Source organism: Mycobacterium sp. NGS34, from assembly GCF_059812845.1.
In genome coordinates this window covers 109,492-220,836 of the sequence record NZ_JCALDM010000003.1, presented here as the reverse complement: position 1 = coordinate 220,836, position 111,345 = coordinate 109,492, and the positions used below count along the sequence as shown (strand labels likewise).

General features: G+C 70.3%; 114 protein-coding genes and 1 pseudogene (2 of these 115 cut by a window edge). 71 read left to right on the top strand and 44 right to left on the bottom strand.

The window, feature by feature from the left end; translation table 11 throughout:
- Positions 1–2,264 carry the 3' portion of a PE family protein gene (locus AC5Y7V_RS09980; protein WP_499879883.1) on the top strand. Its footprint begins 382 nt before the window's first position, so only the last 2,264 of its 2,646 coding nucleotides appear in the window; its start codon lies off the left edge, out of view; its stop codon occupies positions 2,262–2,264.
- 4 nt (positions 2,265–2,268) lie between these two features.
- On the opposite strand, the gene AC5Y7V_RS09975 is transcribed toward AC5Y7V_RS09980, so the two are convergent.
- The gene (locus tag AC5Y7V_RS09975; protein WP_499879882.1) at positions 2,269–2,691 is read right to left on the bottom strand and encodes a MarR family winged helix-turn-helix transcriptional regulator; all 423 of its coding nucleotides are present in this window, start codon (positions 2,689–2,691) and stop codon (positions 2,269–2,271) included.
- A gap of 97 nt (positions 2,692–2,788) precedes the next feature.
- Between AC5Y7V_RS09975 and AC5Y7V_RS09970 the strand changes: the two genes are divergently transcribed.
- On the top strand, positions 2,789–3,325 hold the full coding sequence (locus AC5Y7V_RS09970) for a DUF1360 domain-containing protein (protein ID WP_499879881.1): 537 nt from the start codon (positions 2,789–2,791) through the stop codon (positions 3,323–3,325).
- Positions 3,326–3,339: 14 nt separating this feature from the next.
- Positions 3,340–3,753 carry a ChaB family protein gene (locus AC5Y7V_RS09965; protein ID WP_499879880.1) on the top strand — a complete coding sequence of 138 codons (414 nt, stop codon included), beginning with the start codon at positions 3,340–3,342 and terminating at the stop codon, positions 3,751–3,753.
- A 167-nt stretch (positions 3,754–3,920) separates the two neighbouring features.
- On the opposite strand, the gene AC5Y7V_RS09960 is transcribed toward AC5Y7V_RS09965, so the two are convergent.
- Positions 3,921–4,760 carry an SDR family oxidoreductase gene (locus AC5Y7V_RS09960; protein ID WP_499879879.1) on the bottom strand — a complete coding sequence of 280 codons (840 nt, stop codon included), beginning with the start codon at positions 4,758–4,760 and terminating at the stop codon, positions 3,921–3,923.
- Between the two features lie 210 nt (positions 4,761–4,970).
- On the opposite strand from AC5Y7V_RS09960, the gene AC5Y7V_RS09955 reads away from it, so the two are divergent.
- Positions 4,971–5,528 carry an MPT63 family protein gene (locus AC5Y7V_RS09955; RefSeq protein WP_499879878.1) on the top strand — a complete coding sequence of 186 codons (558 nt, stop codon included), beginning with the start codon at positions 4,971–4,973 and terminating at the stop codon, positions 5,526–5,528.
- Positions 5,529–5,622: 94 nt separating this feature from the next.
- Positions 5,623–6,558 (top strand): lysophospholipid acyltransferase family protein, encoded by a 936-nt coding sequence (locus AC5Y7V_RS09950; RefSeq protein ID WP_499879877.1) that lies wholly within the window; start codon positions 5,623–5,625, stop codon positions 6,556–6,558.
- Between the two features lie 30 nt (positions 6,559–6,588).
- Here the strand turns inward: AC5Y7V_RS09950 and AC5Y7V_RS09945 are convergent, their stop codons facing one another.
- On the bottom strand, positions 6,589–7,335 hold the full coding sequence (locus AC5Y7V_RS09945; RefSeq protein WP_499879876.1) for a winged helix-turn-helix domain-containing protein: 747 nt from the start codon (positions 7,333–7,335) through the stop codon (positions 6,589–6,591).
- A gap of 198 nt (positions 7,336–7,533) precedes the next feature.
- Positions 7,534–7,770 (bottom strand): microaggregate-binding protein 1, encoded by a 237-nt coding sequence (gene mbp1, locus AC5Y7V_RS09940; RefSeq protein ID WP_499879875.1) that lies wholly within the window; start codon positions 7,768–7,770, stop codon positions 7,534–7,536.
- A 316-nt stretch (positions 7,771–8,086) separates the two neighbouring features.
- Between mbp1 and pyrH the strand changes: the two genes are divergently transcribed.
- From pyrH to AC5Y7V_RS09900, 8 genes are all read left to right on the top strand, one after another.
- Entirely contained in the window at positions 8,087–8,836 is a 750-nt protein-coding gene (pyrH, locus tag AC5Y7V_RS09935) for a UMP kinase (protein ID WP_066930239.1), read from the top strand.
- Between the two features lie 22 nt (positions 8,837–8,858).
- The gene (frr, locus tag AC5Y7V_RS09930; protein ID WP_499879874.1) at positions 8,859–9,416 is read left to right on the top strand and encodes a ribosome recycling factor; all 558 of its coding nucleotides are present in this window, start codon (positions 8,859–8,861) and stop codon (positions 9,414–9,416) included.
- 22 nt (positions 9,417–9,438) lie between these two features.
- The gene (locus tag AC5Y7V_RS09925; RefSeq protein WP_499879873.1) at positions 9,439–10,362 is read left to right on the top strand and encodes a phosphatidate cytidylyltransferase; all 924 of its coding nucleotides are present in this window, start codon (positions 9,439–9,441) and stop codon (positions 10,360–10,362) included.
- A gap of 77 nt (positions 10,363–10,439) precedes the next feature.
- Entirely contained in the window at positions 10,440–11,534 is a 1,095-nt protein-coding gene (gene rlmN / locus AC5Y7V_RS09920) for a dual-specificity RNA methyltransferase RlmN (RefSeq protein WP_499880165.1), read from the top strand.
- Between the two features lie 69 nt (positions 11,535–11,603).
- On the top strand, positions 11,604–12,110 hold the full coding sequence (gene dsbE / locus AC5Y7V_RS09915) for a disulfide bond-forming protein DsbE (protein ID WP_499879872.1): 507 nt from the start codon (positions 11,604–11,606) through the stop codon (positions 12,108–12,110).
- Between the two features lie 4 nt (positions 12,111–12,114).
- Positions 12,115–12,996, top strand: a complete 882-nt coding sequence (locus AC5Y7V_RS09910; protein ID WP_499879871.1) for a cytochrome c biogenesis CcdA family protein — start codon at positions 12,115–12,117, stop codon at positions 12,994–12,996.
- A gap of 4 nt (positions 12,997–13,000) precedes the next feature.
- Positions 13,001–13,492: a YlcI/YnfO family protein gene (locus AC5Y7V_RS09905; RefSeq protein ID WP_499879870.1), complete on the top strand. Its 492-nt coding sequence runs from the start codon at positions 13,001–13,003 to the stop codon at positions 13,490–13,492.
- 36 nt (positions 13,493–13,528) lie between these two features.
- Positions 13,529–14,347 (top strand): DUF4097 family beta strand repeat-containing protein, encoded by an 819-nt coding sequence (locus AC5Y7V_RS09900; protein ID WP_499879869.1) that lies wholly within the window; start codon positions 13,529–13,531, stop codon positions 14,345–14,347.
- Here the strand turns inward: AC5Y7V_RS09900 and AC5Y7V_RS09895 are convergent.
- Positions 14,340–14,594, bottom strand: a complete 255-nt coding sequence (locus AC5Y7V_RS09895; protein ID WP_499879868.1) for a DUF2631 domain-containing protein — start codon at positions 14,592–14,594, stop codon at positions 14,340–14,342. The genes AC5Y7V_RS09900 and AC5Y7V_RS09895 overlap by 8 nt on opposite strands.
- An 81-nt stretch (positions 14,595–14,675) precedes the next feature.
- Between AC5Y7V_RS09895 and dxr the strand changes: the two genes are divergently transcribed.
- The 13 genes from dxr to AC5Y7V_RS09830 all read left to right on the top strand — a co-directional run bounded on the left by dxr (position 14,676) and on the right by AC5Y7V_RS09830 (position 29,038).
- A complete protein-coding gene (gene dxr / locus AC5Y7V_RS09890) occupies positions 14,676–15,848 on the top strand; it encodes a 1-deoxy-D-xylulose-5-phosphate reductoisomerase (protein WP_499879867.1) in 1,173 nt (390 codons plus the stop codon).
- Positions 15,845–17,059 (top strand): M50 family metallopeptidase, encoded by a 1,215-nt coding sequence (locus tag AC5Y7V_RS09885; RefSeq protein ID WP_499879866.1) that lies wholly within the window; start codon positions 15,845–15,847, stop codon positions 17,057–17,059. Before dxr ends, AC5Y7V_RS09885 begins: the two co-directional genes overlap by 4 nt.
- A gap of 11 nt (positions 17,060–17,070) precedes the next feature.
- Positions 17,071–18,219, top strand: a complete 1,149-nt coding sequence (gene ispG, locus AC5Y7V_RS09880; RefSeq protein WP_499880164.1) for a flavodoxin-dependent (E)-4-hydroxy-3-methylbut-2-enyl-diphosphate synthase — start codon at positions 17,071–17,073, stop codon at positions 18,217–18,219.
- A 64-nt stretch (positions 18,220–18,283) separates the two neighbouring features.
- On the top strand, positions 18,284–19,138 hold the full coding sequence (locus AC5Y7V_RS09875) for a GNAT family N-acetyltransferase (protein ID WP_499879865.1): 855 nt from the start codon (positions 18,284–18,286) through the stop codon (positions 19,136–19,138).
- A 149-nt stretch (positions 19,139–19,287) separates the two neighbouring features.
- The gene (locus AC5Y7V_RS09870; RefSeq protein ID WP_499879864.1) at positions 19,288–21,108 is read left to right on the top strand and encodes a penicillin-binding transpeptidase domain-containing protein; all 1,821 of its coding nucleotides are present in this window, start codon (positions 19,288–19,290) and stop codon (positions 21,106–21,108) included.
- 42 nt (positions 21,109–21,150) lie between these two features.
- Positions 21,151–21,735 (top strand): DUF1707 SHOCT-like domain-containing protein, encoded by a 585-nt coding sequence (locus tag AC5Y7V_RS09865; RefSeq protein WP_085185630.1) that lies wholly within the window; start codon positions 21,151–21,153, stop codon positions 21,733–21,735.
- Positions 21,736–21,774: 39 nt separating this feature from the next.
- Complete coding sequence (gene map / locus AC5Y7V_RS09860; protein WP_499879863.1) at positions 21,775–22,632, top strand: type I methionyl aminopeptidase; 858 nt, start codon at positions 21,775–21,777, stop codon at positions 22,630–22,632.
- Positions 22,633–22,702: 70 nt separating this feature from the next.
- Positions 22,703–24,199 carry a cobyric acid synthase gene (locus tag AC5Y7V_RS09855; RefSeq protein WP_499879862.1) on the top strand — a complete coding sequence of 499 codons (1,497 nt, stop codon included), beginning with the start codon at positions 22,703–22,705 and terminating at the stop codon, positions 24,197–24,199.
- 59 nt (positions 24,200–24,258) lie between these two features.
- Positions 24,259–24,810 (top strand): alpha/beta hydrolase, encoded by a 552-nt coding sequence (locus tag AC5Y7V_RS09850; protein WP_499880163.1) that lies wholly within the window; start codon positions 24,259–24,261, stop codon positions 24,808–24,810.
- An 11-nt stretch (positions 24,811–24,821) separates the two neighbouring features.
- The gene (locus AC5Y7V_RS09845; RefSeq protein ID WP_499879861.1) at positions 24,822–26,186 is read left to right on the top strand and encodes a glutamine synthetase family protein; all 1,365 of its coding nucleotides are present in this window, start codon (positions 24,822–24,824) and stop codon (positions 26,184–26,186) included.
- The gene (locus tag AC5Y7V_RS09840; protein ID WP_499879860.1) at positions 26,173–26,901 is read left to right on the top strand and encodes a gamma-glutamyl-gamma-aminobutyrate hydrolase family protein; all 729 of its coding nucleotides are present in this window, start codon (positions 26,173–26,175) and stop codon (positions 26,899–26,901) included. Before AC5Y7V_RS09845 ends, AC5Y7V_RS09840 begins: the two co-directional genes overlap by 14 nt.
- Positions 26,898–28,265, top strand: coding sequence for an aldehyde dehydrogenase family protein (locus AC5Y7V_RS09835; RefSeq protein ID WP_499879859.1), 1,368 nt, complete (start codon positions 26,898–26,900; stop codon positions 28,263–28,265). The genes AC5Y7V_RS09840 and AC5Y7V_RS09835 overlap by 4 nt, the downstream gene beginning before the upstream one ends.
- Positions 28,262–29,038, top strand: coding sequence for a 3-oxoacyl-ACP reductase (locus AC5Y7V_RS09830; RefSeq protein WP_499879858.1), 777 nt, complete (start codon positions 28,262–28,264; stop codon positions 29,036–29,038). The genes AC5Y7V_RS09835 and AC5Y7V_RS09830 overlap by 4 nt, the downstream gene beginning before the upstream one ends.
- 490 nt (positions 29,039–29,528) lie before the next feature.
- Here AC5Y7V_RS09830 and AC5Y7V_RS09825 read toward each other — a convergent pair whose 3' ends face one another.
- The gene (locus AC5Y7V_RS09825) at positions 29,529–30,392 is read right to left on the bottom strand and encodes a PPE family protein, SVP subgroup (RefSeq protein WP_499879857.1); all 864 of its coding nucleotides are present in this window, start codon (positions 30,390–30,392) and stop codon (positions 29,529–29,531) included.
- Between the two features lie 377 nt (positions 30,393–30,769).
- On the opposite strand from AC5Y7V_RS09825, the gene AC5Y7V_RS09820 reads away from it, so the two are divergent.
- Positions 30,770–30,982: a hypothetical protein gene (locus tag AC5Y7V_RS09820; protein ID WP_499879856.1), complete on the top strand. Its 213-nt coding sequence runs from the start codon at positions 30,770–30,772 to the stop codon at positions 30,980–30,982.
- Positions 30,983–31,000: 18 nt separating this feature from the next.
- On the opposite strand, the gene AC5Y7V_RS09815 is transcribed toward AC5Y7V_RS09820, so the two are convergent.
- From AC5Y7V_RS09815 to nicT, 21 genes are all read right to left on the bottom strand, one after another.
- Positions 31,001–32,113 (bottom strand): alkaline phosphatase family protein, encoded by a 1,113-nt coding sequence (locus AC5Y7V_RS09815; protein ID WP_499879855.1) that lies wholly within the window; start codon positions 32,111–32,113, stop codon positions 31,001–31,003.
- 29 nt (positions 32,114–32,142) lie between these two features.
- Positions 32,143–32,787, bottom strand: coding sequence for a hypothetical protein (locus AC5Y7V_RS09810; protein ID WP_499879854.1), 645 nt, complete (start codon positions 32,785–32,787; stop codon positions 32,143–32,145).
- A gap of 49 nt (positions 32,788–32,836) precedes the next feature.
- Entirely contained in the window at positions 32,837–33,571 is a 735-nt protein-coding gene (locus AC5Y7V_RS09805) for a DUF6390 family protein (protein ID WP_499879853.1), read from the bottom strand.
- Positions 33,568–34,695 carry a hydrogenase formation protein HypD gene (gene hypD, locus AC5Y7V_RS09800; protein ID WP_499879852.1) on the bottom strand — a complete coding sequence of 376 codons (1,128 nt, stop codon included), beginning with the start codon at positions 34,693–34,695 and terminating at the stop codon, positions 33,568–33,570. The genes AC5Y7V_RS09805 and hypD overlap by 4 nt, the downstream gene beginning before the upstream one ends.
- An 11-nt stretch (positions 34,696–34,706) precedes the next feature.
- Entirely contained in the window at positions 34,707–34,979 is a 273-nt protein-coding gene (locus tag AC5Y7V_RS09795) for a HypC/HybG/HupF family hydrogenase formation chaperone (RefSeq protein ID WP_499879851.1), read from the bottom strand.
- 24 nt (positions 34,980–35,003) lie between these two features.
- Positions 35,004–36,116, bottom strand: a complete 1,113-nt coding sequence (gene hypE, locus AC5Y7V_RS09790; protein ID WP_499879850.1) for a hydrogenase expression/formation protein HypE — start codon at positions 36,114–36,116, stop codon at positions 35,004–35,006.
- On the bottom strand, positions 36,113–36,781 hold the full coding sequence (locus AC5Y7V_RS09785; protein ID WP_499879849.1) for a D-sedoheptulose-7-phosphate isomerase: 669 nt from the start codon (positions 36,779–36,781) through the stop codon (positions 36,113–36,115). The genes hypE and AC5Y7V_RS09785 overlap by 4 nt, the downstream gene beginning before the upstream one ends.
- A 19-nt stretch (positions 36,782–36,800) precedes the next feature.
- Positions 36,801–37,562: a HypC/HybG/HupF family hydrogenase formation chaperone gene (locus AC5Y7V_RS09780; RefSeq protein WP_499879848.1), complete on the bottom strand. Its 762-nt coding sequence runs from the start codon at positions 37,560–37,562 to the stop codon at positions 36,801–36,803.
- 1 nt (position 37,563) lies between these two features.
- Positions 37,564–39,933, bottom strand: a complete 2,370-nt coding sequence (gene hypF, locus AC5Y7V_RS09775) for a carbamoyltransferase HypF (protein WP_499879847.1) — start codon at positions 39,931–39,933, stop codon at positions 37,564–37,566.
- A gap of 1 nt (position 39,934) precedes the next feature.
- Entirely contained in the window at positions 39,935–40,201 is a 267-nt protein-coding gene (locus tag AC5Y7V_RS09770) for a HypC/HybG/HupF family hydrogenase formation chaperone (protein ID WP_499879846.1), read from the bottom strand.
- A complete protein-coding gene (locus AC5Y7V_RS09765; protein ID WP_499879845.1) occupies positions 40,201–40,692 on the bottom strand; it encodes a hydrogenase maturation protease in 492 nt (163 codons plus the stop codon). The genes AC5Y7V_RS09770 and AC5Y7V_RS09765 overlap by 1 nt, the downstream gene beginning before the upstream one ends.
- Before the next feature lie 17 nt (positions 40,693–40,709).
- A complete protein-coding gene (locus AC5Y7V_RS09760; RefSeq protein ID WP_499879844.1) occupies positions 40,710–40,829 on the bottom strand; it encodes a DUF6893 family small protein in 120 nt (39 codons plus the stop codon).
- Positions 40,830–40,841: 12 nt separating this feature from the next.
- Positions 40,842–42,164 carry a hypothetical protein gene (locus tag AC5Y7V_RS09755; protein WP_499879843.1) on the bottom strand — a complete coding sequence of 441 codons (1,323 nt, stop codon included), beginning with the start codon at positions 42,162–42,164 and terminating at the stop codon, positions 40,842–40,844.
- The gene (locus tag AC5Y7V_RS09750) at positions 42,161–42,814 is read right to left on the bottom strand and encodes a DUF6084 family protein (protein WP_499879842.1); all 654 of its coding nucleotides are present in this window, start codon (positions 42,812–42,814) and stop codon (positions 42,161–42,163) included. The genes AC5Y7V_RS09755 and AC5Y7V_RS09750 overlap by 4 nt, the downstream gene beginning before the upstream one ends.
- Positions 42,811–43,443, bottom strand: a complete 633-nt coding sequence (locus AC5Y7V_RS09745) for a DUF5947 family protein (protein WP_499879841.1) — start codon at positions 43,441–43,443, stop codon at positions 42,811–42,813. The genes AC5Y7V_RS09750 and AC5Y7V_RS09745 overlap by 4 nt, the downstream gene beginning before the upstream one ends.
- On the bottom strand, positions 43,440–44,330 hold the full coding sequence (locus AC5Y7V_RS09740) for a NifU family protein (RefSeq protein ID WP_499879840.1): 891 nt from the start codon (positions 44,328–44,330) through the stop codon (positions 43,440–43,442). Before AC5Y7V_RS09740 ends, AC5Y7V_RS09745 begins: the two co-directional genes overlap by 4 nt.
- A gap of 3 nt (positions 44,331–44,333) precedes the next feature.
- On the bottom strand, positions 44,334–46,133 hold the full coding sequence (locus AC5Y7V_RS09735) for a nickel-dependent hydrogenase large subunit (RefSeq protein WP_499879839.1): 1,800 nt from the start codon (positions 46,131–46,133) through the stop codon (positions 44,334–44,336).
- A gap of 42 nt (positions 46,134–46,175) precedes the next feature.
- Positions 46,176–47,231, bottom strand: a complete 1,056-nt coding sequence (locus tag AC5Y7V_RS09730) for an NADH-quinone oxidoreductase subunit B family protein (protein WP_499879838.1) — start codon at positions 47,229–47,231, stop codon at positions 46,176–46,178.
- 280 nt (positions 47,232–47,511) lie between these two features.
- Complete coding sequence (hypB, locus tag AC5Y7V_RS09725) at positions 47,512–48,282, bottom strand: hydrogenase nickel incorporation protein HypB (RefSeq protein WP_499879837.1); 771 nt, start codon at positions 48,280–48,282, stop codon at positions 47,512–47,514.
- Positions 48,283–48,403: 121 nt separating this feature from the next.
- Positions 48,404–48,739, bottom strand: coding sequence for a hydrogenase maturation nickel metallochaperone HypA (locus AC5Y7V_RS09720; RefSeq protein ID WP_499879836.1), 336 nt, complete (start codon positions 48,737–48,739; stop codon positions 48,404–48,406).
- Between the two features lie 22 nt (positions 48,740–48,761).
- The gene (gene nicT / locus AC5Y7V_RS09715) at positions 48,762–49,850 is read right to left on the bottom strand and encodes a Nickel transporter NicT (RefSeq protein ID WP_499879835.1); all 1,089 of its coding nucleotides are present in this window, start codon (positions 49,848–49,850) and stop codon (positions 48,762–48,764) included.
- A 100-nt stretch (positions 49,851–49,950) separates the two neighbouring features.
- Here nicT and AC5Y7V_RS09710 point away from each other — a divergent pair, with 100 nt between their 5' ends.
- Positions 49,951–50,439: a Fur family transcriptional regulator gene (locus AC5Y7V_RS09710; protein ID WP_499879834.1), complete on the top strand. Its 489-nt coding sequence runs from the start codon at positions 49,951–49,953 to the stop codon at positions 50,437–50,439.
- On the opposite strand, the gene mtr is transcribed toward AC5Y7V_RS09710, so the two are convergent.
- Positions 50,422–51,801, bottom strand: coding sequence for a mycothione reductase (gene mtr, locus AC5Y7V_RS09705; protein ID WP_499879833.1), 1,380 nt, complete (start codon positions 51,799–51,801; stop codon positions 50,422–50,424). The two genes, AC5Y7V_RS09710 and mtr, sit on opposite strands and share 18 nt — an antisense overlap.
- A gap of 10 nt (positions 51,802–51,811) precedes the next feature.
- Positions 51,812–52,834: an alpha/beta hydrolase gene (locus AC5Y7V_RS09700; RefSeq protein ID WP_499879832.1), complete on the bottom strand. Its 1,023-nt coding sequence runs from the start codon at positions 52,832–52,834 to the stop codon at positions 51,812–51,814.
- 80 nt (positions 52,835–52,914) lie between these two features.
- Between AC5Y7V_RS09700 and mqo the strand changes: the two genes are divergently transcribed.
- The 8 genes from mqo (at position 52,915) to AC5Y7V_RS09660 (ending at position 63,364) form a co-directional block, all read left to right on the top strand.
- On the top strand, positions 52,915–54,402 hold the full coding sequence (gene mqo, locus AC5Y7V_RS09695; RefSeq protein ID WP_499879831.1) for a malate dehydrogenase (quinone): 1,488 nt from the start codon (positions 52,915–52,917) through the stop codon (positions 54,400–54,402).
- Entirely contained in the window at positions 54,399–54,872 is a 474-nt protein-coding gene (locus AC5Y7V_RS09690; protein ID WP_499879830.1) for a GNAT family N-acetyltransferase, read from the top strand. Before mqo ends, AC5Y7V_RS09690 begins: the two co-directional genes overlap by 4 nt.
- Entirely contained in the window at positions 54,869–56,695 is a 1,827-nt protein-coding gene (locus tag AC5Y7V_RS09685; protein ID WP_499879829.1) for a magnesium chelatase subunit D family protein, read from the top strand. Before AC5Y7V_RS09690 ends, AC5Y7V_RS09685 begins: the two co-directional genes overlap by 4 nt.
- Before the next feature lie 16 nt (positions 56,696–56,711).
- Positions 56,712–57,326 carry a cob(I)yrinic acid a,c-diamide adenosyltransferase gene (cobO, locus tag AC5Y7V_RS09680; protein ID WP_499879828.1) on the top strand — a complete coding sequence of 205 codons (615 nt, stop codon included), beginning with the start codon at positions 56,712–56,714 and terminating at the stop codon, positions 57,324–57,326.
- Complete coding sequence (locus AC5Y7V_RS09675) at positions 57,323–58,690, top strand: cobyrinic acid a,c-diamide synthase CobB (RefSeq protein WP_499879827.1); 1,368 nt, start codon at positions 57,323–57,325, stop codon at positions 58,688–58,690. Before cobO ends, AC5Y7V_RS09675 begins: the two co-directional genes overlap by 4 nt.
- A 9-nt stretch (positions 58,691–58,699) precedes the next feature.
- Positions 58,700–59,926, top strand: a complete 1,227-nt coding sequence (cobA, locus tag AC5Y7V_RS09670; RefSeq protein WP_499879826.1) for a uroporphyrinogen-III C-methyltransferase — start codon at positions 58,700–58,702, stop codon at positions 59,924–59,926.
- A 22-nt stretch (positions 59,927–59,948) separates the two neighbouring features.
- Positions 59,949–61,541, top strand: coding sequence for an MFS transporter (locus tag AC5Y7V_RS09665; RefSeq protein WP_499879825.1), 1,593 nt, complete (start codon positions 59,949–59,951; stop codon positions 61,539–61,541).
- 74 nt (positions 61,542–61,615) lie between these two features.
- Positions 61,616–63,364, top strand: coding sequence for a proline--tRNA ligase (locus tag AC5Y7V_RS09660; protein WP_499879824.1), 1,749 nt, complete (start codon positions 61,616–61,618; stop codon positions 63,362–63,364).
- A gap of 2 nt (positions 63,365–63,366) precedes the next feature.
- Here the strand turns inward: AC5Y7V_RS09660 and AC5Y7V_RS09655 are convergent, their stop codons facing one another.
- Complete coding sequence (locus tag AC5Y7V_RS09655; protein WP_499879823.1) at positions 63,367–63,813, bottom strand: ferritin-like domain-containing protein; 447 nt, start codon at positions 63,811–63,813, stop codon at positions 63,367–63,369.
- Positions 63,810–64,349 (bottom strand): twin-arginine translocation signal domain-containing protein, encoded by a 540-nt coding sequence (locus tag AC5Y7V_RS09650; protein ID WP_499879822.1) that lies wholly within the window; start codon positions 64,347–64,349, stop codon positions 63,810–63,812. Before AC5Y7V_RS09650 ends, AC5Y7V_RS09655 begins: the two co-directional genes overlap by 4 nt.
- Positions 64,350–64,531: 182 nt before the next feature.
- Between AC5Y7V_RS09650 and rimP the strand changes: the two genes are divergently transcribed.
- From rimP to AC5Y7V_RS09620, 6 genes are all read left to right on the top strand, one after another.
- Positions 64,532–65,083 (top strand): ribosome maturation factor RimP, encoded by a 552-nt coding sequence (gene rimP / locus AC5Y7V_RS09645; protein WP_499879821.1) that lies wholly within the window; start codon positions 64,532–64,534, stop codon positions 65,081–65,083.
- The gene (gene nusA, locus AC5Y7V_RS09640) at positions 65,080–66,123 is read left to right on the top strand and encodes a transcription termination factor NusA (RefSeq protein WP_499879820.1); all 1,044 of its coding nucleotides are present in this window, start codon (positions 65,080–65,082) and stop codon (positions 66,121–66,123) included. Before rimP ends, nusA begins: the two co-directional genes overlap by 4 nt.
- 63 nt (positions 66,124–66,186) lie before the next feature.
- Positions 66,187–66,525 (top strand): YlxR family protein, encoded by a 339-nt coding sequence (locus tag AC5Y7V_RS09635; protein ID WP_499879819.1) that lies wholly within the window; start codon positions 66,187–66,189, stop codon positions 66,523–66,525.
- A 75-nt stretch (positions 66,526–66,600) separates the two neighbouring features.
- A complete protein-coding gene (gene infB / locus AC5Y7V_RS09630) occupies positions 66,601–69,348 on the top strand; it encodes a translation initiation factor IF-2 (protein ID WP_499879818.1) in 2,748 nt (915 codons plus the stop codon).
- The gene (gene rbfA, locus AC5Y7V_RS09625) at positions 69,348–69,830 is read left to right on the top strand and encodes a 30S ribosome-binding factor RbfA (RefSeq protein ID WP_499879817.1); all 483 of its coding nucleotides are present in this window, start codon (positions 69,348–69,350) and stop codon (positions 69,828–69,830) included. The genes infB and rbfA overlap by 1 nt, the downstream gene beginning before the upstream one ends.
- The gene (locus AC5Y7V_RS09620) at positions 69,805–70,821 is read left to right on the top strand and encodes a DHH family phosphoesterase (RefSeq protein ID WP_499879816.1); all 1,017 of its coding nucleotides are present in this window, start codon (positions 69,805–69,807) and stop codon (positions 70,819–70,821) included. Before rbfA ends, AC5Y7V_RS09620 begins: the two co-directional genes overlap by 26 nt.
- Before the next feature lie 55 nt (positions 70,822–70,876).
- On the opposite strand, the gene AC5Y7V_RS09615 is transcribed toward AC5Y7V_RS09620, so the two are convergent.
- Entirely contained in the window at positions 70,877–71,449 is a 573-nt protein-coding gene (locus AC5Y7V_RS09615) for a hypothetical protein (RefSeq protein WP_499879815.1), read from the bottom strand.
- 8 nt (positions 71,450–71,457) lie between these two features.
- Complete coding sequence (locus AC5Y7V_RS09610) at positions 71,458–72,207, bottom strand: enoyl-CoA hydratase (RefSeq protein ID WP_499879814.1); 750 nt, start codon at positions 72,205–72,207, stop codon at positions 71,458–71,460.
- A 45-nt stretch (positions 72,208–72,252) separates the two neighbouring features.
- Here AC5Y7V_RS09610 and AC5Y7V_RS09605 point away from each other — a divergent pair, with 45 nt between their 5' ends.
- Together AC5Y7V_RS09605 and AC5Y7V_RS09600 are read left to right on the top strand one after the other, a co-directional pair.
- Positions 72,253–72,522 (top strand): DUF2277 domain-containing protein, encoded by a 270-nt coding sequence (locus AC5Y7V_RS09605; RefSeq protein ID WP_499879813.1) that lies wholly within the window; start codon positions 72,253–72,255, stop codon positions 72,520–72,522.
- Positions 72,519–73,067, top strand: a complete 549-nt coding sequence (locus tag AC5Y7V_RS09600; protein WP_499879812.1) for a DUF1802 family protein — start codon at positions 72,519–72,521, stop codon at positions 73,065–73,067. The genes AC5Y7V_RS09605 and AC5Y7V_RS09600 overlap by 4 nt, the downstream gene beginning before the upstream one ends.
- Here the strand turns inward: AC5Y7V_RS09600 and AC5Y7V_RS09595 are convergent.
- Positions 73,026–74,753, bottom strand: coding sequence for a CocE/NonD family hydrolase (locus AC5Y7V_RS09595; protein ID WP_499879811.1), 1,728 nt, complete (start codon positions 74,751–74,753; stop codon positions 73,026–73,028). The genes AC5Y7V_RS09600 and AC5Y7V_RS09595 overlap by 42 nt on opposite strands.
- A 41-nt stretch (positions 74,754–74,794) precedes the next feature.
- Positions 74,795–75,376 (bottom strand): DUF3558 domain-containing protein, encoded by a 582-nt coding sequence (locus tag AC5Y7V_RS09590; RefSeq protein WP_499879810.1) that lies wholly within the window; start codon positions 75,374–75,376, stop codon positions 74,795–74,797.
- A 123-nt stretch (positions 75,377–75,499) separates the two neighbouring features.
- Between AC5Y7V_RS09590 and pptH the strand changes: the two genes are divergently transcribed.
- From pptH to AC5Y7V_RS09560, 6 genes are all read left to right on the top strand, one after another.
- Positions 75,500–76,465, top strand: coding sequence for an ACP phosphodiesterase PptH (gene pptH, locus AC5Y7V_RS09585; RefSeq protein ID WP_499879809.1), 966 nt, complete (start codon positions 75,500–75,502; stop codon positions 76,463–76,465).
- Entirely contained in the window at positions 76,462–77,139 is a 678-nt protein-coding gene (pptT, locus tag AC5Y7V_RS09580) for a 4'-phosphopantetheinyl transferase PptT (RefSeq protein ID WP_499879808.1), read from the top strand. Before pptH ends, pptT begins: the two co-directional genes overlap by 4 nt.
- The gene (gene truB, locus AC5Y7V_RS09575) at positions 77,136–78,041 is read left to right on the top strand and encodes a tRNA pseudouridine(55) synthase TruB (RefSeq protein WP_499879807.1); all 906 of its coding nucleotides are present in this window, start codon (positions 77,136–77,138) and stop codon (positions 78,039–78,041) included. Before pptT ends, truB begins: the two co-directional genes overlap by 4 nt.
- Positions 78,042–78,051: 10 nt before the next feature.
- Complete coding sequence (locus AC5Y7V_RS09570; protein WP_499879806.1) at positions 78,052–78,855, top strand: crotonase/enoyl-CoA hydratase family protein; 804 nt, start codon at positions 78,052–78,054, stop codon at positions 78,853–78,855.
- A 107-nt stretch (positions 78,856–78,962) separates the two neighbouring features.
- Positions 78,963–80,153 (top strand): lipid-transfer protein, encoded by a 1,191-nt coding sequence (locus tag AC5Y7V_RS09565; RefSeq protein WP_499879805.1) that lies wholly within the window; start codon positions 78,963–78,965, stop codon positions 80,151–80,153.
- Positions 80,154–80,156: 3 nt separating this feature from the next.
- Positions 80,157–81,404, top strand: a complete 1,248-nt coding sequence (locus AC5Y7V_RS09560; protein WP_499879804.1) for an acyl-CoA dehydrogenase family protein — start codon at positions 80,157–80,159, stop codon at positions 81,402–81,404.
- On the opposite strand, the gene mntR is transcribed toward AC5Y7V_RS09560, so the two are convergent.
- Positions 81,401–82,093, bottom strand: coding sequence for a manganese-binding transcriptional regulator MntR (gene mntR, locus AC5Y7V_RS09555; protein ID WP_499879803.1), 693 nt, complete (start codon positions 82,091–82,093; stop codon positions 81,401–81,403). The two genes, AC5Y7V_RS09560 and mntR, sit on opposite strands and share 4 nt — an antisense overlap.
- A gap of 135 nt (positions 82,094–82,228) precedes the next feature.
- Between mntR and AC5Y7V_RS09550 the strand changes: the two genes are divergently transcribed.
- The 5 genes from AC5Y7V_RS09550 to AC5Y7V_RS09530 all read left to right on the top strand — a co-directional run bounded on the left by AC5Y7V_RS09550 (position 82,229) and on the right by AC5Y7V_RS09530 (position 88,563).
- Positions 82,229–83,203: a bifunctional riboflavin kinase/FAD synthetase gene (locus AC5Y7V_RS09550; protein WP_499879802.1), complete on the top strand. Its 975-nt coding sequence runs from the start codon at positions 82,229–82,231 to the stop codon at positions 83,201–83,203.
- A gap of 133 nt (positions 83,204–83,336) precedes the next feature.
- Positions 83,337–83,606 (top strand): 30S ribosomal protein S15, encoded by a 270-nt coding sequence (rpsO, locus tag AC5Y7V_RS09545; RefSeq protein ID WP_066909705.1) that lies wholly within the window; start codon positions 83,337–83,339, stop codon positions 83,604–83,606.
- A gap of 323 nt (positions 83,607–83,929) precedes the next feature.
- Positions 83,930–86,200 (top strand): polyribonucleotide nucleotidyltransferase, encoded by a 2,271-nt coding sequence (locus AC5Y7V_RS09540; RefSeq protein ID WP_499879801.1) that lies wholly within the window; start codon positions 83,930–83,932, stop codon positions 86,198–86,200.
- Entirely contained in the window at positions 86,178–87,536 is a 1,359-nt protein-coding gene (locus AC5Y7V_RS09535; protein ID WP_499879800.1) for a M16 family metallopeptidase, read from the top strand. Before AC5Y7V_RS09540 ends, AC5Y7V_RS09535 begins: the two co-directional genes overlap by 23 nt.
- Positions 87,537–87,540: 4 nt before the next feature.
- Entirely contained in the window at positions 87,541–88,563 is a 1,023-nt protein-coding gene (locus tag AC5Y7V_RS09530; RefSeq protein ID WP_499879799.1) for a nitronate monooxygenase, read from the top strand.
- Here AC5Y7V_RS09530 and ald read toward each other — a convergent pair.
- Complete coding sequence (ald, locus tag AC5Y7V_RS09525) at positions 88,553–89,677, bottom strand: alanine dehydrogenase (protein ID WP_499879798.1); 1,125 nt, start codon at positions 89,675–89,677, stop codon at positions 88,553–88,555. The two genes, AC5Y7V_RS09530 and ald, sit on opposite strands and share 11 nt — an antisense overlap.
- Positions 89,678–89,745: 68 nt before the next feature.
- Here ald and aldR point away from each other — a divergent pair, with 68 nt between their 5' ends.
- From aldR to AC5Y7V_RS09500, 5 genes are read left to right on the top strand one after another with little or no spacing between them, the layout of a single operon-like run.
- Entirely contained in the window at positions 89,746–90,261 is a 516-nt protein-coding gene (gene aldR / locus AC5Y7V_RS09520; RefSeq protein ID WP_499879797.1) for an HTH-type transcriptional regulator AldR, read from the top strand.
- A 15-nt stretch (positions 90,262–90,276) separates the two neighbouring features.
- Positions 90,277–91,737 (top strand): flavin-containing monooxygenase, encoded by a 1,461-nt coding sequence (locus AC5Y7V_RS09515; protein WP_499879796.1) that lies wholly within the window; start codon positions 90,277–90,279, stop codon positions 91,735–91,737.
- A 15-nt stretch (positions 91,738–91,752) separates the two neighbouring features.
- Positions 91,753–92,661, top strand: a complete 909-nt coding sequence (locus AC5Y7V_RS09510) for a metal-dependent hydrolase (RefSeq protein WP_499879795.1) — start codon at positions 91,753–91,755, stop codon at positions 92,659–92,661.
- Positions 92,662–92,664: 3 nt separating this feature from the next.
- Positions 92,665–94,419 carry an SDR family oxidoreductase gene (locus AC5Y7V_RS09505; protein ID WP_499879794.1) on the top strand — a complete coding sequence of 585 codons (1,755 nt, stop codon included), beginning with the start codon at positions 92,665–92,667 and terminating at the stop codon, positions 94,417–94,419.
- A 10-nt stretch (positions 94,420–94,429) separates the two neighbouring features.
- Positions 94,430–95,506, top strand: coding sequence for a PDR/VanB family oxidoreductase (locus AC5Y7V_RS09500; RefSeq protein WP_499879793.1), 1,077 nt, complete (start codon positions 94,430–94,432; stop codon positions 95,504–95,506).
- Here AC5Y7V_RS09500 and AC5Y7V_RS09495 read toward each other — a convergent pair.
- Entirely contained in the window at positions 95,493–96,005 is a 513-nt protein-coding gene (locus tag AC5Y7V_RS09495; RefSeq protein ID WP_499879792.1) for a GNAT family N-acetyltransferase, read from the bottom strand. The two genes, AC5Y7V_RS09500 and AC5Y7V_RS09495, sit on opposite strands and share 14 nt — an antisense overlap.
- A gap of 9 nt (positions 96,006–96,014) precedes the next feature.
- Positions 96,015–96,590 carry a TetR/AcrR family transcriptional regulator gene (locus AC5Y7V_RS09490; RefSeq protein WP_499880162.1) on the bottom strand — a complete coding sequence of 192 codons (576 nt, stop codon included), beginning with the start codon at positions 96,588–96,590 and terminating at the stop codon, positions 96,015–96,017.
- A gap of 103 nt (positions 96,591–96,693) precedes the next feature.
- Between AC5Y7V_RS09490 and AC5Y7V_RS09485 the strand changes: the two genes are divergently transcribed.
- Positions 96,694–97,683 (top strand): aromatic ring-hydroxylating dioxygenase subunit alpha, encoded by a 990-nt coding sequence (locus AC5Y7V_RS09485; protein WP_499879791.1) that lies wholly within the window; start codon positions 96,694–96,696, stop codon positions 97,681–97,683.
- Positions 97,680–98,759: an NAD(P)H-dependent amine dehydrogenase family protein gene (locus tag AC5Y7V_RS09480; protein WP_499879790.1), complete on the top strand. Its 1,080-nt coding sequence runs from the start codon at positions 97,680–97,682 to the stop codon at positions 98,757–98,759. Before AC5Y7V_RS09485 ends, AC5Y7V_RS09480 begins: the two co-directional genes overlap by 4 nt.
- A gap of 5 nt (positions 98,760–98,764) precedes the next feature.
- Here the strand turns inward: AC5Y7V_RS09480 and AC5Y7V_RS09475 are convergent.
- Positions 98,765–98,910 (bottom strand): annotated as a pseudogene (locus AC5Y7V_RS09475) (HNH endonuclease signature motif containing protein); the annotation flags it as partial.
- 71 nt (positions 98,911–98,981) lie between these two features.
- Here AC5Y7V_RS09475 and AC5Y7V_RS09470 point away from each other — a divergent pair.
- Positions 98,982–99,785, top strand: coding sequence for a hypothetical protein (locus AC5Y7V_RS09470; protein ID WP_499879789.1), 804 nt, complete (start codon positions 98,982–98,984; stop codon positions 99,783–99,785).
- 182 nt (positions 99,786–99,967) lie between these two features.
- On the opposite strand, the gene AC5Y7V_RS09465 is transcribed toward AC5Y7V_RS09470, so the two are convergent.
- The gene (locus AC5Y7V_RS09465) at positions 99,968–100,312 is read right to left on the bottom strand and encodes a DUF732 domain-containing protein (protein ID WP_499879788.1); all 345 of its coding nucleotides are present in this window, start codon (positions 100,310–100,312) and stop codon (positions 99,968–99,970) included.
- A 168-nt stretch (positions 100,313–100,480) separates the two neighbouring features.
- Here AC5Y7V_RS09465 and dapB point away from each other — a divergent pair, with 168 nt between their 5' ends.
- From dapB to AC5Y7V_RS09450, 3 genes are read left to right on the top strand one after another with little or no spacing between them, the layout of a single operon-like run.
- Entirely contained in the window at positions 100,481–101,218 is a 738-nt protein-coding gene (gene dapB / locus AC5Y7V_RS09460; RefSeq protein WP_499879787.1) for a 4-hydroxy-tetrahydrodipicolinate reductase, read from the top strand.
- Entirely contained in the window at positions 101,215–101,673 is a 459-nt protein-coding gene (locus AC5Y7V_RS09455; protein WP_499879786.1) for a tetratricopeptide repeat protein, read from the top strand. Before dapB ends, AC5Y7V_RS09455 begins: the two co-directional genes overlap by 4 nt.
- The gene (locus tag AC5Y7V_RS09450; protein WP_499879785.1) at positions 101,670–102,125 is read left to right on the top strand and encodes a flavodoxin family protein; all 456 of its coding nucleotides are present in this window, start codon (positions 101,670–101,672) and stop codon (positions 102,123–102,125) included. Before AC5Y7V_RS09455 ends, AC5Y7V_RS09450 begins: the two co-directional genes overlap by 4 nt.
- A gap of 1 nt (position 102,126) precedes the next feature.
- Here AC5Y7V_RS09450 and AC5Y7V_RS09445 read toward each other — a convergent pair whose 3' ends face one another.
- Positions 102,127–102,960 carry a thioesterase family protein gene (locus tag AC5Y7V_RS09445; RefSeq protein ID WP_499879784.1) on the bottom strand — a complete coding sequence of 278 codons (834 nt, stop codon included), beginning with the start codon at positions 102,958–102,960 and terminating at the stop codon, positions 102,127–102,129.
- Between the two features lie 38 nt (positions 102,961–102,998).
- On the opposite strand from AC5Y7V_RS09445, the gene AC5Y7V_RS09440 reads away from it, so the two are divergent.
- Positions 102,999–104,534 (top strand): class I adenylate-forming enzyme family protein, encoded by a 1,536-nt coding sequence (locus AC5Y7V_RS09440; RefSeq protein WP_499879783.1) that lies wholly within the window; start codon positions 102,999–103,001, stop codon positions 104,532–104,534.
- Positions 104,531–107,737 carry an acetyl-CoA carboxylase family protein gene (locus AC5Y7V_RS09435; RefSeq protein ID WP_499879782.1) on the top strand — a complete coding sequence of 1,069 codons (3,207 nt, stop codon included), beginning with the start codon at positions 104,531–104,533 and terminating at the stop codon, positions 107,735–107,737. The genes AC5Y7V_RS09440 and AC5Y7V_RS09435 overlap by 4 nt, the downstream gene beginning before the upstream one ends.
- A 12-nt stretch (positions 107,738–107,749) precedes the next feature.
- On the opposite strand, the gene AC5Y7V_RS09430 is transcribed toward AC5Y7V_RS09435, so the two are convergent.
- Positions 107,750–108,079 carry a PE-PGRS family protein gene (locus AC5Y7V_RS09430; RefSeq protein ID WP_499879781.1) on the bottom strand — a complete coding sequence of 110 codons (330 nt, stop codon included), beginning with the start codon at positions 108,077–108,079 and terminating at the stop codon, positions 107,750–107,752.
- Between the two features lie 99 nt (positions 108,080–108,178).
- Here AC5Y7V_RS09430 and AC5Y7V_RS09425 point away from each other — a divergent pair, with 99 nt between their 5' ends.
- Genes AC5Y7V_RS09425 through AC5Y7V_RS09415 form a run of 3 tightly spaced genes read left to right on the top strand, consistent with a single transcriptional unit; the run spans position 108,179 to position 111,224 of the window.
- The gene (locus AC5Y7V_RS09425) at positions 108,179–108,946 is read left to right on the top strand and encodes an SDR family oxidoreductase (protein ID WP_499879780.1); all 768 of its coding nucleotides are present in this window, start codon (positions 108,179–108,181) and stop codon (positions 108,944–108,946) included.
- A complete protein-coding gene (locus AC5Y7V_RS09420; RefSeq protein WP_499879779.1) occupies positions 108,943–110,136 on the top strand; it encodes an acyl-CoA dehydrogenase family protein in 1,194 nt (397 codons plus the stop codon). The genes AC5Y7V_RS09425 and AC5Y7V_RS09420 overlap by 4 nt, the downstream gene beginning before the upstream one ends.
- Positions 110,133–111,224, top strand: a complete 1,092-nt coding sequence (locus AC5Y7V_RS09415; RefSeq protein ID WP_499879778.1) for an acyl-CoA dehydrogenase family protein — start codon at positions 110,133–110,135, stop codon at positions 111,222–111,224. The genes AC5Y7V_RS09420 and AC5Y7V_RS09415 overlap by 4 nt, the downstream gene beginning before the upstream one ends.
- Here the strand turns inward: AC5Y7V_RS09415 and AC5Y7V_RS09410 are convergent.
- Positions 111,179–111,345 carry the final stretch of a PAS domain-containing protein gene (locus AC5Y7V_RS09410; RefSeq protein WP_499879777.1) on the bottom strand. The gene runs 229 nt beyond the window's last position, so the window shows 167 of its 396 coding nt (coding positions 230–396); its start codon lies beyond the right edge, outside the window; the stop codon is at positions 111,179–111,181. The two genes, AC5Y7V_RS09415 and AC5Y7V_RS09410, sit on opposite strands and share 46 nt — an antisense overlap.

Below are 111,345 nucleotides of genomic sequence, written 5' to 3'. Positions count from 1 at the left end.
CGCTGATCGGCAACGGCGCCAACGGGGCCCCGGGGACCGGGGCGGCCGGCGGGGCGGGCGGGTGGCTGATCGGTGCCGGCGGGGCTGGCGGGTCGGGCGCCGCGGGCCAAAACGGCGGCGCCGGTGGGGCCGCCGGGCTGTTCGGCAGCGGCGGCGCCGGCGGGGCCGGCGGGTCCATCGCCGGCGCCACCACCGTCGGTGCCGGCGGGGCCGGAGGCGCAGGCGGACTCTTGTTTGGTCCCGGCGGAACCGGCGGGGTCGGCGGGGCAGGCAACGGCGCCAACGCGGGCGGGACCGGGGGTGTCGGCGGGGCCGGCGGGCTGTTCGGCGCCGGCGGCAACGGCGGGGCCGGGGGCTTTGGCAGCCAAACCGGTGGGACCGGTGGGGCCGGCGGGGCCGGCGGTCTGCTCGGCGGGCTCCTCGATGCCCGCGGCGGCAACGGCGGCGCCGGCGGAATAGCCATCGCCGGTACCGGTGGCGCGGGCGGCGTCGGTGGGTCTGGCGGGGCGTTGCTGGGTAGCGGCGGGGCCGGCGGCCAGGGCGGCGGCGCTACCGGTACCAGCGCCACGGGCGGCGTCGGCGGGCACGGCGGCAATGCCGGGCTGTTGCTGGGCAACGGGGGCTCCGGCGGGACGGGTGGGACCGGCGGCTTTGCCGGCGGTAGCGGCGGCGTGGGGGGCAACGGCGCGATGCTGCTCGGAAACGCGGGAGCCGGCGGCGTGGGCGGGAACGGCGCAGTCAGTGCCGGTGGTGCGGGTGGCGCCGGGGGCAGCGCCGGCCTTGTCGGCGACGGCGGAATAGGCGGTGCGGGCGGGACCGGAGTTACCGGCGGCGGTGTGGGCGGGAACGGCGGCCAAGCCGGCCTGTTGCTCGGCATCGGCGGTGCCGGCGGCGAAGGGGGGAACGGCGCGCTGGTGGCGGCCGGCGGTGCGGGCGGGGCCGGCGGAAACGCCGTCCTGCTCGGCAACGGCGGCAACGGCGGCAACGGCGGCCTCGGCCTGACGACCGGTGCCACCGGTGCCGGCGGCGGCAGCGGGCTGGTGTTCGGGGCGGACGGATTCAACGCACCGGTCAACACTGCGCTCCCGCACGTGGTGGAGCAGTGGGTGCTCGGCGCGGTCAACGCCCCCACCGATCTGCTCTTCGGGCGCCCGCTGATCGGCAACGGCGCCAACGCGCCCGCCGGCAGCGGATTGGGCGGCGCCCCGGGCGGGTTCCTATTCGGCGACGGCGGACTGGGCGGGTCGGGCGCGACCGGTCTGACCGGCGGAGCGGGCGGACAAAGCGGGCTGATCGGCACCGGCGGCGCGGGAGGCGCTGGCGGATACGCAACCACCGGCACGGCCGGGGCGGGGGGTGCCGGCGGGGCCGGCGGGCTGTTGTGGGGCAACGGCGGGGGTGGTGGCAGCGCCGGCAGCGCGCTGGTTACCGGCGCCACTAGCGGGGCCGGCGGGACCGGCGGAGCCGGGGGGCTGTTCGGCGCCGGCGGTGACGGCGGGGCCGGCGGAATGGGCAAGGCCGGCACCTCCGGGGCCGGCGGGACCGGCGGGACCGGCGGTCTGTTGGGCGGGCTGTTCGGCGCCGGCGGGGGCCACGGCGGCGCCGGCGGGAGCGCCGCGACCACCGCCGCGGCCGGTGGCGCGGGCGGAGCGGGCGGCGCCGGCGGTCTGGTGGCCGGAGCCGGTGGCGCCGGCGGGGCGGGCGGGTCGGGAGGGATCGGGGCCGTGTCCGGTACTGCTGGCGCCGGTGGGCACGGCGGCAACGCCGGCCTGCTGTTCGGCGGCGGCGGTTCGGGAGGCGCCGGCGGGGCCGGACCGAATCTGGGCACCGGAGCTAATGGCGGGGGCGGCGGCAACGCCGGCGCGTTCTTCTCCGGCGCCGGGGTCGGCGGTGACGGCGGATCCGGCAGGTTCGGCGGGGCCGGCGGGAACGGCGGGAACGCGGGCCTGATCGGCTTCGGTGGAACCGGTGGGTTCGGCGGGGAGGGTTATGCCGCCACCAGCACCGGGGGTAGCGGCGGGAATGGCGGCCAAGCCGGCCAGTGGTTGGGCGACGGCGGTGCCGGGGGTGCCGGCGGCAATGCCGCCGTGCTCACCACCACCGGGGGAACCGCCGGCAACGGCGGTGCCGGTGGCGGCGGTGTGGGCGTCGGCGACGGCGGCAATGGCGGCAACGCCGGGATCGCCCACACCACCACCGGCAGCGCCGGACTAGGGGGGCCGTCCGGAATCTTCGGCGAAAACGGTCAGGACGGACTGACGTAGCGCGTCAGTCGGATCCGAGCTTTTCCAGCATGCGCTTGAACTCGCCCCGCTGCGCCTCGGTCAGCTTCCTCAAGACCCGGGCGTCGGCGGTCCGGACCGCGGCTTCCGCGCGCTTCAAAAGCGCGCGGCCCTGAACCGTCAGGGTGGCCGGCAACGCCCGCCCGGAGGACACCGACGCCGGCCGTTCCACCGCGCCGACGTCCTGCAGCCCGCGCAGCACGGTGTTCATCGCCTGCGGTGTGACGTTGGTGTGCCGGGACAACTCCGCGCTGGACATGCCGGGGTGCATCGAAAGGATGCGCATGCAAACGAATTCGGGCAGCGTCAGGCCCAGCGGACCGAGCGCCGCGGAAACCTCCGGCCGCAGCACGGCTCCCACCCGGTACAGCAGGTAACCGAGCGGAGCGTTTTCAACCTGACCACCCATGTCAGCGATCTTGACATATCCCGGGCGCCCCGCCGCGCACGCTGGCCGGTGCGGCCCCGTCGTGATTTTCCCGGCCGCAAAGGGGTAACCCACGCCCATGGGCGAAGCAACCGAAGTTACCGAACGGATGGCCGAGCGTGCGCGGCGCGAGGCTGACGCGTACCGCGGGGACAACCCCCGCCCGCTGGAGGGCTACTCGGTGGTCCTGGGCGTTTACGGCCTGCTGGTCGCGCTCACGGGCATTTTGGCCGCGGCCACCGGACGCAGGCTGCCGCAGCGCTGGAGCCTGCAGGACCTCGTCACCGTCACAATCGGCACCCACAAGTTGTCGCGCACGATCTCCAAGGACGCGGTGACCAGCCCCTTGCGGGCGCCCTTCGCGCACTACGCGGGTACTGGCGGCCCGGCCGAGGTGATGGAGGAGACCCGGCACACTAGCGCGCTGCGCCACAGCCTGGGCGAGCTGTTGACCTGCCCCTTCTGCCTGGACATGTGGGTGGCCACCGCGTTCGTCATCGGGCTGATCTTCGCGCCCAGGCTGACCCGCCTGATCGCGGGAACCTTCACCGCCCTGGCCGGCGCGGACTTCCTGCAGCTCGCCTACGCCAAGGCGCAGCAGATCACCGAGGGCTGACACCAGGAGCTTCGATGCCCAAGGCAACGAAGGCCGGCGCACCCAAACAGGGCGAATTGCCGAGCACCCTGCAACGTTCCGACGCCAAAGCGCAACGTACGTTCGCCAAGACCCACGACTCGGCCGCCGAGCAGTACGGCGATGAGGAGCGCGCCCATCGGGTGGCGTACTCGGCGCTCAAGCACAGCTTCGAAAAGGTCGGCGACCACTGGGAGCCCAAAGAGGAGAAGGGCTCGTCGGACGAGCTGGCCGAGGGCGGCGGCCCGCGTAACAGTGGCCGCTCGGCCGAGGGTGTCGACGCCAACGCCAGCAAGAAGCACCTGCTCGACGTGGCGCGCCGGCTCGACGTGCGCGGTCGGTCGTCGATGAGCAAGCCGGAGCTCGTTGACGCGATCGTGAAGGAGAACCGGCGGGTGCGGGGCCGCTGAATTCGGCGTGTTTAGGCCGACATTCGTCGGGCATCCCCGACTGCCACGGTCGCGTCGTAGGTGACCATCGCCGACGACCGGGACGACGGAGGCGCCGGGAAGTCCTCCGCCGAAGCCCGATCGTCGAGGAGCTGGGCGAAAACCGGGGATCCTGAACGCGGTTCGCGCTAGAGAATCGGCCGCCCGCCGGTCACGGCCACCCGCGCCCCGGAGATGTAACTCGCGTCGTCGGAGGCCAGCAGCACGTAGATGGGTGCCAGCTCGGCCGGCTGGCCGGCGCGCCCCAGCGGCACGTTCTCGCCGAAGGATGCCACGCTGTCCGGGGGCATGGTCGACGGGATCAGCGGTGTCCAGATCGGTCCCGGGGCAACGCTGTTGACACGAATTCCATTGTCGCCCAACAACTGCGCCAGGCTGGCCGAAAAGTTGGCGATGGCCGCCTTGGTCGCCGCGTAGGGCGCCAGGGTGGGGTTGGGCGAATCGGAGTTGACCGAGGAACTCCCGATGATCGACGAGCCGGGGCGCAGGTGCGGCAGCGCCGCCTTGGCGAGGTAGAAGTACGCGCCCACGTTGAGCCGGAAGGTGTAGTCCCATTCCTCGTCGCTGATCTCCTCGAGGTCCTTGTGCATCATCTGGTAGGCGGCGTTGTTGACGAGGATGTCTACGCCGCCGAATTCCTTTACCGCCCGATCGACCACGGCGCGGCAATGGGCCGGGTCGGACAGATCACCCGGGACCAGCACGCACTTGCGGCCCGCGTCTTCGACATAGCGGGCCACGTCGCGCGCATCGTCGTCTTCGTTGAGGTAGGAGATCAGCACGTCGGCGCCTTCGCGGGCGAACGCGATGGCGACCGCGCGGCCAATCCCGCTATCACCGCCGGTGACGATCGCCCTTTTGCCGGTGAGCTTTCCCGTGCCGCGGTAGCTCTTTTCGCCGCAGTCCGGAATGGGCTTCATTTGTGCCTGAATGCCCGGAGCGGCTTGTTGCTGAGCCGAAAACGCCATTGCCACTTCCCCTTTCGTTCTCAGGCTGCGGCTACCCCGTGCCGACGCAAATAATCACCGGGCGATGGCAACCAATGATGCCCATGTGAATTCTGTGGCGCGAAAAGCGCTGCGGTGTGACCCATCTGTGTTTAGCGCCGGGACCGAAGGGTTATGCGAAGCCCAGTGCGGTTATCGCCCTGCGTGGGTGTTCGACACGAAAGGAAAACCATGAAGGTCACCAGAACAACCGTCAAGAGTGCAATTGCTGCCGGCGGCATCGCGGCTGCCGGCGTTTTGGCAGCTGCAACCGCTTCCGCTGCGCCCAACATCCAGGGGTTCGGCACCAGCGAGCAACTCGTCGACGGGCCGATGATCACCAACTACACGGTGAGCAATTTGCAGCCCAGCAACGTCACGATCCCCGGCTACACCCCGAAGGGGACGCTCTACCAGGCGGACATCACCGCCCGGTCGGACGCCGGACTCGTCACCCCGATGGTCAAGGACTTCAGCGCCCGTGGGCCCAACGGTCAGACCTACAAGCTGATCGACAAGGCGGGGGCTCCCGGCAGCCTTAACCCGGCGCCGATCCCGCAGGGCCAGGAATCGACCGGCACCCTGTACTTCGACGTGACCGGCGCGCCGCCGAACGGCGTCGTCTACAACGACGGGTTGCAGGACATCCTGATGTGGACGTCGAATGTGCCCGGCAGCTCCTCGCCCGGTGTACCGCCGAACGCGAGCCCGGCACCCGGCCAGCCGCCGGCCCCGGCGCCGCACGCCTGATCCGGTTGCAAGCATCTCCCCGCGCTACCCCGATAGCGCGGGGAGATTTGCGTATGCGGGAATCCCGCGCGCCGGAATCGGGTACCCGAAACCCATGAGTAACCCCGATCACAGACCAGCGGAAGTACGTGCGCAAGCCAAGCTCCACGCCCGGCGGGCGCGCGTAACCATGGACGAGCGGCGCAGTCGGCAGGACGGCGGTATCAGCGGCTGGCTGGCCAAGCGCGCCGGCCAATGGGACCTGAGAGGTCAGGACGAGACGACGCTGCAGCGCCAGAAGTTTTTCTGGAATGTGCTGGTGGACTACTGGTTCCGCATGGAGATCGACGGCTGGGAGAACATCCCTGAGCCGCCGGCCCTGTTGGTCGGCATCCACTCGGGCGCCCCGTTCGTCTGGGACGCCTGGACCGTCGGCCTGCAATGGTGGCGGCGCTTCGGCCAGGACCGCCCGCTGCACGGCACCGCGCACGATGCGTTGATGGCCATCCCGCTCTTCGGGCGGTACTTCCGGTGCATGGGCGTGCTGCCGGCCGCTCCGGACGCGATCGCCACGGCGCTGGCCGAGGGCCGCGACGTGGCGCTGTGGCCCGGTGGGGAAGTGGACTCGCTGCGTCCGTGGAGTGAGCGCGATCGCGCAAACCTCGCCGGGCGAAAGGGATTCGTGAAAATGGCCATTCGCGCCGGCGTGCCGATCGTGCCGATCGCGACCGTCGGCGGCGCGGACGCGATGCCGGTGCTGATTCGTGGCGACCGGCTGTCCAAGGCGCTCAAACTCGACCGCTTGCTGCGGCTCAAGGTGTTCCCGCTGGCGGTTTCGCTGCCGTGGGGCATCGCCCCGGCCGCGCTGCCGCAGCTTCCGCTGCCGGCCAAGATCAGGACCCGCTTCATGCCCGCCATCGAGCTCGACCACGATCCGGCGCGCGCCGACGACGACGAGTACATCGACCGCAAGTACCAGGAGGTCGAGGGTGCCATCCAGGAAGGCATGGACGCGCTGGCGCGCAAGCGGGCATTACCGCTGTTCGCCTGATTGGCTCGCGAAAGCCGCTGCGCGGCAACACTATTGCGCGACGTGATCCGTGGCGGGCCGCGCCGTCGACGTCCAGACCGGGGTGAGCGTCGCGCCACTGAGAATCCATTCCGGTTGCGGCGGCGTGGCCGCCATGTAGCCGACACCGCGAACGGTGTCGATCATCGCTTCGTGTTCCTCGCCGAGCTTGGCGCGCAACCGCCGCACGTGAACGTCGACCGTGCGAACGCGGCCGTTGCAGTCATAACCCCACACCTCGTGCATCAGCCGGGTGCGCGTGAACGCCCGGCCGGCATGCTGCACAAGGAAATTCAGCAACTTGAACTCGGTGAGGGTCAATCCCAGGTCCTGGCCGTTCATCGAGGCCGTGAAGCTCGCCGGGTGCAGCAGCAGGTCGCCGAATTTCAGGCTGCCGGCCATCGCGCTGCGCCGCCGCGAGATAGCCAGCCGCAGCCGGGCCTGCAGTTCGTCGGCCCCGGCGGCGGCCAACAGCACGTCGTCGAAGTGCCAGTCCACGTCCACCGCCATGAAGGCCGCCGGTGCCACCACGGCCACCACCGCGATGGACGGCGCGTCGGCCGTCAGGCGACGGCAGGCATCCCGGGCCGCGTCGAGGTCCGTGCGTGCGTCGATGATCGCGACGTCGGCGCCGCCGTGATGCCCGTCGATATGGCCGGTCAGGCGGGCGCGCCGCACCGTTTGCGTGAACGACCTCAGGGTGGGCAAGAACGATTCGAAATCGTCTGCCTCGGTGAGCAGTAAAACTTCCAACGACATCTCCAAACTCGTGAGTCTGTCATCGCCCCCCACCCGTAGGCACCTCACGGTGAGATGTCTGCCAGCGCAGCGCTGAGTACCCGATTCAGAGCAAACCAAGCAAAGTTTATTGCGCGTGTGCGCAGGATCAATACTCTGGCCCGGGAAAGTCAATGGGTCCGGCCCGTTTTCACGGACCGGACCCACTGCAGCGACAAGCTACTGGTTGGCCTTTTGGCGCTCCTCGGCCGCCTTGGCGCCGCCTCGCGCGGCCTCGGCTTCCGCTTCCTTCTTCGCCGCGTCGCGCTGGGCCTCCGCCTTGTCCTGCTGGGCCTGGCCCTCGCGCGTGAGGTCATCACGACCGGTCACCGCGCCGACTGCTTCCTTCGCCTTGCCCTTGACGTCCTCGACGACGCCCTTAACGGCTTCGGCTGGTCCCGAATTGTGGTCCGCCATGGATCTATTCCTCCTCATTGGCGTACGTGGTTGAGCATTTCCCGCTCAACGCCGACCGCGCACGCGATCGGCCCATCACACGGCGAGGCATGGTCCTTATTCTCAAGACCGTGGTTCGCCCCCCGCGTTGGTGCGGATTCCCCGCCGCGGCGACCGCTCAAACATCCGGCACCGGAAGGAAACCGAATTCACCCGAATCGCCAACTGCGCAGATAATGCACCCCGCCGGGGCAACATTGTGTTGCGATGAGGCAGGATGTGAAATGCCGTTCCGGATGAGTTCGCCCCGGGATGGCACTCTCATGCGAGGAGTCTGATGACGGAGCCGACGAATGGGGCTTCCGGCCAGCCGGAGAGCCGATCCAAGTATTCGAGAGTCTTGCTCAAGCTCGGCGGTGAAATGTTCGGCGGCGGCCAGGTCGGCCTCGATCCCGACGTGGTGGCGCAGGTCGCCCGCCAGATCGCCGAGGTGGTCCGCGGCGGCGTGCAGGTCGCGGTGGTGATCGGGGGCGGCAACTTCTTCCGCGGCGCGCAGCTTCAGCAGCGCGGCATGGAGCGCACCCGGTCGGACTACATGGGCATGCTCGGCACCGTCATGAACAGCCTCGCCCTACAGGACTTCCTGGAAAAAGAGGGCATCGTCACGCGGGTCCAGACCGCGATCACCATGGGTCAGGTCGCCGAGCCGTACCTTCCGCTGCGCGCCGTCCGGCACCTGGAGAAGGGCCGGGTGGTGATCTTCGGGGCCGGCATGGGCCTGCCGTACTTCTCGACGGACACCACGGCCGCGCAGCGGGCGCTGGAGATCGGCGCCGAGGTGGTCTTGATGGCCAAGGCGGTCGACGGCGTGTTCTCCGCCGACCCGCGGCACCACCCCGAGGCCGAGCTGATCACCGCGATCAGCCATCGCGAGGTCATCGACCGCGGGCTGCGCGTGGCCGATGCCACGGCCTTCAGCCTGTGCATGGACAATGGCATGCCGATTCTGGTGTTCAACCTGCTGACCAATGGGAATATCGCTCGTGCGGTCGCTGGTGAGAAGATCGGAACGCTGGTTACGACCTGAGCACCACTGAGGGGAAGACGCGATGATTGACGAAGCTCTCTTCGACGCGGAAGAGAAGATGGAGAAGGCCGTCGCCGTAGCCCGCGACGACCTGTCAACCATCCGAACCGGTCGCGCCAACCCGGGCATGTTCAACCGGATCGTCATCGACTACTACGGCACCAACACGCCGATCACGCAGCTGGCCAGCATCAACGTCCCCGAGGCGCGGCTCGTCGTCATCAAGCCCTATGAGGCCAGCCAGCTGCACGCCATCGAGACGGCGATCCGCAACTCCGACCTTGGCGTCAACCCCACCAACGACGGCACCTTGATCCGGGTGGCCGTGCCGCAGCTGACCGAGGAACGCCGCCGGGAGCTGGTCAAGCAGGCCAAGCACAAGGGCGAAGAGGCCCGCGTGTCGGTGCGCAACATCCGCCGCAAGGCGATGGAGGAGCTGCACCGAATCCGCAAGGACGGCGAAGCCGGGGAGGACGAGGTCGGCCGGGCGGAAAAAGACCTGGACAAGACCACCCATCAGTACACCACCCAGATCGACGAGCTGGTCAAGCACAAAGAAGGCGAGCTGCTGGAGGTCTAGCGGCCGCTCAGCAATCATGTCCGTGGCAACCACCGACGCAGGCAACCCGCCCGACGAACCCGCGCGTCCGCCCAAGGGTACGGTGCAGCAGCCGGCCACCAAGACGTCGCGGGCGGGGCGCGATCTGCGGGCCGCGATCGCGGTGGGCGTCAGCATCGGCGCCGTTCTGGTCGTGACGCTGATCTTCGCTCCCCGCGTCTGGGTGCTGTACTGCGCCGCGGCCATTCTGGTCGCCAGCCACGAGGTGGTGCGCCGGCTGCGCGAGGCCGGATACGTCATCCCGCTCATCCCGCTGCTGATCGGTGGCCAGGTCACCCTATGGCTGACGTGGCCGTACCGTTCGGCCGGTGCGGTGGCCGGCTTCGGGGCCACCGTCGTGGCCTGCATGGTGTGGCGGCTGTTCATGCAGGACAACAGCAAGCCGCCGGAGCCGTGGGCCGGTTCGCCCTCGGCGAACTATCTGCGCGACGCGTCCGCCACCGTCTTTCTGGCCGCCTGGGTCCCGCTGTTCGCCTCCTTCGCCGCGATGCTTGTCTACCCGACGGACGGCGCCGGGCGGGTGTTCTGCCTGATGATCACCGTCGTCGCGTCCGACTCGGGCGGTTACGCCGTGGGCGTGCTGTTCGGCAAGCATCCGATGGTCCCCGCGATCAGCCCCAAGAAGTCGTGGGAGGGGTTGGCCGGGTCGCTGGTCTTCGGGATCACCGCCGCGATCCTGACCGCGACGTTCCTGGCCCACCGACCACTTTGGGTCGGTGCGCTGCTGGGTGTCGTCCTGGTTATCACCTGCACGCTGGGTGATCTGGTGGAGTCCCAGATCAAGCGCGACCTCGGCATCAAAGACATGGGTCGGCTGCTGCCCGGTCACGGCGGGTTGATGGACCGCCTCGACGGCGTGCTCCCGTCGGCGGTCGCGGCGTGGACGATACTGACGCTCGTGCGCTAGTGGCGATCGCAAGCGCGGCGTAACCGGGCGCAGCGGGTCGCCACCATCGGCCAGGCGTGGCCGATACTGGACAGGTAATGGTCCAACAACTGGTGTTCACCGAGCCGCGCCCGAGTAAGCCGCCGCGGCACCTCGCCGACCTCGACGCCGCCGGGCGCGCGTCGGCCGTCGCCGAGCTGGGCCTGCCGGCCTTTCGCGCCAAGCAGCTCGCGCACCAGTACTACGGCCGGCTGATCGCCGATCCCCGGGAGATGACCGACCTCCCGGTGGCCATGCGCGAGGCGATCGCCGAGGCGATGTTCCCCAACCTGCTGACGGCCGCCGCCGAAGTCACCTGCGACGCCGGGCAGACGCGAAAGACGTTGTGGCGGGCCCTCGATGGCGCCACCGTCGAGTCGGTGCTGATGCGCTACCCGGACCGAAACACGGTCTGCATCTCGTCGCAGGCCGGTTGCGGCATGGCCTGCCCGTTCTGCGCCACCGGCCAGGGCGGCCTGACCAGGAACCTGTCCACCGCCGAGATCCTCGAGCAGGTGCGCGCCGGCGCGGCCGAGCTGCGCGACGAGTTCGGCGACCGGCTGTCGAACGTGGTTTTCATGGGCATGGGGGAGCCGCTGGCGAACTACAACCGGGTGCTGGCCGCGGTCCGGCGCATCACGGAGGCGCCGCCGCAGGGCTTCGGCATTTCGGCGCGCTCGGTGACGGTGTCCACGGTCGGCCTGGTGCCGGCGATCCGCAAACTCGCCGACGAACGGCTGGGGGTGACCCTGGCGCTGTCGTTGCACGCGCCCGACGACGAGCTGCGCGACACGCTCGTCCCGGTCAACAACCGGTGGAAGATCGCCGAGGCCCTCGACGCGGCCCGCTACTACGGCGACGTGACCGGCCGGCGGGTCTCGGTCGAGTACGCGCTGATCCGCGACGTCAACGACCAGCCCTGGCGCGCGGACCTGCTGGGCAAGCGGCTGCACGGCGCGCTCGGCCCGCTGGTGCACGTGAACCTGATCCCGCTGAACCCCACGCCGGGCAGTGACTGGGACGCGAGCCCGAAGGCGGTCGAGCGCGAGTTCGTGCGCCGGGTCCGGGCCGCCGGGGTTTCCTGCACCGTGCGCGACACGCGCGGGCGTGAGATCAGCGCCGCCTGCGGGCAGCTGGCCGCCGAAGGCGGGTAGCTGGTGATATGAACCGCGAAGGCGTCCACCGCGTCATTTAGGCATAACACCAGCAAACGAGGTGATGCCATGATCGCTCGGTTCTTGACCCCGCTCAAGCTAGTGGCGGCGGCGCTTTTCGCCGCGGCCCTGATATTCGGGCTCGCCGACGCGCCGCGCTCCGCGGCCGCCGACGACCGCCTGCAATTCACCGCGACCACGCTCAGCGGGGCGCCGTTCAACGGCGCCAGCCTGCAGGGCAAACCGGCGGTGCTGTGGTTCTGGACGCCGTGGTGTCCGTTCTGCAACGCCGAGGCCCCCGGTGTCAGCCAGGTGGCCGCCGCCAACCCGGGCGTCACCTTCGTCGGCGTCGCGGCGCACTCGGACGTGGGGGCGATGCAGAACTTCGTCTCCAAGTACAACCTGAATTTCACCACCCTCAACGACGCCAACGGCTCGATCTGGGCCCGCTACAACGTCCCCTGGCAGCCGGCCTACGTGTTCTACCGGGCCGACGGCAGCTCGACGTTCGTCAACAACCCCACCTCGGCGATGCCGCAGGACGAGCTGGCCGGCCGGGTGGCCGCGCTGCGCTGATCCCGTGGATCGAGGTTTGGTCGGTCTGGCGTTCGCCGCCGGATTGGTCGCCGCGCTGAACCCCTGCGGGTTCGCCATGCTGCCCGCGTACCTGCTCCTCGTGGTGCGCGGGCGATCGGCGACCAACCCCCTCGGCGCGGTGGGCCGCGCCGTCGCGGCCACCGTGGGGATGGCGCTCGGCTTCCTGACGGTGTTCGGAGTGTTCGGCGCGCTGACCATATCGGCGGCCTCGACCGTGCAGCGATACCTGCCCTACGGGACCGTGGTCATCGGCATTGTGCTTGTCGCGCTTGGGGTTTGGCTGCTCTCGGGCCGGGAGCTGACGGCGCTGACCCCCCGGGGGGTGGGCCCGCAATGGGCCCCGACCGTGCGGCTGGGCTCCATGTATTCCTACGGCGTCAGCTATGCGATCGCATCGCTGTCGTGCACCATCGGGCCGTTCCTGGCCGTCACCGCCGCCGGGTTGCGGGGCGGCTCGCCGGCCACCGGCGTCTCGGTCTACCTCGCCTACGTCGCGGGGCTGACGCTGGTGGTGGGCGCCCTGGCCGTCGCGGCGGCGACGGCGAGTTCGGCGCTGGCCGACCGGCTGCAGCGGGTCCTGCCGTTGGTCAGCCGGATCGGCGGGGCGCTGCTGGTGCTGGTGGGGGCGTACGTCGGCTATTACGGCGTCTACGAGCTGCGCCTGTTCAACACCAATGCCAATCCCGACGACGCGGTGATCCGTGCCGCCGGCCGCCTGCAGGGGGCGCTCGCCGGCTGGGTGCACCAACACGGAGTCCTGCCCTGGGCGGTGGCACTGGCCGTCATCGTGGTCGGCGCGGCCGCCGCCGCATGGCGCCGACACCACCGCGACACTTGCAGAGACACCAAAGTGGTGTCACCATGACACCATGGATCTGCAACCGTACGTCGACGCCGTCCGCCAGGAGTTGCTCAACGCCGCGGCGGCCGCCGGCGCGGAGGCGCAGGAGCTGGCCGGGCGGCTGACCGCGCCGCTGGACGCGGCGATGCGGCTGGCGCTGCTGGAAGCCCTGTCGGCCGCCGCCGAGGAGATCACTGGCGACCTGGCACCCGGGTCCGTCGAGGTACGGCTGCGCGGCCGTGACCCCGAGTTCATCGTCAGCGGCTGGGAAGACGAGGCGCCCGACGACCGCGCGTTCGTCGCGCAATACGACGACGACGGCGGCACCTGGCGGGTCACGCTGCGCCTCCCGGAGGGGCTGCGGTCGGCGGTCGAGTCGGCCGCCCGCCGCGACGGGGCGTCGTTGAACGCTTGGCTGGTGCGTGCGGCCGCCATGGCCAGCCACGGCGACGGTCAGGCGGCCGCCAAGAGCCACTCCGGCCGAACCTCCGGCCACCGCGTCACCGGCTGGGTGCGCTGACACCACCGAACACACCATCCATCGAAGGAGATCACAATGCCGACGTTCGCCACCCCCGAGCCGATCGCCGTGAGCATCGAGGCCAGGAACGGTTCGATCCGGCTCGTGGCCACCGACCGCGCCGACACCGTCGTGCAGGTGCGGCCCCGCGACGAATCGTGCAGCGCCGACGTCTCCGCGGCGGAGCAGACCCGCGTGGACTTCCGCGACGGCAAGCTCATCGTCTCCGGCGCCAAGCGCGCGATGACGCTCTTCCGGGACGCCGCCGTCGACATCGACATCGCGCTGCCCGCACGGTCGCGGCTGCACGCGTCGCTGGCGTCGGCCGACCTGCGCGCCGAGGGCGAGTTCGGCGATGTCCGCGTCGCGTCGGCCAGCGGCAACGCCGAGGTGGACTCGGTGACGGGAAAGTTCAAGGCCAACACCGCATCCGGGTCCATCGGCGTGTACGCGGTTGCTGGCGGCGCGTCGATCGCCACGGCGTCGGGCGACGTGACGGTCGGGGACCTGGACGGCGATTTGAAGTTCAAGGCCGCCAGCGGCTCGCTTAGCGTCGACCGGCTGAGCGGCTACGTGAAGTCGCGGACCGCATCGGGGTCGGTGGACGTCGCGGCCGCCGTCCGGGGCGGGGTGTCGGCCCACGCCAGCAGCGGCGAGGTCGCGGTCGGCATCGCCGAGGGCACCGCGGTCCGGCTGGACATCGTCACCGGATCGGGTGTCGTCAGCAGCGAGCTGGAGCCATCGGACGGCCCGCAGCAGGGCGACGAGAAGTTCACGCTAACCGTGCGCAGCGGTTCGGGTGACGTGCGCATTCACCGGGCCACGCCGGCGCACGAGGCGGCTAGCGCTACCTGATCCAGCCGCGGCGGCGCCCCCACAGGTCGCGCACCAGCACGACGAGGGTGAGGGCGGCGAAGCCGATCAAAAACCAGTTCTCGACGTGGCCGACGTGGTTGCCCCACATCATCGCCAGCAGGAATATGACGGCGAACACCCCGACCGCGTGCCAGGTGCGGACGTTGATCTTGCTCCACCCCCAGGCCGCCGACGGCACCTCGGCGACGTCGACGCCGTTGTAGTGCTCCACCTCGGTACTGGCCACGGCGAATCCTCTTTCCTGTCGGCTTCTCCCGTGGAGATTCTGGCACACCCGCTCGGATCGCGAGCGGGGCACAATGAGTGGGTGACTAACGCGACTGCCGGGCGCCGCCTGCGCGTGCTGGTGCTGGGCAGCACCGGCTCGATCGGCACCCAGGCGCTGGAGGTCATCGCGGCCAACCCCGACCGCTTCGAGGTGGTCGGGCTGGCCGCCGGGGGCGCCAACCCGGAGGCCCTGGCGCGTCAGCGCGCCGAGACCGGGGTCACCAACATTGCCGTCGCCGACGAGGGTGCGGCGCAGCGGCTCGGCGACGTCCCCTACAGCGGCCCGGACGCGGTGACCCGGCTCGTCCAGGAGACGGACGCCGACGTCGTCCTCAACGCCCTGGTCGGGGCGCTGGGCCTGCGGCCGACGCTGGCCGCGCTCGACTCCGGGGCCCGGCTGGCGCTGGCCAACAAGGAATCGCTGATCGCCGGGGGGCCGCTGGTGTTGCGGGCGGCGCGGCCGGGCCAGATCGTGCCCGTCGACTCCGAGCACTCGGCGCTGGCCCAGTGCCTGCGCGGCGGCGCCCCCGACGAGGTCGCCAGGCTGGTGCTGACCGCCTCGGGCGGGCCGTTTCGCGGCTGGGCCGCCGCCGACCTCGAGGCCGTCACGCCCGAGCAGGCCGGCGTCCACCCGACCTGGTCGATGGGCCCGATGAACACGCTGAACTCGGCGTCGCTGGTCAACAAGGGCCTCGAGCTCATCGAAACCCACCTGCTGTTCGGCATTCCCTACGACCGCATCGACGTCGTCGTGCACCCCCAATCGATTGTTCATTCGATGGTCACCTTCGTCGACGGCTCGACGATCGCCCAGGCCAGCCCGCCGGACATGAAGCTGCCCATATCCCTGGCCCTGGGCTGGCCCGACCGGGTGCCCGGCGCCGCCCCCGCCTGCGACTTCACCACCGCGTCCAGCTGGGAATTCGAGCCGCTGGACAACGACGTTTTCCCCGCCGTCGAGCTGGCCCGCCACGCCGGTCAGACCGGTGGCTGCATGACCGCCGTGTACAACGCGGCCAACGAGGAGGCGGCCGAGGCGTTCCTGCAGGGACGGATCGGATTCCCCGCGATCGTCCGCACCATCGCCGAGGTACTGCGCGCTGCCGACCAATGGGCCGTGGAACCAGCTACCGTGGATGAGGTACTGGACGCGCAGCGCTGGGCGAGGGAGCGAGCGCAGCGCGCTGTCAGAAAGGTCCTAGCAACCCGATGATGTTCGCAATCGGCATCGTGCTGTTCGCGCTCGCCATCCTGATCTCGGTGGCCCTGCACGAGTGTGGCCACATGTGGGTCGCGCGCGGCACCGGCATGAAGGTGCGCCGCTATTTCGTCGGCTTCGGGCCCACGCTGTGGTCGACCCGGCGCGGGGAGATCGAGTACGGCATCAAGGCCGTTCCCCTGGGCGGCTTCTGCGACATCGCCGGGATGACCCCGGTCGAGGACCTCGAGCCCGACGAGGCCGACCGCGCCATGTACAAGCAGGCGACCTGGAAGCGGGTGGCGACGCTGTTCGCGGGCCCGGGCATGAACTTCGTGATCTGCCTGGTCCTGATCTACGGCATCGCGCTGGTCTGGGGGCTGCCCAACCTGCACCCGCCCACGAAGGCCATCGTCGGCGAAACCGCTTGCGTCGCACCGGAAACCGCGCCGGGCAAGCTCGGGAACTGCACCGGGGCCGGCCCGGCGGCGCTCGCCGGCATCCGCCCCGGCGACGTCGTCGTCAAGGTCGGGGACACCCCGGTGTCCACGTTCGAGGACATGGCCGCCGCGGTGCGCAAGCTGCACGGCACGGTTCCCGTCGTCGTCGAGCGCGACGGCACCACCATCACCACGTACGTCGACGTCACCCCGACCCAGCGCTTCCTGACCAAGGGCGGCAAGGGCCAGCCGGAGGCCGCCACCGTCGGCGCCATCGGCGTCGGGACGGTCCGGGTCGCGCCCACGCACTACAACGTCCTGTCGGCGATACCGGCCACCTTCGCGTTCGCCGGCGACCTGACCGTCGAGGTCGGCAAGGCGCTGGTGACCATCCCGACGAAGGTCGGTGCGCTGGTGCACGCCATCGGCGGCGGCCAGCGCGACCCGGGAACCCCGATGAGCGTCGTCGGCGCCAGCATCATCGGCGGCGACACCGTCGACCACGGGTTGTGGGTGGCGTTCTGGTTCTTCCTGGCGCAGCTGAACCTCATCCTGGGCGCCATCAACCTGGTGCCGCTGCTGCCCTTCGACGGCGGCCACATCGCCATCGCGGTGTTCGAGAAGATCCGCAACCTGATCCGCTCGGCCCGCGGCATGGTCGCGGCCGCGCCGGTGAACTACCTCAAGCTGATGCCCGCCACGTACGTGGTGCTGGTGTTCGTGGTCGGCTACATGCTGCTGACCGTGACCGCGGACCTCGTCAACCCGATCAGGCTGTTCCAGTGACCAGCCTGGGCATGCCCGACGCCCCGCCGCCCACGTTGGCGCCCCGGCGCAAGACGCGCCAACTCATGGTCCGCGACGTCGGGGTGGGCAGCGACCACCCGATCTCGGTGCAGTCGATGTGCACCACCAAGACGCACGACGTCAACACGACGCTGCAGCAGATCGCCGAGCTGACCGCCGCCGGCTGCGACATCGTCCGGGTCGCGTGCCCGCGCCAGGAGGACGCCGACGCGCTGGCCGAGATCGCGCGGCACAGCCAGATCCCGGTGATCGCCGACATCCACTTCCAGCCGAAGTACATCTTCGCCGCCATCGACGCCGGCTGCGCCGCGGTGCGGGTGAACCCGGGCAACATCAAGGAATTCGACGGCCGGGTCGGCGAGGTCGCCAAGGCCGCGGCGGCGGCCGGCATCCCGATCCGCATCGGCGTCAACGCCGGTTCGCTGGACAAGCGGTTCATGGAGAAGTACGGCAAGGCCACCCCCGAGGCGCTGGTCGAGTCCGCGTTGTGGGAGGCCTCGCTGTTCGAGGAGCACGGCTTCGGCGACATCAAGATCAGCGTCAAGCACAACGATCCGGTCGTGATGGTCGCCGCCTACGAGCAGCTGGCCGCCCAGTGCGACTACCCGCTGCACCTCGGTGTCACCGAGGCCGGTCCGGCCTTCCAGGGGACCATCAAGTCGGCGGTCGCGTTCGGCGCCCTGCTGTCGCGGGGGATCGGCGACACCATCCGGGTGTCGTTGTCCGCGCCTCCGGTCGAGGAGGTCAAGGTCGGGATCCAGATCCTCGAGTCGCTGAACCTGCGGCCCCGCGGGCTCGAGATCGTGTCCTGTCCGTCGTGCGGTCGCGCGCAGGTCGACGTCTACACCCTGGCCAACGCGGTCACGGCCGGCCTGGACGGGCTCGACGTCCCGCTGCGGGTGGCCGTGATGGGCTGCGTCGTCAACGGTCCGGGCGAGGCCCGCGAGGCCGACCTGGGCGTCGCGTCGGGAAATGGCAAGGGACAGATCTTCGTTCGCGGCGAGGTGATCAAGACCGTGCCCGAGGCGCAGATCGTCGAGACGCTGATCGAGGAGGCCATGCGGTTGGCCTCCGAGATGGAAACGGGTCACGGACCGGGAACAGAATCGAGCGGTTCGCCGATTGTGACCGTAAGCTGATAGGGGCCCGCGCCCCAGCTCTGTTTTCAAGATCGTCAGTTCGTCACCACAGAGAGTTTCCCCGATGTCGGCTCCGCCCATCTTTCGCCTTGTCGGCGAGCGGCGGGTGTCCGTGGTGCGCGACGCCGCCGCGGTCTGGCGGGTACTCAACGACGACCCGGTGGGCTCGTGCATGGTCGCGGCCCGGGTGGCCGACCACGGCATCGAGCCCAACTCGATCGGCGGCGAACTGTGGACGCGCCGCGGCCCCGACGAGTCGCTGTGCTTCGCCGGCGCCAACCTCATCCCGCTGCGCGGCGGGCTGGCCGACCTGAACGCCTTCGCCGACGAGGCGATGAGCGGCACGCGGCGCTGTTCCTCACTGGTCGGCAGGGCCCAGCTGGTGATGCCGATGTGGGAGCGCCTCGAGTCGGCCTGGGGCCCGGCGCGCGACGTGCGCGACCACCAGCCGCTGATGGCGCTGACCAGCCACCCAAACTGCGACATCGACCCCGGCGTTCGGCAGGTGCGGCCCGACGAGCTGGACGCCTACCTGGTGGCCGCGGTCGACATGTTCATCGGCGAGGTCGGCGTCGACCCGCGGCTCGGCGACGGCGGTCGCGGCTACCGCCGGCGGGTTGCCAGCCTGATCGCCGCGGGCCGGGCCTGGGCCCGCTTCGAGCACGGGCAGGTGATCTTCAAGGCCGAAGTCGGGTCGCAGTCGCCGGGCGTCGGTCAGATCCAAGGGGTTTGGGTGCACCCGGAGTGGCGCGGCCAGGGGCTGGGCACGGCCGGCACCGCGACGGTGGCCGCCGTGATCGTGGCAACCGGGCGGGTCGCAAGCCTGTACGTGAACAGCTTCAACACCGTCGCCCGCGCCGCCTACACGCGGGTCGGCTTCGCCGAAGTCGGCACCTTCGCGACGGTCCTGCTGGACTGATGTCCTTCTCCCGCGAGCGTGCGGCTGGCCGCACACTCGGCGCCGAACGTGCGGCAGGCCGCACACTCGGCAGCCCAATCCGCGCATAACGGTCCGGTCTCGGTGTGTCGGCGCTCGTCGGCGGCCCAGCATTCATAACATCTGTACCGATGGTCACAAAAACCCCACTGGTATCGGGTGCGGCGAGCGTGCTGCTCGTCGCGTCGGTCGGGCTGTCCGGCTGCACCCCGCGACCCGACGGCCCGGGCCCGGCCGCCGACAAGTTCTTCGGCGCCTTGGCGATCGGGGACACCGGGACGGCCGCGCAGCTCGCCGACAACCCCAACGAGGCCCGCGAGGCACTCAACGCCGCCTGGTCCGGCCTGCAGGCCACCCACCTGGACGCGCAGGTGCTCAGCTCCAAATATGCCGAGGACACCGGCACCGTCGACTACCGCTTCACCTGGCACCTGCCCAAGAACCGCACCTGGAGCTACGACGGCCAGCTGAAGATGGCCCGCGACGAGGGGCGCTGGGAGGTCCGGTGGACCCCCACCGACCTGCATCCGCGGCTGGGGGAGCACCAGACGTTCGCGCTGCGGGCCGATCAACCGCGGCGCGCGTCGGTCAACGAACTCGGCGGCAGCGACGTGCTGGCGCCGGGCTACCGCTATCACTACACGCTGGACGCCGCCGCGGCCGGGCCGCCACAGTCGCTGAGCTTCACCACCCACACGATCGTCGATGTGCTGCGGCCGTTCAACGACACGTTGACCGACCCGCAGCTGCTCGCCGAGCGCGCCAGCTCGACGACCAACCAGGTGGACCTGGGCGTCACGCTGCTTCCCGCCGACAACGACAAGGTCTTTCCCGCGATCGGCCATCTGCCCGGCATCGTCGTCACGCCAGAGCCCGAAATGCTGCCCACCGACCCGCATTTCGCGCCGGCCGTCATCGGCGAGGTGAAGAAGGCCGTGATGGACCAGCTCGACGGCCAGGCGGGCTGGCGGGTGGTCAGCGTCAACCAGAACAACGTCGACGTCGCCGTCCTGCACGAGGTCGAGGGGTCGCCGGCGCCGTCGGTGTCGATCACGCTGGACCGGGTCGTGCAGAACGCCGCGCAGCGCGCCGTGGACAACAAGGGCGGCAAGGCGATGATCGTCGCGATCAAGCCGTCGACGGGGGAGATCCTGGCGATCGCGCAGAACAAGGGCGCCGACGCCGACGGCCTGCCGGCCACCAACGGCCTGTTCCCGCCCGGGTCGACGTTCAAGATGATCACGGCGGGCGCTGCCATCGACCGCGACATGGCCACGCCCAACTCGATGCTGGGTTGCCCGGGCCATATCGACATCGGGCATCGCACCATCCCCAACTACGGCGGCTTCGACCTGGGCGTGGTGCCCATGTCGCGCGCGTTCGCCAGTTCGTGCAACACCACGTTCGCCGAGCTGAGTAGCCGGATGCCGCCCCGCGGCCTGACCCAGACGGCCACCCGCTACGGCATCGGGCTCGACTACTCCGTCGACGGCCTCACCACCGTGACGGGGTCGGTGCCGCCGACGGTGGACCTGGCCGAGCGCACCGAGGACGGCTTCGGCCAGGGCAAGGTGCTGGCGAGCCCGTTCGGCATGGCGCTGGTGGCGGCCACGGTCGCGGCCGGCAAGACCCCGGTGCCGCAGCTGATCGCCGGCCGCCCGACGACGGTCGAGGGCGACGACACCCCGATCAGCCCGAAGATGGTCGACGCGCTGCGCCCGATGATGCGGCTGGTGGTGACCAACGGGACCGCCAAGGAGATCAACGGCTGCGGCGAGATCTACGGGAAGACCGGCGAGGCCGAGTTCCCGGGCGGATCGCACTCCTGGTTCGCCGGGTACCGCGGCGACCTGGCCTTCGCCGCGCTGATCGTCGGGGGTGGCAGCTCGGAGTGGGCGGTTCGGATGACGAAATTCATGTTCGAGTCCATGCCGCCGGGCTACCTGGCCTGAATCGCCCGGCCCCTGGGGGCGCAACAGCGGTAAATTGCGAACATGACCGATACCGGCGGGGACATGCTGGCGTTACGGGTCTCCGACGCCGACCGGAACGGCACCATGCGGCGGCTGCACAACGCCGTCGCGCTCGGCCTGATCGACATCGACGAGTTCGAGCAGCGCTCGACGCAGGTGTCCTACGCGCGCACCCGAAGCGAGCTGGACGGGCTGGTCGGCGACCTGCCCGGGCCGGGCGCGTTCGTCTCGTCCGCGGCCGACCGGGTGGAGCTGCGCGGCTGGGCCGGCTCGCTGAAGCGGCACGGCGAGTGGACCGTGCCCACCCGGCTGGCGCTGGTGCGCCGGCTCGGGTCGGTGCACCTCGACCTGACCAGGGCCCGGTTCGCGGGCCCGGTGGTGATCATCGAGCTCGACATGCGGTTCGGCTCGGTGGAGGTCCGGCTGCCCGACGGCGCCAGCGCGTCGATCGACGACGTCGAGGTCTACGTGGGCAGCGCCAGCGACCGCCGCAAAGGCGCGCCGGGCGAGGGCACGCCGCATGTCGTGCTGACGGGCCGGGTGGTGTGCGGGTCGCTGATCATCCGCGGGCCGCGGCGCTCGCTGCTGCGCCGTCGCTCCGGTTGACCGCCCGCCCCGCGCGCACACTCAATTAAGCTGGTCCGCATGCCAGCTCGCACCGCGCTTTCCCCCGGGGTGATATCGCCGACTCTGCCGGTGCCCGGGCGCATCCCCCGTCCCGAGTACGTCGGCAAGCCGACCGCCCGGGAGGGCAGCGAGCCGTGGGTGCAGACGCCCGAGGTGATCGAGAAGATGCGCGTCGCCGGCCGGATCGCTGCCGGCGCCCTGGCCGAGGCGGGCAAGGCGGTCGCGCCCGGGGTGACCACCGACGAACTCGACCGGATCGCCCACGAGTACATGATCGAGAACGGCGCCTACCCGTCGACGCTGGGCTACAAGGGCTTCCCGAAGTCGTGCTGCACGTCGCTCAACGAGGTCATCTGCCACGGCATCCCCGACTCGACGGTGATCGAGGACGGCGACATCGTCAACATCGACGTCACCGCCTACATCGACGGGGTGCATGGCGACACCAACGCGACGTTCCTGGCCGGCGACGTCGCCGAGGAGCACCGGCTGCTGGTGGAGCGAACGCACGAGGCCACGATGCGCGCGATCAACGCCGTCAAGCCGGGCCGGGCGCTCTCGGTCGTCGGCCGGGTCATCGAGTCGTACGCAAACCGGTTCGGGTACAACGTCGTTCGTGACTTCACCGGCCACGGCATCGGCACCACCTTCCACAACGGGCTGGTGGTGCTGCATTACGACCAGCCGTCGGTGACGACGGTCATCCAGCCGGGCATGACGTTCACCATCGAACCGATGATCAACCTCGGCGCCCTGGACTACGAGATCTGGGACGACGGCTGGACCGTGGTCACCAGGGACCGCAAGTGGACCGCCCAGTTCGAGCACACCCTGCTGGTCACCGACACCGGCGCCGAGATCCTCACTTGCCTCTAACGCGAGCAGACACAGAATCGCACTGTTTCCGCCCGGAAAGTGCGATTCTGCGTCTGGTCGCCACAGAAAGGTGAGCGGGGCGCTGCTGGTCGCGGGCACCAGCTCCGACGCCGGCAAATCGGTGGTGGTGGCGGGCCTGTGCCGGTTGTTGGCGCGCAAGGGGATTCGGGTGGCGCCGTTCAAGGCGCAGAACATGTCCAACAACTCGGTGGTCACCGTCGAAGGCGGCGAGATCGGCCGCGCCCAGGGGATTCAGGCGCGCGCGGCGGGGCTGGAGCCCAGCGTGCGGTTCAACCCGATCCTGCTCAAACCGGGCGGTGACCGGACGTCGCAGTTGGTCATCCGGGGTCAGGTCGCCGAGTCGGTCACCGCCGCGGGCTATATCACGCATCGCGACCGGCTCGCGGACATCGTCGCGGACGAATTGTCTTCGCTGCGAACCGAATTCGACGCGGTGATCTGCGAGGGCGCCGGCTCGCCGGCCGAGATCAACCTGCGTTCCACGGATTTGGCCAACATGAGGCTGGCGCGGGCCGCGAACCTGCCGGTGATCCTGGTCGGTGACATCGATCGCGGCGGCCTGTTGGCGCACCTGTTCGGGACGGTCGCGGTGCTCGAGCCCGACGACCAGGCGCTGATCGCCGGCTTCGTGGTCAACAAGTTCCGCGGCGACCCCGCGCTGCTGGAACCCGGCCTGCGTCAGCTGCAGGCGATGACCGGCCGCCCGACCTACGGGGTGCTGCCCTACGCCGAGGAGCTCTGGCTGGACGCCGAGGACTCGCTGTCGGTGGTCGCGAACCGCGTCGTCGGCAGGCCCGCGCCGCCGCGCGGTGACCAATGGCTGCGGGTTTCGGCGATCCGGCTGCCCCGGATCTCCAACTCCACCGACGTCGAGGCGCTGGCCTGCGAGCCCGGCGTGCTGGTGCGCTGGATCACCGATCCCGCCGACCTCGCCGACACCGACGTGATCGTGATTCCGGGCAGCAAGGCGACCGTCGCCGACCTGTCCTGGCTGCGGGAGCGCGGGCTGGCCGGCGCGATCGTGGACCACGCCCGGGCCGGCAAGCCGGTGCTGGGCATCTGCGGCGGGTTCCAGATGCTGTGCCGGCGCATCGAGGACCCGGTCGAATCCGGCGCGGGCGAGGTCGCCGGCCTGGGCCTGCTGGACGCCGACATCGCCTTCGGCCGGGCCAAGGTCCTGCGGCGCTGGCAGGCGCCGCTCTCCGGATACGAAATCCATCACGGGCGGCTCGCCCGCTGCGCCGAGGAGACCTGGTTCGCGCAGGACGCCGAGCCCCAGGGCGTCGTGCGCGGCGCGGTCTTCGGCACCCATTGGCACGGCCTGCTCGACAACGACGACTTCCGCCGGGGGTGGCTCTCCCGGGTCGCCGACGCGGCCGGCCGCGGCGGGTTCGTCGTCGCCGACACCGCCGTCGCCGCGCGCCGCGACGCCCAACTCGACGCGATCGCCGACCTGCTGGCCGCCCATCTGGACGTCGACGCGGTCCTCGGGCTGCTCGACGGGCCGCCGCGCCGACCGCCGATCACCAGCGCGTTACGCCAGTAGGAGAGGAGGAAACCTCGCGCACGCTGGCCTTTGACAGGTAACGTGCGTGGGTGCACTCGATGATGACCACGCTCGACGGATTTCCCGTTCCGGTGTCGGTGGCCGGGCCGGACAAGGGCGTCGTCGTCGTCATCCTCGGGGACCAGCAGCGTGCGCCGGTCGCCTATGACGCGGTGTGCGAGCGCCTGCACACCGCCTCGCTGCGGACGGTCGTCATCGGCCTGGATCCACGGCTGACCGCGAAATCGGTGGTCGGCATCCTCGACTCGCTGGGCATCCGCTGGGCCGTGGTCTTCGGCGACCGCGCCGGCGGCGAGCTCGCCTGGGAACTGGCGGCCACCCGGTTGGGCCGGTTCGTCGGCCTGGTCGTGATCGACCGCGGCCATCCGCGGGTGGCCGACCCCAAGGGCGTGGTGCTCGACGAGCACTGCCCGCCGGTGGAAATCGGCACCACCGTGTTGGTCAGCTCCGCGGCCGCCAAGGCCGTGGCCGACGCGAGCCAGCGGTACGTCTACGCCGAGTACCGCGTGGTCGACCTGGGCCGGCGCAGCGTGCAGGAGTCGACGGCGCAGCTGGCCGCCGAGATCGTCCTGCGCACCAGCACGTGGTAGCGCCCTCCGCCATGCTCACGTTGGCCGCGCTGGAAGAGCTGGTGGGAAGCGGCGCGGTGGACACCGTGATCGTGGCGTTTGCCGACATGCAGGGCAGGCTGGTCGGCAAACGCGTGTCGGCCCGGCTCTTCGCCGAGGAAATCGCCGTCCACGGCGCCGAGTGCTGCAGCTACCTGCTCGCCGTCGACGTCGACATGAACACCGTGCCCGGCTACGCGATGTCGAGCTGGGAAACCGGCTACGGCGACATGGTGATGACCCCGGACCTGGCCACGCTGCGCCTGGTTCCGTGGTTGCCCGGCACCGCGCTGGTGATCGCCGACCTCGGCTGGGCCGACGGCGGCGAGGTCGCCGTCGCGCCGCGGGCGATCCTGCGCCGCCAGCTCGCCCGGCTGGGCGAGCGCGGGCTGGCCGCCGACATCGCCACCGAGCTGGAGTTCATCGTGTTCGACGAGTCGTACCGCCAGGCGTGGGCCGGCGGGTATCGCGGGCTGACGCCGGCCAGCGACTACAACATCGACTACGCCATGCTGGCGTCGTCGCGGATGGAGCCGCTGCTGCGCGACATCCGGCTGGGCATGGAGGGCGCGGGCCTGCGCTTCGAGGCCATCAAAGGCGAATGCAACCGGGGCCAGCAGGAGATCGGGTTCCGCTACGACGAGGCGCTGGTCACCTGCGACAACCACACCATCTACAAGAACGGCGCCAAGGAGATCGCCGACCAGCACGGCAAGAGCCTGACGTTCATGGCGAAATACGATGAGCGGGAAGGCAACAGCTGCCACATCCACCTGTCGCTGCGCGATCAGGACGGCCCTGAAAAAGGTAAAGCGGTGTTCGACGACGGCACCCGCCCGCACGGCATGTCGGCGACGTTCGGCGGTTTCCTCGCGGGCCTGTTGGCCACCCTGCGCGAGCTGACGCTGTTCTATGCGCCGAACATCAACTCCTACAAGCGATTCGCCGACGGCAGCTTCGCGCCCACCGCGATCGCGTGGGGCCTGGACAACCGCACCTGCGCCCTGCGGGTGGTCGGCCACGGGCGCAACCGCCGGGTCGAATGCCGGGTGCCCGGCGGCGACGTCAACCCCTACCTCGCCGCGGCCGCGCTGATCGCCGGGGGGCTGTACGGTATGGAACGGGGCCTCGAGCCGCCCGCGCCCTACGCCGGGAACGCCTACGAGGCAACCGACGTCGAGCGACTGCCCGCCACGCTCGCCGAGGCGGCGGCGCTGTTCGAAGGCTCGGCGCTCGCGCGGGAGGCCTTCGGCGACGACGTCGTCGCGCACTACCTGAACAACGCCCGCGTGGAAGTGGCGGCGTTCAACGCGGCGGTCACCGACTGGGAGAGGATGCGAGGGTTTGAACGGCTCTAGACCGGTAGTCGGCCTGACCAGCTATCTCGAGCAGGTGCGGACCGGGATCTGGGACGTCGCCGCCGGTTACCTGCCGGCCGATTACTTCGAGGGCGTCGTCATGGCCGGCGGCATCGCCGTGCTGCTGCCGCCGCAGCCGGTGGACCCCGAGGTCGCCGGCCGCCTTATGGACAGCCTGGACGCGCTGGTGATCACCGGGGGCTACGACCTCGACCCCGCGCACTACGACCAGGAACCCCATCCGGCCACCGACGCACCCCGCACCGACCGTGACGCCTGGGAGCTCGCGCTGTTGCGCGGCGCGCTGGACCGCGGGCTTCCCGTGCTCGGCATCTGCCGCGGCGCGCAGTTGCTCAACGTCGCGTTCGGCGGCACCCTGCACCAGCACCTGCCCGACGTCCTCGGCCACAACGGCCACCGGGCCGGCAACGGCGTGTTCAGCCGGTTGCCGGTGCGCACCGTGGCGGGCACGCGCCTGGCCGCGTTGATCGGCGAGTGCGTCGACGCGCCCTGCTACCACCACCAGGCCATCGACAAGGTCGGCGACGGCCTGGTGGTCAGCGCCATGGACCCCGACGGCGTCGTCGAGGCCGTCGAGGTGCCCGGCGAGGCGTTCGCGCTTGCGGTGCAATGGCATCCGGAGAAGTCGCTCGACGATCTGCGGCTGTTCAAGGCGGTGGTCGAAGCCGCGCGGTCGCACGCGGTCACCCGATGACGGCTACGCAACTGGTCAACCCCGCGACCGAGGAAGTGCTGCGCTCGGTGGACCTGCTCGACGCCGCCGCGGTCGACGATGCGGTGCAGCGCGCCCGGGCGGCCCAGCGGCGCTGGGCGCGGTTGGCGCCGGCGGCGCGCGCGGCGGCCCTGCGCGAGTTCGCCGCCGTCGTCGACGCCCACGTCGACGAACTGGCCGCCCTCGAGGTGGCCAACTCGGGGCATCCGATCGCGTCGGCGGAATGGGAGGCCGGGCACGTCCGCGACGTGCTGACCTTCTACTCGGGCAGCCCGGAACGCTTGTCCGGCAAGCAGATTCCCGTCGCCGACGGGCTCGACGTCACCTTCAACGAACCGCTGGGCGTGGTCGGCGTGATCACGCCGTGGAACTTCCCGATGCCGATCGCGTCGTGGAGCATCGCCCCCGCGCTGGCCGCCGGCAACGCCGTGTTGGTCAAGCCCGCCGAACCGACACCGCTGACCACGATGCGGCTGGGCGAGCTGGCGGTGCACGCCGGGCTCGATGCGGACCTGCTGCAGGTGCTGCCCGGCAAGGGCGCCGTAGTGGGGGAGCGGCTCGTCACCCACCCCGACGTGCGGAAGGTGGTGTTCACCGGCTCCACCGAGGTGGGCAAGCGCGTGATGGCGGGCGCCGCGGCGCACGTCAAGCGGGTGACGCTGGAGCTCGGCGGCAAGAGCGCCAACATCGTCTTCGCCGACTGCGACCTGGAGCGCGCGGCGGCGACCGCGCCCGCCGGGGTGTTCGACAACGCCGGGCAGGACTGCTGCGCGCGCAGCCGGATCCTGGTCCAGCGCAGCGTGTATGACCGGTTCATGGAGTTGCTCGAGCCCGCGGTGAAGGCCGTCGCCGTCGGGGACCCCGCCTCCCGGGACACCGAGATGGGGCCCCTGGTGTCCGGCGCGCACCGCGACAAGGTCGCCTCCTACGTACCCGACGACGCCCCCGTCGCCTTCCGGGGCACCGCGCCCTCGGGCCCCGGATTCTGGTTTCCGCCAACGGTTCTCACCCCGCCGCGCACCGACCGCGCCGTCACCGAGGAGATCTTCGGCCCCGTCGTCACCGTGCTCGCCTTCGACGACGAGGAGGACGCCGTCGCGCTGGCCAACGACACCGCCTACGGGCTCTCGGGATCCATCTGGACCGACGACCTGTCCCGCGCCCTGCGGGTGTCGCGGGCGGTCGAGTCGGGCAACCTGTCGGTGAACTCGCACTCGTCGGTCCGGTACAACACGCCGTTCGGCGGTTTCAAGCAGTCCGGGCTGGGCCGCGAGCTGGGCCCCGACGCGCCACTGCATTTCACCGAGACCAAGAACGTGTTCATCGCCGTCAAGGAGGGCTCGTGATGGACCTGTCGCAGCGGCTGGCGGGCCGGGTGGCCGTGATCACCGGGGGTGCCGGCGGCATCGGGCTGGCCGCGGCGCGCCGGATGCGCGCGGAAGGCGCGAGCATCGTCGTGGGCGACGTCGACCGCGACGCCGGCGCGGCGGCCGCCGAGGAACTGTCGGGTTTGTTCGTGCCGACGGATGTCTCGGACGAGGGCGCGGTCAACGCGTTGTTCGACGCCGCGGCCGAGGCCTACGGCTGGGTCGACATCGCGTTCAACAACGCCGGCATCTCACCGCCCGACGACGACCTGATCGAGAACACCGAACTTCCGGCGTGGCAACGGGTCCAGGACGTCAACCTCAAATCGGTGTACCTGTGTTGCCGGGCCGCGCTGCGGCACATGGTGCCCGCGCAGAAGGGGTCGATCATCAACACGGCGTCGTTCGTCGCGGTGCTGGGGTCGGCCACCTCGCAGATCTCCTACACCGCGTCCAAGGGCGGGGTGCTGGCGATGTCGCGGGAATTGGGCGTGCAGTTCGCGCGGCAGGGCATCCGCGTCAACGCGCTGTGCCCGGGACCGGTCAACACCCCGCTGCTGCAAGAGCTATTCGCCAAGGACCCCGAGCGGGCGGCGCGCCGGCTGGTGCACGTGCCGCTGGGCCGGTTCGCCGAGCCGGACGAAATTGCCGCCGCGGTGGCGTTTTTGGCCAGCGACGACGCGTCGTTCATCACCGCGTCGACGTTCCTGGTCGACGGCGGCATCAGCTCCGCCTACGTCACCCCGCTCTAGACGCGCGTGGCGCACCGGCGATTTCGCCCGGCGCACACCAGGTTCCGTTTACCTGGCCTGGGTTGGTGCGGGTAGTCCCGGCAGCCAGGCCGAGTGACCCTCCCCGAGTCCCCGATTTATCTCTTCGCTCGCAGCCGGGCTCCCGGGTGGAGCTGCCTGTGGGCAACTGCACCTGAAGCCGGTGTACGGGTTCGACTCGGCGCCAATCGCATCCGGCTCGGCGCCCGCCGGTGCTGCAACGCCGACACAGGAGCCGACGGCGATAGCAGCGCTGACGAGCACTTTCGTGATCACTCGGCGGTACCCATACTTTGCCAACCGCGTCGCATTCGACATTACATCCCCTCCTAAAGGATTCGTGGTTTCCGTGGTCAGATCCACGCCGCGCGAGCCGTTTCCGACCGGAAGCTACGCCCGACAGTATTTAGCGGTCACTCGCGAATCAATCGAACCCACGGCACACATGCAGAATCCATATCTGGCCCGGGTTCTAGGCGACCGTCCCGCGGCGAACGGCGACGGGCGCCTGTGCGGCTGCCCAGGCCGGTGGCACCGACAGCTTCCCGATCGACGCCCCGCGTCCGAAACCGCCGGCGGGGCCGACGCGGGCCGGCTTCGTGTACAGCCACCGCAATGCCGCCGCCTTGTTGAGGACGTTGAGGTGCCTGATCGCGGCGCCCGACGGAGCGCACAGCGAACTCAGCCTGGACAGCGACGGGGTGACCGGAGACAGCGCCGCCTCGAGCGAAGCCAGCGGCGAAGCCGAAAAGGCATGCAGCGCTTGGGGAATCGCCGACATTACCCGATCTCCGGCCGACACGACGTCCGGCGCGGAACGCAGCGCCCACGGGCCCGCGGTCGCGCTCCCGCAACCCGGCGGCGAGGTGAACGGGGCCAGCGTCGCCGCGTCGGCCGCGGCGCCGGCGTAGGCGTACATGGCGCCCGCGTCCCGGGCCCACATGCGCTCGTACTCGGCGTCGGCGTCCGCGATCGCGGGGCCGGCCTGCGCCAGGCAGTTCCGCCGGGCCAGCGACCGTCGCCGCACGCGGTTGGCGGTGATCGCGGGTGGCGGAACCATCGCCGCGAGCGCCGTGTGGTGGGCGCTCGCCGCCGCGGCGGCCTGGACGCCCGCCCGCTCGGCGGTCGCCGCGGTGGCGTTGAGCCAATCCACGTAGGGCGCCGCGCCCACCGTCGTCGGCGTCTGCGCCGCCGCATGCAGCCCCTCGGCCAGCCGCTCCCAGGCCGTGGCCGCCGCCGCCATCGATCCCGCGCCGGGGCCCGAATGCATCATCGCCGAGTTGATTTCCGGCGGTAGCTTCGCGAAATCCATTACCACCTCTGCACCCGAAAGCATCGAATCTTCCTTGAGATACGCCCAGGGGTTACAGCCCGGGCGCACAGTGTCCCCACGGTAGTGCCGCACGCTGGGTCGACGGCGGGAGCGGGCTGTGAAAACGCTCCATGCCGGACACGAAGCGAACGTTGAAAACATACGCTTTCATTTCCGGGTGACTGCGACGTAAGGTTGACATAACGCGATGCAGTCGGGGGCGACGCGGACCTGCTAGCGAAATATCACAGGGGGAACGAAAGTTGTACGCGGCCACCTGCCGCCACTGCGGCAGGGAAATTGTCCAGCACCCCTCGGGGGTGTGGATTCCCCGGGATGGCTCCTCGGAGAGTGATCCCAACGGCGTCTATTGCCTGGAATCGGCCGGCGAGCGCCCCCGAATGTCGCACGAACCGATGCCCCCCGAATTGGCGGGGGCGCCTCGGTGGCTGGTCCCGGGTAGGTCCCAAGTTGGCGTCACGGCGGGTGTGGACACCGGCTCGGCGCGCCGGCACATCCGCGCGCTGCGGTTCCGCGAGATCGTCCCGATGGGTCTGCGGCGCGCCCTCGTTCGGCTGAAGGACCTGGCGCGGTTCCGCATGGCCTGGTGGTGACCTCGGCGGCCGGGCGGCTCAGAAAACGATCAGCGGGATCGCGATCTCGGCCGGGGTGGCGCCGCCGTGAAAGCCGATGAGGCGCGCGATTTCCGGGGGCTCGTGGGCCGTCGCCAGGACGGCGGTGTCGCCGGTGCAGACGACGACCACGTCGCCGATCCGCGCCAGGTGCGCCGGGTCGACCGGCCCGAACATGCCGGTGGCCACCGCCTGATCGCGGCCGTAGACGTCCGCCCGCCCGTCGAGCACCTCGGCCCAGGTCGCCCGTACGTCGGCGGCGGCGCCCGGCGCGGTGTGCAGGTAGCGCACCCGCGGCTCGCCGGCGACCACGCGCACCCCGTCGCCCAGCTGCGGGTCGGCGTCGAGGTCGACGCGGGCCTCCGCGGGGACGTTGAGGCCGCCGTGGTCGGCGGTCACCAGCAGCGCCGCGTTCGGCGGCAGGGCCTCGACCAGCCGGGTCAGCAGCGCGTCGACGCGCTCCGCCGCCTCGTGCCACTGCTCGGAGCCGATGCCGAACAGGTGGGCCGCGGTGTCCAGGTCGGCGGTGTAGCCGAAGACCAGGCCGGGCCCCGCGCGCAGCTCGTCGGCCAGCACCTGACCGTAGTCGTCGGTCGGTACGGTCGGGCGAAAGCGGGCGCCGCGATACGCCGCGTCGGTCAGCCCGCTGCCGATGAACGGCGCGGGCAGCACGGCGCGCGCGGCGATGCCGGCTTGTTCGAGCCGGCCGAACCAACTCGGCAGCGGCTGCCATTCGGCGTGGGGCGGGTCGTCGCGCCACACGATGTGGGTGAGCACCCGGTCCGTCCCGGGCACGTTGAGCGTGAACCCGAGGATGCCGTGCGCTCCGGGCCGCGCGCCGGTGCCCAGGGAGACCAGGCTGCTCGGCGTCGTGGAGGGAAACGTGCAGGCGAGTTCGGTCAGGCTGCCGGTGCCGCCGGCCAGGACGGCGGCCAGCAGCGGTGCGTCACCGGTCAGTTTCGGTAGCAGGTGCCAGCCCATCCCGTCGACCAGCACGACGCCGACGCGGTCGACGTCGCCGACGGATTCCGCGAGGCCCAGGCGGTCGGTCCCGTCGGGGGCGCCGAGCAGGGCGGCCGCGGCCGGCAGCACGTCGCAGATGGAACCGGGCATCGGGTCAGTCTGGCACGAGCCGGACGTCCTCAGTTGGCCCGGCGCACGTTCTCGGCAACCACCGTGGAACCGTCCCAACGCAGGTCGGCCGTCATCTTCACGGTCCCGCAACACATTGCCTCATTCGGGCCGGTGGTCAGCCAGGTCACATGCGCGACCCGGTCCGAGATGGACAGCTCGGTGACGATTTCCCTGCCGCCGTGGGTCAGGTCGCCGAGGTCGATTCCACCCAGCCGCCGCGGCCCGGTGGTTGAGAGCTGCGGGCCCCCGGTATAGAGCTGCACGGTCTCCGGCCACCCGACCCCGCCGGCAGTGCAGTGGATGACCATGGCGGCGTCGCCCCCGCCCCCCGTCAGGTCGCCGAACGCCACCCTGTAGGCGCCGGTGGTGTAGTTCAACGCGATCCCGACGTTTCCGGGATGCCCCTCTTGCGGCGGCAATTCACCGCCCCTCAGTTGGCCCGGATCGTGTTCGCACAGCGCCGGGACGGGCGCGCGCCGCAAGTATTCGAAGGTGACCGCGCCCTTGCCGGGCGTGGGCGACGTGGTCGCGGGGCTGGTCGTGGACATCACTGTTGCGGGCGCTGTCGGGTGCGCGCACGCGGCCACGACGGTCGCCACGGCGATCAGCGCGAGCTTGGTGATGGCCCGCCGGCGGTAAGAGAGTTCGGTCACGTGCAAAGGGTCCGACGGGCGCCTTGTCTGATCCTTGCGCGATTCTTGCCTAGACGTGTGCCAGCCGCCGGCTTGTCACCCGCAGCTGACGGTCGGTGCTGTCGACGAGCGCGCCAACCTGCTCCGGTGTCAGTCGGCCGCACAGCCGGCCCCAGTGCACCGCGACCTCGTCGCCGACGGCGATGTCGGGCACGGCGCTGTACCCGTCGGCCCACACGTCGAGGCGGCGGACCGCCGGGTCGGACAGCGTCAGGGCCCGGCCGTCCCAGAGCAGCCGCCGGCACCTGACCTCGACATCGTCACCGGCGCGGGAAACCACTGTGCCCCAGGTGATCCGGCAGTTGTCCAGCACGCTCAGCGGGTGTTCATCCATGCCGCGACCCAAGAACCGGGTCCACGGGTACACGCCGAAGACGTGGAAGCAGTGGTTGGCGGCGGCCTCGTGGGCCAGGTCCGCCGTGAGGTGCGACCAGTACCGGCCGGCCTGCGGGCCGATGATCGCCAGCAGCGCGTCGAAGAAGTCCTGCGCGTCCAGGCCGGCGCCGAGACCGCCACCGAGCCAATAGGATTCGACCAGCCGGTAGTCCAGCGGGTCGGCGATGCCGGTCAGCTCGGAGAGCACCCGCAGGTAGGGCCACGCCCCGGAAAATCCCGTCGCCGCGTGGCGTACCTCGTCGACGGAACCGTCGCGCAGGGTCGCCCCGAGCGGGGGGCCGCAGTAGCCCAGGGCGTTGGGGGCGTATGCGTACCGGGCGAACATCTCGGCACCGGCGATGTCGGTCAAGTGCGCCCCACGAGCTTCACCGCGTCGCGATGCATGCGGCCGAAGTTGTAGTAGGCCGCGCACGCCCCCTCGGGGGAGACCATGCAGGTGCCGATCGGTGTCTCCGGGGTGCACGCGGTGCCGAAAACCTTGCACTCCCAGGGCTTCAGCACGCCCTTGAGCACCTCGCCGCACTGGCAGGCCTTGGGGTCGGCGACGCGGACGCCGGGCATCGCGAAGCGCAGCTCGGCGTCGAATTCCGCGAAGTCGTCGTGCAGCCGCAGCGCGCTCTGCGAGATGAAGCCCAGGCCGCGCCATTCGAAGTGCGGGCGCAGCGCGAACACCTTGCCCATCAGCGCCAGCGCGGCGGGGTTGCCGCCCTCGGGCACCACGCGCTTGTACTGGTTTTCCACCTCGCAGCGGCCCTCGCGGATCTGGGTCAGCAGCATCGCGACGGCCGCCAGGATGTCCAGCGGCTCGAAACCGGCCACCACCAACGGCTTTCCGTACACCTCGGGCACGAACCGGTAGGGGCGGTTGCCCACCACCGTCGACACGTGCCCGGGTCCGATGAACCCGGACAGCCGCAGATCGGGCGATTCGAGGATGGCCTTGATCGGCGGCACGATCGTGACGTGGTTGCAGAAGACGCTGAAATTGGCCAGGCCCATGTCCCGGGCGCGCACCAGCGTCACGGCAGTCGAGGGCGCGGTGGTCTCGAAGCCGATGGCGAAGAACACCACCTGTTTGTCGGGGTTGTCCACGGCGATCTTCAGCGCGTCCAGCGGGGAGTAGACGAACCGCACGTCGGCGCCGCGCGCCTTGGCGTCCAGCAGGCTGCCGGCCGAACCGGGCACCCGCATCATGTCGCCGAAACAGGTGAAGATCACGTCGGGCTGGCCCGCCAGCCACATCGCGTCGTCGATGCGGCCCATGGGGATCACGCAGACCGGGCAACCCGGGCCGTGCACCAGCTCCACGTTGTCGGGCAGCAGGTGTTCGATGCCGTGCCGGTAGATGGTGTGCGTGTGCCCGCCGCACACCTCCATGAACTTGAACTGATCACCGCCGCTGGCAAGGCGCTCGATGGCGCCCAGCAGCTTGCGGGCCGCGGCCGGATCACGAAACTCGTCAACGAATTTCATAGCGGTTCCCCTTAGATGATGGCCGACGAGTCGAAGGCTTCCATTTCGGTGGTATAGGCCTCGCCGAGTTTCTGGATCGCGGCCAGGGTGAGCAGCGCCTCGCTCTCGTCGATCTTGGCCATGGCGAAACCGACGTGGACCAGGACCCAGTCGTCGGGTTCGGGCATGTCGTCCTCCAGCAGGCGCACGCTGATGGTGCGCTGCACGCCGCTGACGTCCACCTTCGCCAGATAGTTTGCCGGGTCAGTGATTTCGACGATCCGGCCCGGAATCCCAAGACACATACCAGCGTCTCCTTTCAGCAAAGCTCAGCAGATTCGAGGCAGCGGGTCCCCGACGAGCATGTCGACGATCCGCGTTCCGCCGAAACCGGTGCGCAGCACCACGGTCTCGGCGGGTTCGGCGACGATCTCCCCGACCTCGGCCGCGTCGGCGCCCAGGGGATGGGACCGCAGCGCGGTCAGCCCGGCATCGGCCTCCGACGCGGCGACGACGGCGACGAACTTGCCCTCGTTGGCGACGTACAAGGGGTCGATGCCGAGCAGCTCGCACGCGCCGTTGACCATGGGCCGCACGGGAAGTCGCTCCTCCTCGAGCAGCACCCCGAGGCCGCACGCCTGGGCGAGCTCGTTGCACACGGTGCCGACCCCGCCGCGGGTCGCGTCGCGCATCCACCGGGTAGACGGGGCGGCGGCCAGCAGCAGCTCCACCAGCGGGCTGACCGAGGCGGTGTCGGAGGCGATGTCGGCCTCGATGGCCAGGTCGCCGCGGGCCAGCATGACGGCCATGCCGTGGTCGCCCATCGACCCGGACAGCAGCACCTTGTCGCCGGTGCGCACCGACGCGGCCGACAGCGAGCGCCCCTCGGGAATCACGCCCGCGCCGGTGGTGGTGACGAACAGCCCGTCCGCCGCGCCCTTGGGCACCACCTTGGTGTCGCCGGTGACGATCTGCACGCCCGCTGCCGCGGCGGCGGCCGCCATGTCGGCGACGATCTCCTTCAACTCGGCGATTCCAAAGCCCTCTTCGATCACGAACGCCGCCGAGATCCAGGCCGGCACGGCGCCGGCCATCGCGAGGTCGTTGCAGGTGCCGTGGACGGCGAGCTCGCCTATCGACCCGCCGGGAAAACGCCTGGGCTGCACCACGAACGAGTCCGTCGACATCGCCAGGCGCTCGCCGCCGGGCAGCGCCAGCACCGCGGCGTCGCCGAGGGACTCGAGCAGCGGGTTACGGAAGGCCTCCACGAACACCGCGTCCACCAGCGCCGCCGAGGCCTTGCCGCCGGCGCCGTGGGCCAGCGTCACGTGGTCGTCGAGCAATCGGGGGCGGCGCCGGCGGAACGACTCGATCCGCTCGATCACCTCGCCCTCGCCGAAGCGGGGCCCCGACGAAAGGTATTCGCCCGGCGGCTTGTTCATGCCGCCCCCCGACCCTTGTCGCCGAGATGTTCATGCACGCTCAACCACAGCTGGTAGCCCAGCAGCGCCTGCGATTCCTGAATGCGGTGCACGCTTTGCGAGCGAACCACGAAGCAGGCGTCCACGTTCGGGTTGTCGGCGAAGGCGCCGCCGTCGTAGCCGGCGAAACCGATGGTGTAGAGCCCGCGCCGGCGGCCCTCGGCCAGCGCCGCGAGCAGGTTGGGCGAGCCGCCGCTGGTCGACATGGCGATCGCGATGTCGCCGGCCTGCGCCCGTGCGATCAGCTGGCGGGCGAACACCAACTCGAAACCGACGTCGTTGCCCAGCGCGGTCAGGACGGCCTGATCGGCCGTCAACGCCCACGCGGGCAGCGGCGTGCCGATCGGCGGCCGGGCGAACAGCCTCGCCAAAGTCGTGGAATCGGTGCAGCTGCCGCCGTTTCCGAAGGTGAACAACCGGCCACCCGCCCCGAATCGGAGCGCCATCTCGGTGGCGGCCGCCTCCAGCAGGTCGGCGTTGGCCTCCAGGGTCGAGCGCCGCAGCGCCAGGCTCTCGGCCGCCTTCGCCTGTGCCGACGCGGCCAGGTCGGCCAGCAGCGACTTGGGGTCGTCCTCCTGCGCGTCGATGAACGGGTACAGGAAGTTGGTGGGTTCGTCTGTGCTCATCAGTCCTCCACGCCGACGTTCATTTGCGCCGCTCCTCGATCCCGGCCTTGCCGGCATCTTCGTCGCCGACGCGGCTGATCGCCGCGCCGGCGTGGATCAGCACCAAGTCCCCGGCGTCGACCGGGTCGACGAGCGTGGTGATCACGTCCTCGACGCCGCGTGCGGTGCGCACCGGCGCCTGTCCGCCGGCCGACGGGCCGATGACCTCGCCCAGGCGCCCCTCGTCGCTGCACGTCACGCAAACATCTTCCGTACATTCGGCTTTCAGTAATCCCGGGTGCTCGAAACACACGTGGGTCAGCTCCCACAGCAGGTGATAGAACAGAACGAAACCGCCCGTCGCGGGCACCCGCGGATCGGGGTCGTCGAGCCACAGCACGTGATCCGCCATGCCGGCCGCTGGCTGCTCGCCGCTGCCGATCCAGATCGTGGTCGCGCCCCACGCGGGACTTCGCCGCATCACCGAGCGCACCTGCGCGTCGTCGGCTCCGGAGACCGCGACCACGATGTCGCCGGGCCGCACCGACACCCGCACCAGGTCCACCAGGTCGGGGCCGGTCAGCGCCACCGCGGGCAGCGCCCGCTTGCCCACGATCACGGGATGCACGAACTCGACCGCGATGTGCAGCGCGTGCGGCTCCCACGAGGGCGCGATGGACCACATCGTCGCCCCCGCGGCGAACCGCTTGGCCAGTGTGAATGCGGTGGCGGCCAGGTCGGTGGTCAGATCCGAGGCCAATTCGGCGCCCAGGCCGCGGTCGATCGCGGTGGTGGTAGTCATCTCACTCATCCTCTTCGGTACCCATCAGCATCGAGATCGCGGCCTGACCCAGCGCCAGCCCGCCGTCGTTGGGCGGGACGGTGTGATGGGTCAGCACCTCGAACCCGTTGCGCCGCAGGCGCGCACGGCACGCGCGCAGCAGCAGCACATTCTGGAAAACCCCGCCGGTGAGCCCCACCAGCCGGACCTCGCCCGCCACGCGGCCGACCGCGGTGGCGACGGCGTCCGCGAGCGCCTCGTGGAAGGCGGCCGCCAGCAGCGCGGGCCGGGTGCCGGCGTACAGGGCCGCCACCATCGTCTGCACCATCGTCGACGGGTCGATCACCCCGTCGGCGCGCACGCTCAGCGGCAGCGACGGCCCCGGGTCGCCCAGGGCCGACTCGGCGAGCGCCTCGAGCTCGATGGCCGCCTGGCCCTCGTAGTCGATCCGGTGCCGCACCCCGAGCAGCGAGGCGACCGCGTCGAACAGCCGGCCCACGCTCGAGCACGGCACGCACCCGAAGCCGCTGTCCAATTGCGAACGGGTGAGGCGCAATTCGTCCTCGGTCGCGGCGGCGACGGGCGCGAGGTCGGGGGTCCAGTCGAGGCCGGCCGCCCACAATTGCGCCAGCGCCATCCGCCACGGGTTGCGCACCGCGGCGTCGCCGCCCGGCAGCGGCACCGGCAGCAGGTGGCCGGCGCGGACGAACCGGTGGCTGTCGGGCCCGAGGGCGAGAATCTCACCGCCCCAGATGGTTTGGTCGCAGCCGTAGCCGGTCCCGTCGAACGAGACGCCGACGACGGGCTGCCCGATGCGGCCGTGCTCGGCCAGCAGCGAGACGACGTGGGCGTGGTGGTGCTGCACGAGATCCAGCGGTCGCTCGCCGGCGTGACGCTCGGCCCAGTCCCGGGTGTGATACCCGGGATGCAGGTCGGCGGCCAGGCGCACCGCCTCGCCGCGCATCCCGGTGAGCTGACCGACCGCACGCTCGAACGCCCGCAGCGTCTCCCAGGTGGCCATGTCGCCGATGTGGCCGGACAGGTAGGCGCGCGAGCCGTCGGTGAGGCAGAAGGTGTTCTTCAGCTCCCCGCCCACCGCGAGCACGGCGGGGCCCGGCCGCCCGAGATCGACCGGCAGCGGCGCGTAACCGCGGGACCGGCGGATCGGTAGTTCCCCTGCCCCTTCTTCGTCCCTGACCACGCGCACCACCGAGTCGTCGCACGGGACGTGGATCGGCCGGTCGTGGTCCAGGACCGCGTCGCACAGCGCCGAAAGCCGTTCGGCGGCATCCTCATCGGTGAAGCAGATGGGCTCGTCGGAGCGGTTGGCGCTGGTGAGCACCAGCGCGTCGGGGACCGGTCCGGCGGCGCCGGGGACGGGCGCCAGCAGCAGGTGATGGATCGGGGAGTAGGGCAGCATGAGTCCGAGCAGCGGGCTGCCCGGCGCGACGGCGTCGGCGACGGGCGCTCCCGCGCGGCGGCGCAGCAGCACGATCGGGCGGGCGGGGCTCGACAGCACCGCGGCCTCGTCGGCGTCGATGTGCGCGCAAAAGCGCGCCACGTCGAGGTCGCGGACCAGCATGGCGAACGGCTTGGCGCCCCGCGCCTTTCGGGCCCGCAGGGCGCCGACCGCCGCGTCGTCGTCGACCGCGCAGGCCAGGTGGTACCCGCCGACCCCCTTGACGGCGACGACGGCGCCGGCCGCCAGGGCGCGCTGGGCGGCGGCCAGCGCGGCATCCGATCCGGTCACCTCACCGGCGGCCGACGAAAACCGTAGCGACGGGCCGCAATCGGGGCAGGCGATCGGCTGCGCGTGGAACCGGCGGTCCGCCGGATCGTGATATTCGGCCGCGCACGCCTCGCACATGGCGAACGTCGACATGGTTGTCGCCGGGCGGTCGTAGGGCAGCTCGCGGATGATGGTGAACCGCGGCCCGCAGTTGGTGCACGTCACGAAGGGGTGCCGGTAACGCCGGTCGCGCGGGTCGAACAGCTCGCGGACGCAGTCGTCGCACACAGCGATGTCGGGCGGGATGGGCGTCTTGAAAATGTGCTCGCCGGTGACCGTCCGGCTTTCAACGATCCGGAACTCGGGGGGTCCGGCGGGGTCGGCGGCCAGGTCGGCGACGGTCACGCCGCCGATGCGCGCCAGCGGCGGCGCCTCGGCGCGCAGCCGACGCCCGAATTCGTCGACGCTGGCGCGGTCGCCCTGCACCTCGAGGAACACCGCGCCGGAATCGTTGCCGACGAATCCGGCCAGGCCGAGCTCGCTGGCGATGCGGTGGACGAAAGGACGGAAGCCCACCCCCTGGACGACACCAGTCACGGTGAAGCGCTGCCGGATATCGGAGGCCTCCGAAGACAAGGCGAGCATCAGGGGGGATTGGGTCATCTCAACCGCCCTCCGGGCGGGTTGTCGGGTCGGTGCGGCCCCTGCCCATCAGCTCGAGGCCGGCCATCGCCTCCTCCGCGCCGTCGCGGTCGGTCTTCTCCACGGCGAAGCCCATGTGGATGATTATCCAGTCGCCGGGCGCGAACGTCTCCTCCGGCAGCATTCCGACGTTGACCCGGCGCTCCTCGCCGGTGACGTCGACCAGCGCGAGCTGCCCCTCGTAGCCGTCCAGCATCCGGATCACCTGACCCGGGATCCCCAGGCACATCAGCGGTCCTCCCGCGTCTGCAGCGCCGCGACGATCTCCTGGACGGCCCGCGCGGCCCGGGGGACGGCCTTGGCCACGGGCTCGGTGAGGCCGATGCCTTCCTCGACGCTGCCCGCCTCGCAGCCGACGACCACCGTGTACGGCGGGCTGCCGCCGAGGGCTCGCAGGCTGGCGAACACCGCCGCCGGATCCATGCTGTGGGCGTCCAAACCCGTTGCCGCCGAGGGCTCTTCGCAGTCCGCCTGGAACACGTGCAACGTGCCGGGGCTGCCGCGGCTGGGCACGGCGTCGACGAGGACCAACGAGTCCCACTCCTCGAGCAGGTCGTAGGCCAGGTGCATGCCGCGGATGCCGTAGTCGGTGACCCGGACGCAGGAATTGCCGCCCGCGTCGTTCTGCGGGATCTCGGCGTTGCGGACCACTTCCGAGCCGAATCCGTCATCCCCCAGGAAAATGTTGCCGATCCCGGCGACCAGGATGCGCGTCGTCATAGGTTCCCCCCGGTTGACTACATCCGCCTCAGCTTCAGGTAGCGGCGGGCGTCGGGCAGCGATATCAGTCCCAGCGTGACTGCGATCGCGGCCACCAACGCGATGATGGCGATGAATATCCAGCCCAAGACTTCCATTTCGAACTCCTTTCAGGGATTTGCGGGTTGTCCGGCTTCGAGCGGCTCGACCTCGTCGGGGGAGAAGTACAGGTAGCGGCCGTACCAGTCGTGCAGCTCGGCGGCGGGGTCGTCGTCGACGACGACCGCGACGTGCTTGTTGCCCTCGACGTCCTCGTGCACCGACGTCACGCGCGCGGTCTTGCCGGCGACGAAGATGTCCTGCGCGTCCGCGTTGCGCGCCGGCCGCAACCGGACCCGGCTGCCGCGCGCCACCCGCACGCCGCTCACCAGGACCGCGTCGACCTCGGGACGAACGGCGTTGTCGGCCAGCGGATCCCACCAGTCGACGCCCTCCGGGACCTCGGGCACCAGCCCGGACAGGGCGTGCGGGTCGCGCAGCACCCCGTGCAGGCGCGCCATCGCGTCGGGTGACATGGCGTCGCACTGGTCGATGATTTGCGCGGCCCGCGGATCGGTGGCCCGGGCCTGGGCCTTCTCCTCGTCGGTCATCGTCATCACGCGCAGGGTGAGGATCTCGTCGATTTCGGTGCAGTCGTACAGCGCCGTGTTGCTCTGTTCGGCCACCTCGGGGTGGTCGTAGAGGATGATCGGCGAGATCAGCAGGATGTCGCGGGTGCCGGCGGGCCCCGCCAGCACGGGGAAGCAGCGGTGCTGGCGGCAGCGCGCCGCCGCCGCAACGGCGCCCGGCGGCGGCTCGAGCAGCGAAACAAATTGACCGTCAACGACTTCGGCGATGAGGTGGGTGCCGATCATGGACCGCGCGATCGAATCGGTCTTGTCGGCCGCGGCCGCGCCGACGTTGGCGACCCGCACCGAGACGTGGCGCAGGTCGCCGTCCGGTTCGCTGGCGACCGTCAGCTCACCGCGCACCTCGCGCCGCTCGCGGACCAGCCGCCCCCCGGCGAGCAGCTCGACGTCCGTGGCGGCCCGCGCCACGATCGGCAGCGTGTGCGGCCGGCCGTCCAGCGCGAGCGGGCCGAAGGACAGCTCGCACTCGACCGCCTCGTCCCAGGTCAGCCACGACCCCGCCGCGGTCCTCAGCTCGTCGACCGGTTCGAACGCGCCGTGGGCGAATTCGCGCTCGGCCGAGCGGTGCTGCAGCTGCAGGAACCGGACCACCAGGGTCAGCGCCTCGGACCCGTCGACCAGGAACTGCGCCGCCAGGGTGTCGTCTTCGCCCAGGCCGGCTTCGGCGGCGCCGGGCGGACCCAAAACGCCGAACTGCCAGCGGGACTGGTTCTTGCTCGACGTCCCGCGGTACGGGTAGAGCAGGTAGCCCTCGTACAGCACCGCGTCGGCGACGGCGCGGGCCCGGTCCCAGGCGGAGGTCATTTGGCCTCCTCCCGGTCGACACCCAACAGCGTGGTGACCGCGTGGTCGAGGTCGAGCATCCCCTGCGCCGACTTGTAGGCTGCCAGCGCCGCGATGGTTTCGTGGCTCAGGCGCACCCAGCCGGTGTTCGGATAATGCTGCTCGATCAGATCCCGCCAGACCGCGACCGGCATGTCGTAGCGATACTCGCAGTCCCACGGCACCTGCTGGACCGAGAACCCGCGTTCGGACTTGACGAAAATGGTTCCGCTGAAAAGGAACTGGAGGGGCAGCGCGCCGTCGCGCAGCGCGTGCAGGTACTTGGCGGCGGCGACCTCGAAGTCGTAGGTGCAGTCCAGCGGGAGCGCGACCGTCGTGTTGCCGGCGAAGCCCGGCACCATCGCGCTGGCGTGCTGCCAGAGGAAGGTGCGTTGGGTGGCGGCCCAGCGTTCGCGGGGCCCGAACAGGTCGAGCAGCCCGGCCGCCTCCGCCTCCGAGTAGGAGCGGCGCAGCGGCTCGATCCGGACCTGGCAGCGCAGCGCGATCGCGTGCACCGGATCGTCATCGCTGGCGGCGACGCTGACCCGCGCGGTCAGCACCGGGCTCACCGAGTACGGTTCGGGCGCCACGTCGAGGACCGCGAAGTTCACGTCCACGTGCTCTCCGCTCATGGCGGTGTCTCCACCGCGCGCGCGGCGACCCGGGAAAAGAAGTCGTCGATGAAGGCGCGGGCCTCCTGGCCGCCGTCGAACCCGCGCCACAGCATGCGCAGGCGCCCGACGAACTCGTAGCAGGCGTCGATGGGCACGAGGTAGCTGTGCGGCTGGGCAGTTTCGGTATCAGGGACGCGCACCAGCAGCGCCTCGACGTCGTCGGTCAGCAGCGCCACCCGCGGATCGGCGCCGCCGATGGCATTCCAGGCGTCCAGGTCGAGTTCGGATTCGGTCGCCCCGGCCGGGCCGGGGTAGAAGGCGACGGTGCGCCCGAGCGCGGAGTTGGTGAAGAAGAAGGCGACGCCGACGGGAATCTGCAGCGCCTCCCACGCGCGGCGATCCAGCGCGAAGTCCGGAAACGACAGATAGCGGTCCGGCACCGCCCGGTAGCGCAGTTCGGCGGTGCGGTCGGTGAACAGCAGATAACAGGCCCGGCATGCGCACATCAGCTGGCGGGCGGCCACATTCACGACGTGCTGGTGCTCGTCGGGAATCGCTTCCGAGCACATCTCGCACCGCTCGCCCGCCGGCTCGGGAGCCGCCCGGTCGCTGCGGATGCGGGTCAGAACGTCATACGGGCTCGTCATGCGCGCGCTCCCATCGGTTCGGCCAGCGCCACCGAGGGCACCCCGTCGCGGGGCAACAGGGGGAGCGGCTCGAGGTGAGCTCCGTCGGGGCCGGCGCCCGCGTGCACGATGTCGAACTGCGTGCCGCAGCGCGGGCAATCCAGCATCGTCTCGTTCAATCGGGCGCCCGCCAACGAGTCGTCGCACACCGGGCAATGGTCGCGGTAGGCCAGCGGCAGGTCGCCGACCCGGCACACCAGCAGCGCGATGCCGGCGACCCGGAAGCCCGCGACGTCGCCGGGCTCCAGCTCGGCCACCTCGGGCAGCGGGTGCCAGTTACCGGACCCGTTCGACGCGTTCGAACGGACGTGTGCCAGCAGCGATTCCGTCGGGATCACGGCCCCGTTGCCCGCGGGCTCGGCCGTCACTACCTCTATCGACGAGATCTCCGGGGCGGCGGCCCGGACCGCGTCCTCGACGGCCAGCTCCAGCGTCACCGCCGACGATGGGCAGCTCTTGCAGCTGCCCTTGAATGCCAGCCGCACGGTGCCGTCGTCGAGCACCTCGAGCAGGTCGACGTCGCCGCCGTGCGAGCCGAGGTAGGGCCGCACCCGGTCCAGCGCGTCGGAAACCCGCCGGTGCGCGTCGTGCGGGTGCAGCCCGTGGACCAGCAGCAGGCTGGCCACCAGGTCGTCGGTGGCCAGCCGCTCGGCGAAACCGGCGTCGCCGGCTCGCACGATCCGTTCGAGGGCGGCCCCGTAGAGCCCGACCACCTCGCGGACCAACTGCTGGGCGCGCTCGTGCGCGGCCGCCCCACCCGCCGCGCAGGAATCCAGGAGGGTCTGGATCCGATCGCCCGCTGCGCGCCACTGCGTGTCGTTCTCGGGGGTCTCCGGGCGATCCGCCATCTCCTACTCCCCGACGGGCGATTGCGTCGGCGTGTGCAGTCTCTCCAGGGTCTTGCCCTTTCCGAGGTACATGTGCACGCCGCACGGCAGGCACGGGTCGAAGCTGCGCACCGTGCGCATGACGTCGATGCCCTTGAAGTTGTCCCGGCCGTTCTCCTCGAAGATCGGCTGGCCCTGCACCGCGTCCTCGTACGGGCCCGGCGTGCCGTAGCTGTCGCGCGGGTTGGCGTTCCACGGGGTGGGCGGGTACGGGTGGTAGTTCGCGATCTTGCCGTCCCGGATCACCATGTGGTGGCTGAGCACCCCGCGCACCGCCTCGGTGAAGCCGCAGCCGATGGCCTCGTCGGGCACCTCGAAGCGCTCCCACGTCTTGGTGCGCCCGGCGCGGATCTCCTCCAGTGCCTTCTCGGCGAAGTGCAGCGCGCAGGCGGCCGCGTAGGCCTGGAAATAGGTGCGGGCCCGGTCGCGCTCGATCGTGTTGCTGCCGTACTTGGGCACCTTCCACTCGAACTCGACGGGACCCTTCAGCGCGGTCTTGGGCAGGTTGATCTTGACGCTGTTGCCGGTCGCCTTGACGTAGCCGATGTCGACCAGGCCGGCGAGCGCGGTCGCCCACAGCCGGGCCAGCGGCCCCCCGCCGGTGTCCAGCGCCAGGTGGTCGGTGCCGTCGAACCAGCGCGGGGACATCACCCAGCTGTACTTGCCGCCCTCCATGTCCCGCTTCTGCGGATGCGGGTTGGTGTGCTGGTTCCATGGGTGGCGCCGGTCCACCGCGTTGCCCAGCGGATCGGTCTTGACGAACATCTCCTGGTCGGTCCAGTCGTCGTAATACGAACTGCCCAAAAGGATCCGGATGCCGAGGTTGATGTCCACCAGCGAGTGGGTGACCAGCTTGCCGTCGACCACCACGCCCGGGGTGACGAACATCGCGTTGCCCCAACGCTCCATGTCCTTGTAGGCGAAGTTGCACACCTCGGGGTCCTGGAACGAGCCCCAGCAGCCGAGCAGCGTGCGCCGCAGCCCGACCTTCTCATAACCGGGCAGCGCCTCGTAGAAGAAGTCGAACAGGTCGTCGTGCATCGGCACGACCTTCTTCATGAACTCGACGTAGCGCATCAGCCGCGTCATGTAGTCCGTCATCAGCTGGATGGTCGCGACGGTGCCGATGCCGCCGGGGTACAGCGTGGACGGGTGCACGTGGCGACCCTCCATGAGGCAGAACATCTCTCGCGTCCAGCGACTGACCTGTAGCGCCTCGCGGTAGAACTCGCCGCTGAACGGGTTGAGCGACCGCATGATGTCGGCGATCGTCCGGTAGCCGTGCGCGTCGGCGTGCGGCGCCTGCGTCTTCTCCGCCAGCGACAGCACGCTCGGGTTGGTCTCGGCGACCATCTTCTCGCAGAAGTCCACCCCGACCAGGTTCTCCTGGAAGATGTTGTGGTCGAACATGTACTCGGCGGCCTCGCCGAGGTTGATCAGCCACTCGCCCAGGTGCGGCGGCTTGACCCCGTACGCCATGTTCTGCGTGTAGCACGAACAGGTGGCGTGGTTGTCGCCGCAGATGCCGCAGATGCGGCTGGTGATGAAGTGGGCGTCGCGGGGGTCCTTGCCCTTCATGAAGATCGAGTAGCCGCGGAAGATCGACGAGGTGCTGTGGCACTCGACGACTTCCTTGTTCTCGAAATCGATCTTGGTGTAGATGCCGAGGCTGCCCACGATCCGGGTGATCGGGTCCCAGGCCATCTCGACGAGCTGGCCCGGTTCCCGCTTGGCGGTGCTCGGCTCGGGAACGATAGTTGTCATCGAAGTCTCTCCAGGTGCAGTGAGAAGAAGGCGTGCCGCGACCTACCAGGTGCGGCGGGCCCCGGTGGTCAGTTGGTCGCCGTTGTGGCGCCACTTCGGCTCTTTGTCGACGGTGCGCCCCGTGACGCCGCGCAGGCTGCGGATCACGCTGCCGTACAAGCCGACCGCGGTGCTGGAAAGCTTGCCGCCCGGCGGCTCGTCCATGAACGGCATGAACTTGTCGGGGAAGCCGGGCATGGTGCATCCGATGCAGATGCCGCCGACGTTCGGGCAGCCGCCGACACCGTTGATCCAGCCGCGCTTGGGCACGTTGCACTTGACGACCGGGCCCCAACAGCCAAGCTTCACAATGCATTTCGGCGACCCGTATTCGGTGGCGAAATCACCCTGCTCGTAGTAGCCGGCGCGGTCGCACCCCTCGTGCACGGTGTTGCCGAACAACCACTTGGGGCGCAGCGCGTCGTCGAGCGGGATCATCGGCGCCTGACCGGTGGCCATATAGAGCAGGTAGGTGAGCGTCTCGGACAGGTTGTCCGGGTGGATCGGGCAGCCCGGGACGCAGACGATCGGGATGCCGGCCTTGCTCTTCCAGTCCCAGCCGAGGTAGTCGGGTACGCCCATCGCCCCGGTCGGGTTTCCGGCCATCGCGTGGATGCCGCCGTAGGTGGCGCAGGTGCCGACCGCGACCACCGCGGTGGCCTTCGGCGCCAGCCGGTCGAGCCACTCGCTGGTGGTCATGGGCTGGCCGGTGGCCGGGTCGTTGCCGAACCCGCACCAGTAGCCCTCGTCCTTGATCTTCTCGTTGGGGATGGACCCCTCGACGACGAGCACGAACGGCTCGAGCTCGCCGCGATCGGCTCTGAAGAACCACTCGAGGAAGTCGTCGGCCCCTCCGTTCGGGCCGCATTCGAAATCGATCAGGGGCCAGTGCACGGCGACCTTGGGTAAGCCCGGAAGCGCACCGAGGGCTATCTCCTCGACGCTGGGCTGGGTGGCGGCAGTCAACGCCACCGAATCGCCGTCGCAACTGAGGCCCGCGTTAATCCATAGAACATGGATCAATGTTTCTTCTGCTTTGACTGCTGCTTCTGTTGGCATGCTGCAGCTTTCCGGAGCCGGGCTGGGACGCTCCTGCGCCGCCGGAGTCGACCGTCGGCCCACTTGCGCAGCGCTGAATTTGGGTCTACTCCCGCCTCAGACGGTTGTCAACGGTCCAGGGTTTGCGGGCAAATATACAGATGTGTTATTGGCCCCTCGTCTCATCTATTTGCGTTGCCGGGCAGGGGATTTCGGCCGGGGATCACTCGGCCGGCCAACCCGTGAGCAAGCCTAACGAAGGGCGGGACGATCTCGGTCGTCTTGCGAGCGATTGGCAAGATCAGTCGTCGGCGTTCGCCGCGAATCGCCGCAGCCAGCCGAACCAGGCGCCCATGCCGGCGCCGGTGCGCGCGCTGATCGGCAGGATCTCGGCCGTGGCGTTGACTTCGCGAATGTGTGAGATGTAGGAGTCGACGTCCACGTCGAGGTAGGGCACCAGGTCAATCTTGTTGAGCAGCACCACGTCCACCGACCGGAACATCACCGGATACTTCAGCGGCTTGTCCTCGCCCTCGGTCACGGAGTACACCATGGCCTTGGCGTGCTCGCCGACGTCGAATTCCGCCGGGCAGACCAGGTTGCCGACGTTCTCGATGATCACCAGGTCAAGGCCGGGGAGGTCGAGGCCGGGCAGGGCGCGGTTGACCATGGGCGCGTCGAGGTGGCATTCGCCGCCAAACCCATTGCTGGTGTTGAGCAGTGACACCTGGGCGCCGCGCCCGCTGAGCTTGGCCGCGTCCAGGTCGGTGGCGATGTCGCCCTCGATGACGCCGATCGCGAATTCGCCGGCGAGCTCGTCGAGCGTGGCCGCCAGCACGGTCGTCTTGCCCGATCCCGGGGAGCTCATCAGGTTCAGCGTGCGGATCCCGTGGCTCTCGAAGGCCGCCCGGTTGGCGTCGGCGAGGGTGTCGTTCTCGGCGAAGATCGCCTCCAGCACGTCGATGCGCTGCTTGCCGGTCTGGTAGCGACTGTGGTCCCCGTGCTCGTGATCCGGAAGGTCGTGGTCGTGGGTGTGCACGGTTCCGTCGTCGTGTCGGTGAAACCTACCCATGGTCAAATCCTAGTGCGCGCCGCAACGGGTCACCCCGCCGAGCGTGCATCCTGCGACGCGTCCGGGGCGTGTCGCGTCGCAGGATGCACATTCGCGGAGTTGCCCTGAGCGTCTGAGGTTTTCACGAGACGTCCAGGGACGTCACCAGGAACTCGTTGCCACGCAGCACCTCGACGTCGGGGCTGTCGCACCGCGGGCACCAGATCGACCAGGCCGACGTGATCTCCGATTCGCGGCCGCACGCCCGGCAGCGCACCTCGGCGCCGACGCATTCGAGTTCCAGCTCGGCGTCCGGCATGTCCTCGGAATCCCGGACCAGCGTCCAGCAGAACGACAGCGATTCCGGCACCACCTGGCGAAGCGCGCCGATCCGCACCCGCACCACGTCGACGTGCCGGCCCCCGGCGTGGGTCTTGACCAGACCGGCGATGGCCTCGCACAGCGACAGCTCGTGCATGGCACTTTTCTACACCCACGCGTCAGCTCTGGGCCGAACCCCACTTCTCCTCGATGCGCCCGTAGCGCCACACCAGCAGGGCGACCGCCCAGGTGAGCACGAAGATGCCGACGACGGCGAAGCCGACGGCGTTGAGGTCGAGGCCGCCGATCCAGTTCCAAAACCCGCCCCGCCACCCCAACTGGCCCGCGAACAACCCGAGCAGTTCGACGGTCCCGATCAACAGCGCGACCGCGACCGACAGCCCGGTGATGGTGATGTTGTAGTAGATCTTGCGCAGCGGGCTGGCGAAGGCCCAGCCGTACGCGAAGTTCATGAACGATCCGTCGATCGTGTCCAGCAGGCACATGCCGGCGGTGAACAGCACCGGCAGGCACAGGATGGCGTACCAGGGCAGGCCCGCCGCGGCGCTGGTTCCCGCCAGCACCAGCAGCGCGATCTCCGTGGCGGTGTCGAAACCGAGCCCGAACAGCAGCCCGACCGGGTAGAGGTGCCAGGACTTGGTGATCGATCGGGTGATGCGGCCGAGGTACCGGTTGATCAGCCCGCGGTTCTGCAACTGCCGCTCGAGTTCGGTTTCGTCGTAGCGACCGCGGCGCAGGCGCGCGAACACGCGCAGGATGCCGACCAGTACCACGACGTTGAGGGCCGCGATCAGGTAGAGGAACACGCCGGAGACGCTGGTGCCGATCAGGCCGGTGTAGTGATGCAGCGTCGAGGAGCCGTCCTCGACCGGTCCGGCAGTGGCCTTTATGACGGCCTTTGTCCCCGTTGCCAGCAGCAGGGCCAGCGCGAAGACCACGGTGGAATGGCCCAGCGAGAAGAAGAATCCGACGGCCAGCGGGCGCTGCCCTTCGCCCATCAGCTTGCGGGTGGTGTTGTCGATGGCGGCGACGTGGTCGGCGTCGAAGGCGTGGCGCATGCCCAGGGTGTAGGCCGTCAACCCCACGCCGATGCCAAAGGCCTTGCCCCCCAAGCTGAGTCGCGCCGGGTCGACGAGCAGCACCAGGGTGCCCCAGCCGATCAGGTGCAGCGCGGCGATCACCGCCAGCATCGATCCGAGCCGCCACCACTCCGCCGGCGCCAAGGCGCTCCGCAGCTTCCTGGCCACCACCACGACACTAGGAGGGGCCGCGAGCCAAGTGCAAGTGGATTGCAGGAGCGGCAGGCGAAGGCTGGCAATCCCGGGTGTGTCCCGCGACACTGGGAAGATGACGCCCAAGGCCGCGAAACCGGCCACCGCGCTGGACCCGGCCGTCACCGAACGGATCGGTGACCTGCTGCGGGCCCACGGGCTGCGGCGGATGGCGTCGCGGATCCAGGTGTTGGCGGTGCTCGAGCCCGTCAACGGGCACCTGCCGGTGGCGGAGATCCACCAGCGGGTGCGCGCGTCCCTGCCGCCCGGCAGCCAGCCGCCCGACGTGGCGACCATCTACCGCACCGTGACGACGCTGGTCGATCAGGGGGTGCTGCACGCGCTGACCCTCGAGGGCGGCGTGACCACCTACGGCCTGGCCACCGCGCCCCATCACCACGCGGTGTGCACGCGGTGCGGCTCGATCATCGAAGTGCCCGCCCGGCAGCTGAGCTCGGCGCTGGAGCACGCGATGGCGGGCAGCTCCTTCGCGCTGTCGGAGGCGGCCGGCCTGACGCTGCACGGGCTGTGCCCGCGGTGCCAGCCGTCAGCCGAGGCTCAATAGCGCGTTTTCGACCACCTCGGGGAGCGCCGGATGAATCCAGTACTGGCCGCGCGCCATCTCCGCGGCGGTCAGGCCGAAGCTCATCGCCTGGATCAGCGGCTGGATGATCGACGACGCCTGATGTCCCATGATGTGCGCGCCCAGCAGACACCCGCTGTTGCGCTCGGCGATGAGTTTGACGATGCCGGTGGTGTCCTCCATCGCCCAGCCGTAGGCGACGTCGGCGTAGTCCTGCACCGCGACGGAGATGTCGAATCCGCGTGCGATGGCCTGGTTTTCGGTGAGGCCGACGGTCGCCAGCTGGGGATCGGTGAACACCGCGGACGGGACGAACCGGTGGTCGGTCACGGCCATCGACTCGGTGTCGTCCCAGTCGCACAGCAGGTTGTGCTGCACGACGCGGGCCTCGTGGTTGGCGACGTGTTTGAGCTGGTAGGGCGACGAGACGTCGCCGAGTGCGAAAACGCCGCGCGCCGAGGTTCTTTGGTATTCGTCTACCACCACCCGGCCGCTCTCGACGTCGATGCCGGCCTGTTCGGCGTCCAGCAGGTCGCCGTTGGGCAACCGGCCCGTCGCCACCAGCAGCAGGTCGGCGTTCAGGGTGGAGCCGTCGTCGAGCTCCAGGGAGACGCCCGAGCCGCGGTTGGCGGCGCGCGCGACCATCCGGTGGGTGCGCAGCTCCCATTTGCGCGCGGCGATGCGGGTAAACCGTTTGCAGATGGTGTCGTCGAAGTGCCGCAGCAGCGTGGAACCCCGCACGACGAGGGTGACGCGGACGCCGAGCGCGGAGAAGACGTGCGCGAATTCCGTTGCCACGAAGCCGCTTCCGATGATCACCAGGTGTTCGGGCAGCTCGGGGATGCGCATGATGGTGTCGCTGGTGTGGTAGTGCACGTCGGAGGCGAGGATGGTCGAGGGGATCACCGGACGCGAGCCCGCTGCGATCACCACCTGATCGGCGGTGAATTCCTCGCCGGCGTCGGTGCGCAACAGGTAGCGCCCGTCGGGCTGGACCGGCCGGAACCGGGTGTGCCGTTCGTACAGGTCGACATTGGGCAGCGAGCGCCGGTACTCCTCGCCGCTCATCGAGATGGGGTCGATGCGCCCGAAAACACGCGAGACGATCTCGTCCCAGCGCACCTGGTCGATGTGCGCGTCGATGCCGTAGCGGGCCGCGCCCCGGATGCCCGCGGCGACCTCGGCGGCGTAGACGAACATCTTCGTCGGGATGCATCCGACGTTGAGGCAGGTGCCCCCGAACGTGCCCTGCTCGCAGATCGCCGCGCGCTTGCCGGCGTAGCGGTCGTCGAGAATGGTGTTGCCCGAACCGGTTCCGATGATGGCGATGTCGTACGTCTCCATGCCCGGGCGGTCACCCCTTCTCCGAGGGTGCCGACGCGTCGGCGTTTTGGTTGCTGAGGTAGTGGTCCAGCCACGCGTCCAGTTCGCGGTATGCGGTCCGGCGCGGCTGGTTCAGCGACAGGAACACGTCGTGTTTCGCGTCGGGCACCGGGACGATGGTGGTGCGATTCCCGATGCAGCCGGCCCACTTGGCGATCTGGGTGACGTCGAGGACCGCGTCGCCGGTCTGCATGGATGCCGGGTCGCTGGTCTCCCGCACGGTGTGGTCGGAACGCAGGATCAGGTTGGGCACGCCGACGTCCAGGCCGCGGTGCAGCCGGGCCTGGCCGCGGCGGATGGCGTGCAACCAGCCGAGGGTGATGGGGAAGCCGCCCAGCGGCTTCCACTGCAGGTTGTAGTCGAACTCGCCGTGGTAGTCGCGGTGCAGGGTGGTGCCGTAGCCGCCTTCGGTCGACCCGCGGACCACGCCCTTGGACCGCACCCGGGACAGGCCGGCGATCAGCGCGGAGGTCGCCGAGTGGCGCAGCACCGCGGGACCGTGCAGGTCGAGGAACGGGCTGTTGAGCACCATGCCGCCGACGCCCCCGTGCGCGGCCGGGTCGCGCCGGCGCAGCCGGTCCAGCCACAACGGCACGATGAGCCCGCCGGAGGAATGGCCGTAAACCAGGACCTTGGCTCGCCGGCCGGACGGGCCGGGCTCGCGGATGACGGCCAGGGCGTGCTCGAGTTCGGCGTCGTAGTGGGCCAGGTCGGTGATGAAATGCGGGGTCTGGCCGTCGCGGCGCGAGCGGCCGCACTTCTGTAGGTCCAGCGCGTAGAAGGCAAAGCCGCGATCGGCGAAGCGGTCGGCCAACTCGGTGTGGAAGAAGTAGTCGGTGTAGCCGTGCACGGCCAGGACGGCGTGCCGCGCCGCGGTGGGCTCGCCCCGCCGGATCAGCGTTGCCACGATCTCGCCCTCGCCGGCGCGATCGGGCCCGAGCGGGATCGTGTGCTGCCAATAGCCGGGCAGCACGTCGGGCACCCAGCCAGTCACGAGGCCAGCTTAAAGGTTTTGCTGGTGACGGGTGGCCGCACGTGGCAAGTGCCCGGATCGCGCCGGGATAACCTGGGACGGTGTCAGGCCGAGGCGCAACCGCGCGCACCGATGTCGCGCTGGTGGGCGCCGGCGTCATGAGCGCCACGCTGGGGGCGTTGCTGCGGCGGCTGGAGCCGGGTTGGGACATCACCCTGATCGAGCGGCTGGACGCCGTCGCCGCCGAGAGCAGCAGCCCCTGGAACAACGCCGGCACCGGGCACTCCGCGCTGTGCGAGCTGAACTACACGCCGGAGAACCCCGACGGCTCGATCGACATCACCAAAGCGGTCCGCATCAACGAGGAGTTCCAGGTCACCCGCCAGTTCTGGGCGTACGCGATCGAGAACGGCATCCTGGCCGACCGCGGCTTCCTCAACCCGGTCCCGCACGCCAGCTTCGTGCGCGGGGCGCGCCGCGTGGACTACCTGCGGCGGCGGCAGCGCGCGCTGGCCCACAACCCCCTGTTCGCGCGCACCGAATTGATCGACGACCCGGGCGAGTTCGCGCGGCGGCTGCCGTTCATGGCCGCCAAGCGCGACTTCTCCGAGCCGACCGCGCTGAACTGGGCTGCCGACGGCACCGACGTCGACTTCGGTGCGCTGTCCCGCCAACTCGTCGGCTATTGCGTGCGCGGCGGGGCGACGGCGCTGTTCGGTCACGAGGTCCGCAACCTGACCCGCCAATCCGACGGCAGCTGGACGCTTCGGGTCCGCAACCGCCGCACGGGCGAAAAACGCCGGCTGAACGCCAAATTCGTGTTCGTCGGCGCGGGCGGGGACGCGCTGCCGCTGCTGCAGAAGTCGGGCATCAAGGAGGTCAGGGGCTACGCCGGCTTCCCGATCGGCGGCCGGTTCCTGCGCGCGGACAACCCCGCACTCACCGCCGCGCACCGCGCCAAGGTGTACGGAACCCCGGCACCCGGCGCGCCGCCGCTGGGCGCGCTGCATCTAGACCTGCGGTTCGTCAACGGGAAGTCGTGGCTGGTGTTCGGGCCGTACGCCGGGTGGTCGCCGAAGTTCTTGAAACACGGCCACTTCACCGACCTCCCGCGCTCGATCAAGCCGGACAACGTGCTGTCGATGCTCGGCGTCGGGGTCACCCAGCTGCCGCTGGTCAACTATCTGATCGGTCAGCTGCGCCTGTCCGAGCCCGACCGCGTGCGCGCGCTGCGCGAATTTGCTCCCACCGCAACGGATTCGGACTGGGAGCTGACGATCGCCGGCCAGCGGGTTCAGGTGATCCGCCGCGACCGGCGCCGGGGCGGGGCGCTCGACTTCAACACCACCGTGCTCGGCGCCGCCGACGGCAGCATCGCCGGGCTGCTGGGCGGTTCCCCGGGGGCGTCCACCGCGGTGCCTGCCATGCTCGACGTGCTGGCGCGCTGCTTCGCCGACCGGTATGCCTCGTGGCTGCCGACGCTCAAGGAGATGGTGCCGTCGCTGGGGACGGAGCTGTCCGGCGAGCCCGCACTGTTCGACGACGTCTGGGCGTGGGGCACCAAGGCGCTGGGGCTGGCGGCGCTATGACTGAAACGCTGCGCCGGTCCTGGTCCAAAGACCTTGACGCCCGGACCCTTTACGAGCTGCTCAAGCTGCGGGTGGAGGTGTTCGTCGTCGAGCAGGCCTGCCCGTACCCGGAGCTCGACGGGCGCGACCTGCTCGCCGAGACCCGGCACTTCTGGCTCGAGACGCCCGACGGCGAGGTGATCTGCACGCTGCGGCTGATGGAGGAGCACGCGGGGGGCGAGAAGGCGTTCCGGCTCGGGCGGCTGTGCACCAAACGCAGCGCCCGCGGCCAGGGCCACACCACCCGGCTGCTGCGCGCCGCGCTCGCCGAGGTCGGCGACTACCCGTGCCGGATCGACGCGCAGACATACCTGGCCGACATGTACGCCCAGCACGGATTCGTCCGTGCCGGTGACGATTTCGTCGACGACGGCATCCCGCACGTGCCCATGCTCAAGCCCTCCCGCTCCGGCCTGGCGGAGCAGCCGTGAGGCCGTATCCGTTCAGCGCGATCGTCGGGCACGACCAACTGCGGCTCGCCCTGCTGCTGTGCGCCGTGCGCCCGGAGATCGGCGGCGCGCTCATCCGCGGCGAGAAGGGCACCGCCAAGTCGACGGCCGTGCGCGGGCTGGCCGGGCTGCTGGCCGCCGCGACGGGAAATGGGGAGGCGGGGCTGGTCGAAATGCCGCTCGGCGCAACCGAAGACCGGGTGATCGGATCGCTGGACCTGCAGCGGGTGCTGCGCGACGGCGAGCACGCGTTTTCCCCGGGGCTGCTGGCCCGCGCCCACGGCGGCGTGCTCTACGTCGACGAGGTCAACCTGTTGCACGACCACCTCGTCGACGTGTTGCTCGACGCCGCGGCGATGGGGCGGGTGCACATCGAGCGCGACGGCGTCTCCCATTCGCACGAGGCGCGTTTCGTGCTGATCGGCACCATGAACCCGGAGGAGGGCGAGCTGCGCCCGCAGCTGCTGGACCGCTTCGGCCTCACCGTCGACGTGCGCGCGTCGCGCGACGTCGAGGTGCGCGCGCAGGTGATCCGCCAGCGCCTGGCCTACGAGGCGGACCCGGACGCGTTCGCGGCGCGCTACGCCGACGCGGACGCGGAACTGGCCCGCCGGATCGCCGCGGCGCGGGCACTGGTCGACGAGGTGGCCCTGCCGGACAACGAATTACGGCGCATCGCCGCGCTGTGCGCCGCGTTCGACGTCGACGGCATGCGCGCCGACCTGGTGGTGGCCCGCACGGCCGTCGCGCATGCCGCGTGGCGCGGCGCCAGGACCGTCGAGGAGCAGGACATCCGGGTGGCGGCCGAGCTGGCGTTGCCGCACCGCCGCCGCCGCGACCCGTTCGACGATCCCGGCATCGATCGCGACCAGCTGGACGAGGCCCTGGCGCAAGCCGGAACCGACGAACCCGAGCCCGATCCCGATCCGCCGGGTGGCGGACAGACCGCCGATGCGGTTGAGGAGCAACCGAATTCGAAGCCGCAGCGCGCGCCGTCGACGAAACCCAGCGCGCCGCCGTCGGCGACCTTTCGCACCCGGGCGCTGACCGTGCCCGGCGTCGGCGAGGGCGCCCCGGGCCGGCGGTCGCGGGCCCGTAACGCCTCCGGCAGCGTGGTGGCCGCCGCCGACGGAAGCGACGCCGGCGCGCACGGCCTGCACCTGTTCGCCACGCTGCTGGCGGCCGCCGAGCGCTCCGGCGCGGGCCCGCTGCGGCCGGGGCCGGGGGACGTGCGCCGCGCCATCCGCGAAGGGCGCGAAGGCAACCTGGTGATCTTCGTCGTCGACGCGTCGGGCTCGATGGCCGCCCGGGATCGGATGGCCGCCGTGAGCGGCGCCACCCTGTCGCTGTTGCGCGACGCCTACCAGCGCCGGGACAAGGTCGCGGTGATCACCTTCCGCCAGACCGAAGCCCGGCTGTTGCTCCCGCCGACGTCGTCTGCGCACATCGCCGGGCGGCGCCTGGCCCGCTTCGACACCGGCGGCAAGACCCCGCTCGCCGAGGGCCTGCTGGCCGCGCGCGAGCTGATCGTCCGGGAAAAGGCGCGCGACCGGGCGCGGCGCCCGCTGGTGGTCGTGCTCACCGACGGCCGGGCGACCGCCGGGCCGGACCCGTTGGGGCGCAGCCGAATCGCGGCGGCCCGGTTGCTCGCCGAGGGCGCCGCCGCGGTGGTCGTGGACTGCGAGACGTCGTACGTGCGGCTGGGGCTGGCCGGCCAACTCGCGGATCAGCTCGGCGCGCCGGCGGTGCGGCTGGAGCAGCTGCGCGCCGACCATCTCACGCGCGCCGTGCGCGACGCGGCCTGAGCGAGGATAACCGCCCATGCCACAGGGAAAACCGCTCGAAGTGCCCGACGACGGCCTGACCACCCGGGCGCGGCGCAACACGCCCGTGCTGGCGGTGCACACCGGCGCGGGCAAGGGGAAGTCGACGGCGGCGTTCGGAATGGCGTTGCGGGCGTGGAACGCCGGCCTGCGCGTGGCCGTGTTCCAGTTCGTCAAGAGCGCGAAATGGAAGGTCGGCGAGGAGGCGGCCTTCGCCCGGCTCGGCGAGCTCCACGACCGCGACGGCGCCGGCGGGGCCGTCGAATGGCACAAGATGGGCGCGGGCTGGTCCTGGACGCGCAAGGCCGGCAGCGACATCGACCACGCGGCGGCCGCGGCCGACGGGTGGGCCGAGATCGCGCGCCGGCTGGCCGCGCAGCGCCACGACTTCTACGTGCTGGACGAATTCACCTACCCGCTCAAGTGGGGCTGGGTCGACACCGACGACGTGGTCGACGCCCTGCTGGCCCGGCCCGGCCACCAGCACGTGGTGGTCACCGGGCGCGACGCCCCGCAGCGGCTGGTCGACGCCGCCGACCTGGTCACCGAGATGACCAAGGTCAAGCACCCGATGGATGCGGGGCGCAAAGGGCAGAAGGGCATCGAGTGGTGAGCGTCCCCGCGGTGGTCATCGCCGCGCCCGCCTCGGGTAGTGGAAAGACCACCGTCGCAACGGGTTTGATCGGCGCCCTGCGCGGGGCGGGCCATGCGGTCGCGCCGTTCAAGGTCGGCCCGGACTTCATCGACCCCGGCTACCACGGCCTGGCCGCCGGGCGCCCCGGCCGCAACCTCGATCCGGTCATGGTGGGGGAGCGGCTCATCGGCCCCCTCTACGCGCACGGCGCAGCCGGCGCGGACATCGCGGTGGTCGAGGGCGTGATGGGGCTCTTCGACGGGCGCATCGGAACGACGGCCCCCGCGGCGGGCTCCACCGCGCACGTCGCCGGCCTGCTGGGCACCCCCGTGGTTCTGGTGGTCGACGCGCGCGGCCAGAGTCACAGCATCGCCGCGCTGCTGCACGGGTTTTCGACCTTCGACGCCGCCACCCGCGTCTCCGGCGTGATCCTCAACCGGGTCGGGTCCGCCCGGCACGAGGAGGTGCTGCGGCAGGCCTGCGAGCAGGTCGGGGTACCGGTGCTGGGCGCCATCCCGCGCGCCGCCGAATTAGAGCTGCCCACAAGGTATCTCGGGCTCGTCACGGCCGTGGAATACGGGCGCCGCGCGCACGACGCGGTCGAGGCGATGACCACCCTGATCGCCCGCCACGTCGATGTGGCCGCGGTGGTTGCGGCCGCCCGGGGCGGCCCCGCCGATGCGCCGTGGGACCCCGCCGCGGCCGTGGGGGACAGGCCGCCCGCGCACGCCACGGTCGCCATGGCGGCCGGGAAGGCGTTCAGCTTCGGCTATGCCGAGCACGCGGAGCTGCTGCGCGCCGCCGGCGCCGACGTCGCCGAGTTCGACCCGCTCGTCGACGCGTTGCCCGACGGCACCGACGCGGTCCTGTTGCCCGGGGGCTTTCCCGAGCAGTTCACCGCGGAGCTGTCCGCCAACGACGTTGTCCGCCGCCAGATCAACGAGCTGGCCGCCGCCGGCGCGCCCGTGCACGCCGAATGCGCCGGGCTGATCTACCTGGCCGCCGAACTCGACGGGCACCCGATGTGCGGGGTGCTGGCCGGGTCGGCGCGGTTCACTCCGAACCTCACGCTGGCCTATCGCGAGGCCGTCGCCGTGGCCGATTCGCCGCTCTATGCCGCCGGCGAGCGGGTCGTCGGGCACGAATTCCACCGCACCGCAGTCACTTTCGCCCGGAGCTATCAACCGGCGTGGGTGTACCGGGGCGCCGACGCGGATCCCGTCCGCGACGGCGCCGTGCACGCCGGGGTGCACGCGTCGTACCTGCACACCCACCCGGCCGCGACGCCGGGCGCCGTGGGGCGCTTCGTCGCGCACGCGGGGCGGCAATCGCACAACCTTTAGGCTTGCCGGGTGACCGACAACGCCTACCTGGCTGGGCTGCGGCTGGCCGGCAAGAAGGTCGTCGTGGTCGGCGGTGGGACCGTCGCCCAGCGCCGGTTGCCCCTGCTCATCGCCAGTGGCGCGGAGGTGCACGTCATCACGCGCACGGCCACCCCGGCCGTCGAGGCGATGAGCGGAATCGTGCTGTCGGTGCGCGAATACCGCGACGGCGACCTCGACGGGGCCTGGTACGCGATCGCGGCCACCGACGACGCGCGAGTGAACGCGGCCGTCGTCGCCGAGGCCGAACGCAGCCAGATCTTCTGTGTCCGGGCCGACGTCGCCGTCGAGGGAACGGCGGTGACCCCGGCCACCTTCAGCTACGCCGGGTTGTCGGTGGGGGTGCTGGCCGGCGGCGAGCACCGCCGTTCCGCGGCCATCCGGTCGGCCATCCGGGAGGCGCTGCAGCAGGGGGTCATCACGCTGGAAGACCCGGAGAGCTCCGACGTGGTGCGCGGCGGGGTGGCGCTGGTCGGGGGCGGCCCCGGCGACCCTGAACTGATCACCGTGCGCGGGCGGCGGCTGCTCGCCCAGGCCGACGTCGTGGTCGCCGACCGCCTCGCGCCGCCGGAACTGCTCGCGGAGCTGCCGCCGCACGTAGAGGTCATCGACGCGGCCAAGATCCCGTACGGGCGCGCCATGGCCCAGGACGCGATCAACGACGTCATGATCGAGCGGGCCCGGTCCGGCAGCTTCGTCGTCCGCCTGAAGGGCGGGGACCCCTTCGTGTTCGCGCGCGGGTATGAGGAGGTGCTGGCGTGCGCCGAGGCCGGGATTCCGGTGACGGTGGTGCCGGGTGTGACAAGCGCCATAGGCGTGCCCGCCCTGGCGGGCGTCCCGGTCACCCATCGGGCGATAAATCACGAGTTCGTGGTGGTCAGCGGCCACGTCGCGCCCGGTCACCCCGAATCGTTAGTGAATTGGGATGCTTTGGCCGCGATGCGGGGCACCATCGTTTTGCTGATGGCCGTCGAACGCATCGAGCTGTTCGTCGATGTGCTGTTGAAAGGCGGCCGACCTGCACAGACGCCGGTGTTGGTGGTGCAGCACGGGACAACCGCGGCTCAGCACACGTTGCGGGCCACCCTGGCCGACACGCCGGAGAAGATCCGCGCCGAGGGGATCCGACCTCCGGCGATCATCGTGATCGGGGCCGTCGTGGGCCTGAGCGGCGTTCGGCGTTTAAAAGATTCTTAAGATTACTGTAAGGTAACCCATTATGACGGCTCTCAACGACGCAGAGCGCGCGGCCCAAACTTGGACCTCCGCACGCCCCGATCGTCCGGCCCCGGTGAGCGCTACGCCGCCGGCGGAGACCGCCTCCTCACGCATCGGCAGGTATTCCCCGGCGTGGCTGCCGTCCTGGCGGTTCATCGCGGCGGTCATCGCCATCGGTGGCATGCAGCTGCTGGCGACCATGGACAGCACGGTCGCGATCGTCGCGCTTCCCAAGATCCAGAATGACCTGAGCCTGTCCGACGCCGGGCGTAGCTGGGTCATCACCGCGTACGTGCTGACCTTCGGCGGGCTGATGCTGCTCGGCGGGCGCCTCGGCGACACCATCGGCCGCAAGCGCACCTTCATCGTCGGCGTCGCGCTGTTCACCATTTCCTCCGTGGCGTGCGCCGTGGCCTGGGACGAGGCGACCATGGTCATCGCCCGGCTGCTGCAGGGCATCGGGTCGGCGATCGCGTCGCCGACCGGTCTGGCACTGGTCGCGACCACCTTCCCGAAGGGGCCCGCGCGCAACGCCGCGACGGCGGTGTTCGCCGCGATGACCGGGGTCGGCTCGGTGATGGGCCTGGTGGTCGGTGGCGCGCTGACCGAGTGGTCCTGGCGGCTGGCGTTCCTGGTCAACGTGCCGATCGGGCTGGTGATGATCTACCTCGCCCGCACCGCGCTGCGGGAGACCAACCGGGAGCGGATGAAGCTCGACGCCACCGGCGCCATGCTGGCCACGCTGGCGTGCACCGCCGCGGTGTTCGCCTTCTCGATGGGCCCGGAGAAGGGCTGGATCTCGGTCACCACCATCGGCTCGGCGGCGGTGGCCCTGGCGGCCGCGCTGGCCTTCGTCGTGGTGGAACGCACCGCCGAGAACCCCGTGGTGCCGTTCGCGCTGTTCCGCGACCGCAACCGGCTGGTCACCTTCGCCGCGATCTTTTTGGCCGGCGGGCTGATGTTCAGCCTGACCGTGTGCATCGGCCTGTACGTGCAGGACATCCTCGGCTACAGCGCGCTGCGCGCCGGCATCGGCTTCATCCCGTTCGTCATCGCGATGGGGATCGGCCTGGGTGTGTCGTCGCAGCTGGTGTCGCGGTTCTCCCCGCGGGTGCTGACGATCGGCGGGGGCCTGCTGCTTTTCTGGGCGATGATCTACGGGTCGTTCTTCATGCACCGCGGCGTGCCCTACTTCCCCAACCTGGTGCTGCCCATCATCGTCGGCGGGATCGGGATCGGCATTTGCGTGGTCCCGCTGACGCTGTCGGCGATCGCGGGCGTCGGTTTCGACCAGATCGGGCCGGTGTCGGCCATCGCGCTGATGCTGCAGAGCCTGGGCGGGCCGCTGGTGCTGGCCGTCATCCAGGCGGTGATCACCTCCCGCACGCTGTACCTGGGCGGCACCACCGGCCCGGTGAAGTTCATGAACGACGTGCAACTGCGCGCGCTTGACCACGGCTACACCTATGGGCTGCTGTGGGTGGCCGGCGTGGCCGTCATCGTCGGCGCCGCGGCGCTGCTCATCGGCTACACGCCCCAGCAGGTCGCGCACGCGCAAGAGGTCAAGGACGCGATCGACGCGGGCGAGTTCTAGCCCCCGCCTCGGCAGTTGCACTTTCGCGTCGTCGATTTTCGGCTGACAAACGCCACTGGTTAGGCTGGCCCGCTGTGATCACCCGGATGTCTGAGCTGTTCCTGCGCACCCTGCGCGACGACCCCGCCGACGCCGAGGTGCCCAGCCACAAGCTGCTCATCCGGGCGGGCTACGTGCGGCCCGTCGCGCCCGGGCTGTACAGCTGGCTGCCCCTCGGCCTGCGGGTGCTGCGCAGGATCGAGCGGATCGTGCGCGACGAGATGAACGCCATCGGCGGCCAGGAGATCCTGTTTCCGGCGCTGCTGCCGCGCGCCCCGTACGAGACGACCAACCGGTGGACCGAATACGGCGACGGCGTGTTTCGGTTGCAGGACCGCCGCGGCAACGACTACCTGCTGGGCCCCACGCACGAGGAGCTCTTCGCGCTGACCGTCAAGGGCGAGTACAGCTCCTACAAGGACTTTCCGCTGCTGCTGTTCCAGATCCAGAACAAGTACCGCGACGAGGCGCGCCCCCGGGCCGGCATCCTGCGCGTTCGGGAGTTCGTGATGAAGGACTCCTACTCGTTCGACATCGACGACGCCGGGCTCAAGGCCGCCTACCACGCGCACCGCGACGCCTATCAGCGCATCTTCGCCAAGCTGCAGGTGCGCTACGTCATCGTGTCCGCGGTCTCCGGCGCCATGGGCGGCAGCGCGTCCGAGGAGTTCCTGGCCGAGAGCGAAGTCGGCGAGGACACCTTCGTGCGCTGCCTGGAGTCCGGGTACGCGGCCAACGTCGAGGCCGTCGTCACCGCCCGCCCGGAGGCGCGCCCGATCGACGGGCTGCCCGACGCGGTGGTGCACGACACCGGCGACACCCCGACGATCGCCACCCTGGTCGAGTGGGCCAACGCGGCTGGCCTGGGCCGCGAGGTCACCGCGGCCGACACCCTGAAGAACGTGCTGCTCAAGGTCCGCCAGCCGGGCGGGGAGTGGGAGCTGCTGGCCATCGGGGTGCCCGGCGACCGGGAGGTCGACGACAAGCGGCTGGGCGCGGCGCTGGAACCGGCCGACTACGCGCTGCTCGACGACGCCGATTTCGTCAAGTACCCGTTCCTGGTGAAGGGCTACATCGGACCGAAGGCGTTGCGGGACAACGGTGTTCGCTACCTGGTCGACCCGCGGGTGGTGGACGGCACCAGCTGGATCACCGGCGCCGACGAGCCGGGCCGGCACGTCGTCGGGCTGGTGGCGGGCCGGGACTTCACGGCCGACGGCACCATCGAGGCCGCCGAGGTGCGCGACGGCGACCCGTCCCCGGACGGGGCCGGCCCGCTGGTGTCCGCGCGCGGCATCGAGATCGGCCACATCTTCCAGCTCGGCCGCAAGTACACCGACGCGTTCACCGTCGACGTTCTCGGCGAGGACGGCAAGCCGGTGCGCCTGACCATGGGCTCCTACGGCCTGGGCGTGTCGCGGATGGTGGCCGTCATCGCCGAGCAGCACCACGACGAGCTGGGCCTGCGCTGGCCGGCGGCCGTCGCGCCGTTCGACGTGCACCTGGTCATCGCCAACAAGGACCCCGAGGCCCGCGCCGGGGCGACCGCGCTGGCCGCCGACCTGGACCGGCTGGGCCTCGAGGTGCTGCTCGACGACCGCCAGGCGTCGCCCGGGGTCAAGTTCAAGGACGCCGAGCTGCTGGGCGTGCCGCGCATCGTCGTGGTGGGGCGGGGCTGGGCCGACGGCAAGGTCGAGCTGCGGGATCGCTTCGACGGGCAGACCCGCGAGCTGACCGTGGGCGCCTCGCTGGCTACCGACATCGCGGCGGCCCTGAGCGGGTAGCGCTAGTCGTTGCCGCCCGGGAAGCTGGTCGTGATGGGCCAGGCGCCCAGCACCCGGTTCCACCGGGCGCCCATGACCGTGCTCTGCGTCAGGGCGTTCGCGGCGAACGCGCGGTCGTCCGCCGTCTCCGCGTGCTCGATCACCGCGCGCCACGCCGTCGCGCAGTCGTTCTCCATCCGGGCCGCCAGCCGCGCCGCGTCCGCCGGGCTGCCCACCAGCATCGGCAGCTGGTAGCCGGCCGCGGCGACCGGCGCGGTGACCTTGCGCGCGGCCAGCATCGCGATGACGTCGTCGCGGCGCTGGCGGTGCTCGCCGAGGGCCTGCACCACCATGTCGTTGACGCTGGGCGGTGACAGCGCGGACACGATGCCGTAGCCGTAGATCGTCGAGTGTTCGATGGCCAGCGCGTCGCACAGCGCCGCGTTGTCGGCGTCTTTTCCTGATGTCATATCGACGGTCCCCCGGGCACCAGCGCCACGGTCGCGGACGCCGTGCACGACGCGGCGATCGACGCCAACAGCCCGGACCGATAGCCCGACTCGGTCGTCACCAGCCGGCTCGCGGCCTCGGCGGATGCGCGCAGCGAATTGATCACATCGGGCACCGGCGGCGGCGGTGGTGGCGGGCCCGGCGGCTCGGCGGGGGTCGGGCTGGGGCTGGTGCCCGTGGTCTCGCTGCCCGACGGGGCGAGCTTGCCGGCCGCCCGGGAGATCTCGGTGGACAGCGCGCGGGCGTGCGCGGCGCGCTGGGTCGCGACCACGGTCAGCGCGGCCGCGACCTGGGGCGCGAGACCCACCGCCGTGGCTGCGGCTCCGGCCAGCGCGCTGTCTTTGCGGGCCTGGTCCAGCGGCCCCACCAGGTTTTCGGCGGCGGGCGGCTTGGGCTGCGACTGGCCGCAGGCGGACGCGACCACCCCGAGCGCGGCAAGGACCGCGGCGCCGGCGAGCACACCCCGCCGGTTGGTAACCGGTACTCCGCTAGGCACAGCAACATCCTGCCATTGCGCGAAGGGGGGCAGGTCCAAGGACCGTGACCACGCGCGATCACGCCGTCATCGGCGATTCCTGGCGTATCGTTGATAGCTGACTCGCACCGGAAACCACCCGGAAACCACCTGGGTGGCGACATCCGTCAGCTGACCGGACAACTCAAGATGAGGAGCTCGCCGTGACCACCGGGCTACCTTCGCAGACGCAGGTGATCGAGCTACTCGACGCGGAATTCGCGCGCGCCGGTTACGAAATCGAAGACGTGGTCGTCGACACCCGCACGCGCCCGCCGCGGATCACCGTGATCGCCGACGGCGACGACCCCCTGGACCTCGACACGATCGCCACCCTGTCCCGTTCGGCTTCGGATTTGCTCGACGGCTCGGAGGTTCTCGGCGCCATCCGCGACCGCTACGTGCTGGAGGTCAGTTCGCCGGGCGTGGACCGCCCGCTGACCAGCGAGAAGCATTTCCGCCGCGCCCGTGGCCGCAAGGTCGAGATCGCGTTGTCGGACGGATCGAAGCTGACCGGGCGCGTCGGCGAGACCCGTGACGGCGCCGTCGCGGTGGTGGTTCGCGCGGGCCGGGACTGGGCGGTGCGCGAGGTCCCGCTCGCCGAAATCGCGAAAGCCGTTGTGCAGGTTGAGTTTTCACCGCCGGCGCGGGCGGAGCAAGAGCTGGCTGGATTGGCTGAGGTGGGGCGGCCCGACAGGACGGAGGCCAAGACATGAACATCGACATGGCCGCATTGCACGCGATCGAGGTGGACCGGGGAATCTCGGTCAACGAATTGCTCGAGACCATTAAATCCGCGCTGCTCACCGCCTACCGGCACACCCAGGGCCACCAGAACGAGGCGCGCATCGAGATCGACCGCAAGACCGGCGTCGTCAAGGTGATGGCCCGCGAGACCGACGAGGACGGCAACGTCATCAGCGAATGGGACGACACCCCCGAGGGTTTCGGCCGCATCGCCGCGACGACCGCGCGCCAGGTGATGCTGCAGCGGTTCCGGGATGCCGAAAACGAGCGCACCTACGGCGAGTTCTCCACCCGCGAGGGGGAGATCGTGGCCGGGGTGATCCAGCGCGACAGCCGGGCGAACGCGCGCGGGCTGGTCGTGGTGCGGATGGGCACCGAGACCAAGGCGTCCGAGGGCGTGATCCCGGCGGCCGAACAGGTCCCCGGCGAGAGCTACGAGCACGGCAACCGGGTCCGCTGCTACGTCGTGGGCGTGACGCGCGGGTCCCGCGAGCCGCTGATCACGCTGTCGCGCACGCACCCCAACCTGGTCCGCAAGCTGTTTTCGCTGGAGGTCCCCGAAATCGCCGACGGGTCGGTGGAGATCGTGGCGGTGGCCCGGGAGGCGGGGCATCGCTCAAAGATCGCGGTGCGCTCGAACGTTCCCGGCCTGAACGCCAAGGGCGCCTGCATCGGCCCGATGGGCCAGCGGGTCCGCAACGTGATGAGCGAGCTCTCGGGGGAGAAGATCGACATCATCGACTACGACGAGGACCCGGCCCGGTTCGTCGCCAACGCGCTGTCGCCGGCGAAGGTGGTCTCGGTGTCAGTCATCGACCAGACCGCCCGGGCCGCCCGCGTGGTGGTGCCCGACTTCCAGTTGTCGCTGGCCATCGGCAAGGAGGGCCAGAACGCGCGGTTGGCCGCGCGGCTCACCGGCTGGCGCATCGACATTCGCGGGGATTCGCCGGGGCACGCCGAGAGTCAGGCCGAACACGGCGCCGGTCACCCCGTGGCGCACGATCACTGACCTCAGGTAACGGCCCAGCTTCGGGTGGTTCTGACCTCCGGTCAGGGGAGGTTAGACTGACACGTGATCCAGCGTGAACTTTCGGGACCGGTGCGGACGTGTGTGGGGTGCCGAAAGCGAGAGCTGGCCGCCGAACTGCTTCGCGTGGTGGCTGTGTCGACGGGGAACGGCGAATATGCCGCGATCGTTGACGACAGGAGTAGCCTGCCGGGGCGGGGTGCATGGCTGCATCCCGCGCCACAGTGCGTGCAACAGGCGATTCGGCGGCGGGCTTTCACCAGAGCGTTGCGCATCACCGGTCCACTGGACACATCCGCGGTGGTCGAGCACGTGGCGGTGCACGACTTACCCGGCGACAGAAGAGGCAGCAAAGAACATGAGCACACCGTGAAGTCCCGATGACTCGCATACCCATGCGTTACAGCTAATACCCGAGGCGTGCGGCCCACTGCTGTCGCCTCATAGACAGGAGATGTAGTGGCAGGTAAGGCCCGCGTACACGAGTTGGCCAAGGAACTCGGTGTCAGTAGCAAGGAAGTGCTCGCCCGGCTGAATGAACAGGGCGAATTCGTCAAATCCGCATCGTCGACGGTAGAGGCGCCGGTGGCTCGCCGGCTGCGTGAGTCCTTCGGGGGCAGCAAGCCGGCCGCCACCAAGGCGCCCGCCAAGGCCCCTGACAAGTCACTCGACCAGGCCCTCGACAAGGCGATCAGCAAGCCCGCGCCGAACGGCGAAGCGACCGCCGCGGCCCCCAAGCCCGCCGCCGGCGGGACGATGGCAGCCGCCCCGGCCGCGACCGTCGACGCGCCGCCCGCGCCCCCGGCGCCCCCGCGGCCCCAGCCCGGGCAACCGGCGGCCCCGGCCCCCGCACAGCCGGCCGGGCAACCGGCCCCGCAGCCCGGCATGACACCGGGCCCGCGGCCCGGCCCGATTCCGAAGCCGCGCGCCCCGCGCGTCGGCAACAATCCGTTCTCGTCGGCGCAACCCGTCGACCGGCCCATCCCGCGCCCGCAGGCCCCGCGCCCCGGCGCGGCGCGGCCGGGTGCGCCGCGGCCGGGCGCTTCGCCGGGCAGCATGCCGCCCCGGCCCGGCGGCGCGGCGGGGCAGGGCCGCCCGGCCCGGCCCGGCGCCCCGCGACCGGGCGGCGGCCGGCCCGGTGGGCCCGGCGGCCGCTCCGACGGCGGCGGCGGCAACTACCGTGGCGGTGGCGGCGGCGTCGGCGCCCCGCCCGGGGGCGGAGGCGGCGGCTTCAGGGGTCGTCCCGGTGGCGGCGGTGGCGGCGGTGGCCGTCCCGGTCAGCGTGGCGGCGCGGCCGGCGCGTTCGGCCGCCCGGGTGGCGCGCCGCGGCGCGGTCGCAAGTCGAAGCGGGCGAAACGCGCCGAATACGAGAACATGCAGGCGCCGGTCGTCGGGGGCGTGCGGTTGCCGCACGGCAACGGCGAGACCATCCGGCTGGCCCGCGGCGCTTCGCTCTCCGACTTCGCCGACAAGATCAACGCCAACCCGGCGGCGCTGGTGCAGGCGCTGTTCAACCTCGGCGAGATGGTGACGGCCACCCAGTCGGTCGGCGACGAGACGCTCGAGCTGCTCGGCAGCGAGATGAACTACGTCGTGCAGGTCGTCAGCCCCGAGGACGAGGACCGCGAGCTGCTGGAGTCCTTCGACCTGACCTACGGCGAGGACGAGGGCGGCGAGGAGGACCTGCAGACCCGGCCGCCGGTGGTGACCGTCATGGGTCACGTCGACCACGGTAAAACGCGGCTGCTGGACACCATCCGTAAGGCCAACGTCCGCGAGGGCGAGGCCGGCGGCATCACCCAGCACATCGGCGCCTACCAGGTCGGAGTCGACTTCGAGGGGACCGAGCGGCTGATCACCTTCATCGACACCCCGGGTCACGAGGCGTTCACCGCCATGCGTGCCCGCGGCGCCAAGGCGACCGACATCGCGATCCTGGTGGTCGCCGCCGACGACGGCGTGATGCCGCAGACGGTGGAGGCCATCAACCACGCGCAGGCGGCCGATGTGCCGATCGTGGTGGCGGTCAACAAGATCGACAAGGAGGGCGCCGACCCGGCCAAGATCCGCGGCCAGCTAACCGAATTCGGTTTGGTGGCAGAGGATTTCGGTGGCGACACGATGTTTGTGGACATCTCCGCCAAGCAGGGCACCAACATCGAGGCGCTGGAAGAGGCGGTGCTGCTGACCGCCGACGCCGCCCTGGACCTGCGGGCCAACCCCGACATGGAGGCCCAGGGTGTGGCGATCGAGGCGCACCTGGACCGCGGTCGCGGGCCGGTTGCCACCGTGTTGATTCAGCGCGGCACGCTGCGCGTCGGCGACTCGATCGTCGCCGGCGACGCCTACGGTCGCGTGCGCCGCATGGTCGACGAGCACGGCGAGGACGTCCACGAGGCGTTGCCGTCGCGACCGGTGCAGGTCATCGGTTTCACGTCGGTGCCCGGCGCCGGTGACAACCTGTTGGTCGTCGACGAGGACCGCATCGCCCGCCAGATCGCCGACCGGCGCAGCGCCCGCAAGCGCAACGCCCTGGCGGCGCGGTCCCGCAAGCGGATCAGCCTGGACGATCTGGATGCCGCGCTGAAGGAAACCAGCCAGCTGAACCTGATCCTCAAGGGCGACAACGCCGGTACGGTCGAGGCGCTGGAAGAGGCCCTGATGGGCATCGAGGTCGACGACGAGGTGGCGCTGCGCGTCATCGACCGCGGCGTCGGTGGCATCACCGAGACCAACGTCAACCTGGCGTCGGCGTCGGACGCGATCATCATCGGGTTCAACGTGCGCGCCGAGGGCAAGGCGACGGAGCTGGCCAACCGCGAGGGCGTGGAGATCCGCTACTACTCGGTGATCTACCAGGCGATCGACGAGATCGAGAAGGCCCTGCGCGGCATGCTCAAGCCGATCTACGAGGAGAACCAGCTGGGTCGCGCCGAGATCCGGGCGATCTTCCGGTCCTCGAAGGTCGGCATCATCGCCGGCTGCATGATCAGCTCGGGTGTGGTGCGCCGCAACGCGAAGGCCCGGCTGCTGCGGGACAACATCGTGGTCACCGACAACCTCACCATCACCTCGCTGCGCCGGGAGAAGGACGACGTGACCGAGGTCCGCGAGGGCTTCGAATGCGGTATGACGCTGGGCTATTCCGACATCAAGGAAGGCGACATCATCGAGTCCTACGAGCTGGTGCAGAAGGAACGGGCCTGATGGCCGATCCGGCCAGGGCGCGCCGGTTGGCCAAGCGGATATTCACGATCGTCGCCTCGGCGATCGAGTTCGAGATCAAGGATCCGGGCCTGGACGGGGTGACCATCGTCGACGCCAAGGTGACCGCCGACCTGCACGATGCGACGGTGTTCTACACGGTGATGGGCCGCACGCTCGACGACGAGCCCGACTACGCCGCCGCGGCCGCGGCGCTGGAGCGGGCCAAGGGCGCGCTGCGCACCAGGGTCGGGGCCGGCACCGGCGTGCGCTTCACGCCCACGCTGACGTTCACCCGCGACACGACCGCAGACAGCGTGCAGCGGATGGAGGAATTGCTGGAGCGTGCCCGCGCCGCGGACGCCGATCTGGCGCGGGTTCGCTCGGGTGCCAAGCCGGCCGGGGAGGCCGATCCATACCGTGTGAGCGGGGCTGGGGACGCGAGCGACGGGAACGCCGGTGACGACGATCGACCCGAAAACTGATCTGGCCGGTGCCCCGCGGGGCACCCAGGGGTTGTCGGTAGATGCCGCCGGCGCCGTCGAGCTGCTGTCGGGCGCCGCGACGATCGCGGTGATCGCCCACGTCCACCCCGACGCCGACACCATCGGCGCGGGGCTGGCGCTGGCGCTGGTGCTCGACCGGTGCGGCAAGCGCGTCGAGGTCAGTTTCGCCGCCCCGGCGTCGCTGCCCGAGTCGCTGGCGTCGTTGCCCGGTTGTCGGCTGCTGGTCCGCCCGGACGAGCTGCGCCGCGACGTCGATCTGGTTGTGACCGTTGACGTTCCGAGCGTCAAGCGGCTCGGGGAGCTGAGCGAGCTGGCCGGCCCGGGCCGCCGGTCGCTGGTCATCGACCACCACGCCTCCAACGACCGGTTCGGCAGCGCGAACTTCATCGACGTGTCGGCGGATTCCACGACGATGATGGTCGCCGACATCCTCGACGCGTGGGGCGAGCCGATCGACCGGGACGTTGCGCACTGCATCTACGCCGGCCTGACGACCGACACCGGATCGTTCCGCTGGGCCAGCGCCCGGGCGCTTCGGCTGGCGGCCCGGTTGGTCGACCTCGGTGTCGACAACGCCGCGATCAGCCGGACCCTGATGGACACCCACCCGTTCGGGTGGCTTCCGCTGCTGTCGCGGGTGCTGGGCTCGGCGCAACTCGTGCCGGACGCGGCCGGCGGTCGCGGGCTGGTGTACGCGGTCGTCGAGCATCGGGACTGGATCACCTCGCGCGCCGAGGAAGTCGAGAGCATCGTCGACATCGTGCGCACCACGCAGCAGGCGGAGGTGGCGGCGGTCTTCAAGGAGGTCGACCCGCAGCACTGGTCGGTGTCGATGCGGGCCAAGGCCCACGTGGATCTGGCGGCGGTCGCCTCGGAGTTCGGCGGCGGTGGCCACCGGCTCGCCGCGGGGTACTCGACCGTCGGCTCGATCGACGACGCCGTCGCGTCGTTGCGCGCGGCGCTCGGTTAGCAGTGGCGATCGCTAGCGCGGCGAAGCCGGGCGAAGCGGGTCGCCACCATCGGGCCTAGAAGGCCCAGCTTCCCGACGGCTGTAGCACGAAGCCGTGGTCTCCGCTGGTGGTGTCCAGGCAGGCGACGACGTTGCCGGCGTCGACGGCGCACGTCACGTTGAGATACGTCAGTTTCGCGCCGGCGGCCAGCGGCTTGCCGCCCGACGTCAGCGCGGGCGGGTTGCCGTCGCAGCCGCTGTAGGTCATGCGGCTCAGCTCGTAACCCGGCCCCTTGAAGTTCACCGCGCCCACGACGCAATCGCCCGGTTTCGAGTGGCCGCCACCGGGAAACGGGACGTCATCCATCCCGGGGGCGTCGCCGCTGCACTTGATGTCCTGCGACGGTTGGGGAGCGGGCGCGGGGCCGCCGTAGAAGTCGCACACCAGGGTCGGCGTGGCGGAAAAGCTGATGCGGGGCGCCCCGCCCTGGGCGGGCGTCGCGTAGCCGTCCGCCGGGACGGCGGTGAACCTGTTCAGGTCGGGGAATCGCGGCGGCGGCTCGGCCGCGGCACGCGGCACTGCGGTGGCCGCGATCGCGGACGCCGCCACCAGAGTGAGGGTCCCCAACGTGACACCGCCGGCGCGCATCGCTTCCCCTACCGGACCTGGGCCCGCCCGCGCTGCAGCACCGCATCGCGGTTGGCGGCGATGTCGTCGCCGCTGGTGCGGAACTGCCGGGCGGCCGTGGCCTCCAGCCACAGCCCGGTGCTGGTGTGGGTGTCGTCGATCCGGTGATAGGAGGCCAGCAACGCCCGCACCGCGTTCTGGTTGTTGCCGACGATCGAGGCGGCCACCTGGCGGGCCGTGCGCATCAGCCGGTCGTGCGGCACCACCTCGGTCACCAGGCCGGCGCGCAGCGCGTCGGCGGCGGACAGGTAGTCCCCGGTCAGGCTCATGCGCCGGGCCAGGCCGACCCCCACCTTCTGGGGTAGCCGCACGGTCAGTCCCCAGGTGGGCAGCAGGCCCACCCGGGCGTGCGTGTCGGCGAAACGGGCCTGCTCCGACGCGATCAGGACGTCGCAGTACAGGGCCAGCTCCAGCCCGCCGGTGACCGCGGCGCCGTTGATCGCGCCGATCACCGGCTTGGTCAGCGCCGGCCAGCGCGGCGAGATGTCGGGCAGCGCAGCCTCGCTGCCCAGCTCCTTGAGGTCCAGCCCCGCGCAGAACACCGGGTCGGCGCCGGTGACGATGACGACGTCGACGCCCTCGTCGGTCTCGGCGTCGGCCAGGGCGCCGAAGAACCGGTCCCGCAGCGCCGAGGACAGCGCGTTGCGCGCGTGCGGGCGGTTGAGGGTCAGGGTGCGCACCCGCTCGTCGGTCTCGATCAGCAGGACGTCGTCGGTCATCTGTTCACCGTAGAGGGTCGCTCCCGGCGCATTTATCGTGGAGGCATGTGCCGGAACATCACCGAACTGCGGGGCCTGCAGCCGGAAGCCACGCCGGAGGAGGTCGCGGCGGCCGCGCGCCAGTACGTGCGCAAGGTCAGCGGCATCACCCGCCCGTCGGCCGCCAACGCCGACGCGTTCGAGGCCGCGGTCGCCGAGGTCACCGAGACGACGGCGCGACTGCTGGCGGCCCTGCCGCCGCGGCGCCAACCGCCGAAGACCGTGCCGCCGCTGCGCCGGCCCGAGGTGGTGGCCCGCCTCGCAGGGGCGAAATGACGCCGGCGCTCAAGGAGTGGGGCGCGGTGGTGCACGCGCTGCTCGACGGCCGCCAGCTGGTGTTGCTGCGGAAGGGCGGCATCGGCGAGAAGCGGTTTGAGCTCGCGGCCCGCGAGTTCCTGTTGTTTCCGACCGTCGCCCACAGCCACGCCCAGCGCGTGCGGCCCGAGCACCGCGACCTGCTGGACGCCGGCGCGGCCGACGCCGCCGACGAGCACCTGGTGTTACGCGCCGCAGCGAAAGTCGTTGCGGCGCAGGAGGTTAATCAACCGGATGGGCTGGCCGCGATCGAGGACCTGCACATCTGGACGGCCGAGTCGGTGCGCGAGGATCGGCTGGACTTCCGGCCCAAGCACAAGCTGGCCGTGCTGGTGGTGTCGGTGATCCCGCTGGCCGAGCCGCTGCGCATCCCGCGGGCCCCCGAGTACGGCGGCTGCACCAGCTGGGCGCAGCTGCCGCTGGCCGACGTCCGCCTGGCCGCGCCGGTGCACGACGACGCCGAGCTAGGTCAGGTCGCCCGTCGGGTCCGCGACGCGGTCGCCTGACGGGTCGGCGGGGCCGACGGGAAGCAGCAGCCGGGACCGCCCGTAGTGCACGGCGTGGGTGGCGGGCGTGGACTGCAGGCCCGTCAACAACGGTTCCGCGGTGCCGAGGTTGCGCGCGAAGCGCGGGAACCAGCTGCCCGCGATCAGGACGCGGATGCGCGAGCCGGCGCGGAAGCGGTGGGCGATCCCGTCGAGTTCCACCCGCACGAGTTCGGTCCCGGCGGCGGCGTCCGCTGCGCCCAACCGCCGGTAGCCGTCGCTGACGTTGCGGGAGCGGCCCTTGGCATCGACCTCGCTCACCCGGACGAACAGGTCGACATGCGGATTGTCGGAGCTGTGCGCCAGCTCGACCACCGGATTGCCGTAGGCGTACAGGTCGTGGGTGAGGGTGAGGCTGGTGAAGGCGAGGACGTCGTCGCGCGCGGCGAGGCGGCTGTCGTCGCGGTAGCCCCCGTTCGTGGACAGCAGCGGGCCGCCGGTGGTGGGCGTCGGGTCGGCGGGGTCGTACCGAAACGTGGCCGGCGCCAACCCGTTCGGGGTCGGTGCCGTCTCGCCCAGGTGCCCGCCGGGCCGCAGGTACAGCGCCCGTTCGGTGGTGGCGGGCGGCCAGTCGGGCAGGTGGCGCCAGGCCTGGCCCCCGTCCACGCCGGTGACGCAGACGTGCACGCTGCTCGGCCGGCGCTGAGGCTCGCCGGCCAGGTGGGTGTCCAGCCAGTCCAGCGTCTCCCGCGCGCTGATCGGGAGCGCCTTGCCCAGCAGCTGCGTGTGTGTCCAGGGGCCGACGGTCAGCGCGACGTCCACCCCGCGGCCGTGCAGGTGGGCGTACTGCTGCAGCGTCTGCCGGATGAAGATGTCCTGCCAGCCGCCGATGAGCAGCACCGGCACCCGCGCGCGGTCCAGCGCGTCGGTGAAGCGCCGGGCGTCCCAGAACGCGTCGTTCTGCTCGTGGTGTTCGATCCACGATTCGAACCACGGCGCGCCATCGCCGAGCAGGGCCCGGGCCGCGGCGCCCAACGGCAGCGCGCCCGCCGCCTCGGCCACCTTGCGCCGGGCCTGCAGCTGGCGCAGCGCCATCTTGACCCGTCGCGGGTCCTCCTGGTTCGCGACCAGGTCGCTCCAGCCCAGGAAGTCGTTGACGGCGAAGGAGCCGGTGCCCCACACCGAGGCGTTGAAATCGTGCGGGCCCGCGGTGATGACGGCCGCGGCCAGCTCCGGCGGCGGATCCTGCAGCAGCGCCCACTGGGTGAAGCCCAGATAGGACACGCCGACGGTGCCGAAGCGGCCGGCGAACCACGGCTGTTCGCGCAGCCAGACGACCGTGTCGGCGCCGTCGGCGGCCTCGTTGACCATCGGGTCGAATTCCCCGCCCGACCCGTACGTGCCGCGCACGCTCTGCAGCACGACGTGATAGCCGCGCGCGGCGTGCAGCCGCGCGTAGGCGTTCGAGAACGGAAACCTCCGCCCGTAGGGCCCGCGGACCAGCAGGGTGCCCGCGGGGCTGGAAGTGGTGGGCGCGTAGTGGTCGGCGGCCAGCGTGACCCCGTCGCGCATCGGCACGTCGACGCGCTCCACGGTGTACTCGGTGGTCGCCCGCCGCACGCCCAACAGCCGGCCCAGCGCGGCGTCGCCGAACCGTCCCAGCCTGGGGGATTTGGACTGCGCGGGGCGGGTCGAGGTGGTGCTCACCGGCCCCACACTAGGTTTTTTCGGGACGCCGGGCGGCGTAATCAGAACTTGTAGTACGGCGCCAGGTCGTTGGCGCGCTGCAGATTGGTGGACATGCAGTCCACCTCCGGGTTGGAGTAGACGGCCGAGTAGTACAGCGCCTGCTGCAGCACCCCGTAGCTGGTCTTGAACGCGACCATGCAGGAGAAGAACCAGAAGCTGTTGTGATAGGTCGGCTTCATCACCCAGTACTGCGCGGCGCGGTGCCCCGCAATCGTGGTCTCGATGGCGTCGGGCGGCAGGGATTGTTCGTAGGTGCGCCAGATGATGGGCTCGACGGCCACCTGGTAGTTGCCAGCGTCGAAGTGGCAGCGCAGCCCGTCCTCGTGTTCGGGCGGCGTGAACCCGAGCCCGAGCCGCTGCACGACGTCGAACGGGATGTCCTCGCACGCGTCGAACGGACGCGGGTCGGTGGTGGCCACGATGGGGCTCTTCATGGTGGTCTCCATCGGCTCGGCCGTCGACCGCAGCTCGACGGGCCCGCGCCCGCTCGGCCCCGGCGGGGCGCTTTGCGCGCCCACGACCAGCGCCGTGGCCAGCGCGCCCAGCGCTCCGACCAACCGCAGCCTGGTGATCACCGACATCTCCTGCCCTCCCTTGCCGGGAGTGTAGAACCCCGGCAGTGAAAAGAGAACACGTTCTAATCCCGCGGGCAAGGGCCCGGCGGAAACCGGCTCATCACGCAGGGTTCGTTAGGCTGGTTAGTCGTGGCGAACCGGGAATCGACTAATGGTGCGCAGCCGACGCTGTGGGCCGTTTCCGACCTGCACACCGGCCACCTCGGCAACAAGCCGGTCACCGAATCGCTGTACCCGTCGTCGCCGGATGACTGGCTGATCGTCGCCGGCGACGTAGCCGAACGCACCGACGACATCCGCTGGGCGCTTGACGTGCTGCGCCGGCGGTTCGCGAAGGTGATCTGGGTGCCCGGCAACCACGAGCTGTGGACCACCACCCGCGATCCCATGCAGATCTTCGGCAAGGCCCGCTACGACTACCTGGTCAACATGTGCGACGAGATGGGCGTGATCACGCCGGAGCATCCGTTCCCGGTGTGGACCGAGCGCGGCGGCCCGGCCACGATCGTGCCGATGTTCCTGCTGTACGACTACACCTTCTTGCCCGAGGGGGCGACGAGCAAGGCCGAGGGCATGGCGATCGCGCGGCAGCGCAACGTGGTGGCCACCGACGAGTTCCTGCTCTCGTCCGAGCCGTACGCCACCCGCGAGGCCTGGTGCCGCGAGCGGCTGGCCGCCACCCGCGCCCGCCTCGAACAGCTGGACTGGATGACGCCGACCGTCCTGGTCAACCACTTCCCGCTGGTGCGCGACCCCTGCGACGCGTTGTTCTACCCGGAGTTCTCGCTGTGGTGCGGAACCACCAAGACCGCCGACTGGCACACCCGCTACAACGCGATCTGTTCGGTGTACGGGCACCTGCACATTCCGCGCACCACCTGGTACGACGACGTGCGCTTCGAGGAGGTGTCGGTGGGCTACCCGCGCGAGTGGCGCCGCCGCAAGCCCTACAGCTGGCTGCGCCAGGTGCTGCCGGATCCCCAGTACGCGCCGGGCTATCTCAACGATTTCGGCGGTCACTTCGTGATCACCCCCGAGATGCGCCGCCAGGCCCAGCAATTCCGGGAACGAGTGCGGCAGCGGCAGTCTCGATGACGGCCCGCACGTTGGTGGCGTCGGTGTTGCCCGGCACCGCATCGCAGGACCTCGCGTATTCGGAGGTGTATTCCGATCCCCCGGGGCTGAGCCCGTTGCCCGAGGAGGAGCCGCTGATCGCCAAGTCGGTCGCCAAGCGGCGCAACGAGTTCATCACCGTGCGGCACTGCGCCCGCATCGCGATGGGCGAGCTCGGCGTGTCACCGGTGCCGATCCTCAAGGGCGACAAGGGACAACCGTGCTGGCCCGCCGGCGTGGTGGGCAGCCTCACGCACTGCACGGGCTATCGCGGGGCGGTGGTGGGGCGCGCCGGCGCGGTGCGCTCGGTGGGCATCGACGCCGAACCGCACGACGTGCTGCCCGACGGCGTGCTGGGCGCGATCGCCCTCGACGACGAACGCCAGGAGATCGCCGCGCTGCCCGCGGGCCTGCATTGGGACCGAATCCTGTTCTGCGCCAAGGAAGCCACCTACAAGGCGTGGTTCCCGCTGACCGAGCGCTGGTTGGGTTTCGAGGACGCCCACATCGTGTTCGATGCCGATTCGGCGACCACCGGGACGTTCGTCTCCAAGATCCTGATCGACGGCGCCGCGCTGTCGGGTCCGCCGCTGAGCGCGCTGCGGGGCCGCTGGTCGGTCGAGCGCGGGCTGGTGCTGACCGGCATCGTGTTATGAGCCCGGGGCTTCCCGGCCCCGGTCCGGGAATAGTCCTAGTGGACAAGCCGGCCGGGATGACCAGCCACGACGTCGTGGGCCGCTGCCGGCGCATCTTCTCCACCCGCCGGGTGGGGCACGCGGGGACGCTGGACCCGATGGCCACCGGGGTGCTGGTGATCGGCGTCGAGCGGGCCACCAAGATCCTCGGCCTGCTCACGGGGGCGTCGAAGTCGTACGCCGCCACCATCCGCCTCGGGCAGACCACCTCCACCGAGGACGCCGAAGGCGAAGTGCTGCAAACTGTTTCGGCCGGGCACGTGACCGACGAGGAGATCGTCGCCGGGGTCGCCGCGCTGCGCGGGGACATCGAACAGGTCCCGTCGGCGGTCAGCGCGATCAAAGTCGACGGCCGTCGCGCCTACCGCCTGGTCCGCGAGGGTCACGCCGTCGAACTCGCGGCGCGGCCGGTGCGCATCGACCGGTTCGAGGTGCTGGACGTGCGCCGCGACGGTGACTTGACCGACGTCGACGTCGACGTCGACTGCTCATCGGGAACATACATCCGCGCGCTGGCCCGCGACCTCGGCGCGGCCCTGGGCGTGGGCGGGCACCTGACGGCGTTGCGGCGCACCCGCGTCGGGCCCTTCGGGCTGGACCAGGCGCGCTCGCTCGACGACCTGGCCGAGGCGCCCCGGCTGACCCTGACCCTGGACGAGGCGTGCCTGCTGGTGTTTCCGCGCCGCGTCCTGACCCCCGAGGAGGTCGAGGCGGCGAGCCACGGCCGGTCCCTGACGCCGGCCGGCCTCGACGGCATCTACGCCGCCCGCGACGCGGAGGGCCGGGTGATCGCCCTGCTGCGCGACGAGGGTTCGCGGACCAAGTCGGTCGTGGTGATCCGTCCCGCAACGCTGTCGCGGTAGGTTCGTACGAATGAGCGAAGACAGGGTCCGCGTGCGCATCGGGGACGGTGGCGTGGCCACGGTGACGATGGTGCGCGCCGACAAGCACAACGCGCTTGACCACGCCATGTTCGAGGGCCTCATGAACGCGGCAGCGCAACTGGCCGAAGACAAATCGGTGCGCGCGGTCGTGCTGCACGGCGAGGGGAAGAGCTTCTGCTCGGGCCTGGACGTCGCCAGCTTCATGTCCGGACAGGGTGGCACCGGCGTTCTCCTGGAACGCGACGGCGACCGGGTGGCCAACTTCGCGCAACGCGTGGCCTACGACTGGTCCCTGGTGCCGGCGCCGGTCATCGCGGCGATTCACGGGAACTGCTTCGGCGGCGGCCTGCAGATCGCGCTGGGCGCCGACATCCGGATCGCCGCACCGGACGCGAAGCTGTCCATCATGGAGGTCAAGTGGGGGCTGGTCCCCGACATGGGCATCACGCAGACGCTGCCGCGGCTCGTCCCCATCGACGTCGCCAAGGAGCTGACCTTCACCGGCCGCATCGTGTCGGGCGGCGACGCGTTGGCGCTCGGGCTGGTCACGCGAAACAGTGACGATCCGCTGGCCTCGGCGAAGGAACTCGCGGACGAGATCGCCCGGAAATCTCCCGATGCCGTTCGCGCTGCCAAGCGTCTGTACGACGAGACCTGGCTCAGCAACGACGCCGCGGCGGCCCTCAAGCGCGAATCCGAGCTGCAAACCGGGCTGATCGGCAAGCCCAATCAGCTTGCCGCCGTGGTGGCCGGAATGTCGGGGGAGGACCCGGTTTTCGTCGACCCCGCTTGACGTCGTGCGCGCTGGCAACGACGGGGGTTCCAGCGACCAAGGCCGCACGGCTAAGCTCCGGACTAGACGGGTGTCAATTCGCCCCACATCTCCGGAAGGCGCGCAGAATGTCCAACAAGGTTTACGTCGTCGGCGTCGGCATGACGAAGTTCGAGAAGCCGGGCCGCCGCGAGGGCTGGGACTACCCGGACATGGCGAGGGAGTCGGGCACCAACGCGCTGGCCGACGCCGGCGTCGACTACCGCGACGTGCAGCAGGGCTACGTCGGCTACGTTGCCGGCGACTCGACCTCGGGCCAGCGGGCGCTGTACGAGCTGGGCATGACAGGCATCCCGATCGTCAACGTCAACAACAACTGCTCGACCGGCTCGACGGCGCTTTTCCTGGCGGCGCAGGCCATCCGCGGCGGGATCGTCGACTGCGCGATCGCGCTCGGCTTCGAGAAGATGCAGCCCGGCGCGCTCAGCGGCGGCGCCCAGGACCGCGAGTCGCCGATGGGCAAGCACGTCAAGGCGATGGCCGAGATCGACGAGTTCGCGATGCCCGTCGCGCCCTGGATGTTCGGCGCCGCCGGCCGCGAGCACATGCGGCAATACGGCACCACCGCCGAGCACTTCGCCAAGATCGGCTACAAGAACCACAAGCACTCCGTCAACAACCCGTACGCGCAATTCCAGGAGTCCTACACGCTCGACGACATCCTGGCGGCGCGGATGATCTCCGACCCGCTCACCAAGCTGCAGTGCTCGCCGACCTCGGACGGCTCGGGCGCGGCGATCCTGGCCTCGGAGAGCTACGTCGACCAGCACGGGCTGGCCGGCCAGGCGGTCGAGATTGTCGGCCAGGCGATGACCACCGACTTCGCGTCCACGTTCGACGGCACCGCCAAGAACCTCATCGGCCATGACATGAATGTGCAAGCCGCACAACGTGTTTACGACCAATCCGGGCTGGGTCCCGAGGACTTCCAGGTGATCGAGCTGCACGACTGCTTCTCGGCCAACGAGCTGCTGCTCTACGAAGCCCTCGGCCTGTGCGGGGAGGGCGAGGCGCCCAAGCTGATCGACAACGGCGACACCACCTACGGCGGACGCTGGGTGGTCAACCCCTCGGGCGGCCTGATCTCCAAGGGCCACCCGCTGGGCGCCACCGGGCTGGCGCAGTGCGCCGAGCTGACCTGGCAGCTGCGCGGCACCGCTGAGGCGCGTCAGGTCGAGGGCGTCAACGCGGCCCTGCAGCACAACATCGGGCTGGGCGGCGCCGCCGTCGTCACGGCTTATCAGCGCGCCGAACGCTGAACCGTGATCGAGTGGTCCGACACCGACCTCATGGTTCGGGATGCGGTTCGTCAGTTCATCGACAAGGAGATCCGCCCGCATCTCGACGAACTGGAAACGGGCGCGCTGTCGCCGTACCCGATCGCCCGGAAGCTGTTCAGCCAGTTCGGTCTTGACGCGATGGCCGCCGAGTCGGTCAAGTCGATGCTGGAGCGCGAGCGGGCCCGGGAGGCGGGCCAGGCGCCCGACGAAAAGCCCGACGGCGCCGGAGGTTTCGGTGGCGGCGCGCAGGCGTCGATGCTGGCGGTGCTGGTGTCGGAACTGGCCCGGGTGAGCATCGGCCTGCTCAGCACCGCCTCGGCCAGCATCGGCCTGGGCGCGGCGACCATTATGAGCCGCGGCACGCTGGCCCAGAAGGAACGCTGGCTGCCCGACCTGATGACGCTGAAAAAGATTGCGGCATGGGCCATTACCGAGCCGGACTCCGGCTCCGACGCGTTCGGCGGCATGAAGACGTCGGTCAAGCGCGACGGCGAGGACTACATCCTCAACGGGCAGAAGACGTTCATCACCAACGGGCCCTGCGCCGACGTCCTGGTGGTCTACGCCAAGCTCGACGACGGCTCCGACACCGACCGGCGCAACCGGCCCGTGCTGATCTTCGTGCTGGACGCGGGGATGCCGGGGCTGACGCAGGGCAAGCCGTTCAAGAAGATGGGCATGATGTCCTCGCCGACGGGCGAATTGTTCTTCGACAACGTGCGGCTGACCCCCGATCGCCTGCTCGGCGAGAACCAGCGCCGGGCCGACGGCGACGGCCGCGAAAGCGCCCGCGACAATTTCGCCGCCGAGCGGATCGGGATCGCGATGATGGCGCTGGGCATCATCAACGAATGCCACCGGCTGTGCGTGGATTACGCCAAGACCCGCACGCTGTGGGGCAAGAACATCGGGCAGTTCCAGCTGATCCAGCTCAAGCTGGCCAAGATGGAGATCGCCCGAATGAACGTGCAGAACATGGTCTTTCACACCATCGAGCGCCAACAGGCGGGCAAGCCGCTCTCGCTGGCCGAGGCGTCGGCGATCAAGCTGTATTCGTCGGAGGCGGCCACCGACGTCGCGATGGAGGCCGTGCAGCTGTTCGGCGGCAACGGCTACATGGCCGAGTACCGCGTGGAACAGCTGGCCCGCGACGCGAAGTCGCTGATGATCTACGCCGGCAGCAACGAGGTGCAGGTCACCCACATCGCCAAGGGCCTGTTGTCGAGTTAGGCGACCACCCAGATCGCCCGGGCCGCGGGGCTGCCCAGGTCGACCGTGCTCTCGGCGCCGTCGGCGGACTCGATCGCCACCGAGATCATGCCGGCGAATTCCCGGCGGGTCAGCACCCGCAGCCGCGAGTCGAGTTGTATCCCGACACCGGTGAAATAGCGCAGCATCTCCGGGTCGGCGTCGGAGATGCGGGCCACCGTCCCGGTGTCCCCGTCGCCGCACGCCCACAGCTGGCGGGCCGGCGGCGTGGGGACCTGCCCGTCGGAGGCGGGGATCGGGTCGCCGTGCGGGTCGCGCTGCGGGTAGCCCAGCTTGGCGTCGATGCGGGCCACCAGGCGGTCCGACACGGCGTGCTCGAGCACCTCGGCCTCGTCGTGCACTTCGTCCCAGCCGTAGCCGAGCTCGTTGACCAGGAAGGTCTCCAACAGCCGGTGCCGGCGCACCACCTCGAGGGCCGCCCGGCGCCCGGCCTCGGTCAGCGTGACGGCGCCGTACTTCTCGTGGTCGACCAGGCCCTGCTCGGCGAGCTTGCGGATCGACTCGGAGGCCGTGCTGGCCGACACCCCGATCTTCTCGGCCAGCATCTTGGTGCTGACCTTTTCGATCGACCACTCCTGGGCATTCCAGATGACCTTCAGGTAGTCCTGGCCGACCGCGGTGATGCCGCCTGGCTCATCGTCAGCCCTCACAAGCAGAAAGTTTAGGCACCCACGCCTGATTCGGCGTGCCGCGCCGCCATCGAGACTGCGGTGAGAGCGTCTCGAAGACGGCGAGTGGCGATCTGGGCGCAGTCTCGGCGCAGAGTAGACAGTAGGCTTGCGGTCGTGCAGCGGTGGCGCGGCCAAGACGAGATTCCCACGGACTGGGGCAGATGTGTGGTCACCATCGGGGTGTTCGATGGTGTGCACCGCGGCCACGCCGAGCTGATCGCGCACGCGGTGAAGGCCGCCCGCGCGCGCAACGTGCCGACGGTGCTGATGACGTTCGACCCGCACCCGATGGAAGTGGTCTATCCCGGCAGCCACCCCGCGCAGCTGACGACGCTGACTCGCCGCGCGGAGCTGGTCGAGGAGCTGGGCATCGACGTCTTTCTGGTGATGCCGTTCACCACCGACTTCATGAAGCTCACCCCGGAGCGCTACGTGCACGAGCTGCTGGTGGAGAACCTGCACGTGGTGGAGGTCGTGGTCGGGGAGAACTTCACCTTCGGCAAGAAGGCGGCCGGCACCGTCGCCACCCTGCGCAAGGCCGGCGAGCGGTTCGGCTTCGCGGTGGAGTCGATGTCGCTGCTGTCCGAGCACCACAGCAACGAGACCGTGACGTTCTCGTCCACCTACATCCGGTCCTGTGTGGACGCGGGTGACATGGTGGCGGCGACGGAGGCGCTGGGCCGCCCGCACCGCGTCGAGGGCGTCGTCGTGCGCGGCGAGGGCCGCGGCGCGGAGCTGGGCTTTCCGACCGCGAATGTGGCGCCGCCCATGTATTCGGCCATCCCGGCCGACGGCGTCTACGCGGCCTGGTTCACCGTGCTCGGCCACGGGCCGGTCACCGGCACGGTCGTCCCGGGGGAGCGCTACCAGGCCGCGGTGTCCATCGGCACCAACCCAACCTTCTCGGGGCGCACCCGCACCGTCGAGGCGTTCGTCCTGGACACCACCGCCGACCTGTACGGGCAACATGTGGCTCTGGACTTCGTCGCGCGCATCCGCGGACAGCGCAAGTTCGACACGGTGAAGGGCCTCGTCGCCGCGATGGGCGATGACACCGAGCGGGCGCGCGGCCTGCTGCCCCCCGACTAGCCCCGCACGACGATTCGGAGCGGGAGCCGGCCCGCTGCTAAACTGCCTGACGACATCGGCGCGTGCTGCGGTTCGCGGTGGCCGCGCTCTGAAGAAGAATTCACATCGCGGACCGATTGATGGAGATAGTTTCGTGGCGCTTACTGCCGAGCAGAAAAAAGAAATCCTGGGCTCGTACGGCCTGCACGACACCGACACCGGGTCGCCGGAGGCGCAGGTCGCCCTGCTGACCCGGCGGATCGCCGATCTGACCGAGCACCTCAAGGTGCACAAGCACGACCACCACTCGCGGCGCGGACTGCTGCTGCTGGTGGGCCGGCGGCGCCGGCTGCTCAAGTACGTCTCCCAGATCGATGTCGAGCGCTACCGCTCGCTCGTCGAGCGCCTGGGCCTGCGTCGCTGACGCCTGGCAAATCCCGAGTGCCCGCTGGCCGGCGGAGTTCGCCCGTGTAGAGTGGGAGCGTTCTGGGCCGCTTCGGCCCGAGCAAACGGTGCGGTTTGCGCAGATCCGCGTAAGCCGTTCCAGCAAGTCACAAGGGAGCAGCCCGGTCTGCATCGGGCGGTCTTCGGTAGTGGCTGCCGGGCTCTCCGGATCTGGGGCAGGTCGGCCGCTTCGATCGATGGCCGTAGCCGCATTCAGACTTCTTCCTTTCAGGGAAGCTCTCGGGTTACTCGCGCGTGACGACGCGAAACAGCTCAATACCCAGAGAGGCCATACGGACACCCATGTCTGTAGCTGAAATCGACGAAGGCGTCTTCGAGGCGACCGCCACCATCGACAACGGGAGCTTCGGCACCCGCACCATCCGTTTCGAGACCGGCAGGCTGGCCCAGCAGGCCGCCGGCGCCGTGGTCGCATACCTAGACGACGAGAACATGCTGCTCTCGGCGACCACCGCCAGCAAGAGCCCCAAGGAGCACTTCGACTTCTTCCCGCTCACCGTCGACGTCGAGGAGCGGATGTATGCCGCGGGCCGCATCCCCGGCTCGTTCTTCCGCCGTGAGGGTCGCCCCTCCACCGACGCGATCCTGACCTGCCGGCTCATCGACCGCCCGCTGCGCCCGTCATTCGTTTCCGGGCTGCGCAACGAGATCCAGGTCGTGGTGACGATCCTGAGCCTGGACCCCAACGACCTCTACGACGTGCTGGCGATCAACGCCGCGTCGGCCTCCACCCAGATCAGCGGGCTGCCGTTCTCCGGACCCATCGGCGGCGTGCGGGTGGCGCTGATCGATGGCACCTGGGTCGCCTTCCCCACCGTCGAGCAGCTCGAGCGGGCCGTGTTCGACATGGTGGTCGCCGGCCGCATAGTCGGCGACGGTGACGCCAAAGACGTCGCGATCATGATGGTCGAGGCCGAGGCCACCGACAAGGTCATCGAACTGGTCGAGGGCGGCGCCCAGGCGCCGACGGAAACCGTTGTGGCGGAAGGCCTGGAGGCCGCCAAGCCGTTCATCAACGCGCTGTGCACCGCCCAGCAGGAACTGGCCGACGCGGCCGCCAAGCCCGTCGGTGAGTACCCGACGTTCCCGGACTACGCCGAAGACGTCTACTACTCGGTCGCGTCGGTGGCCACCGACGAGCTGGCCAAGGCGCTGACCATCGGCGGCAAGGCCGAGCGCGACGCGCGCACCGACGAGCTGAAGGCCGAGGTGGCGGCGCGGCTCGCCGAAACCTACGAGGGCCGCGAGAAAGAGGTCAGCGCCGCGTTCCGCTCGCTGACCAAAAAGCTGGTCCGCCAGCGCATCCTGACCGACCACTTCCGCATCGACGGCCGCGGCATCACCGACATCCGCGCGCTGTCGGCCGAGGTCGCCGTCGTGCCGCGGGCGCACGGCAGCGCGCTGTTCGAGCGCGGCGAAACCCAGATCCTGGGCGTGACCACGCTGGACATGGTCAAGATGGCCCAGCAGATCGACTCGCTGGGGCCGGAAACGTCCAAGCGCTACATGCACCACTACAACTTCCCGCCGTTCTCCACCGGTGAGACCGGCCGCGTCGGCTCGCCCAAGCGGCGCGAGATCGGGCACGGCGCGCTGGCCGAGCGGGCCCTGATCCCGGTGCTGCCCAGCGTCGAGGAATTCCCGTACGCCATCCGGCAGGTGTCCGAGGCCCTGGGCTCCAACGGCTCGACCTCGATGGGTTCGGTCTGCGCGTCCACGCTGGCGCTGCTGAACGCCGGGGTCCCGCTCAAGGCGCCGGTGGCCGGCATCGCCATGGGCCTGGTCTCCGATGACATTGAAGTCGAAGGCGGAGAGTCCGAACGTCGTTTTGTCACGCTCACCGACATCCTCGGTGCCGAGGACGCGTTCGGCGACATGGACTTCAAGTGCGCCGGCACCAAGGACTTCGTCACCGCGCTGCAGCTGGACACCAAGCTGGACGGCATCCCGTCGCAGGTCCTGGCGGGCGCGCTGGCGCAGGCCAAGGACGCGCGCCTGACCATCCTCGAGGTGATGGCCGAGGCCATCGACGCGCCCGACGAGATGAGCCCGTACGCGCCTCGGGTGACCACCATCAAGGTGCCGGTCGACAAGATCGGTGAGGTCATCGGCCCCAAGGGCAAGGTCATCAACGCCATCACCGAGGAGACCGGCGCGCAGATCTCCATCGAGGACGACGGCACCGTGTTCGTCGGCGCCACCGACGGGCCCTCGGCGCAGGCCGCGATCGACCGGATCAATGCCATCGCCAACCCGCAGCTGCCGACGGTGGGCGAGCGCTTCCTCGGAACCGTGGTCAAGACAACGGATTTCGGCGCGTTCGTGTCGCTGCTGCCCGGCCGCGACGGCCTGGTGCACATCTCCAAGCTCGGCAGGGGCAAGCGCATCGCGAAGGTCGAGGACGTCGTGAACGTCGGCGACAAGCTGCGGGTCGAGATCGCCGACATCGACAAGCGGGGCAAGATCTCGCTGGTCCTGGTGGACGAAGAGGAAGCCGCGGAGACACCGTCCGCCGCGCCCGCTCCGGCCGATGCCGCCACGGCAAGCAGCTAACCCCCCGGCGTCGCTGCGTCGGGGAGCGCAGATCGCCGCGGTGAACCCGGACCACAAGGCCGTCCGCCGCACCACACTCCCGGGCGGCCTGCGGGTGGTCACCGAGTACCTGCCGGCCGTGCGCTCCGCGTCGGTCGGGGTCTGGGTCGGCGTCGGGTCGCGCGACGAGGGCTCCACCGTGGCCGGGGCGGCGCACTTCCTCGAGCACCTGCTGTTCAAGTCGACCCCCACCCGCACGGCCGTCGACATCGCCCAGGCGATGGACGCCGTCGGGGGCGAGCTGAACGCGTTCACCGCCAGGGAGCACACCTGCTACTACGCGCACGTGCTCGACAGCGACCTGGAGCTGGCGATCGACCTGGTCGCCGACGTGGTGCTCAACGGCCGCTGCGCCGCCGAGGACGTGGAGCTGGAACGCGACGTCGTCCTCGAGGAGATCGCCATGCGCGACGACGACCCCGAGGACGCGCTGGGCGACATCTTCCTGTCGGCGCTCTTCGGTGACCACCCGGTGGGCCGGCCCGTGATCGGCACCGCGCGTTCGGTTTCGGAGATGACGCGGGGCCAACTGCACTCGTTCCACGTGCGGCGCTACACCCCCGAACGGATGGTCGTCGCGGTCGCCGGCAACGTCGATCACGACCAGGTGGTGGCGCTGGTCCGCGAGCACTTCGGGCCGCACCTGGTCCGCGGGCGTCAGCCCATCGCGCCCCGCAAGGGTGCCGGGCGGGTCACCGGACAACCCGGGCTGACGCTGGTCAACCGGGATGCCGAACAGACCCACGTGTCGCTGGGAGTCCGCACGCCCGGGCGCAGCTGGGAGCATCGCTGGGCGCTGTCGGTGCTGCACACGGCGCTGGGCGGCGGCCTGAGCTCCAGGCTGTTCCAGGAGGTCCGGGAGCTGCGCGGGCTGGCCTATTCGGTCTACTCGGCGGTCGACATCTTCGCCGACAGCGGCTCGCTGTCCGTGTACGCCGCGTGCCTGCCCGAGCGTTTCCCCGACGTAATGCGGGTGACCAGCGACGTGCTCGAAAAGGTCGCGCGCGACGGCATCACCGAGGCGGAGTGCCGCATCGCCAAGGGGTCCCTGCGGGGCGGGCTGGTCCTCGGCCTGGAGGACTCCGGGTCCCGGATGAGCCGCATCGGCCGCAGCGAGCTGAACTACGGCAAACACCGCAGCATCGAACACACCCTCCAACAGATCGACGGGGTGACCGTCGACGAGGTCAACGCGGTCGCCCGCCGCCTGCTGGGCAAGCGCTACGGCGCCGCCGTCCTGGGTCCGTACGCGTCGAAACGATCGCTGCCCCAACAACTTCGGGCGATGGTAGGGTAGCGCCGTGGTTCTGGGCTTTTGGGATATCGCGGTGCCCATCGTGGGTGCGCCGATGGCCGGCGGGCCCGGCACCCCCGCGCTGGCCGCCGCGGTGTCCAACGCGGGCGGGCTCGGATTCATCCCGGCCGCGTACGTGAGCGCCGAGCGGTTGGCCCAGGACATCGCCGCCGCGCGCGCCATGACGACGGGCCCGCTCGGCGTGAACCTGTTGGTCCCGCAGCCCAGCGTCGCCGACTGGGTGGCGCTGGACTATTACGCCGAGGAACTCGAAAACATCGCCGACCACTACCAGTGCGAGGTCGGCCGGCCCGAGTTCGGCGACGACGACGACTGGGCGCGCAAGCTCGAGGTGGTGTCCGACGTCCACCCCGAGCTGGTGTCGTTCACCTTCGGCGTGCCGCCGCCCGACGTGATCCGGCGGTTGAGCGCGCAGGGGTTGTTGGTGATGGTCACGGTGACGTCGCTGTACGAGGCCGGGATCGCCGTCGCCGCGGGCGCGGACAGCCTGGTGGTCCAGGGCCCCGACGCCGGCGGGCACCGCGGCACCTTCGCCCCGGACATGGAACCGGGTACCGAATCGCTGCATCGGCTGATCGATCGGATCCACCGCGCGCACCGCGACATCCCGATCATCGCGGCGGGCGGGCTGGGCACCGCCGAGGCCGTCTCCGGCGTGCTGCGCAGGGGAGCCGTGGCCGCGCAGGTCGGCACCGCGCTGCTGCTTTCCAACGAGGCCGGCACCAGCCAGGCGCATCGCACCGCCATGAAGAATCAGCTTTTCGGCAAGACCATCGTCTCGCGCGCGTTCTCGGGCCGCTACGCGCGCAGCCTGGAGAACGACTTCATCCGGCGCCTGGACACCGTTGCACCGCTCGGCTACCCCGAGGTCAACCAGATGACGTTGCCGATCCGGGAGGCGGCGGCCCAGCGGGAGGACCCGGACGGGATGACGCTGTGGGCGGGAACGTCGTTCGAGGAGGCCCGCCCCGGGCCGGTGGCCGACATCGTCGCCGGCCTCAACGTCTAGTGGCCAGTGCGGTCGCCACGCCGGTGTGCGGCAAGCCCAGGTCGGTGGCCACCCGTTCGGACAGCAGCATCCCGTCGTGCGTCGAAAGCCCTTTGGCCAGAGCGGGATCCGATCGGCACGCCGCCCGCCAGCCGGCGTCGGCGAGCCTGAGCACGTAGGGCATCGTGGCGTTGGTCAGCGCGACGGTCGACGTCTTGGGCACCGCGCTGGGCATGTTCGCCACGCAGTAGAACACGGTGTCGTGCACCGCGAACGTCGGGTCGTCGTGCGTGGTGGGCCGCGAATCCTCGAAGCAGCCGCCCTGGTCGATGGAGATGTCCACCAGCACCGCTCCCGGCTTCATCTGCGCGACAAGGGAATTCGGGATGAGTTTGGGCGCCTTGGCGCCGGGCACCAGCACGGCGCCGATCACCAGGTCGGCGCGCTTGACGGCCCCTTCGAGTTCCAGGGCCGACGAGTAGCGGGTGCCGACGCGGCCGGCGAACTCCGCGTCGAGCAGCCGGAGCTTGGCGATGTTGACGTCGAACACCATGACGGTCGCGCCCATGCCGCCCGCCACCCGGGCGGCGTTATAGCCGGCGGTGCCGGCCCCGATCACCACCACGTCGGCCGCCTTGACGCCCGGCACACCGCCCATCAGCACGCCGCGCCCGCCCTGGGTGCGCATCAGGTGGTAGGCGCCGACCTGAGCGGAGAGCCGACCGGCGACCTCGCTCATCGGGGCCAGCAGGGGCAGCGCGCCGTCGGCGGTCTGGACCGTTTCGTAGGCGATCGAGGTTGCGCCGGCGGCCAACAACGCGTCGGTGCAGGCGCGCGACGCGGCCAGATGCAGGTAGGTGAACAGGACCTGGTCGCGGCGCAACAGGCCGTACTCGGCCGGTATCGGCTCCTTGACCTTCAGCAGCAGGTCGGCGTCGGCCCACACCTGCTCGGCGGTGCCGGCCAGTTCGGCGCCCGCCGCCTTGAACTCCGCGTCGGGGATGGCCGACCCTTCCCCGGCGCCGGACTGGACGAGGACCTCGTGGCCGCGGCGGGTGAGTTCCGCGACACCGGCTGGGGTGATGGCCACCCTGAATTCGTTGGTCTTGGTCTCGGTGGGTATGCCGACGCGCATGTCCTCAAGTGTGAAGAACGTTCGAAATGCCGACAAACATGCTGACGATAATTCTGTAAACTCGTGTCGTGTCCGGGCTATCTCCTGACCGCGACGGCCGGTCCGGCGGCCCGCCGAAGGATGTTCGGGCCGCCGGCCTCGACGCAGTGGACCGCAAAATCCTGACCCTGTTGCACGCCGACGCGCGGATCACCAACAACGCGCTCGCCGAGGCGGTCGGGATCGCGCCCTCGACGTGCCACGGCCGGGTGCGCCGGTTGCTGGACCTGGGGGTCATCCGGGGGTTCTACGCCGACGTGGATCCGGTCGCCGTCGGGTTGCCGCTGCAGGCGATGATCTCGGTCACCCTGCAGTCCAACGCGCGCGGCAAGATCCGCAGCTTCATCCAGCAGATCCGCACCCGGCGGCAGGTGATGGACGTCTATTTCCTCGCCGGCGCAGACGATTTCATCCTGCACGTCGCCGCCCGCGACACCGAGGACCTGCGTGCGTTCGTCGTCGAGAACCTCAACGCCGACGCCGACGTCGCGGGCACCCAGACGTCGCTGATTTTCGAACATCTTCGTGGTGCGGCGCCGATTTAGCCCTATGATCGGCGGATGAGGCGCGATCCCGCCGTAGCGATCGTGGGGGCCGGAATGTCCGGCTTGTGCGTGGCAATCGCGTTGCTGCGCAGCGGCATTCGCGACATCACCATCTACGAGAAGGCCGACGAGGTGGGCGGCACCTGGCGCGAAAACACCTATCCGGGCCTGACGTGTGACGTGCCGTCGCGGGTGTATCAGTACACCTTCGCCACCAAGCCCGACTGGTCGCACATGTTCTCGCCGGGCGGCGAGATCCAGGCCTATTTCCGGGGCGTGGCCGACCAATTCGGGCTGCGGGACCGGATCCGGTTCGGCACCGAGATCGTCAGCGCCCGGTTCGAAAACGACCGCTGGGCGCTGCGCACCGACGCCGGCGAGGAATCGACCGTCGACTTCCTGATCTCGGCGACCGGCGTGCTGCACCACCCCCGGATGCCGTCGATCCCCGGGCTGGACGACTTCGGCGGCCACGCCTTTCACTCCGCGCGCTGGGACCACTCGGTCGAGCTGTCGGGCCGGCGAATCGCGGTGATCGGCAACGGATCCACCGGTGTGCAGCTGGTCTGCGGGCTGGCCGGCGTGGCGGGCAGGGTGGTGCTGTTCCAGCGCACCGCGCAGTGGATCGTCCCGATGCCCAACCCGCACTACTCCCGGTTCGCCAGCCTCACCCACCGGGCCGCGCCCTGGCTCGACCGGTTGGCGTACCGGGCGTACGGCCTCATCTTCGACACCTTCGCGGTGGCGCTGACCAAGCCGGGCCTGCGGCGCAAGGCGATGGGGGCGCTGTGCCGCGCCAGCCTGCGCCAGGTGCGCGACCCCGGGTTGCGGGCGGCGCTGACGCCCGACTACCAGCCGATGTGCAAGCGGCTGGTGGTGTCGGGCGGGTTCTACCGCGCGATGCAGCGCGACGACGTCGAGCTGGTCACGGCCGGCATCGACCACGTCGAACGGCGGGGCATCGTGACCGACGACGGCAACCTGCACGAGGTGGACGTCATCGTGCTGTGCACCGGGTTCGACACCCACGCGTTCTTCCGGCCGATGTGCCTGACTGGCCGGGACGGCATCGCCGCCGACGACGTCTGGCGCGACGGACCACGGGCCCACCGAACCGTCGCGATGCCCGGTTTTCCCAACTTCTTCATGATGCTGGGCCCGCACAGCCCGGTGGGCAACCACTCGCTCACCGCCGTCGCCGAGCACCAGGCCGATCACATCCTGGGCTGGATCGAGCGTTGGCGCCGAGGCGAATTCGACACCATCGAGCCGTCGGCCGCAGCGACCGAGCGGTACAACGCCGAGCTGCGGGCCGCGATGCCGGAGACCGTGTGGACCACCGGCTGCAGCAGCTGGTACCTGAACAAGGACGGGGTGCCCGAGGTCTGGCCGTTCACGCCGGCCAAGCACCGGGCGATGCTGGCCAAGACGGATCTGCGAGAGTACGAACTGCGCAGGCACGTGGCCGCGCGCTGAGGGGAGGGGCCGGCGATGTTCACCGTCGACGACCAGGCGGCGGGTCCGCATGACGCGTCGCTCGACCACGAGCGCCTGGTCCTCGAGGCGCGCGACGTGTACTTCGACTGGGCGAAGCTGCCGTTCCACTACGTGCCCGGCGAGCCGTTCACCACGCACGTCCTCAACGTGCTGCACCTGCTGCTGCCGGCCGGCGAGGAGTTCTTCGTCGACGTGTTCAAGCAGGCGCTGCCGCTGATCAAGGACGACCAGCTGCGCCTCGACGTGCAGGGGTTCATCGGCCAGGAGGCCATGCATTCGCAGGCGCACTCGAAGGTGCTCGCCCACTTCGCCGCGCAGGGCGTCGACCTCACCCCGTACACCGACCAGATCAGGTGGCTGTTCGGGAAGCTGCTCGGGCCCAAGCCCGGGTGGGGCCGGCGGCGCCGGCACAGCTGGCTGCTGGAGCAGATCTCGATCGTGTCGGCGGTCGAGCACTACACCGCCATCCTGGGCGAGTGGGTGCTCGGCGCGCCCGCCCACGACGCCATCGGCACCGACCCGGTGATGCTGGACATGCTGCGCTGGCACGGCGCCGAGGAAGTCGAGCACAAGGCCGTCGCCTTCGACACCATGAAGCACCTGCGCGCCGGGTACCTGCGACGGGTGCGGGCCCAGCTGGTCGTGACGCCGGCCATGCTGTTGTTCTGGGTGCGCGGGGTCCGCTTCCTGTACTCGGTGGACCCGCGCCTGCGGCCGGGAACCAAGCCGCACTGGTGGGAGTACCTCCGCGCGGCGCGCCGCGGTCTGGTGCCCGGGCCGCTGCGGTTCGTGCGGGTGGTCGCCGACTACTACCGACCGGGTTTCCACCCGTCGCAGCTGGGCGGGCTGGAGCTGGCGGTCGACTACCTGGCGCTCTCGCCCGCAGCGCGGGCGTCGCGCTGACCGATGGCCGCAACATCGATCGTCACCGCATCCGACGGCGTCACCCTGGCGGTGCACCGCTACACCGAGCTCGACCCGGCGCGCCCGACCATCCTCGCCATTCACGGCTGGCCCGACAACCATCACCTGTGGGACGGCGTGGCATCGGAGCTGGAGAAGCGCGGCCGCTACAACGTGGTGGCCTACGACGTCCGCGGCGCCGGCGAATCATCCCGCCCCGCAAAGCGATCCGGCTACGCCTTTCCCCAGCTGGTGTCCGACATCGGCGCGGTGATCGACAGCCTGGGCGTCGGGCCCGTGCACCTGCTGGCCCACGACTGGGGGTCCATCCAGGCCTGGCCGGCAGTCACCGACGAGGACACGATGGCCAAAGTCGCATCGTTCACGTCGATTTCGGGCCCGCACCTGCGCTACGCGGGCAGGTTCCTGCGCTCGGCGCGAACTCCCCGGGCCGTCGGTCAGGTCGCCAGGCAGCTGCTGGGCTCGACGTACATCGCGTTCTTCCTGTGCCCCGTCGTGCCGGAGCTGGCGTTCCGGTCGCGGGTCGGCGTGAAAGTCCATGAGGCCCTTGAGCGCATCGGCCGGTCGAGCACCCGCAGCCGGCGCGAGCGGCCGCCGCGGTCCGTCGCCGACTACGTCAACGGGCTGGGCCTGTACCGCGCCAACATGCCCGGGCCGATGCTGCGGCCCGGCGCGCAGCTGCCGGAGACCACCGTCGCGGTCCAGGTCGTGGTGCCGCGCAAGGACATCTTCGTGACACCCGCGCTGCAACGGTTCACCGGCGCGATTCCCGAAACCGGCCGGGTGATCGGTATCGAGGGCGGGCACTGGGTGGTGACGTCGCGCCCGGAGGTGATCGCCCGGCTGACCGCCGAGTGGGTCGAGGAGACCGTCGCCGGCGCGGCGAGTGGATCGGTGGTGCGCGGCGGACCGCGCGAGGTCGCCGGCAAGCTCGCGCTGGTCACCGGGGCGGGCGCGGGCATCGGCCGGGCCACCGCCGTCGAACTGGCCCGGCGCGGCGCGCGCAAGGTGGTGATCGCCGACCGCGACCTGGCCGCCGCCAACGACAGCGCCGACGCCGTGCGCGCTGCGTGCGCCGAGGCGGCGGTGTACCAGGTCGACGTCAGCGACGAGTCCGCGATGAACGCCCTTGCCGCACAGGTGCGCAACGAGCACGGTGTGATCGACATCCTGGTGAACAACGCCGGCATCGGGATGGCGGGCCGGTTCCTGGAGACGAGCTCGGCGAACTGGGACGACATCCTGGGTGTCAACGTCCGGGGCGTCATCTGCGGCTGCCGGGCCTTCGCGGCGCAGATGGTCGAGCGCGGCGAGGGCGGCACGATCATCAACGTGGCATCGGCGGCGGCGTTCGTCCCGTCGAAATCGATGGTCGCCTACGGCACCACCAAGGCGGCGGTGCTGGCGTTCAGCGAATCGCTGCGGGCGGACCTCGCCGACGAGGGCATCTCCGTCACGGCCGTGTGCCCGGGGTTCGTCAACACCAACATCGCCAAGAGCACCGTCTACGCCGGCATGACCGCCGAACAACAGGAGCGCGCCCGCGAGAAGGCCGACGCGGCCTACCGGCGGCGCAACTACACGCCGGAGGCGGTGGCCAAGGCGATCGTCAGGGCCGCCGAGACCGGCCCCGCCGTCGTCCCGATCGCCGCCGAATCCCGGATCGGCTACGCGCTGCGGCGCATCAGCCCGTCGGCGCTGCGCCTGTTCGCGCGCTACGACATCCGCCAAAGTTAGGGATTGCGCCGTGCCGGAAAGCATTTGGGGAAGCAGGCCGGTCGACCTGTACGGTCGGCGCGACCGCGACCGGCTCGGCACCCTGCTGTGGGGCGTCCGCCTGTGGTTCGGGGGATTCGCCGCGGTCTCGCGGTGGCAGCCGTCCCGGGTGAGGCCGGTGCCGCGGGTCCTGCGCGCGGTGATCACCAAGCGCGAACTCGTCGCCCCCGACGTGGTGGCGCTGACGCTGGCCGACCCTGACGGCGGCCTGCTGCCGTCGTGGACGCCCGGCGGGCACATCGACGTGCAATTGCCCTCGGGCCGGCGCCGGCAGTACTCGCTGTGCGGCCCGCCCGGGCGGCGCACCGACTACCGCATCGCCGTGCGCCGGATCGCCGACGGCGGAGGCGGTTCCATCGAGATGCACGAGGCTTTCAAGGTGGGGGACACGTGCCTGTTCGAGGGCCCGCGCAACGCCTTCTATCTCGGCACCGCCGAACGCGACGTGTTGTTCGTCATCGGCGGCATCGGGGTGACGCCCATCCTGCCGATGATGCGGGCGGCGCTGCAGCGCGGAATCGATTGGCGCGCAGTCTATGCCGGAAGAAGCCGCGAGTACATGCCGTTCCTCGACGAGGTGGTTTCGGTGGACCCGGGCCGGGTGACGGTCTGGGCCGACGATGAGCACGGCCGCTTCGCGGGCGTCGGCGAGCTGCTGGCCGGCGCCGGCCCGACGACGGCAGTGTACGTCTGCGGGCCGACCCCCATGCTGGAGGCGGTGCGCGTGGCGCGAAACGAATTCGCCGACGCGCCTTTGCATTACGAGCGGTTCAGCCCGCCGCCGGTGGCCGACGGGGTTCCGTTCGAGTTGGAGCTGGCCCGGTCGGGGCGGGTCGTCAGCGTCCCGGCGAATCGCTCGGCGCTGGAAGTCATGCGCGACCTTGATCCGACCACCCCGTACTCGTGCCAGCAGGGGTTCTGCGGGACGTGCAAGGTCAAAGTGCTTGGCGGGCAGGTCGATCACCGCGGCCGCGTGGCGGTGGGTGACGACGAAATGGTGGTCTGCGTGTCGCGGGCGAGGGGCGACCGGCTGGTCATCGACGCGTGAGCCGGTAGCCCACGTGGGCCACCTTGATGCCGGGCAGCGGCTCCCAGTCGAGGGTGCGGCCGTCGAGGAGAAATTTGTTCTTCTCGTAGAAGCGGCGCGCCTTGTCGTTCTGCACCGCGGCCCATAGGATCACGTCGCCGGCCGGGTGTGCGCTCAGAATCTCGTCGAGCAGGCGGCCGCCGATGCCGTGCCGCTGGCTTTCGTCCGCGATGTACAGCGCGTCGATCTGGACGGCGCCGCGTTCGTCGGGGTCCGGCCCGAAGATGGCGACGCCCAGTGGCCGGCCCCCGGATTCGGCCACCCACATCCGCCAGCCGTCGCGATTCAGCGTGTGGGGGTAGATCTCGGCGACCCAACGCTTCGGCGGACCCAGGATGTCGAGGAGTGGCGGCGTGAGTATTCCGGCCCAGGATTGTCGCCACACCGGATAGTGCATCTCCGCGACGTCGGCGAAATCCTCCGCCGTGGCTTCGCGGATCCGGATGTCGAGGGCCTCCACACGTCCAGGCTAAGGGTCGAGGCTAGGCCGTCGCTCCAGGTAGGCGGCCAGGGCGTTGGTCAGGCCCCGCCGGGCCATGTCGAGGTCCGCGTACGAGCCGAGCTGGCGCTCCGACACCAGGCCGCGCATCGCGCCGGGGATCAGCGCGGCAACCTCGCGCACCCGGTCCGGGTCGACGTCCAGGCCGGCGAAGGCGTTCTGGCACGTCTCGAGCCAGCTCTTGCCCCACGAGAACAGTTCGGCGGCCGTGCGCGGGTAGAGGCGTTCCAGCTCGCGGGGATCACGGGGGAGCACGGCCCGCAGGTTTTCGATGGCGCGCGAATCCGCCGACGCCAGGCCGCGATACAGCGTGTCAATGATGGCGCCGACGCGCTCCCGCAGCGGGGCGTCGGGTTGCACCGGGGCCGAGAAAGTGGCGGCGCGCCGCTCGGCGGTGCGGTGCAGCACGGCGGCCCAGAAGCCGTCGGTGTCGCCGAACTGGTACTGCACCGCACCCCAGGTGGCGCCGATGTCCTTGGCGATTCGATTGGCCGACACCGACCCCGGCTCGCCCGAGGCCAGCGACTTCAGCGCCGCCTCGAGCATGCTCTCGCGCGTCGCGCTGCCGCGCCGGTTCGGGCGCCGCCCGGCGACCTGGCTTTCGGTCACCCGTCTAGCCTAGCATTTTCATAGAGGGTACGATTATTCTATGGCTAAGCCGCCACTGTCGATGAAGCCGACCGGATGGTTCCAGGTCGCCTGGTCCGACGAGATCGCCGTCGGCGATGTGCACACGATGAAGTACTTCGACCAGGAGATGGTCGCCTGGCGCGCCGAGTCCGGCGCGCTCACCGTGATGAACGCGTACTGCGAGCACCTCGGCGCGCACCTCGGTTACGGCGGCAAGGTCGTCGGCGAGGTGCTGCAGTGTCCGTTCCACGGCTGGCAGTGGAGCGCCGAGGGGCGCAACGTCTGCATCCCTTACCAGGATCGGCCGAACCGCGGCAGGCGGATCCGCGCCTATCCCGTGGTGGAGCGCAACCAGTCGGTCTACATCTGGCACGACGTCGAGCGCCGCGAGCCCTTCTTCGACGCGCCCGACGTGTTCGCCTCGTTCGACGACGGCCGCGGTGCCGACGACTACTACCCACAGCAGCGGTTGTATCGCCAGGGTCTGGAGCTGCACCCGCAGTACGTGCTCGAAAACGGTGTGGATTTCGCGCATTTCAAGTTCGTCCACAACACGCCGATCGTGCCGGTGTTCACCCGCCACGACTTCGCCGACGCGGTGTCCTTCGTCGACTTCACGATCACCTTCGAGGGCGACGACGGCCAGCGGATCGAGGACGTCAACAGCGGCGTCGAGGCCATCAACGGCGGTTTGGGCGTCGCGGTGACCAAGAGCTGGGGGATGGTCGACAACCGCACCATCTCGGCCGTCACCCCCGTCGACGAATCCACCTCCGACGTCCGGTTCATGGTCTACATCGGGCGCACCCCGGGCAAGGATCCGGCGCGCGCCGAGCTCAGGGCGACCGATTTCGGCCGGGAAGTGATCCGGCAGTTCGAGCAGGACATCGAGATCTGGCGGCACCAGCGCTACTCCGACCCGCCCGCGCTGGCCCCCGACGAATACGCGGGCTTCACCGCGATCCGCAAGTGGGCCAAGCAGTTCTATCAGGAAGGCTACGCCAAATGAATGCACCGATCCGCGTCTTCCAGGTGGCCACCGGAAACGTCGGTTCCGAGATGATCAGGCGGATCGCCGGGGAGCCGGACCTGGAACTCATTGGCCTGCACTGCTATTCGCCGGAGAAAATCGGGCGCGATGCCGGCGAGCTCGCGGGCATCGCGCCCAACGGCGTGACGGCCACCGGCACCGTCGAGGAGATCATCGCCGCCAAACCGGACGTGCTGACGTTTCACGGCGTATTCCCCGACGAGGACCTCTACGTCAAAGTGCTTGAGGCGGGCATCAATATCGTCACCACCGCCGACTGGATCACCGGCTGGCACCGCGACACCAACCACCCGCACCCGTCGGGCAAGCCGGTGACCCGGCTGCTGGCCGAAGCCTGCGAAAAGGGCGGCGCGACGTTCTACGGCACCGGCATGAACCCGGGCCTGAACCAGATCCTGGGCGTGGTGTGCTCGGCCGACGTGGCCGAGATCGAGAACGTCACCACCATCGAGTCCGTCGACGTGTCGTGTCACCACTCCAAGGACACCTGGCTCGAGGTGGGCTACGGCCAGCCGGTCGACGATCCCGAGATCCCGTCGAAGCTGGAGAAGTACACCCGCGTCTTCGCCGACAGCGTGCTGATGATGGCCGACTGCTTCGACGTGACCCTCGACGAGGTGAAGTTCAGCTACGAGCTGGGCGCCTGCACCAAGGACGTGGACCTGGGCTGGTACACGCTGCCCAAGGGCTCGCTGGGCGGCAACTACCTCAAGTACCAGGGCATGGTGGACGGGGTGCCCCGCGTCGAGACGCACCTGGAGTGGCAGATGACCCCGCACACCGACCCGAGCTGGAACATCAAGGGCTGCTACATCACTCAGATCAAGGGCGACCCGTGCGTCTACAACAAGCACATGATCTTTCCCAGGCCCGGCGTGGACCTGTCCAATCCGGACAACTTCGCCTCGATCGGCATGACCGTGACCGGCATGCCCGCGCTCTACGCGATCAAGTCGGTGGTGGCGGCGCGCCCGGGGCTGATCACCAGCGCCGACCTGCCGCTGCGCGGGTTCGCGGGGCGGTTCAAGAAGTAAACGGGTCAAGGGGCCTCGTCATCGTCGTCATCGAAGAGGCGCTCCGGGTGGTGATGTCGTTGGTGCGCGCACCGCGGTCCAGCTGCGGCGGCGGGATCCACTCGGTGCCGCCGTTGGGAAGTGTCCTCGTCCGCCACCCGCTTTTGACGAGCTTCTGGTTGCAAGTCATGCACCTCGGTGAATTTCGTGGTAACGAGGCTTGACATCCGGTTTGATATTGCCATGAGCGACGACTCATTTACCGGCGCAAAGCCGGACAACAAGAGCGACGGCGGATTACGTTGGCGGTTGTCCAGACCTTTTGGCCGGATGGCAACGACTATTCGCGGTGACGCCCCGCCAGAGAGTCCGCGCGGTTTTGCCTCTCTGTTGTTTGAGTACGCTCTTTTGTTCGTCGCCTTCTATGCGGCGGCCTGCGTTGCCCTGGGCTTATCCCTGGGTTCCGGTGTCGGCGAGCGCTTCACCATCGGATTTGCAGCCGCCATCATCACAACGGCCGCCGGCGCTGTGGGGGCTGTCTTGGGATTTATCTTCGGCATACCGCGTGCGCTGCAAGCGCCAAATTTACAGGCCAACGGGACGTACACGCGCTACCTTGCCAATACCAACTTGGAGCAAATTTCGGACTGGCTGACCAAGATCCTCGTAGGTGTCTCGCTGGTGCAGATAGCCAATATCCGACCTGCGCTCGGCGCACTCGGGCGCACGCTGGCACCGATGCTCGGCTCACCGACCGCAACGAATGGAATTTCATCGGAGGCACGCGGCGCTATCGGTGTCGCAATGTGCCTGACGGCCGCCCTCATCGCGTTCCTCTACTGCTACCTGTGGACGCGGGTGACCCTGACATGGTTCCTCATCGTTGCCCAACCCCAAGCCGCTGGCGAAAGCGAAGACGACCGCCTCGAAGACGCGCCACCGGCCGTCGCTGTAGCGCGGCCGGCCACCAAAGGAGAACCATCGCAACCTTCGGATTCCGCGCAAGAACTATCGCCACGGATAGATACCGAAGGTTCACTGCCCTAGAAACAGGAAGATTCACCTCTCCGTGGCCGCATGCGGCGCTTCCAGCGCGGCGGTGAAGGTCGGCCGGGACAGGAACCGAACCGGTGTTCGGGTGCTATGCCGCGGACCGGCCACGGCCACTACCGAGGGCCCCTGCTGTGGATCATTTCCGACTGTGGATAGAGCCATTTCCGGACGAAATGTCAGGAGCTCGGGCACAGATCGCGCTGGGCCCAATAAACGAGGAGGTCCGCCTGGGCGGGGCTCAGCCCATTGGGGCCCAGGTCGGTGTCGGATTTCTGCAACGCCATGGCCTGCAGTTGCGCGGGCGGAACGCCGTACGACAATTGCTGGCACAATCTCTGACCCGTCACCAGCAGCGCCGGGTCGCCGCCGGCGAAGTCCTGGATCCCGGCGTTGTGCAGGTCGTTGAGGTAGGAGATCGGGTCGGCCTGAGCCGGACTGGCGCAGACGACACCGGCGACAAGAAGTGGGCTGCTGATTACCGCCAGGCCCATGAATCGGCCAGACCGCCGCCGAGCCGCCATAGTTCCGTCTCCTTTGCTTGAAGCGAACCGATCGAATGCTCAATTATCTTGGAGCAATTTCCAGAAACGCGCTAGCGGATCGGCGACGATTCAATGACATCGGCATGTCCAAATGCCGAACACCGCACGCGGTCGATCCGGCCGAACCCGGAGTCTAGGGTGAAGGCCATGCGGGTAGGCGTGCTGGGGGCGAAGGGCAAAGTGGGGTCGACGATGGTGGCGGCCGTGCAGGCCGCCGAGGATCTGGTCCTGTCCGCGGAGGTGGACGAGGGTGATCCGCTGAGCCTGCTGACCGACGGCGACACCGAGGTGGTCATCGACTTCACCCACCCCGACGTGGTGATGGGCAACCTAGAGTTCCTGATCGGCAACGGAATTCACGCCGTGGTCGGGACCACGGGCTTCACCCAGGAGCGCCTCGACCAAGTGCACTCGTGGCTGGCCGACAAGCCTGGCACGTCGGTGCTGATCGCGCCGAACTTCGCGATCGGGGCCGTGCTGTCGATGCATTTCGCCAAGCAGGCCGCGCCCTTCTTCGACTCGGCCGAGGTCATCGAGCTGCACCACCCGCACAAGGCCGACGCCCCGTCGGGCACCGCGGCTCGCACCGCGAAACTGATCGCCGAGGCCCGAAAGGGCTTGCCGCCTAACCCCGATGCCACCAGTACCGGCCTGCCCGGGGCGCGCGGCGCCGACGTCGAAGGCATACCGGTGCATTCCGTGCGGCTGGCCGGGCTGGTCGCCCATCAGGAGATCCTGTTCGGCACCGAGGGGGAGACGCTGACCATCCGGCACGACAGCCTGGACCGCACGTCGTTCGTCCCGGGCGTGCTGCTGGCCGTGCGGCGGATCAAGGAACGCCCCGGCCTCACGGTGGGCCTCGAGCCCCTGCTGAACCTCACATGACCGCACGCACGCTGTACATGCAGCTGCTCATCGCGTTCTTGTGCGTGGCGATGCTGGTGTACTTCGTGCTGCTGGGCCGTCTGGCCTTCGCGATGATCGGGTCGGGCCGGGCGGCCGCCGTGGGACTGGGCGCGGCGCTGCTGATCATGCCGGTCATCGGGCTGTGGGCGATGATCGCCACGCTGCGCGCCGGGTTCGCCCATCAGCGGCTCGCCCGCCTGATCGCCGCGGACGGAATGGAACTCGACACCGGCGCGCTGCCGCGGCGGCCATCCGGCCGCATCGAGCTGCACGCGGCCGACGCCCTGTTCGCCACGGTGCGCACCGAGGTCGAGGCCGATCCCGACGATTGGCGGCGCTGGTACCGGCTGGCCCGGGCCTACGACTACGCGGGCGACCGCCGCCGCGCGCGGGAGGCCATGAAGACCGCGGTCGAGCTGCAGGCCGGCCGATGAGCAAGACGTTGCTGATCGTGCACCACACGCCGTCCCCGCACACCCACGAGATGTTCGAGGCGGTGCTCTCCGGCGCCACCGACCCCGAGATCGAAGGCGTCGAGGTCATCCGGCGGCCCGCGCTGACCCTCGCGCCCGCCGACATGCTCGAGGCCGACGGCTACCTGCTCGGAACCCCGGCCAATCTGGGCTACATGAGCGGCGCGCTCAAGCACGCGTTCGACGTGTGCTATTACCCGTGCCTCGACGCGACGCGCGGCCGACCGTTCGGCGTGTACCTGCACGGCAACGAGGGCACCGAGGGCGCCGAGCGGGGCATCGAGGCGATCACGACCGGATTAGGTTGGACGAAAGTGGCTGAAAACGTGGTGGTTTCGGGCAAACCCAGCAAGGCCGACCTGGAATCGTGCTGGGAACTGGGCGCGACGGTGGCCGCCCAGCTGATGGGGTGAGCTACTGATAGCTCGGCTGGAACGCGTCCGCGGGTTGCGCCAGCGCCAGCGCCGTGCTGGAGCCGATCGGGCCGTGCCGGTCGAACAGAACGGCGGTCCCGGTGGCCACACCCGCGGTGCCGTAATGGCTTTGGGCCGCCAACCCGAGGAACTCGCCGTCCGGCAGGCGACTCGCCGTGACGGTGTAGTCGGCGTTGATATAGCGCAAACCGCCGGTGCCCCAATGGGTGAGCGAGCTCGTGATGTCGCCGACGAACCCCAGGCGGGTGAACGGCGTGAGCGGGTAGCCGCGCACCATCGGACGAAACAGCCGCGTCCACGCGAACTTCTGGGAATGCGCCTGTTCCCACTCGCCCGCCGCGATGCCGGGGCTGCCCGAGGACGTGGCCCCGTATCCCCAGATCAGAAACGGCATGTCGGTAGGGAAGCCGTCGGCGTCGGCCGGCAGCGGCGGCATCTCGACCGGCCCGGACCACACCTGACCCTCGGGATGCTCGCCTCGTCGCAGGAACAGCCCGCTGGCCCGCGCGACGATCCGCCCGTCCTGCACCAGCGCAGCGTCGACGAGTTTGATGCGCCGGCCTTCCCGCTGCACCGACGTCTCGATCCGCACCGGTTCGGGCAAAACCGGGCGCAGCAGGTCGACCGTGAAGCGCGCGGGCTGAAGCTCGGGATCAATGCCGGATTGCTCGATTCCGAACGCCAGCAGGCCGCCGACGTTTTGACCGCCCAGCGCCGCACCCCACGGTCCCCGCGCCAGCGGGCTCGGCAGATAGGAGTCGCCATCGACAGCGAAGAACGCCTCGGGCATGATGGCGGAATCCTCGATCGTCACCGCTATCACGATAGGGCAGGAGGATACAGGGACCGGGCATGCCTCCAGTGATCGAAATTCCGCGCACGCACAACCCATTCCCGACGACCGGCGTGTCCCGCGGCGCCGACGGTGTCCCGCGCTACGAACGCCTGCCCGCCACCCTGCTGGACATGCTCGCCGAGCAGGTCGACAACCGCCCGAACAGTGAGGCCGTCGTCGAACTCGGCGCCGGCCGATTGACCTACCGGCAGCTGTGGGACCGCGCGGCGCGGGTGGCCGGCGGCCTGCGGGCCGACGGCCTGAGCCCGGGCGATCGCGTCGCCGTGCGCTACCCGGCCGGCATCGATTGGGTGCTTGCGTTCTGGGGCACCGTGATGGCCGGTGGCGTTGTGGTCGCGGTCAATACGCGCTCGGCGCAACCCGAGGTCGAGTTCGTCCTGTCCGACTCGGGCGCCCGGGTGGACCTCGCGCCGGACGCGCCGCTGCCCGACGGCGACCCCTACGTGACCCACGGGCTCGGCCATACGGACGTTGCCGCGCTGTTCTACACCTCGGGCACCACCGGCCACCCGAAGGGCGTGCCGACCACCCACGAGGCGTTCGTCACCAACACCGAGAACGCGATCCGCTGCCTCGACCAGCCGCGAGACCTCGGCGAGGGAATGCGCACGCTCATCTCGGTGCCGCTGTTCCATGTAACCGGCTGCAACTCACAGCTTTTGGCCGCGGCCCGGCTCGGGGGCGCGTCGGTGATCATGCCCGCGCTCAACCTCGACGAATTGATCGCGACGCTGGCCGCCGAACGCATCTCCGTCATGGTCACCGTGCCGGCGATCTACGCCCTCATGTTGCGGCACAAGGCCTTTGCCGACGCCGACGTGTCCGGTGTGCGCTGGGTCGGCTACGGGGGCGCACCCATCGCGCCCTCGTTGGTTGCAGCGGTGAAGGAGGCGTTCCCCCAAGCCACCGTGTTCAACGGGTACGGCATGACCGAGACCGCGTCGCTGATGACCGTCCTCCCGGACCGCGACGCCGTCGAGCACGCCGACTCCGTGGGGTACGCCGTGCCCTCGGTGGACCTCGGCCTGGTCCCGTTCGGCGGCGACGAGCCCGGCGTCGGCGAGCTGGTCACGCGCGGCGCCAATGTCACCGCGGGCTACTGGAATCGGCCGGAGGCCAACAGGGGCACGTTCGCGGATGGCTGGCTGCACACCGGCGACGTCGTTCGCGTCGACGACGCGGGCCGGGTGCACATCGTCGATCGGCTCAAGGACATCATCAACCGGGGCGGCGAGAACGTGTCCAGCGTCGAGGTCGAGGCGGCGCTGTTGTCGGCCCCCAATGTCGCCGACGCCTGCGTGCTGGCGGTGCCCGACGACATCATGGGCGAAAAGGTCGGCGCCGTCCTCTTCGCCGGCGAGGGCAAGATCGACGTGCGCGCCGTGCTCGACCACTGCCGCGGCCGGTTGGCCGACTACAAGATCCCGCAATACGTTACCGTGGTGACCGAAGCGCTGCCCCGCAACGCCGGCGGCAAACTGCTCAAGGGCAAGCTGCGCGGCGAGGTGGATTGGGGCGACCCGCTCCGATGAGCGCGGCCCTGCTGATCGCCAACCGTGGCGAGATCGCCCTTCGGATCATCCGCACGGCAACGGAACTGGGCATCCGGACGGTAGCCGTCTACGCCGAAGACGACGCCGAGAGCCCGCACGTGCACGCGGCCGACGAAGCGATAGGCCTGCCGGGCGCCGGGCCGGCGGCCTACCTGAATCAGGCCGAATTGCTCGCGGCGGCCAAGGAGTCCGGCGCCGAGCTGATCCACCCGGGTTACGGGTTCCTTTCCGAGAACGCCGAATTCGCGCGCGCCTGCGCGGCCGCCGGATACGCGTTCGTCGGCCCGGACGCCGACGTGCTCGAGCTGGTCGGCGACAAGTCGTCGGCCCGCGCCGCCGCGATCGCCGCGGGCGTGCCGGTGCTGCCCGCGACCGACGGGCCCAGCAGCGTCGAGGACGTCAAGGCGTTCTTCGCCGAGCGGGACGGCGCCGTCATGATCAAGGCCCTCGCCGGCGGCGGGGGCCGCGGGATGCGGAAGGTACGTAGCGCCGACGAGATCGAGCACGCCTACCAACAGTGCGGCGCGGAGGCGCAACTCGGCTTCGGGAATCCCGCGCTGTTCGCCGAGGCGGTCCTCGACGGCGCGCGGCACATCGAGGTACAGGTCGTGGGTGCGGCGGCCGGGCACCAGACGCGCGCGCTGGCCCTCGGGGACCGCGACTGCAGCGTCCAGCGGCGCTACCAGAAGCTGCTCGAAATCGCGCCCGCCCAAGGGCTTTCGGACGCACTACGGCGCTCCCTGCACCAGGCCGCGGCCCGGTTGTGCGCCCGGGTGGGCCTGCGCGGGGTCGCCACCGTCGAATTCCTGGTCGCCGGTGACCAGTTCGTCTTCCTCGAGGTCAACCCGCGCATCCAGGTCGAGCACCCGGTCACCGAGGAAACCACCGGGGTGGACCTGGTGGCCGTCCAGCTGGCCATCGCCGGCGGTGCGTCGTACTACGAACTCGGCCTCCCGGCCGGAATCGCCTCGGACGGAAGCGAAGTGATCGGCGAGCCGGCCGCCCGCCGCGGCATCGCGATCCAGGCGCGGGTCAACATGGAGACATTCGGCGCCGACGGCTCGGTGATGCCCGCGGCGGGCACGTTGACGGTGTTCTCGCCGCCGAGCGGCCCCGGGGTGCGCGTCGACACCTACGGCCGGGCGGGCCTGGTCACCAGCCCGCGCTACGACTCGCTGCTGGCCAAGGTCATCACCCACGTGCGCGGAACGTCGTGGCCGGCGGCGGTGCGCAAGGCCCGCACCGCCCTGGGCGAGTTCGGCGTCGAGGGCGTGCGCACCAACATCGGGCTCCTGCGAGAGCTGCTGAGCGACAGTGGGATCCAGTCCGGCTGGGTGACGACGAACTTCCTCGACGAGAGGCTTCCCGAACTGGCCGCCAACGCGCTGTCCCATCAGCAGGACGTCCGGGCCGCGCCGGTCGAGCTCTACCCCGGCGAGGAGGCGCTGCGCGCCCAACTGGCCGGCACGGTCGTCGAGGTCGCCGCGGAGGGCGCGGCGTTCGGCGCCGGCGCCCCACTCGTCGTCCTCGAGGCGATGAAGATGCAGCACGTGCTCGCCGCGCCCGACGCGCTGCGGACGGTCCGGAACCTGGTGGCGCCGGGCCAGGTCGTCGGAACCGGCGATCCGCTGCTGGTCTTCACCCGGACTGACGCCGTGGCCGGCAGCGAATCATCCTCGGCCGCACTCGATCTCGACCGGTCACGGGCCGACCTCGACGAGGTCAACCACCGGCACCTGGTCACCCGAGACGAGGGCCGGGAGGCGGCCGTCGCCAAGCGGCACGCGCGCGGACGGCGCACCGCCCGGGAGAACATCGCCGACCTGGTCGACGCGGGCAGCTTCGTCGAATACGGGGCGCTGGCCATCGCGGCCCAGCGCAGCCGGCGCTCCGAGGAGGACCTGATCGCCAACACCCCGGCCGACGGGCTCGTCGCCGGACTGGCGAGGATCGGGGGCGCCGAGGCCGTCGTCGTGTCCTACGACTACACGGTGCTCGCCGGGACGCAGGGCATGCGCAATCACGCCAAGACCGACCGCGTCTTCGAGCTGGCCACCCGAAAACTCCTGCCGGTGGTGCTGTTTGCCGAGGGCGGCGGGGGCCGGCCCGGCGACACCGACGTCGGCGGCCGTGCAGGCCTCGACGTGCCGACCTTTCGGATGCTGGCCGCGCTGAGCGGGCGGGTGCCGCTGGTGTCGGTCGTCTCCGGCCGCTGTTTCGCCGGCAACGCCGCGCTGGCCGGGGTGTGCGACGTGATCATCGCGACCCCCGACGCCAACATCGGGATGGGCGGCCCGGCCATGATCGAGGGCGGCGGCCTCGGGGTGTATCCGCCGGAGGCGATCGGGCCGATCGACGTGCAGCGGCACAACGGCGTGGTCAGCGTGGTCGCCCGCGACGAGGCGCACGCCGTGTCGCTGGCCAGGCAGTATCTGTCGTATTTCCAGGGCCGCAACCAGGACTGGGCGGTGCCGGATCCACGGCTGGCCCGACATGTGGTCCCGGAGAACCGATTACGCGCCTACGACGTGCACCGCGCGATCGAGTCGATGGTCGACGTGGGCTCCGTGCTGGAATTGCGTCCCGACTACGGCGTCGGGATCGTTACCGCGCTGGTGCGCGTCGAGGGGGTGGCTTACGGGCTGATCGCCAACAGCACGCACCACCTCGGCGGCGCGATCGACGCGGAGGCGGCCGACAAGGCCGGCGACTTTCTCGCGCTGTGCGAGTCGTTTCGGCTGCCGGTGATCTCGCTGTGCGACACCCCCGGATTCATGGTCGGGCCGGACGCGGAAAAGGAAGCCGCGGTGCGCCGCTTCGGCCGGATGTTCGTGCTGGGCGCCCGATTGACCGTGCCGCTGGGAATGATCATCCTGCGCAAGGGATATGGGCTGGGCGCGATGGCGATGGCCGGTGGTTCCTTCCGCGCGCCGCAGTTCACCGTGGCCTGGCCGACCGGCGAGATCGGCGGCATGGGGCTGGAAGGGGCCGTGCGGCTCGGGTTCAGCAAGGAGCTGGCGGCCCAGCCGGACCCGCTACAGCGACAGCAGCTGTTCGACAAGCTCGTCGCGGCGGCCTACCAACACGGCAAGGCGCTGCGGTCGGCCACCACGTTCGAGCTCGACGACGTCATCGACCCGGCAGACTCCCGGGCCTGGATCACCAGGCTGCCGGGAGGCTGACTGGTCGAAGGGTTATCCGTGGCCGGAACCGCAGCCGACGCCGGGCAGGCAGCCGGTGCCGCCCGGCACGCCACCAGGACCGAAGAACTGGCCGCCGGAGCCGCACCCGACGCCCGGGACGCAGCCCTGGCCACCGGGGCCGCCGCCCGGTCCGTTGTTCACGCCTCCGGAACCGCAGTTGCCGTTGGCGTCGCAGCCGCCGCCGCCCGGGTCGTCCTTGATGACGACGTGCGTCTGCGCTGGGGTGCTCATGGCCGGACCAGCGGCGAAGGCGTCGGCGGAGGCCGCCGGCGCGGCGGCGATCGCCGCGGCGACCGCCCCGGCCACGACCAGTGGTTTCATGAGAGTTAGTTTCGCTAACATGCGACTCGCATACCACGTGCACACGTGTACAAAACCTCGCTAACGAAAATTATTGACGCAGCCGACAGAAGGCACACGATGACCTCACTTGATCTGACCGGACGGACCGCAATCATCACGGGCGCCTCGCGCGGAATCGGGCTGGCGATCGCCCAACAGCTGGCCGCCGCCGGCGCCGACGTAGTGCTGACCGCCCGCAAGCAGGAGGCGGCCGACGAGGCCGCGGCGCAGGTCGGCGAGAAGGCCCTCGGCGTCGGCGCCCACGCCACCGACGAGGACGCCGCGCGGCGCTGCGTCGACCTCACCCTGGACCGCTTCGGCCGCGTCGACATCCTGGTCAACAACGCGGGAACGAATCCGGCGTACGGCCCGCTGATCGAGCAGGACCACGCGCGCTTCACCAAGATCTTCGACGTCAACCTGTGGGCGCCGCTGCTGTGGACCTCGCTCGTGGTCAAGGCGTGGATGGGGGAGCACGGCGGGTCGGTCGTCAACACCGCCTCGATCGGCGGGCTGCACCAATCGCCGGCGATGGGAATGTACAACGCCACCAAGGCCGCGCTGATCCACGTGACCAAGCAACTGGCGCTGGAACTTTCGCCGCGCGTGCGGGTCAACGCCATCGCGCCCGGTGTGGTGCGCACCAGGCTGGCCGAGGCGCTGTGGAAGGACCACGAGGATCCGCTGGCGGCGACGATAGCGCTCGGCCGCATCGGCGAGCCGGCCGACGTGGCGGGCGCCGTTGCCTTCCTTGTCTCGGACGCGGCGAGCTGGATCACCGGCGAGACGATGGTGATCGACGGCGGACTGCTGCTCGGCCCCGCCCAGGGATATCAGGCCCAATGAGCACCACGGATGTCGCAGCGGACCTGACGGCGCGGGTCCAGGCGCTGCTCGACGAGCACGACCCGGCCACCACCGAACCGCGGGAATTCCTTGGCGCGCAGTACGATGCGGGCCTGGCCTGGGTCCACCTGCCGGAGGGTTTCGGCGGCCTGGGCCTGCCGCGGGACGCGCAGCAGCTCGTCGACGCGCGGCTTGCCGCCGCCGGTGCGCCGGTGGGCGGCACCGTCAAGAACTACATCGGCATGGGCATGGCGGCGCCGACGATCGCGGCGTTCGGGACCGACGAGCAGAAACGAAAGTTCCTGCGCCCGTTGTTCACCGGCGAACAGATCTACTGCCAGCTGTTCAGCGAGCCCGGCGCCGGCTCGGACCTGGCCGGGGTGTCCACCCGCGCGGTCCGCGACGGGGACGACTGGATCGTCAACGGGCAGAAGGTGTGGACGTCGCAGGCACAGCACGCGGACATGGCCATCCTGGTCGCGCGCACCGACCCCACGGTGCCCAAACACGCCGGCCTGACGTACTTCCTGTGCGACGTGACCCAACCCGGAGTCGAGATCCGGCCGCTGCGCCAGATCACCGGCGAGGCGGAGTTCAACGAGGTGTTCCTCACCGACGTCCGGGTGCCGGACGCGAATCGGCTCGGAGCGGAGGGCGGCGGCTGGCGCGTCGCGACCACCACGCTCAACAACGAGCGGGTCGCCATCGGCACGCGCGCCGGCATGCCGCGCGAGGGTGGTCACATCGGCAAGGTCGCCGCGGTCTGGCGACACGATCCGGCGCTGCGCAACCCCGCCATGCACGACGAACTGATGCGGCTGTGGGTCGAGGCGGAGGCCCTGCGGCTGACGGGTGAGCGATCGCGCCAGCAGGCCAGCACCGGACAGCCCGGCCCGGAGGGTGCGGGCATGAAGGTGGCCTTCGCCCGCCTGGCCCAGGCGATCTCGGGGTTCGAGATCGAGCTGCACGGCGAGGCGGGCCTGCGCTACGACGACTGGACCATGCGCCGACCGGAGACGGTCGACCTGGTCGGCCGCGAGCCCGGATACCGCTATTTGCGGGCGCGCGGCAACTCGATCGAGGGCGGCACGTCCGAGATTTTGCGCAACACCATCTCCGAACGAATCCTCGGCCTGCCGGGCGAACACCGGGTGGACAAGGACGTCGCGTGGAAGGACCTGCCGCGGTGAGCGATCTCCTGTACTCCGACACCGAGGACGCGTTGCGCGACAGCGTTCGTCACCTGTTCGCCGACCGGTGCCCGCCCGAATCGGTGGCCAAAGCGTACGACGCGGCGCCACCAGACTTTTCGGACCTCTGGCGGACGCTGGCCGCCGACCTCGGGGTGGCCGGACTGCTGGTGCCCGAATCCCTGGGCGGCGCCGGCGCGTCGGCGCGCGAAGCCGCCGTGGTCATGGAGGAGATCGGGCGCGCGGTGGCGCCGGTGCCGTTCCTGTCCAGCGCGGTGCTCGCGACCGTAGCGCTGCTGCGCGCCGGCGACACCGAGACGGTGGCGGCGCTGGCCCGCGGCGAGCTCACCGCGGCCCTGGTCGTGCCGCTGTCCACCGCGCCGGGCGACGCGGTCGCGGGCGTCAGCGTGGGCGACGGGGGTCTGTCTGGACTGGTCGGCAGCGTCGCGGGCGCCGTCGAGGCCGACGTGCTGGTGGTGCCGGCGGCCGGGCCCGGTGGGCTCGAGCTGCACACCGTGCCGCGCAGCGCGGCGGGCGTGGAGGTTTCGCCGGTGCTGGCACTGGACATGACGAGACCGCTTGCGAGCGTGCGCTTTTCGGATGTAGCGCCGTCACGGCTCGGGCCGGCGGACGCCGCGGTGGCCGACGCGCTTGCAACCGGGGCGGCGCTGCTCGCGTCCGAGCAACTGGGCGTGGCCCAGTGGTGTTTCGACACCACGCTGGCGTATGTCAAGCAGCGCAAGCAGTTCGGCCGGGCGATCGGGTCCTACCAGGCGATCAAGCACCGGCTGGCGGATCTCTGGTTCGAGGTCGGCGGGGCGACGGCGGTGGCCCGGCACGCCGCCGACACGTGCGCCAGCGGCGATGACGACGCCGCCACCGCGGCGTCGCTCGCGCAGGCCTACTGCAGCGGCGTCGCCGTGCACGCCGCCGAGGAGTGCGTGCAGCTGCACGGCGGCATCGGAATGACGTGGGAGTATCCCGCGCACCTATATCTCAAGCGCGCCAAGAGCGATCAGCTGGCGCTCGGCACGGCGTATCGTCACCGCGCCCTGTTGGCGAAGTTGGTGAACCTGCCGTCGTCGTGACGCCGGCCGTCGCTGGTGAGCCACAGCTCCTCGGTGCGGTCGTGGAAGGTGACCAGCGCGATGGTGTCGTCGCGGCGGCGCATCGCCGACTTGCTCATGCTGGCCAACACCGTGTGCCCAT

Bases quoted from the DNA above. Each gene is read 5' to 3' on its own strand.
- AC5Y7V_RS09535 (WP_499879800.1), top strand. From the start codon at position 86,178: ATGCCGCCACGGCAAGCAGCTAACCCCCCGGCGTCGCTGCGTCGGGGA.
- hypF (WP_499879847.1), bottom strand. From the start codon at position 39,933: ATGACCCAATCCCCCCTGATGCTCGCCTTGTCTTCGGAGGCCTCCGAT.
- AC5Y7V_RS09875 (WP_499879865.1), top strand. From the start codon at position 18,284: ATGTCGGCTCCGCCCATCTTTCGCCTTGTCGGCGAGCGGCGGGTGTCC.
- AC5Y7V_RS09735 (WP_499879839.1), bottom strand. From the start codon at position 46,133: ATGACAACTATCGTTCCCGAGCCGAGCACCGCCAAGCGGGAACCGGGC.
- AC5Y7V_RS09750 (WP_499879842.1), bottom strand. From the start codon at position 42,814: ATGAGCGGAGAGCACGTGGACGTGAACTTCGCGGTCCTCGACGTGGCG.
- AC5Y7V_RS09745 (WP_499879841.1), bottom strand. From the start codon at position 43,443: ATGACGAGCCCGTATGACGTTCTGACCCGCATCCGCAGCGACCGGGCG.
- ispG (WP_499880164.1), top strand. From the start codon at position 17,071: ATGCCCGACGCCCCGCCGCCCACGTTGGCGCCCCGGCGCAAGACGCGC.
- AC5Y7V_RS09490 (WP_499880162.1), bottom strand. From the start codon at position 96,590: ATGCTCGAGGCGGCGCTGAAGTCGCTGGCCTCGGGCGAGCCGGGGTCG.
- AC5Y7V_RS09835 (WP_499879859.1), top strand. From the start codon at position 26,898: ATGACGGCTACGCAACTGGTCAACCCCGCGACCGAGGAAGTGCTGCGC.
- AC5Y7V_RS09455 (WP_499879786.1), top strand. From the start codon at position 101,215: ATGACCGCACGCACGCTGTACATGCAGCTGCTCATCGCGTTCTTGTGC.
- AC5Y7V_RS09665 (WP_499879825.1), top strand. From the start codon at position 59,949: ATGACGGCTCTCAACGACGCAGAGCGCGCGGCCCAAACTTGGACCTCC.
- AC5Y7V_RS09655 (WP_499879823.1), bottom strand. From the start codon at position 63,813: ATGACATCAGGAAAAGACGCCGACAACGCGGCGCTGTGCGACGCGCTG.
- AC5Y7V_RS09570 (WP_499879806.1), top strand. From the start codon at position 78,052: ATGAGCGAAGACAGGGTCCGCGTGCGCATCGGGGACGGTGGCGTGGCC.
- AC5Y7V_RS09470 (WP_499879789.1), top strand. From the start codon at position 98,982: ATGAGCGACGACTCATTTACCGGCGCAAAGCCGGACAACAAGAGCGAC.
- AC5Y7V_RS09865 (WP_085185630.1), top strand. From the start codon at position 21,151: ATGACCGATACCGGCGGGGACATGCTGGCGTTACGGGTCTCCGACGCC.
- AC5Y7V_RS09970 (WP_499879881.1), top strand. From the start codon at position 2,789: ATGGGCGAAGCAACCGAAGTTACCGAACGGATGGCCGAGCGTGCGCGG.
- AC5Y7V_RS09900 (WP_499879869.1), top strand. From the start codon at position 13,529: ATGCCGACGTTCGCCACCCCCGAGCCGATCGCCGTGAGCATCGAGGCC.
- AC5Y7V_RS09610 (WP_499879814.1), bottom strand. From the start codon at position 72,207: ATGACCGACGACGTCCTGCTGATCGAGACCGACGAGCGGGTGCGCACC.
- AC5Y7V_RS09465 (WP_499879788.1), bottom strand. From the start codon at position 100,312: ATGGCGGCTCGGCGGCGGTCTGGCCGATTCATGGGCCTGGCGGTAATC.
- AC5Y7V_RS09690 (WP_499879830.1), top strand. From the start codon at position 54,399: ATGACTGAAACGCTGCGCCGGTCCTGGTCCAAAGACCTTGACGCCCGG.
- AC5Y7V_RS09540 (WP_499879801.1), top strand. From the start codon at position 83,930: ATGTCTGTAGCTGAAATCGACGAAGGCGTCTTCGAGGCGACCGCCACC.
- mbp1 (WP_499879875.1), bottom strand. From the start codon at position 7,770: ATGGCGGACCACAATTCGGGACCAGCCGAAGCCGTTAAGGGCGTCGTC.
- AC5Y7V_RS09565 (WP_499879805.1), top strand. From the start codon at position 78,963: ATGTCCAACAAGGTTTACGTCGTCGGCGTCGGCATGACGAAGTTCGAG.
- mtr (WP_499879833.1), bottom strand. From the start codon at position 51,801: ATGGAGACGTACGACATCGCCATCATCGGAACCGGTTCGGGCAACACC.
- AC5Y7V_RS09420 (WP_499879779.1), top strand. From the start codon at position 108,943: ATGAGCACCACGGATGTCGCAGCGGACCTGACGGCGCGGGTCCAGGCG.
- AC5Y7V_RS09440 (WP_499879783.1), top strand. From the start codon at position 102,999: ATGCCTCCAGTGATCGAAATTCCGCGCACGCACAACCCATTCCCGACG.
- AC5Y7V_RS09730 (WP_499879838.1), bottom strand. From the start codon at position 47,231: ATGCCAACAGAAGCAGCAGTCAAAGCAGAAGAAACATTGATCCATGTT.
- AC5Y7V_RS09605 (WP_499879813.1), top strand. From the start codon at position 72,253: ATGTGCCGGAACATCACCGAACTGCGGGGCCTGCAGCCGGAAGCCACG.
- AC5Y7V_RS09850 (WP_499880163.1), top strand. From the start codon at position 24,259: ATGATGACCACGCTCGACGGATTTCCCGTTCCGGTGTCGGTGGCCGGG.
- pptT (WP_499879808.1), top strand. From the start codon at position 76,462: ATGACGGCCCGCACGTTGGTGGCGTCGGTGTTGCCCGGCACCGCATCG.
- dsbE (WP_499879872.1), top strand. From the start codon at position 11,604: ATGATCGCTCGGTTCTTGACCCCGCTCAAGCTAGTGGCGGCGGCGCTT.
- AC5Y7V_RS09760 (WP_499879844.1), bottom strand. From the start codon at position 40,829: ATGGAAGTCTTGGGCTGGATATTCATCGCCATCATCGCGTTGGTGGCC.
- rbfA (WP_499879817.1), top strand. From the start codon at position 69,348: ATGGCCGATCCGGCCAGGGCGCGCCGGTTGGCCAAGCGGATATTCACG.
- pyrH (WP_066930239.1), top strand. From the start codon at position 8,087: ATGACGGAGCCGACGAATGGGGCTTCCGGCCAGCCGGAGAGCCGATCC.
- AC5Y7V_RS09710 (WP_499879834.1), top strand. From the start codon at position 49,951: ATGACGCCCAAGGCCGCGAAACCGGCCACCGCGCTGGACCCGGCCGTC.
- map (WP_499879863.1), top strand. From the start codon at position 21,775: ATGCCAGCTCGCACCGCGCTTTCCCCCGGGGTGATATCGCCGACTCTG.
- AC5Y7V_RS09955 (WP_499879878.1), top strand. From the start codon at position 4,971: ATGAAGGTCACCAGAACAACCGTCAAGAGTGCAATTGCTGCCGGCGGC.
- AC5Y7V_RS09795 (WP_499879851.1), bottom strand. From the start codon at position 34,979: ATGTGTCTTGGGATTCCGGGCCGGATCGTCGAAATCACTGACCCGGCA.
- AC5Y7V_RS09435 (WP_499879782.1), top strand. From the start codon at position 104,531: ATGAGCGCGGCCCTGCTGATCGCCAACCGTGGCGAGATCGCCCTTCGG.
- truB (WP_499879807.1), top strand. From the start codon at position 77,136: ATGAGCCCGGGGCTTCCCGGCCCCGGTCCGGGAATAGTCCTAGTGGAC.
- nusA (WP_499879820.1), top strand. From the start codon at position 65,080: ATGAACATCGACATGGCCGCATTGCACGCGATCGAGGTGGACCGGGGA.
- AC5Y7V_RS09515 (WP_499879796.1), top strand. From the start codon at position 90,277: ATGAGGCGCGATCCCGCCGTAGCGATCGTGGGGGCCGGAATGTCCGGC.
- AC5Y7V_RS09815 (WP_499879855.1), bottom strand. From the start codon at position 32,113: ATGCCCGGTTCCATCTGCGACGTGCTGCCGGCCGCGGCCGCCCTGCTC.
- AC5Y7V_RS09615 (WP_499879815.1), bottom strand. From the start codon at position 71,449: ATGCGCGCCGGCGGTGTCACGTTGGGGACCCTCACTCTGGTGGCGGCG.
- AC5Y7V_RS09780 (WP_499879848.1), bottom strand. From the start codon at position 37,562: ATGACTACCACCACCGCGATCGACCGCGGCCTGGGCGCCGAATTGGCC.
- AC5Y7V_RS09755 (WP_499879843.1), bottom strand. From the start codon at position 42,164: ATGACCTCCGCCTGGGACCGGGCCCGCGCCGTCGCCGACGCGGTGCTG.
- frr (WP_499879874.1), top strand. From the start codon at position 8,859: ATGATTGACGAAGCTCTCTTCGACGCGGAAGAGAAGATGGAGAAGGCC.
- AC5Y7V_RS09590 (WP_499879810.1), bottom strand. From the start codon at position 75,376: ATGTCGGTGATCACCAGGCTGCGGTTGGTCGGAGCGCTGGGCGCGCTG.
- dapB (WP_499879787.1), top strand. From the start codon at position 100,481: ATGCGGGTAGGCGTGCTGGGGGCGAAGGGCAAAGTGGGGTCGACGATG.
- AC5Y7V_RS09765 (WP_499879845.1), bottom strand. From the start codon at position 40,692: ATGACGACGCGCATCCTGGTCGCCGGGATCGGCAACATTTTCCTGGGG.
- hypD (WP_499879852.1), bottom strand. From the start codon at position 34,695: ATGAAATTCGTTGACGAGTTTCGTGATCCGGCCGCGGCCCGCAAGCTG.
- hypE (WP_499879850.1), bottom strand. From the start codon at position 36,116: ATGAACAAGCCGCCGGGCGAATACCTTTCGTCGGGGCCCCGCTTCGGC.
- hypB (WP_499879837.1), bottom strand. From the start codon at position 48,282: ATGGGTAGGTTTCACCGACACGACGACGGAACCGTGCACACCCACGAC.
- AC5Y7V_RS09975 (WP_499879882.1), bottom strand. From the start codon at position 2,691: ATGGGTGGTCAGGTTGAAAACGCTCCGCTCGGTTACCTGCTGTACCGG.
- cobO (WP_499879828.1), top strand. From the start codon at position 56,712: ATGCCACAGGGAAAACCGCTCGAAGTGCCCGACGACGGCCTGACCACC.
- AC5Y7V_RS09885 (WP_499879866.1), top strand. From the start codon at position 15,845: ATGATGTTCGCAATCGGCATCGTGCTGTTCGCGCTCGCCATCCTGATC.
- AC5Y7V_RS09950 (WP_499879877.1), top strand. From the start codon at position 5,623: ATGAGTAACCCCGATCACAGACCAGCGGAAGTACGTGCGCAAGCCAAG.
- AC5Y7V_RS09450 (WP_499879785.1), top strand. From the start codon at position 101,670: ATGAGCAAGACGTTGCTGATCGTGCACCACACGCCGTCCCCGCACACC.
- AC5Y7V_RS09945 (WP_499879876.1), bottom strand. From the start codon at position 7,335: ATGTCGTTGGAAGTTTTACTGCTCACCGAGGCAGACGATTTCGAATCG.
- AC5Y7V_RS09820 (WP_499879856.1), top strand. From the start codon at position 30,770: ATGTCGCACGAACCGATGCCCCCCGAATTGGCGGGGGCGCCTCGGTGG.
- AC5Y7V_RS09425 (WP_499879780.1), top strand. From the start codon at position 108,179: ATGACCTCACTTGATCTGACCGGACGGACCGCAATCATCACGGGCGCC.
- AC5Y7V_RS09845 (WP_499879861.1), top strand. From the start codon at position 24,822: ATGCTCACGTTGGCCGCGCTGGAAGAGCTGGTGGGAAGCGGCGCGGTG.
- rlmN (WP_499880165.1), top strand. From the start codon at position 10,440: ATGGTCCAACAACTGGTGTTCACCGAGCCGCGCCCGAGTAAGCCGCCG.
- AC5Y7V_RS09480 (WP_499879790.1), top strand. From the start codon at position 97,680: ATGAATGCACCGATCCGCGTCTTCCAGGTGGCCACCGGAAACGTCGGT.
- AC5Y7V_RS09505 (WP_499879794.1), top strand. From the start codon at position 92,665: ATGGCCGCAACATCGATCGTCACCGCATCCGACGGCGTCACCCTGGCG.
- AC5Y7V_RS09905 (WP_499879870.1), top strand. From the start codon at position 13,001: ATGGATCTGCAACCGTACGTCGACGCCGTCCGCCAGGAGTTGCTCAAC.
- ald (WP_499879798.1), bottom strand. From the start codon at position 89,677: ATGCGCGTCGGCATACCCACCGAGACCAAGACCAACGAATTCAGGGTG.
- AC5Y7V_RS09965 (WP_499879880.1), top strand. From the start codon at position 3,340: ATGCCCAAGGCAACGAAGGCCGGCGCACCCAAACAGGGCGAATTGCCG.
- AC5Y7V_RS09960 (WP_499879879.1), bottom strand. From the start codon at position 4,760: ATGGCGTTTTCGGCTCAGCAACAAGCCGCTCCGGGCATTCAGGCACAA.
- AC5Y7V_RS09485 (WP_499879791.1), top strand. From the start codon at position 96,694: ATGGCTAAGCCGCCACTGTCGATGAAGCCGACCGGATGGTTCCAGGTC.
- AC5Y7V_RS09510 (WP_499879795.1), top strand. From the start codon at position 91,753: ATGTTCACCGTCGACGACCAGGCGGCGGGTCCGCATGACGCGTCGCTC.
- AC5Y7V_RS09430 (WP_499879781.1), bottom strand. From the start codon at position 108,079: ATGAAACCACTGGTCGTGGCCGGGGCGGTCGCCGCGGCGATCGCCGCC.
- AC5Y7V_RS09740 (WP_499879840.1), bottom strand. From the start codon at position 44,330: ATGGCGGATCGCCCGGAGACCCCCGAGAACGACACGCAGTGGCGCGCA.
- AC5Y7V_RS09825 (WP_499879857.1), bottom strand. From the start codon at position 30,392: ATGCTTTCGGGTGCAGAGGTGGTAATGGATTTCGCGAAGCTACCGCCG.
- AC5Y7V_RS09770 (WP_499879846.1), bottom strand. From the start codon at position 40,201: ATGTGCCTGGGGATCCCGGGTCAGGTGATCCGGATGCTGGACGGCTAC.
- AC5Y7V_RS09600 (WP_499879812.1), top strand. From the start codon at position 72,519: ATGACGCCGGCGCTCAAGGAGTGGGGCGCGGTGGTGCACGCGCTGCTC.
- AC5Y7V_RS09870 (WP_499879864.1), top strand. From the start codon at position 19,288: ATGGTCACAAAAACCCCACTGGTATCGGGTGCGGCGAGCGTGCTGCTC.
- AC5Y7V_RS09720 (WP_499879836.1), bottom strand. From the start codon at position 48,739: ATGCACGAGCTGTCGCTGTGCGAGGCCATCGCCGGTCTGGTCAAGACC.
- AC5Y7V_RS09785 (WP_499879849.1), bottom strand. From the start codon at position 36,781: ATGAGCACAGACGAACCCACCAACTTCCTGTACCCGTTCATCGACGCG.